Below are 82063 nucleotides of genomic sequence, written 5' to 3'. Positions count from 1 at the left end.
GGCCGCTGCGACGCCGCAATCCGCAACCGCCTAAAGGCAATCGGCATGGGGGTCAGTTCTTCATGACGCAAAGGGGTCAGTTCCGAATGTCGCTGGACACGTGTCTTTGCAGCTGCAAAGATTCTGCGCTGGTGCGCCTCGTGCGCGGGTGCTGCTGGTGGACTCCTATTGGGACCATCAATCGAGGTCGGATCATAATCCAGGGTGCAAGATCGGTCTCTGGTGGGGGAAAGCCTGTGGCATGCGCCTCCTCATCTGTTGGGCATCGGTTCGATCCCGCGAGGTGGGCCAAACTTTGCAGCTGCAAAGATTCTGCGCTGGTGCGCTTAGTGGCGCTTCCCGCTCCCGCTGGTCCCATCGCTCAAGGAACGACTTAAGTTCGCGGCTGCAGAGTTTTGTCTCTGCTGAACGGATGCCAGTTGTGTGCCGTTCGCCGCTGTCGGGCCGCAACTCGATTACACGTGGAGCAGATCTTTGCAGCTGCAAAGATTCTGCGCTGGCGGGCCTGGTGGCGCCGGTTGCATCGTCTATGCGCGATCGCTCTTGGCACGACGAAAGTTTGCAGCTGCAAAGATCGAGTGGCGACTGGCTATGTGCGCTCTGCCCTGCTGGCCGGCCTGGTTGAGTGGCCTCCGGCATTGGCTCTTTGCAGCTGCAAAGATTCTGCGCTGGCGGGCCTGGTGGCGCCGGTTGCATCGTCTATGCGCGATCGCTCTTGGCACAACGAAAGTTTGCAGCTGCAAAGATCGAGTGGCGACTGGCCATGTGCGCTCTGCCCTGCTGGCCGGCGTGTGAGTGGCCGCCGGCATTGGCTCTTTGCAGCTGCAAAGATTAGGCGCTTCCCCGGCGTCGCGCGCCATCGCCTTATGGTGCCACGACGCGACGGCCTGATCTGGGGAGATGCAAGAGGAGCTATACGCCCCCATTTCTCCGTCGTGCGGTCTCTCCTGCCCCATGGCTCGACCTGCTCATCGACGGGGTGAATCTTTGCAGCTGCAAAGATTGGGCAGTGCGTCGGCGCGCCTGGCACGGATTTGCGCCGCGCTTCGAAACTGCGTGCGCCTGCTCGTCCAATGTTTGCAGGTGCAAAGGGGGAGCGATCGGCAGGCCACTGCCTGTGGCGTGCGTGGTCTTTCGGCGGAAAGATCTTTGACGATGAGATTGGATCTTTGCAGCTGCAAAGTTTGGCCGCGGAGCGGTCGGTGTCACCGGCGGTCTGCCATGATGGAATGGCAAGCTTCCGCGGCCGACAACGAGGAATCTTTGCAGCTGCAAAGATTGTGCGGCGGCGCCACTAGGCCGCTCGTGGCCTCATTCGGACACCGCAGCGCTTTGGTCCGATCAGCAGTTTTAAGCTGCAAAAATCGGGCGCATGCGGATCGGCCTATGTTCCTGGGAGCGCAGTCTCCGCTGCCGGCCTTCGCACCACCGCGTCGGAATTGAATCTTTGCAGCTGCAAAGATCGGGCGACAGATGCACCGTTGGTGGGCATCTGCCCTCGGCCAGGCTGGAGTTGACCCCGTTTCGCCGGACAGGCGGCGGTTGGGTTTATGCACTCAGCCTGATGAACTCGCGAGGCGAGCGGAACTTCAGGCCTGAGTGCGGGTGGACCTCGCAGTAGTCCTCGATCCAGAGGGGGAGCAAGGCGAGGATGGTGTCGGCGTCGGGTAAGATCGTCACGCGAGCGTAGTCGCGTTTCAGCGTTTTGACGAAGGCTTCCGACATGCCGTTCGACTCCGGGCTGCGAACGGGGGTGAAGAGCAGCGCCAGGCCGAGGGCGCGTGCCGTGTCGGCTGTGTCCTTGGCGATGTAGGCGCTGCCGTTGTCGGACAGCCATTCGACTGCGTGCGGCACCCTGGTCGTCCCAAAGCGGCGTTCGACGGCGGTCACCATGAGATCGCGGACCATCTCGCCGGAGATGCCGGCTTGCGCCACCGCCGACCAGGCAATGATCTCGCGGTCGCAGGCATCCAGTACGAAGAGGACGCGCACGACCTCGCTGTTACGAGCATGGATCTCCAGATGGTCCGAGCACCATCGCACATTCGAACGAAGCGCGATGACGACGCCGTCGTGCATCCGGCCGGGCCGGTGCGCCGTATGGCGTTCCAGCGTCAGGCCGTGATGCTGCATGATCCGCAACACCCGCTTGGCATTGATGGTCGACAGGCCTTTTGCTCGCCGCTCTCGGTTCAAGAGCGCTGTAACGCGTCGATAGCCATAGGTCGGCCGGGCATCGACGATGGCCCGGATCGACGGAAGGAACTCAACATCCTGCGCCTTGCGGTACGGCCCACGCGGCGTGGGCGTCCCACCGCGTCGCTCGTTGATGTGGGAACGAGCGACGCCGAGCGTCCGTGCGACCGCGCTCACCGTGAACCGTCCGTCGGATCGCTCCAGGACAGTAAGTGCGATGTCCGTTTTTTTGGGCGGGCGACGTCGAGCGCCTCTTTGAGGATTTCGTTCTCCATCGTCTTGCGACCGAGCAACCGCTCCAGATCGCGAACGCGCTTCTCCAGATCGCGGACGCGCGAGGTGCCAACGACGTCCTCATCCGCTTGAACGGCGGCGTGACCGCCTTCCAGCATGCGGCGCTTCCAGGCGAAGAGCTGCGAGGGCGAGATGCCCGCCTGGCGCGCCACGAACGACACGCTCATTCCAGGCTGCATCGCTTCTTCGACGAGACGGACCTTCTCGGCCGTCGACCAACGGCGCCGGCGCTGCACCGAGGTGATGACTTCAACCCGCGAGAACGGGCCGTCAGGGGATTTCGACATAGTCGTACTCATAGGCGAATGCCTATGCCTTATCGGCTATGCCACCTGTCCGATCAAAACGGGGTGCGCTCCACAGGCTTCATGGTCTCCGGGGCACGGTATCTTTGCCGCGGCAAAGATTGCTGACGGCTCTCGTGCGTTCGCTGGCTGGGTCAGTCGCGCCCCGGGCTTACTGTTGAGCAAGCCTCTGCTGGGCTGGGCGCGCGACTTCCGATCCACAGGCGGGCTTGTGGAACAGAATCTTTGCAGCTGCAAAGATTGCTCGCCGAGGGAAAGCCGTGACCCGAGCTAACGAATATCGAAGTCGATGGATTGAAGAACGTGCTCGAGGATCGGCTTGAAGAGGATCGCGTCTGTTTCCCGATGAGAGACCGTGATTAGGGCCTTCGCTGTTTCAAGCGGCACGTGGAACTGTCTGACGAAAAACGGCGGCCCCCCGGCAGCACCGGATCGCTTGTAGGTGATTAGCAGCGCCGTGCGGCCGTCAATGGAAGCGAGTGATGCCCTCGGCTTTTCAAGGATCTCCATACCGAGTTTACGCGATGCATCCTCCATTTGAGCAAACTCAATCTGGAGTTCGTTCGCCAAATCCCTCAGGAGGCTGTGTGGGTTCGCTTTGGCTGCATCGCTCAGTTGGCGCTGGGTGGGGCCGTCGTTTTTGAGCCGCGTGACGCGAATGATAGCGCCGGCAGGGGCGGGTCGGGCAGATACCGCGAGCGAAGCGACGGTGGGAGGCGATCCCGTTATCGACTCCGACAGCGTTGCAAGATTCGCCCGGCTTGCCGCGTCCAGAGCTTCCCAATGGCGCGGTATCTCGATCGATAGCATGCCTGTAATAACGACGCGTGCGAATTGCGACTGCCCCTCTGCGACCGCGGGGACGGGGGGCGCAAAGTTTGCAGCTGCAAAGATCACAAGCCCGACTAGGTGTCTCGGAAAGGTCATAGCCGCCTCGCTGCAAGCCTGACGGCCTTATAGGAAGCCGGAAGGCATCAGGCTAGGACGATGGGGGCTCGATGCGAACGCCTGAGCTCACCCCGCTCTTCTCGAGCAGGTGTTTGATCGATGAGGCTTGCCACTTGTCGCCGAGCCGGGGAGGGCGGACGCCCATTTTTGTCAGGACATCTCCAATGTCACGGAGGCTGAGATCAGGGTCAGCGGCAGCGATCCCCGCGACCAGCGTCGCAAGGGAGGTATCGCGCCTATGGTTCGGCGCTCGCTTCAGCAGCGCCTTGTCTAGGAGCCCTTCCTTTGCGAGCCGGTTTGCCGCCCGCTGCAGCCGATCATGTGTCCAGTCCAGACCTCGCGACCGCAGATAGGAGGCGACCTGGCGCCATGTGTGTCGTGGCCGGAGGGCTCGAACCGTCGGTATCCACGGCTCGGACTCCTTGATGAGCGCGTTGAGGTACGTGGCATCACGCGCCGACGCGATCTTGCGGAGCATCTTCGGATCACGCGAGCGAACGCCGGGGTTGCCTGGTTTGCGGCCGCGGGCCTTGGCAGCTTGAATGCCGGCCTTTGTTCGCTCGCTGATCAGGCTGCGCTCGAGTTCCGCGACTGCTCCTAGCACCTGCAAAGAGAAGCGCCCCTGCGGGGTGGTGGTGTCGATCGGGTCTCGCAGCGAGCGGAAGTGTCCGCGTCGCTGGTCGAGCTCTTCGATGATCGTCAGGAGGTGAGAGACCGACCGAGCCAGACGGTCGAGGCGAACGACAACCAGAGTGTCGCCGGGCTGGACGTTGTTGAGCAAGCGGATAAGGGCCGGCCGGGCGCGGCTGGCGCCCGATGCGTGCTCCTGGACGATCTCGGCACAGCCCGCGGCCCTCAGCTCCGATAGCTGCGCATCTGTCGACTGGTCGTCTGTTGAGACGCGCGCATAGCCGATCAGACGGCCGGCGGGGGAGGGGAGGGGGCTCTTTGCCATCAAATCCGATCTCGAATCCACCCTTTTGTACAATAATACAAGCGTCCAGCAAACGACCAGTTGATAGCGAGTTTATAGGTTCCCTTCGGGCGCTGCCAGCCCACGGAACCGCAGGCGATTTGGCGCTCCAGGGCCCGAAAACGTTGAGGTAGAGCCCCTCAGGGCGGCCATTTTCGGCCTTGCGGGCCCCGACTACGCCCGCGGCAGGGAAACCGGGCCAAATGGCCGTTTTTAGAGCCCTCAAAGCGGGTATTCGGTTAGGGTAGCGAAAAGCAAGTTGACTATCATTAAAGGGCGTGGCTCTAGTGTAAGCCATTGTTCACTATGATTTGTCTGGATTCGCTTAGCCGGGCTCAGTGGCGCTTTGTACAGGCGATAGAGCCAGGGGCCAGAGGGTGCCGAGGGATCTGTGATCCGGGAGCGCGATTGGGGATCGTGCAGAGGAGCAAGACAGATGGATAGGCAATCGAGATGGTACTCGCCTTCCGTAAGGGAGTCGATGAAAATTGGAGGTGGAAACGCCGCATGAAGCGTGCCCCGCTGAACTCGTATGCATCACTGGGCGCGGCCTTCTCGCGGGAGACCGATGATCTTGCCGTCGGAGTGTGCCGATTGGATGCGCGGCTCGCCGCGAGTGGCCTAGCCGATGGCTGGCAGAACCGCTGCGACATCAATGAGGCATTCATGGCGATCCAGTCCGAGGGGTTCCTCGTTGATCTGACGGACCTGGTGCTTCACGACGGCAATCTGAACAAGCGTGCGCCTACGAATGAATTGGTCCGGGCGTCGTCAATTCTCCGGGCGTACCGGGTGGCGCGACAGCGTCCTGCGCCATGGCCGCTCACGAAAAGGGGGCTGGCCTCTCTGGCCGGAGGGCTATCGTCGAAGGAGTTTGCTGAGGAGACGCCGCCGCCAGCAACCACCGAACGGAAACGGAAGGATGAGGATTTCGACGCGTTCTCTGACCAGTTTGCGGAGATTGATGCACTGATCGAGAGAACGGGGCGGGTTTTGCGGGGCGAGGTGGCTGCGAGCCGGAACCGCACTTTGTTGGCCGGAACTCCCGACGAAAAGCAGTTTGAGGCCGAGGATCGGTGGTTCAGCGTTCTGTCCGATCTTGAGCGGTTGCCAGCGGTGCAAGCCGCCGCCTTCGGCTGGCAGGCTTGGCGCGAACTGGGTGTCCATGATGGACAGCCGTGGCTTGGCCTTATCATCGCGAGCTCGATCCTGCGATCGCGCGGGTTGACGGAATCGACCCTTCCGCTGGCTGCTGCCTATCGGAAGGCAGGGTACCGCGGACGTCAGCTGATATCGAAGGAGATGGCGGTCGGCACATTCTGCGAGTTGCTCACCGAGGCGCTGCGTCTCGCCAATTCGGATCTCTCGACCTTGAGCCTTCATCGCGACCTCATGGCGCCCAAGCTGGCAGGGCGCCGCAAGGGCTCAAAATTAAACGATCTCGTCGACCTTTTCCTGTCCCGGCCGATCGTGACGATGCCGCTGGCGCGCGAGCATTTGAAGGTTACGCCGCATGCCGTGAAATGCATGTTTGACGAGCTCGGTCCGTCGCTGCCACGCGAGCTGACCCAGCGCTCGCGCTACCGCGCGTGGGGCATCATATGAGCCGTATTTTCAACGCGTTGACTCGATAGCGAAGTAGATCACGCAACGCAATCGCGCGTGGTTTGAAATTTCAGGCACCAGAGCGAACACGCCAGCCACCCGTGAAACAATCACGGCCTTCGGCGGTTGACATTCCAGCAAAAGCGATTTGATTAGCCCAAGTGGCGGGGGCTACATTGCATTGCTCGACGATTGTCGACACACAAGGGAACCAATATGAGTGTTACAGAAGACCAAGTTGATTACGCGTCTCTAGCCACGCACATTGTGTCCGCTTACGTAAGCAACAACCCAATTCCGACCGCTGAGCTGCCTTCGCTGATCGCGTCCGTGCACTCGTCGCTGCAGGGGGTCGGGACGCCTGCGAAGACGAAGCCGGTTGTCGAGAAGCCGGAGCCGGCGGTTCCGGTCCGGAAGTCGATCACCCCGGAGAACATCATCTGCCTGCTCGACGGCAAGCGGTTCAAGTCGCTCAAGCGGCACCTTCGCAGCAAGTACGACCTGTCGCCTGAGCAGTACCGGGCGATGTTCGATCTGCCTGCGGACTATCCGATGGTCGCGCCGAATTACGCGGCTGAGCGATCGGCCCTAGCGAAGAAGATCGGCCTGGGCAGGCAGGCTGGCGCAAGGCGCGGAAGCGCCGCGGTTTGAAGCGGTAGGCAAAAAGAGAGCCGGACCCGAAGGGCCGGCTCTCTTCGTTTCAGAGCCCCAGAAACGACAGGATGCGCTGGCGCACGAGCGGCCTCTGAAGATTCAAGACCGGAACGGGTAAGGCGTTCGCGATGCGGATCGCCTGCCCAGTGCCGCCGGTCGGGCCGCCATCCTTCGTCCAGCAGAGCACGAACCGGACAGGGCTGGAGAGCGTCTGCCCCAGGACCTGCGGGACGTTCCGGGTGTGGAGCTTCTGAGCGCCCTGGCTGCAGCGTTCCCACGCCGGATGAAAATGGCGGGCGATCAAGAGAGCTCGTCCCGCGATGTCGATCGGGTCGGCGTTCGCGCCGTCGAAATCGAGGAGCCTCGTCGGGTCGAAGTTCGGCGCCTGTCGAGCGGCGGAAGCCGCGATCGCAGCGTCAGAGACCGGGGCGGGATAGAACGGGCTCTTCGAGCCGTTGAAGCCCTTCCACGGCAGAAAGATTTCCTTGCCCGCCGCCGGGATCTCAGCTTCGCAGGCGAGGTCTGCGCCGCCGGCGCCACCAGAGCGAAGCGTGAAGCCGCGCTTATATGCGGCCGCCGAAATTCGGGTCATGTCGTGGCAGACATCCGGAGGGGTCTCGCGAGACCCGATCCCGGAAAACGCGGCGTATTCGCCGGCGGCAAGCGAAAACAGAACGTCGAGGTTAGCGACAGCGGCGAGCGACATTCTCAAATCTCCCTGAGGGGTTATCGGCCAAAGGCCATGCCTGTTGTCCCCAAGGCAATTCAAAGCGGGTCGCTCGGTGAGCGGCCGGTCAATTAAGCCTTAGATGAGTCTGTTGCTGAAGTAGGTCGATTGGTGTGGCCCTGGCTTATTCAAGCCGGAGCGGGGTTGCTAGCGCGGTCGCAGCGAAGGTCGACCGATCTATTCCTTCATGGCTACCGAGGGGTTTTCCGGTCTCGGCAAATGAAAGGGAGCCTGGCGAAGCCAGACTCCCTTCTTGTCCGATCAGGCGGCGATCGGAGCGGCCTTCGCGGCCGGCAGGTCGATCAGGACGAACGACTGCAGCGCGGTGACACCGTTCGCCTCGTCGGCCTGGCGGCGGTCCTGGTAGCCGCTGACCTTCGCGGTCTGGCCGACGACGATCGCATCCTTCATCGCGGCGTAGTGGCGACCGAAGGCCTGGCCGAAGATCGAAATCGTGCTGCCGGCCTTCGCGCCCGACTTGACGACCGTGTCGGCGCGGAAGTTGGCGAAGGCATTGCCCTTCTTGTCGGTGCCGACGTTGACCGAGGTGAAGGTGAGCGTGCGGGTATACATCTTGTTCTTGCGGGCGGGCTGGGTCGTCATGATCGGGTCCATTTCTCGGGATTGAAGCGCTGGCGCCTTCGTTGAATTCACCCTTCCAACAACCGTCATTCTTGGGATTGATGTCAGAGTGTGAGCACTCCTCACGAGATCGACTTCCGATCGGTCCTTTCATCTGGGGGCTCCAGGACGGAGCAAAAAAAAGGCCCGGCAGAGCCGGGCCATCTGAGCATCTAATGGGGGAGGCGGTTGCCTCCATCGTCGTCGAAGGGGTCGCGGAGGCTGTCGGGGATGCGCGCGGTGCGCTGGTTCGCAACGCAGTGGAAGCACGAAACATCGATGGCAATGAGTGCGATGAAGACCGGCACCGCAACCCACGCCTCGATCTCGCGGTTGAGCACCATTGAGACGATCAGCGTCGTGATCGATCCGATCGTCACGCTCGAAAGCACAAGATATCGGTCGACCTGCGGCGATCCTGTCGAAAGAAAGCGGCGATCCTTTCGGTCCATCGTGCGGAAAAAGCGCTGCATATAGAGGAAGCAACCTCCATAGCGGAGGGCCACCCATATGAGCGTTCCCTGCAGAAGGGCAGCAGCCGCGAAAACCTCAAAAGGTTGAGATGAGGGCATGGAATAATCCGAATTGCGCCGCCGAAAATGGCGGCTCGAAAATAGCGATATTATGCAGCGTCGTTTTCGAAATAATCGATATTCTTATGTCTCGATTGCCACGGTTCTTGGGTGAAGTAAATCAGCCCCAGCGCGGGGCGGCCCGGCCCGGGCACCGGATCAAAGCCGGTCCTGGCCTTAGTCGCCCGCCGCGTGTCGAAGGCATATTCGTCGTCGATGCGGTAGATGATCCGCCCGCCGACACCGCTGCGATTATACGCAAAGCACGCCTCGACCCGTCGGCTTTCGAGCTCATATCGAGCGTGCGTATGGTGATGGAGCAGTTCGATCCCGATCGGATCGCGTGTCGAGTAAGCGTAGGTTCGATCCCGGCTCGAGAGAGCAGTGGCAGAAGGCACGAAGTCCGGCCGTAGCCGAACGATCCACTCGCGCTCTTGCCGACCCGTCACAGGGTCAGGATTGGCGAGGGCTGGGTCCAGACTCCAGGAGCTCACGACGTCGAAGGCAGTGGGGTCGATTTCGACCACGTTTCCCTCATCGCCGGTGAAATACTCGGCGATCGAACGCGTAGCGGTGAACGAAAGGACGCTCGTTCCAGCCACTGTCTGCAGCGGGGTTTCGAGGAGACGAGCGCGGCGCGCGACGTGCGTTCGGCAGAAATGAAAGTTCCAGGGCTCGTCGTCTCGTCGAGCGAGGCCGCTTGGAAGCGTAATATCTCTGTCGCGCAGGCCACGGAAAAGCACCTTCGGGACCTTGACCATACCGAGCCGGCATTTTGCCCGGTTGCGCCGCTCCCACAGAACGAAGCCGAAAACGGCTTTGAACAAGCGGCGTCGCCCGTCGTCATCGAGAGTCGATGCAATCGAGCCGCCTATCCGAATGAGCTTACGGTCCTTCGCTAGGCTGCGCACATCGCCCGGCGAGAGGGCGTCGACGAAGAGAAGCGACCCGATGGCGCGCGTCTGGGCTGTCGTATCTGTGAACACGTGCCCTTCGGCGGCGGCCGATGCTTCGATCTGGCCGAGGATGCCAATGGGGCTTTGCGAAGGGCTTTCGCGCCAGCGGCGAAGCGCGGCCGGCACATGTCGGGTGAAGAAATTGGGGTCTAGGTCGAACCGCTCGATCAGTTCGCCGTCGGTGATAGGAGCGAGTTCATCGTCTGCAGGGATGCTCGCTAGGGCGCTACCCCAGCTGGCAGGATAGCTGATGAGCACGTCGTCGGGTGGCCCGGCGTATGTCCGGGCGGGGCGCGATAGCGGGTTGTCCGCGCTGCCTCCGAAGATCGGGTGAAAAACCATCTGGGCGTTCGTCGTTCAAGCGCGGCGAGAAAAGCGCTCCTTCGGCGTCACCCGCTTTGCGGGGACGTCGTGGGCGCGGCTGAAAATGTGGTTCTGCAGGAACTCGAGCTCCGCTGGATACTCCGCCGCGGGGATCTCTTTCCACCATGTCTTGGGAATGCCGCGGGTGCCGTCCGACCAGTCGTATTGGCGGGCCTTGAGCATTTCCTTTTTGTCGAAGGGGGCCCCGATGGCGAAGAGCTTGAAGCTGTCCGAAAGGCCGGTCGCCAGCAGCTGGGCAAGGGCGGGCATGCCTGTCCCCTTCAGCTCTCGCGACAGGATCGCAATGCCGGCTGCGCAGTCGTTTGCTGCTCGATGGCTGCCGAAGACGAAGCCGTGAGCGAGCGCGAGGTTGGAGAGCTTGGTGCTGTCGTGGCCGTGCTTGCGCCATGGGACCTGGCTCTGAGAGCAAGCCCAGGCGATTTCGGCGAACCGAGGATGCAGGCCTTCGCAGAAGGTGCGGTCGAAGCGTGACACATGAGCGATGACCAGCTCGACGCCGTTCAGAAGAGTTTCGAACAGGGCCGGATCAAACCGGTGGCCGCGCACCATCTCGTTGGTGACGCCGGTCAGTTCAACAACCTCGTCCGGAATGGGCTTGGTTGGCTCGTTGAACCAGGAGATCGGTTGCTCAACGGAGAGGATGTAACCGTCCGTGGTGGCGGTGAAAGGGATGGCGGCAAATTCGAAGACCTCGTCGGTGTCATGATCGAGACCTGTCGCTTCGACGTCGACGTAGCAGCCGCGAAACGTGTCCGCACCGATCGTGCTCAGCGGAATTTCGGGAAGCGGGATCCGGTTGGGATGAAGGCGTTTGAAGACAGCGTAGTTGCCAGTGGCTTCGAGCGCGGAAATGATTGCGGCAATTTCGGACGGCGTGCGGTCGCTCATTTCTTCTGTCTTTTCCTCAGGCCGCCCGCTGGTACGAAAGGCTGTCGATAAGCGCATTCGCACGGGCGAGAACATCATGGGCGACTTTATTCGTTGTCGCATCGGAGTGGAACATCAGTCCGACCGCTTTGCGGACACGGGAGATGTCTGCGGGGTCGGAGACGGGGAGGGCTTTGATCACCGCTGAGACATGCGCCCAGAGTTCTTCCGAAGCGCGACTGTCGGCAAGAGGCGCCTCAACTCGCGCAGTGCTGCGGGCAGGCTCCTTGAGATCGGGAACCACATTCGAGCTGACGAAGTCGAACGCCACCTTCGCGTTCATGACGAAAATCCCAAATCGAAGCGGCGCGACGCGCGGGACGATGCGGGTGTTTTCCGGCGTCGACGATACCCAGCCGGGATACTCGCGGCCGTCGTGGGCAATTGCACGGATTTTCCGGTACCGGCTTTGGTCTGAACGGGTGACGACACTTCCAGCGAGAATTCTGAGGCACACGTCGACGGCATAGCCCGGGAAATTCCGGACACGCACAGTCACCAGATGAGTGAGATCATTTGTGTGGTTCATGAGGGATGGGCCTGGCCTTGTTCCGGTTAGAGCCGGCCGGACAGCCGGAGAACCATGACGATCTGCAGAGCGGCCGCGAATGCCAGCATGGCGTGAGAAGCGGCGGCCTCCCAATATTTGATAACGTAGCGCATGATTTTTCCGGGGTTTATGGCAATATGATTGCGACGTTTAAGGAACGTGATCTGACGATTTAAATCTTGTTCTGCCTCTCCATTTGTGGCAAACGGTGATAATATTCACTGTATTTATTCGGATTGCGAAAATGGAAGCAAATAAGAGCAAAGCGCTTGAGTCTGCATTGCAGCAGATCGAACGATCCTTCGGCAAGGGCGCTGTTATGCGCATGGGGTCCAAGCAGGTCGTGGAGGTGGAGACGATTTCGACGGGCTCCCTTGGGCTCGACGTCGGTCTTGGTGTCGGCGGCCTTCCCAAGGGCCGCATCGTCGAGATCTATGGGCCGGAATCGTCCGGTAAGACGACGCTCGCTCTTCACACGATTGCGGAGGCGCAGAAGAAAGGCGGCTCCTGTGCCTTCATCGACGCAGAGCATGCTCTGGACCCCATCTATGCGCGCAAGCTGGGCGTGAACCTGAATGATCTGCTGATCGCGCAGCCCGATCATGGCGAACAGGCGCTCGAAATTGCCGACACGCTGGTCCGCAGCGGCTCGATCGATGTGGTCGTGATCGACTCGGTTGCCGCGCTGACGCCCCGAGCGGAGATCGAAGGTGAGATGGGAGACGTGCAGCCTGGGCTTCAGGCGCGGCTCATGAGCCAGGCGCTGCGCAAACTCACGGCTTCGATCTCGCGCACCAACACCCTCGTGATCTTCATCAACCAGATCCGGATGAAGATTGGCGTGATGTACGGCTCGCCGGAAACGACCACCGGCGGAAACGCTCTGAAATTCTATGCCTCGGTGCGCCTCGACATTCGCCGCACGTCGACGCTGAAGGACAAGGACGATCCGATCGGCAACCAGGTTCGAGTGAAGGTCGTGAAGAACAAGGTCGCGCCGCCGTTCAAGCAGGTCGAATTCGACATCATGTTCGGCGAGGGCATTTCGAAGGTGGGGGAGTTGGTCGACCTCGGCGTGAAGGCAGGCGTCGTTGAGAAGTCGGGCGCTTGGTTCTCCTACGACAGCACGCGCCTCGGCCAGGGCAGGGAGAACGCGAAGACGTTCCTGAAGGAAAACCGGGATATCGCCTCGCAAATCGAGGCGAAGATCCGAGGGAATGCGGCGCCTCTTGCGGCCGCGCTCGAAGGCGGCTCGGAAGCCGAGGCGGAGTGACGCCGATGGCAGATGTCAGCCGCCTTGGCCTTGAGATCGAAACCGCTCTCAAGGCGCACCCGCTCATTCGGCCTCATGGGCCGGGCAAGCTCTACCTTCAGGCTTATGTGACGAACGGTGGCTTCGTCGTGGCTGCAGAGAGGGTGACGGTGAACCATATCAACCTCTGGACGCCGCCTGATTATCGCGTCTGGAAAGAAGCGCTCGCGATCGGGGCTTCAATCGAGGTGCGTGATCCATTCGACAAGCCCGACCCAGAGAAGTACGGCCGGCTCTCGAGCCTCGAGCACATCAACGAGCTCGCGTACCTGACGCTCTTTTGCATCCCGGTGACCTCATCGGCCGATGCGATCAAGGTGCTGGCTCCGCTGCTGAAGCGCATCTGAGCCGGGGCGAAATTCAACAATGGCCGGGCAGACTGCCCGGCCATTTTCGTTTGGGCCCGCTGATTACGCGACCCGTCTCGGGCGGCGTTTTTTCTCGTCGGCGTTCATGACTGCTTTCGTGAGCGCGACGTGCGAAGCGGCGCAGACCTGAAAGAGTGCAACCATCTCGGCCGTTTGCTCTTCCGGCTGAATGGCGCGCTGGTGAAGGCGGCCATTGCCATCGCGCTCGATGACCCAGACGAGGCTGTTGCTCCAGCCTGGACCCGAGGCATTCTCTGCGTATGCGCAGACGATATTACGCACGTCGTCCATCGTCGTTCTCCAGTTTGGCGCGACCCCATGCTGCTACGCCATGTGTACTCGCGATTTTGATCCCGATCCAAGCGCCTGTCCGCGCTTTGGCAAGGGCCTCGATGTCCAAGACGACATCAACGGAGCGATGAGCCGCGTCCGAGTGGCCTGTCGAGTAGGAGGCAAGTTCGGATCGCGGGACCACGTAGAGGCCGGGCGGCTGGTTGGCCCAGCTGATGGAGAGGCAAACCGCATCGGCGATGCGGTTTGTCGGGTTCAGGGATTCGAACGCGATCATCGGCGCCCCTCAATGGACGCCGCCGGCGGACGGCCGGGCGTAGATCTCGAGGTCGAAGGCCGCGAGCTCGCGAAGAACCATCGGTTCGACGATGGCCCAGTCCAGTCCGCCGTTGCCGCAGCCCGGGGGAGGGATGGCGATCGAGCGCACGCCAGCCGCGCCGGCAGCCTTCGCGAGGTCACGAAGAGCTGGCTCGATCCATTCGAGCTTGGAAGGATCGCGCCAGTGATCCTTGGTCGCCATGGCTGCCCAGTGGACCTGGCGGCCGGCGACCTCGTGAAGCTGAAACAGGGTGGTGCTGCCAGGTCGAATGACGCGTCGGCGGCAGGCCGACTGGTAGGGCTGCATGATCGCAGGAAACGCCTTCTTGAAGGCGAGGGCGACGCCGGCGCCCATCACCGAGACGCAGTTGACGGTGTTGACGAGGCAGTCGGCGGTGGAGCGCGTGATATCGCGGCCGGGAAGGTAGGTCGTGCTAGGCATGCGCGGCATCCATGGGGTTTGTGATCAAGACGAAGGCGAGATCCATCTGAGCCTGTGTGATTCCGACCGTCGGGTCCGGTTGGACGTGGCGGGCGGCCTGGCTTTTGAGAACGGGCATGTCGTCGAGGATGACGTACCGATCGATCTTGTTCGCTTGGACGTGCTGCGCGATCTCAAGGCCGCGTGCTGAGACGTCGTCGTCGCAATCGACGTCCAGGGGCGTGGCCCAGTCGTCGAAGAGGTAGGTTGGACCGAGCCCGGCTGCAGCGAGGGCATCCCGGCAATCATGGGACACCCGCCAAGTCGATGAAATTACGACACGGGCGCCGGTTCGGTCGCACAGTGCCTTCACCATGGCGACCTTGTCGGGGCAGAGAAAATTTCGGTGAGCGGCGTCCGCCTGCTTGCGCGTGACAACGACGCCATCGAAATCCAAGAACAGAATTGGCCCGTGCATCGCGCGGCTCCTCGGGGTTCGAACTAGAAAATCACCCGGAAGAACGCTTCCCAATCCACTCGCTCGGCCGTTTGTGGGCGATGATCACCGCCAGCCGCAAATAGGGCTCATCGCGCAAATAGCTTTCGACCTGGGCGTCTTTCACTGGCGCTTTGAGCACCTTCCCCGCGGCATTTCGCGCGGCAATTCCAGATGGCTCTGCCAGCAATCTCTTGGCCGCGCGCACGGAAGGCCCGGCGGCAAGCTTTGTCATGGCGAGCTTGAGCGCTGACGTGCAGGCGTAGCGGCTCATGCCGCATTTTCTCGCGATTTCCAGAATTGATGAGTACCCAGCAGAATTCCCGACCCGGGCCCCAACTCCATGCCTGTCGCGAACTATCTCACCATAGGGGTGCGTCAGCCGTTCGATACACCATTTCAACGCCTCGATCGGCGGCATCAGGTCGGCCGAACTGTAGACAAGGTAATCCCGAGTGGGAGGCTTTTGGGAGCTGATCGCCTTCACGTCTTCGACGAATTGGCTGATCGCAGCGTCGATGGTCTGAGCTTTCGCTTTTCCAATCGATCTGGTCCGCTGCAGCACCTGCTGAAACCCCCACCGGTCATCCAAGATCGCCTGCAAGCGATACGAAGAGAGTTCAGGGGAAGCCTGAACGACGCGGGCGAGCGACGGTGGCAGGATTGCCTCCAGCAGAAGGCCGGAGACGGTTATGCCGGCGATCGCTTCCGGTAGCCGATATGGGGTTTCGTCGGTCGGCACACTGATAACCTGGCGCTCGACGAAGGAGGCGAGCACCAGGTCCAACTCGATCAGGCTGGAAGATCCGAAGACAGGAACCGACAGCAAGCGCTGCCGGACAGCCTCTCGATCTGAGACGTAGTCATCGACCGTGATCTGGGCAAACACCAGACGCGATGCGACGCGTCGCTTTAGGCGAGCGGTCCCCTGGCTCTTCAGGACGACGTCTAGCAGCGTTGCGCTGTGGATTGGCGCCACCGCGGGGGAACTCCCCGCGGGGGATAATTCTGTTGTAGGCATGCAATATCGCCCGCGCAAAATGAGCGTGAAATACGGATCTGAATATGCGCGGAATGTAGCACATCTTTCGTAGCTGGCGAATTTTATTACTCTTAAAATTGCGCCAGATTATATCGCGAATTTCTTAGCGCGAATTTCTTGAGCGGCGATGCCTTGCTTCATCGAAATAGTCCGTGTTTCGACGACTGAGGTGGTTTTGCATCACGGCTCTCCGCGGCGTATCACGGTCAGCGTTGGCACGCGCCGTATGATGTGCCGGCGGGCTCCCTCGGCACTCTTGAGTGCCGATCGAAGTTTCGCCTTCGTATTTGGACACTCGCGCGGCAACTCTTTGATCGCGGCCTTGACCAACTCAATGGTGCGGGTGACGCGCTCGACATCCGCCGGCGCGGCGGGCTTGAGAAGTCGGGGCATGGTGTTCTCTCGGTTGGTGGGATCAAGCAGCCCGACGCATCGGCACGCTTTCGCGCGCGTTCCGGCGGCGGTTGGTCTCGGTCTTGATGTGGCGCCCTGAACGGATGAGTTCGCGGAGAGCCGCGCCCCAGGGACGGATCTTCTTCGGCTTCTCGCTCATCTGGGACGCGATGACGACGTTTGCGAAAACCATTGCCCGAGCAGCGTCGGGGCAAACGGAGTTGCCGATCATGCGCGTCTGCGACGTCTTTGTGAGGCGCTTCCCGTTGAACTTGGGGTCCAGCACATAGTGCTCTCGGAACCCCTGTCCGCGGGCGAGCTCTCGAGGCGAGAGCATTCGCAGGCCGATGTCCACGATCACGTAGCCACGGACAACCACGATTTCGCCGCCGTCCCAGCAGTCGAAAGCGCGAAGGAAGGCGGCCACTTCGCGAGCCTTCTCGTACTGCTCCGGCGTCAGCGAGTGGGTGGCATGACTGTCGACCAGGCCGAACCGCCCCTTGGTGGTCACGGTATGCAGCGGATCTTCGATCGCGCCGGTCTGATCGGTGCCGTAGTAGGTGACGATCGAGGCCGAGCGCTGCAGGTCCGCAGCGACCTCGCCGATGTGGTTTCCGCCGGCGCATGCGGCCGGCATCGGGGCATCAACGGGGGCCGCGCGCTGGTCGCTGCCCTTCATGTTGATGATGTGCGAGGAGACCACCCCGTGTCGGGTCGCACCTGCCATGACGGTGTGAAGAGGTTCGTCGAGAGCGGTACCGACGCTGTTTTCCTGGAACTTCACGATGTGCCGGGCCTCGGCATTGTCCGCTTCAGCCTGCACCAAGGTTGTGACGACCGGCGTCTGGGTGCAGCCCTTGCCGACGATCGTCGACAGTGGCTTTCGCGCATCGTGGCCGACCTCGCCGGTGTTCTGCTGGGCGATGAAGCCCACGGCCGCCTCTGGCGCGTGCGCGAGTTCGGCTGCGATCACACCGGTCTTGCCGCCGCCTCCGCAGGTCGTGGTTCCGATCGGCTCATCGGCCGAGGATCCGACCGAGCCGCCGAAATGTCGGATGACGGCGTTCGCATGGAGCGTCTCGTTCGTGGGAACGAGCTCGGCCATAGCAAGGGAGCCCTGGTTGCCATCAGGAACGATTGTGGGGGCAGGGCGATTGATGGCGACGGTCCGCGGCTCCTGACCGGGCCGTTCGCCATAGCGCGGCACGAGATAGGGCACCGCGAGGCCGTGACGGTTCTCGGTGGTCTGGGTTCGCAGGGGCTCGTCGAGCGAGGCTGTCCGTGGCTGTCCGCCGGGCTTCGTCGAATAGTACGTCGCCAGATAAGGGGCGATGATGGCGTTGTAATCCTTACTGGAGGCGGTAACCGTGTGAAGCGGGGCCTCCGGCGAGCGGACTGCGCCACCCTGCTGCGAATAGGTGATGACGGGTGCGACTGCGTCGACCATCGCGACAGCGTGAGTGTTTGAAGCGGTTGCCGTCCCGAGGGGTTCGTCCATCGGGTATTCGCGCTTTCCGCCGGAGTCCCCGTGCGCGACGCTGATGAGCGTCGATGCGCGGGCGGTCTCGGAATCGACCTGGACGATCTCTGGTGCGACGACGCCCATGGGGATGCCGCAACCGGCGCGCTTGTCGAAGCTGTTGGCGGTGACCGTCGGAAGCGGGTCGTGGATGCTGGCCCCGACGGCGTTCTTGCGGAATTTCGTCATGAAGGGTGCGAGCTCGGGCGTGACCAAAGCCTTCTCGCCCCGGTTCGCCGCGGTGATCGTCTTGAGCGGGTCGCTCAGGGCTTCATTGCGATCCCCACCCTGGTGCGTGAGCGAGGTGATAAAGGGCTGCTCGGCATCGATCACGTAGCGCTTCACGCCCTTGGCGATGCGGGCCAGCGTGGCATCCTCGAGCGGGCGCTTAACTGTGAGCCCGGTGTCGTCGCGGTACTTCTGAGCGCGATCCCGGTCCATGAAGATTGAAGGGCAGGCCTTCTGCCAGTCGATGATGTCGGCCGCGGTGCGGTACGGCAGCAACTCACCCGCGAGCACGCGTGGATCGTCCGCGGGGGCGTGTGTTCTCTCCGGCCACACGATAGGCTTGTCGTCGCATCGGGCGACGAGGAAGAGCCGTTCGCGGATGGTGGGGGCGCCGTAGTCGCAGGCCTTGAGCATGCGATAGTCGACCTGGTAGCCCTGACGCTCGAGCTTCGAGACCCAGTCGGCAAACGTCTGGCCTTTGCGCCTCGGGCATGGCTGCCCCTTGAGCGTGAGCGGCCCCCATTCGGCGAACTCCGCGACGTTCTCGAGGAGGATCAGCTTGGGTCGAACGACCTTGGCCCAATGGACCACAACCCATGCTAAGTCCCTGATATTCTTGGCTCTTGGCTTGCCGCCGGCGGCCCGGCTATGGCTCTTACAATCAGGGCTTGCCCACAGCAGGCCAACACACGCACCGCGTGTAACCTCGAGGGGTTTGACCTTCCAGATGTCGTGCGTGAGGTGCACGGTATCGGGGTGGTTGGCCTCATGCATGCAGAGGGCTTCGCTATCGTGGTTGATAGCGAAGTGAGGGGAGCGGCCGAGCGCTTCCTCGATGCCGGTCGATGCACCACCACCGCCAGCGAAGCTGTCGACGATCAGGCCACCGAGAATATGGTCGAGATATTCAGGAGTGAGAAAATCGTGGTTTCGATAGTGATACATTTAAAGGGGTTTCCGAAGAGGGTCTTACGGGCCCACCTCGGATAATCGGGAATAAAAAAAGCCCCGGCGTTACGCCGAGGCTTTGAAGGCACTGCTCTTTCGGGCATTTTTCAGCACGATCGTTTGCACGAGAGTTTCGATCTCGGCTGCGGTGTCGATCGCGCGACCATGGATGACGTGGTCGAATTGGCGGTCTTCGATGCACGGAGCGCCAGGCATGGAAAGATCCTGGGAACTCTCGAGGTTAGATAGGATGGTGGTCGCCGGGGTCTTCGCAGCGATGGATCCGATATCGACGACTTTCCCGCTCGTGCCGATGACAAGGAGGATGTCTTTGGCCGTCAGCTTGCTGAGCAGCTTCCACATCCGCTTGTAGTGCGGCGCGTTCTCGCCGAACAGCACCACGTCTGGCTTCACGCCCTTGATCGAGGCGCAATGAGGGCATCGGCCGTCTTCTGCGTCCCAGTCGTCGTGCCCGATCGACCAGGGCTCACAGCCCTGCGCGGTGCACATGATGTGCGTGAGGCGTCCGTGCACGTGCAGGATGTCTGGGCTGGTTAGATGCGCTGCGGCGCGATCATGGAGATCATCGACGTTCTGCGTGATCAACGTCGTGTCGAAGGCGCCCTGGAGGCGCGCCACCATCGCGTGGGCGGCATTCGGCTGAACGGTGCGAAGCTCGGCCCGGCGCGAGTTGTAGAATTCATGGACAGCGAGCCGATGCTGCTTCCAAACGCGGAAATTGCAGATGCGCTCAAGGCGCTCGTCGGCCCAAAGTCCATCCGCCCCGCGATAGGTCTGCAATCCGGAATCCGCGCTAATTCCGGCGCCGGTAAATACGATGATTTTTGTCATTGAAATATCGGCTTTAAAATTCAGGGCTCTGTTGTATCGCATTTCCGAGCCGGATGCGATTTCCGAAATCGCCAGCATTACGGCTGGCGGGTCGCTGAGGGCATAGATCCATGCCGATCCGATTGACTGCGTGGATCCCAATCAGGTTTTGTCGAACGGAACGGTGAGGGCTCTGATGATGTCTCGCGCGCGGTTGGGACCAATTCCCCACACGGCGCGGAGCTCCTCCTCGGTTGCGCCCGCGACAGCCCGCGCTGATCCGAAATGGGCGAGAAGGCGCTTGGCTGTCAGGGCGGAGACGCCGGGCAGTCCCTCGATGAAGAATTGTGCCGCGCCGGCGTAATTGTTGACGGGCGCCGCGCCTCGCAGGCCGAGGTCGTAACCGAGACCAAAAACTCGGTGTCGGACCAGCTTCGCGATCATATAGGCGCTGTGGTGAAGCGATAGCGTTGGAACGATCGCGATCCGCTGGATCACTGCGAGGTACGAGAGAGTCCCGGTGATGCTGGGGAGCTCCGTCCGCCTCTGGGCGTAAATGTCGCCCTCAAGGATCAAAACCGACGGAACGCCGGATTGGCTCATTGCGTCGGTCTGCTTGAAGAGGCGTTTGCTATCTTCGGTCAGCGAGGTGACAAAATCGGTCACGGTTTTTCGCTCGATAATGAGCTTGTCGGTGATGACGTAGTCACCGATTTCGAGAGCTGCTTCCTCGATGTGCAGGTTTTTGATCGCCGCCAGCTTTTCCTTCATCTCGTCTGGCTCTCGGTGATCGACCATGAGCATGACGGGTTCAGGGATCGGATGTGTCATTGCGTTCGCGTCGAGTGCCTCGGCGTCGGCCGCGGTCCATGGCTTCGATACCGCCGGTGGAACGAAGTTCGGCTTCGCGGCGGGTTTCCGCGCTGACGATTGCTTCGCGAGGGCTTCAAGAGCGACCCAGGTCAGGTCCGGGAGGTTGAAAGCCTCTTTGATGGCGAGCTCGACGTCATCGGCTGTCAAATCGGCGGCGGTGATCTTGATCCCTCGGCGACCGTTTTCGAGGAACACTTTGGCGGTCGTCGGAAGGCCGTTCACGTATATGCGCGCGTAGCCGTTTCCGGCCTCCCAGTGGTTCAGCGTGATCACCATCCACCCCTCGGAGCGTGCCCGGTAAAGGCGATATTGCCCTATGGGCACGCAGTCGCCAAGGACTAGAAGCGGGAGTGATTGACTGGCTCGTGGATGCCGAAAACGCCGCCTCGACGCTTGCCCAGTGCGTTCTCGAGGTCGATGAATGGCAGAATGATTTCGATCGGCACATAGTAGCCGATGTGGGTGTAACCGCAGGCGGTATCATGCCCGACCAGCACGCCCGCCAGGTGACCGTTGACGTCACAGACGGGAGCGCCGAAGTCGCAGCGCCCGGGGTAGTCGAAGCAGCAATCGACGACGATGCTGCTGTGCTGGCTATAGAGCGGGTCAGACCCGCCCCGGAACGGAGAGTGGCTGACGGGTCGGTTGGTGTAGCCAGAAGCGACACGAGCAGCGCGGGCGGTGGAAACCGTCTGATCGGCGAATACGCCGTCGGCGAACCCCATGCGCCAGACGGTCGTGTTGGGACGAGCTTCCATGGCGCCCATGGCTGCGATGGGGGGCGTCGGAATGTTTTCGATCGACGGGAGGTCGAGTGTCAGGATGCAAACCGGGCTGATCGCGCAGTCATAGACCGATTTCACGGGGATGAGGTCGGTAGGCCCTGCGCCGCCGTAGAAGATGAGCGAGACGTAGAGATCGGAGAACGGCCCGTGCGGATTGCCGCGCTGGTTTCTGATCCCGGCGTCGCTTGTGACAGCAAGGCGGCCGCGGCCGATATTGGTTGCCAGGCAAACGAACTCCGGCTTGCCTTCGTCAGACCAGCGCCAGATGGACGCAAAAGCGGCCTTCAGCCCATCGACGACGGCATCGGGTGGGCTGGGGTTACGGCTTGTCATGGGGCTGTTCCTTGTCGACCCATTGGCGCAGCGCACGGCGCATGAATCCGATTGTGTCGTTGATTACGGTGATCTCCACCGTCGGCGTTATGCCGCCCAAGCGGATGAACTCCGGGAGAAATGCTCTCATTACGGACAGGTAGATGCGCCCACCCACGAGGGCGACGTCCTCGAACGGGCTGTCACCGAACCTCGACATGCTGGTGATGTTGACTGCGGCGCTGTCGCCAAACGTGTCTGGGTCTCGCGGTCTTGGGGGACGCGGCCATCTCGTGTTGACCCCGCCGGCGATCATCCTTGCGGCGAGCCCCGGAGTGAGACGCAGGTTGTAATCTTCGATTGGGGTGGCGGCGTCTCCGAAGCCGTACCGAGCGGAAAGGTAGGCCACGGTCGTTTTTGATCGTGTCGGATCGACCGTGCGAAGGGTTTGCCAGAGCGGACCGTCGTATCGATCGAAGGCTGGCATCCAACCGGGATCAGGCTTCTTCCTGCTTGAGCATCCAAGGATCAGGAGGCGTCGTTTCATGGGGTTCCTCCGCTGCACTTTATGCGGCGAAACGAAGGGATTCCTTTTTCAGCCTGCCTACCGTGTCGTTGAAATATCTCGGGCTAACCTCGACGCCGATCGAGTTCCGCCCCGCCTTCATTGCCGCCAGCGCTGTGGTGCCCGAGCCAACGAAGGGGTCGAGCACCGTGTCGCCTGCGAAGGAGAGCATGCGGATTAGGCGGTAGGGGATCTCGACGGGGAAGGGGGCTGGATGGTTTCCGGCGCGCGCTCCTGGGACGTCATCCCAGATGGGGCGAAACCACTGCCTGTGCTCGTCTTTGGAAATCGCTGAAGCATCCCGCTGGGCGGGCGTTGGTTTGCGATAGGGGCCGGGCTTTTTCAGCAGCAGGATGTGTTCGAGTTCGCTCTTGATGACCTGGTTCGGCTGGCCTGGCTTTCCGAGCACGCCGCCGGCGCCTTGCTCATAGGAGCAGTTGGCGATCTTCTGCCAGAGAACGCCTGTCAGAGCGTCGAATCCGAGTGACCGGCCTCGAACGATAATGTCAGCGTGCAGCGGCAGCACGTGATGACGGCCGGCAGCTTTGCGAGATCGCAGGACGTCTCCGACATTGCAGGCGAGCCGCCCTCCTGGCGCAAGGACGCGGAAGCATTCAGCCCAGACGGCGTCGAGGTGCGAGAGGAAGGTCTCGTAGCTTTCAAAGCGTGCGAGCTGCCCGTCGTCAGCGCCGTAGTCGACGAGATCGAAGTATGGGGCCGACGTGACGATCAGCGGGACGGATCCATCGTCGATCCAGGAGAGATCCTGGCTGTTTCCGCACACGAGCGTGTGGACCGTCGGCATGCCGACCGAAATGTCCAACGTCGCTGCGCGGGGGAGGCCACTCGACGGGTCGACGAGGACCTGGACGTGGACCGCTGCTTTCGCTGCACGTAGGCCGTCATGACCCTCATCGGTCAGGCGCCACATGCCGTCGCGATCTGGGGCGATGTACCCCATGGCGACACCCTTTTGCCGGGCGAAGCGAACGTGGCGACGCCAGACGTTCGTGGATGCGCCAGAGGCGTCGATTGACACCTCATCGAGGACGTCTACCGGCAAATCAAACCGTTGGCCCAGAGCTTCTCCCGCATCCTTCGCCTTTAGCGAGCCACCCTGGTCGCGAATGAGGTCTAGGAGCGGGAATACGAGCTGCGCCTGAGAGGGCTTCGAAGCGGATGCGGGGCGCATCACCGGCTCAGGATTTTGGCGACGGCTTCCTTCTCGTCCTTGTGAACGAGGCGAAGCTCCTTGGCCAACTGGAGAAGCGGGACGAGGTCGATGTGGATGCCATCCTGTTTGGGATTCATCCGGTTCTTCGCAAGGGCGATGATGGTCTGGCGGGTTGCCAGGTAGTCGGCGAATGTGGCCGCGGTCGAAAGCCACCATTCGCTTTCATTGTGGTAGATGCCGAAATAGTTCTCGGCCGAGTTCGGGTCGGTGGGAAGCGAGCCGTCATCGTCGGTGAGGAGAACGTGCCAGTCCTTGCCCTCCTCGCGCATCAGCGCCAGGCATCCGCCTCCGGTGTGATGCACGGCGAAGGAGTTTGCCTTTGCGAATTCCGTGACCGTCGGCGTCATGGAGTCGTTTTGCGCGTCGAGCCAGCTGAAGAACCGCTCGGCTCGAGCCTCATTTGCGGCGACCCGCGCGAGATAGAAGCCTTCCCTGACGGTCTTGGAGATCCATGGCAGGATCGACTGATCCACGAGTGCCCCGGCAACCGGTGCATTGATCGGATTGAGGTCGTTTCGGAGTATCCCAGCCGGGATATCGGCCGTCGTCATCTGCTCGACCGCCTCGAGGAGCGTCGCGACGTGTTGCGGCGTCATCCCCGAAAGGACGATATCGGAGGTCGCCGATGCGTTCTCGGCGTCGTCGTAGAGAACGGCATCGCCGTTATACGAGTGTGATCGAGCAAGGCAGACCCGCAGGGGCAAAGCCATCGCATCCCACGGCACAGAGATCGCGACAGGAAACGCGTCGGGAACTGGCTGCAGGAGAACACCGAGCATGCGCACTGTTTCTGCATCGAGGCCGACGGCGCCTTCGGCCGCTGTCTTCTCGAGCGCCAGGATATCAACCTGAAGCGCGCTCAGCGCGGAAAGGGAATGCAATTTCAGAATTAGCGTCATTATTCACAGTCCCGATTTTGAAATTTGGTGCGCGTAAATGCGGATCTGAGTGGCCTGGCAGAAATCCCAATCGATATTTTCTGCCAGCGTTGAATTTTGGGACGCGCCTTCAACCTCTACCAGGATCGAGTCGAGCATTTTCAGAACTTCGGGACCGGCAATCCTGCCTGCCTTGATCGCGATCAGCTCGTCGGCGGAGGCGAGGGGGAATGTGATCTCGGATGTCGTGAGAAGCTCGAGTGCCTCTCGCCCCACGCGAATTGCGTGCGATAGGGCTCGAAAGTCGTACCCACCGCTGTGGCTCGCAGCAAGGGAGCGGCGCCCGTACTTTCGAAGGGCGCCCTCGGCGATATCCTGCAGTTGCGCCATTTTCTCTGTCACAGCTGCGAGGCGATCGCAGACTGAGATGTGAAGGAGATCGGACGTTTGGCCAGAATGGCGACGCGTCCACGTCACGGCTGCATTGCCTTCCAAAAGTCGCTGAAGGTCCTGCGTGCAGTCGGAAATGCGCGCCTGCAGCCCCAAAGGGTGTGAGTTGGCGCAGGTTTGGATGGCATTGAGGAGGTGGGTCAGGCTTTCGACGCGTGACGCGCGAACACCATATCGGGTGGCCTGCGACTGGCAGTATCCGACGAAGCCGGAGCACTTCCTGTCGATGAGGCGCTTGCGCACATCGGGCGACCTGATGTAGTCCCAATCGGGACTTGTTTCCTCAATGCTGGCGGTCGGCGCGAAGAGCATCTCGATCGCGTTCATATCGCCGTCTTTCAGCATTCCGAAGAATTTTGCCAAGGACAGCGAGTCGTGATCGACGTCGGTGTTTGTATTGGCCCGCGGCGTCCCAGACCAATAGCCGGTCTTCTCGTCAGCCGAGGTTGCTTTGGTGCCGAAGTGTAAGACGTCTTCAGGCCGACCGAGCAGAATGCTGCGCGCGGAAGGCACGTGAATGGACTTGTAGTCCATATCCGAAGAAGGCGTTTTCGTACCGTAGAGGTGAGAGCCGAACTGAATTTTTGCGAGATTTCTAGGCATGATTTGGCCCACGATTGGCCCCTCTGCATTCTGATGGGGTTTCACGCATCTAATTTATCAGCGCGGCCTTTGGTGGGCGTAAGAAGCCTCATACGGCGGAGCCTCGCGGGTATAAGCTGCGAGATCTTGGAGCAACATTCGAGCGCTTACGTTTATCGAATGCCGGCTATCCTTCATGGGATGCCAAAGCGTGTGATGGGCGTGGCCCAGGCTCACATGGATGGTGGCGATTTAATGCGAATATGTGTTTCTGTTGACCAAGGATTTCGCGCTTAAGGCGCTAAAGTCGCGGCCCGGAAATTAAACTGGGATAATTTATTTGGGCGCAGATTATGAACGCCACGGCATGTTGTTGTGGCCGAATGCCTCTCGATAGGCGCTGGTTTCGGCTCTCAGAATTCGGTTCCCCGCGATCCACATGCTCATTGCCGGGATGGTTTACGGAAACTGAACCGAAAACACCGGTAAAATTTAATTCATCCTTGTGGCGATCGAAGTGTCATCGGAGTTTCACCGAGCCCCATGACAATGATCGACGGGTGCAACCTCACATTGCGGGCCGATGCGCGTTTTTCTCCAAGTGAACGCGGCATGGCAATTTGGAGTGTGCGTACGTATTCGCTAGTTCGCAGCCAGCGAATTCCTTAGTCACTAGCGCGCAAGGAGCCGCTCGGGTGGCGGGCCGGTTGCAGTAATAGCGGCTTTGAGATGGCTCTCCCTAGGTCAATTCGGATTGATAAGGAGTGATGGCCTGCGTGGTTGCTGATAGGTGCGACGAATTTGTCTGTCTCGCGCTACTAGCTTTTGTCAGGGGTTTGCCGCTTAGGTGTCCTCGGCAAGCGAGGATGCTTGCGGATCGAGAACGAGGTAGCCTTAAATGCTGACGCCGTGTTTCGACCGTCTAGAAGAGACGGTCGACCAGACAACCTCCGCCCTTCTGGCGCGGGATCTGGGTAGGATCGACGCCCTGGATAAGCGCAAATCGCAGAATATCGAGGCGCTTTTTGGGCAAATGAACCGGATGTCGGCCGCCGGCATCGTGCTCGACGAGGCCGAGCAGGCGCGGTTTTCCGCCATTCTCGGCAAGATGGAAGTCAACCTCGCGCTGATCTGCGAGCATATGGCCGAGACGGCGCAGGTCGCCGACGAGGTTGCGGCTGCCACCAGCTGGGCCGACCTGGAGCACTTTACGATGGAGGCCCCCGAGCTTCTCGCTGTGGCGTGAACGAGCCTGCTTAGACCGTATTTTATTCCATTTTTTCGATGATACGGGCTTGTCGCTCGATGAAGACAAGCCCATCAATTATAATTGAAAATGCTGCTTAAAGTCGGGCCTGTCGTCGAAGCGCAGGCTTGAACCCATGACGTAGCTTAGCATGGGTTCGGAGGCGATGAATTTTCGCCCCAGCTCCATAGCCACCTTTCCGGTCGTGTTCGATCCCGCCATTGGGTCGTACACGACATTGCCTGGCTCGGTGGTCAGGCAAATGATCCGCCGCGGCAGCTCCTCGGGGTAGCGAGCCGGATGGGCCTCAATGCCGTTTTCACGGCAACGCTTCGAGTAAGCGTCTGATCCCGAAGCGCCGCCGGCGATGATAAGGTTGCCCGGTATCGGGCCTGTGTCCCGGCGGGCGAAGGCGTCAGGGTTGATGTCATAGCCCGATGGACGCACTTCTTTCCCGCGCTGCTTGTCATTGGCCAACTGTGCCGCCGATCGCTTTGCATATTCGCCTCGGGGCATCCGATCGACATCCCAATTCGGGTGCGGCGTCTTCGAGAACAGCAAAACCTGCTCGACGGTGTTCTTCGGCCGGATCCGGCTTTTCGCGCACCAGTTGATGTTGCCTAGCTTTGTCGGCGAATGCCAGAAATGTCGGCCCTGGAGGTGAAGGCCAACGTCGTCGACGGTCGTCAGCACGAAGCGGTCGATATAGGGGCTGATAGCTGGTGTCCCGGGAACGAAGCAGTCCATGAGGTTGACCGCGAGCGTTCCGTCGTCTGCCAGGAGGTCGCTCCAGAGCGCGGTGAGGCGCCGCATCCAGGACAGCCACTCTGGCACGCCCATCTTCCCATATTTGCGAGAGATGGTGGGGTAGGGCGGGCTCATCATGATGAGCGAGATGGAGCCCTTCTCGATGGCTGCGGCGGCGTCCTCTGCGTGGCCCCACAGAGCCATCCCGTCGTCGAGGGAGTAGATGAGCACGACGCTACCCCGACGTGCTCGCATGAGCTTGTCGTAGGCAGGGTCTGCCAGCTCCCAGATCCCGCGCTCGGCGTTGGTGATCAGGCCTTGCATGACGGCCGTTTGGCGCGTCCAGCGAACCTGCTGCTCAAAGACACGGTAGGATTGGCCGTCGTCGCAGGTCCGGGAGGCTGCGAGGGCGTCCTCGGAGAGTCCCATGCGCTGGGCGAGCCGTTCGTAGATCTCGCCCGGCCGCGCCTTGCCGCCGCAACGCTCGAGCTCCTCGAGCAGCGGGAGTTGAAGAAGTCCCTGCAGCGACGCCTTGGGCGTATGCCTGCGAGCGTCGCGTTCTGAGGTCTGGCCGCGTTCGAGGCGCTTCTGCCGCGCCTTCGCGGCAGAATGGGAAAGAGGGGGCATTGTGGCTCCTGGTACGGTTAGCCGTTGTTCGGCTGCTCCGCGCTCCACGTGACGCAGGCAGTTCGTGCTGCTGCAACGAAGGCGTCGAGCGCCTGGTTTTTCTCAAACACAGCGGCGATCCAGTCCGGATCGGCGCGCATTGTCTGCAAGCGATCGGGCAGCAGCTCAATGCGCTTCTCTTCGGCCCGGCGCAGGCGGTCGTAGCTCGCGAGGAGAGCATCCTTGGCTGCGGTGTTGCCTGTCATCAAGGTTGCGCAGCCTTCTCTTGGAGTGCTTTGCGCAGATTGGCCTGCCGGTGCGCGAGTGCCGCATCGGTGAGCGGCGGGCCGTCGATCGCGGCGGAGAGGCCGCTGAGAGGCGCCAGGAAGCCGATCTCGTTGAGGTACTGGTTCAGAGCCGCAATCCGGATCGCATCGCCCTTGCGCATCGCCCGAGCGAATTCAGGAGCGATCGAGAACTCGACGAAGCATCCAGTCTGGATGCAGCTGGAGAATTTGCCCGCAATCGGCGCTCCGTCGTCGACGGCCAGGCGGATTCCCGAAGGAAGCGACAGACCGAGTGGGAGGAGAACTCGGCCAATCGCTCTGTCCTCGTTACCAGAGAGCGCGTAAATGCCGATAGCCATGATCGCGCTGCCGTCCGTGTCGACGAAATCGCGCGTTACATAGCAGCTTCTCTCGGCGCCGCCGGTTGGGCATATCTTTGCCCATTCGGGCTGAGACGGGTGAGGCTGCAGCGCGACGATTGGCGTGTTCTGAACCTCGGGCGAGCGGGATGTCGCGAAGGTCGGGAGCAATAGAATTGCTCCCGCCAGAGCTGATCGAGCGAAAAAAGGCATTTTGAATCCGTTCTTCACGCTGTGGCCGGAAGGGCGGCTAAGCGCATTTTACCGGTTGCGGGAGGTGCACGTCCATAAGTTCGGACGCGATCAATCGACCATCCGGATAAATTGCTTGTTTTCAGGAGGTTGCAAATGCATGCATCCTTGAGCCCGCATGCGGGCAGGCGTTACAATGTCCGTATCATTTGGGCTTTTGCCCTGGCCGGACGCGTAGCAACTCTCTTTGGAATTTATGAGCCCTATTCGGGGCAGGTCGTCGCTCGTGGCGAAAACCACGACGAAGATGCCGACGACCAGGCCGAACGAAGTGACGAGAGGCGATTTCAGCACGAACCCGATGCACATAACCGTGCCGCTGAACGCGCCGAAAACCAGCAGAATAATCTGGAAATTATTCATCTGAGGAACGCCTGATGGCTGTGTATGTCGACAGTGCTCGTCTCCCGTTCCGCGGGATGATCATGTGCCATATGCTGGCGGACACGCTCGGCGAACTCGATGAGATGGCGCTTCATATCGGGATGAAGCGTGAGTGGCTCCAGCGCCGGCCGGTCTTGCACTACGACGTGCCTCTCTTTCGGCGACAGCGTGCGATTGACGCCGGGGCCGTCGTGGTAGATCGGCGCGAGCTTGCGCGGCTTATTCGCAGGCTGAAGTCGTCCGGGGAGTGAGCGCCTATTCGTCGTTTATGACGTTGGCGCTCACGAGGACTGCGCGGACATCGGGATTGAGGAAATACAGCGTCCGCTGTTCGATCGTCAGCATACCGAAGGCGGCTCTCAGCAGTTGCTGAAGGTCGCCTACCTCGTGATCGGGGTCATCGAAGCTCCCATGCGCCTCGGCAGCCGAGATATAGGTCTCGACGTCGTGAGGCGCCGGGTTTTCGAGTGGAAGGGCCTGTCCCGTCATAATGTCCTCGATGGTTGAAGACCGCTCAGGCGGCCTTCGGCAAGAGCTTGGGCTGATGCTGGATGACCCGTTCTACCTCGGCTCGGGTCATGGTTTCGCGCTTGATCAGCTCTTCGACGAGCGCGTCCAGCGACGGGCGGTGCTTATTGATGATGGCACGCGCACGGCTGAGTGCATCGTCCAGGATCTTCCGCATCGCCTTCTGCACCTGCGGATCTTTTGGATCGGCAGGAACGTAGAGGGAGCCGAATTCTGGCGACATGCCCCACTCGCATGTCATCCGGAGCGCGAGCTGCGTCGCCTCCTTGTAGTCGCCCGCTGCGCCGTTCGAGAACTTGCGCTCGCCGAGGATGATCATCTCCGCGGCCCGGCCTGCCATCATGACCGTGAGCTCACTTTCGAGACGGTCCAGCGACAACAGAACGGTGTCGTGCTCTGAGCTGCGCACGACAGCGCCGAGTGCGTTGTCGTGCGGAAGGATGGTCACGCGATCGACCGGATCGCAGTCCGTCAGCAGGATATTGCAGAGCGCATGTCCCGCCTCGTGCGTCGCGATGAGCCGCTTGTCGGTTTCAGAGAGCGCCAGGCCGTTGCGACGCGCGCCGAGTGTGATCTTGTCGAGGGCGACGTCGAAGTCGGACTGCGAGACCAGGGTTCGGCCCGATCGCGCGGCCGTCAGCGCAGCTTCATTGGCGAGGTTTTCGAGCTGAGCGCCGGAGTAGCCGGTCGCCCGCTGGGCGATATGACCGAGATCGACTTCTGGTTCGAGAGGCAGGTTCTTGGCGTGGACCTTCAGGATCGCGCCACGGCCCCCTGCATCTGGGAGGGGCACCTGCACGATGCGATCGAAGCGGCCGGGGCGGAGGATGGCGGGATCCATCGTTTCCACGCGGTTGGTCGCAGCGATGACGATCACGCCTTCGCGGCCCTCGAAGCCGTCCATCTGGACGAGGATTTCGTTGAGGATCGCATCGTACTCGCGATGATCCTGGCCGCGCTTCCGGGCAAGGGTGTCGATTTCGTCGATGAACAGGATCGCTGGCGCCTGTTCCCTCGCCCGAGCGAAGGCGTTGCGGACCTTCATTTTTCCGAGGCCGATATACATGCTCGAGAAATCGTTCGGCGAGAACGCAAGGAATGCGGCGTTGGATTCGCCGGCGACAGCCTTGGCGAGAAGCGTCTTGCCAGTGCCCGGCGGGCCCGTGAGGAGAGTACCGCGGTTTGGCCGCGCGCCGACGGCTTCGTAGGCAGATGGATCGCGAATGAACTGCACGAGTTCCTCGAGATCAGCCTTCGCGGACTCGATGCCGGCGACGTCCGCAAAGCGGACCGTGCTTTTGACCCGGCTTCCGGTCATCCCCATGGTCGTCGAGCCGATCTCGTTGACCTGGTTGGCCATGACGAGAAGCAGAAGGCAGGCTGCGACGAGGAATATCGTCGTGACGCCAAAGCCCGTGAATTTCGAGAACTGTGACGTCTCGGAAGGCGCGGAGCTCGTCGAAAGGGGAACGCCGGCGGCCTGGAACAGGCTTCCGAGCTTCACATCGGCGGCTTCGGCCAGCTCGGGGTTTTCCTTGATCGAAGCCCACTCGACGCGGCCGTCCTTGTAGGTGACGACAAGGGTCGACCAGGCGTCGGTGCCGTTGCGCACTAGCGCGGCACGATCGATCAGGCCGCGTGCGACCTCCGCCTTGATCGTCTGGTAGCTGATGGCGTCGCCGCCCGTCTTGACCGGTGACTGGGTCTCTCCGCGGAGTTCCGGGAAGTTGTAGAGCGCGGAGAACGTCAGGATCGCGACGAGAGAAAACGCCAGCGTCACGCGGCGGCTGTTGCGAACGAGCCAGCGCCGTGCGGTCAGCAGCGGCGTCTGTTTCGCGATTCGGAACTTGGGAATCGAGTTGGATTTCTGCATGGAAATATCCGATAAAATAATAAGGCGATTAAATGCGCGATGCGTCTCTTATACCGAATTACGGCCAAGCTGTATCGGTACCGATTTAAGCGCGAAGCGGATCTGTCGTCCTGGGGCGGGGCAGGCCCTTGTCCACGAGCTTGCGAACTCGGGAGCGGTCGCTGTGCGTTCCGCAGGGCAGGATATAGGCGTGGTTTCCTGGGTGGTGCAGCCGCCGGAAGGGCCCTTCGCGTAAAGCGCGTCGAACGTAGGCGCGGCTGGGCTCACCGGGACCAATTGGGGGAGCTCCATGCCCGATCAGCATTTCGTAGGCGTATCTGGCGCCCGTGTCGTCGCTACGCAGCTTCGAGAGCGCTCGCTGCGAGAGCGATGTGCCGTCTGGGGCGAGCCAGAGGGTCCGAGAGCTTGACCGACCGCAGTATGCCGCGGAGGCGCTCGCGTAAATTCGGCCGATATGCCCGGTGAGCGTGACATTGCCCTTGATGTCGGTGCGGGGGACGGGGTCGGAGTATGCCAGGCAGAGTTTGTATTTGGCTCTCCCGTCGGGGCCGGCTTTGTCGATGCCCAATTGGCGAATGGCCCTGGCGAGGAAGAACGTCTCGCCATTGCCGGCGACGTCATCGAGCAGAACGAAGCGTCCAAGCTCGCAGAATGCTTCACCCGTAGCGCCGTAGGCATCTGCGGCCCTCGGCTGCATCGACACCGAGAAGACGGCCACTCCGCTTAAGCGGGTCTGATGCGGGCCAACTCGCTCCATCAATCCATAGCAGGCGATCGCCGCTGGGAAAGACCTCGAATAGTGATGCGTGACGACGAACTCCCGCGCGAGAGCCTCCCGGACGCGTTCGACGAAGAAGCGGGATGTGTCGATTGGTTCTTGTGCGGGCCTATAGGTCGAGCGGCCTGCGTTCCATCGCATTGCCACTGAATCGAAGAGCTGAAGCTGGGTCATCAGATTGCTCGGTCTAGGGGTGGCGCTGGCACTGCGTCGAGGGCGGCGGTGGCGAGCAAACGAGGTCGCGGCCTTCTGGCGTCGTTATTCTGGATTTATCGGGAATTTTCGCGCGAACGGTTCGCCAAAGGAAAATGCCGGGGGCAGCGCCCCCGGCAGGTTTCAGAGTCGGCTGCGGAGCATTTTGCGGATGGCGCGGCCATCGCGCAGCCGCTTGGCACGGGCGATGTCGTTGTTGAGATCGATTGCCAGTTCGCCGAGGCGGTCGATCGAGAACTCGTCGCTGGCGCAGGCAGTCAGATACGAGATCAGCCCCTTCTTCGTGTATCGCGCGAGCCCGTTGAAGCGAATGTCAGCCAGCTTGGCCTGGGCGATCTCAACACGACTCTGAAGGCGGCGCTGTCGGTCACGCAGGCGGCTGACAGCGGCCAACGGGGTGATGAGGTAGTTTCGGAGCAGAGGAAGGCGGCTGGCGCGCCGCGAGATCGAAACGGCTGCCGAGCGAAGGGCAACCTGATGAGAGGGGGCAACGGCGTTCAGCGTTTGGATCTGCATGTCGTGTCTCGCTCTTGTCTTGCGGTGGATCTGCGTGTGATCAGCGGGTGATCGCTTCGATCGCGTCGGCCAGCTCAAGGCCGTCTTCGCGATGGAGCACGATGCGCACGGTCTCGCCGTTCTCGGTCAGGCTGATCGGAATTCGATCTGCGAACTGGAGCACGCTGCGAAGCTGCTGCGCGAAGGCGATCGCTTCGCTTGTTGTGTTGCTGGTTCGCGCTTGCCCGCCTTTGGCGTCGCCGATTTGGATGAGCACCGGTTCGGTGGGGGTCGCACATCTGCCGACCGCCCAATGCGCGGATGAGGCGGCGGGCTCGGTCCTCAGGTAGTGGTGGCGCATTGTCAGCGAGCTTTGACGCCGGCGGCCGAACTGATGAGACGACGCACGGTCGGCGTGGGAAGCATCGCCGCCAGGATGAGGCCCTTCAGGGGCTCTTCGTACGCGAACTGCGCCAGCGGAATGATGGCGCCGACCATGCCGCCGGCGACGGCGGTGGACCGGAACGTCATGGCCTGGAACTCGAGAGCGAGACGGTTCCGAAGGCTGTTCAGCGCGCAGAAAGCGCGGATTGCGGGATCAATCGCAGAAGTCTTGGCAATCATCTTGTCGCCTTTCCTGGGATTTGAATGAGCGTTGCGAACAATTTGCCGGTTCGGCCACAACCACCCGTCTTTTTGGGATTGTCACGCCAGCGGCGGCACGACTTGGGTTAGGCCTTATAAAATGAGAAAAGCCGCCCTGATGTGATCAGGGCGGCTTCGTGGGGAATGGTGTCTCAGTTCGCCAGTGGCAGGATTCTTTTGAGCCCGGGCACCTCAAATCGGGGTAGATTTTCGAGCGTCACGTCTTGGCTTGCGTCGTCGACGGCCTTGGTGATTTCACCCCAAATCTGGGCAACGAGGCTCGCGTTGCAGGCGATCGCCGCGGCGACCGGCGGCTTTGGATAGAGCGCAACGAATTTGTCCGTCGCGATCGCCTTGCTTCGATTCAGAAAGAAGCAGCAAGGCTGGCCGTCTCTGGCTGCGCAGACAATCGGCGGCACGGGGGGCTTCTCGAGCGCATACCAGGACGGCGATGCAGCTGCCTCCGATGCGACTGCCGTTTCGAGGTGCGATGACAGGTTCGGATAGCGATCCTTCAGGTCGGTGTCGCTGTCGACCTGGAGGATCATCAGACGCTCATTTGTGTCCGGGAAACCGCCAGGCCTTCCTTCGATGATTTCGTCATCGATCTGCGACGGGTCGGGGAGTACCGGCCGGAAGGCCTCCGCCTCGAGGCCGAGCCGTTCGATCTCGGAAGTCGGGAGGATGAGCAGGTTGTCGTTGCCTGTCGTGACCCCTGGGCGAATGTCGAAATAGGAGCTGAGCTGATCTGCTGTAGCGGCGTTTTTGACCGCGTCACCCGGGACTATATCCGCCCAGTTCTCGGTGTTTCGGACAGCGTTGATCGGGATATCGATCATGTGTTTCGGCGAGGTTGGCAGCCCCCCGCGGCTCAGCACGACCGCCTGCTTGATTGAGGGGGCAGCATTGCCGATCCAGATCACGGCACCGTCCGCGTCGTCACCTGAAACATGAATGTGAGTGACGCTGTAGCGATCGGTGACCAGCTGGCGCAGTGCGAGCGTTTCCTGGCTCTCAAGCACGTCCAGTTTCACGATCAGTGCGATGCGGGCTCTGGGTGCCGACGCTTGCAGCGCCTCCTTGACGCTGTCGCTCAGCTTTGCGCGGTCGTGATCGCGTGCGTCGATGAACAGGAGGTCGATGGAAGCAGGGTCGGGCTTTTTCGTATTGCCGTGCATGTATCCCTTCAGAGAGATCATGACGCGGCTGCCGGTGAGGCGCTGTCCAAAGGTGCGCTCTGCGAGCCCCTGAAGCGCGGGGCCGTCATTGCCAACCCCGAGAAAGTTGACGGGTCGGTTTGAGAGGATCTGGCCGGCGTAGCTGAAGATGCTTTCGACCAGCGGATTTCCGAGGGCGGAATCGACCTGCGTCATTTGAATTCCTGCGTGTCGTTTTTTGGGATTTAGATTGTGAAAAAGGCTCGAAAACGGGTTTTCCCGGCCTTTGATTTGGTGATTCCGGATTTTCGGAATTACGGCTCGACGATGACTTCGGCGCCAATGCGAACGCGCTCATAGAGGTCAATGACGTCCTCGTTTGAGAGCCTTATGCAGCCGGACGACACGGCTTGCCCGATCGTTCCGGGCTCGTTTGATCCGTGAATTCGGTAGAGCGTGCTTCCGAGATAGATTGCACGTGCACCGAGAGGATTGTCTGGCCCGCCCTCGACAAGGAGCGGCAGTCCAGGTCGACGCTTCCGCATCTCGGCCGGAGGGCGCCAGTCTGGCCACATAGCCTTTCTCGTTACCTTCTCCTGCCCGGTCCACGCGAAGCGGTCTTTGCCGACAGCGATGCTGTACTGGATGGCCTTGCCGTCGCCGGTCACGAAGTGAAGCGCCCTCATCGACGTGGAGATCACGATCGTTCCGGGAGGATGCTGGGTCTCGAAGGCGACCGCGCGCGACGTTCTGACGATCATGGGTTGAACGTCCTCGTCGCCGGCGAGCGGCACCAGGGATGTCGGGCTGAACTCGGACTGACCGGCGATTGATTGACGATGCTGGGCGGCGGCCGCACCGCTCAGCGTGATGCTCAGAAGCACGGCAGCGAGTGTCGGAAGTGGCAGTGTCATCGTGGGATTATCCCTGAACGCAGCATCGAGGTTGAGGTCGGCCGGTGAGGCGTCGCGCCGGCTATGCGGCGTAGGACTCTTCGCGGAAGTTTTTCGAAAGACGGAGGCTTTGCCCCTGGTAGTTCGACTTGCCGTCTTCGCCATATCCCATAGACGGAGCGCCTGACATTGGCTCGAAGGCCAGTCTTGCGATCGGCTGCGAATGTCTTACAAGGAACGGGACATCGCGTGTTCGAAGCTCAAGAACAAGTCTCGATGGGTTGTTCCATCCGAAGAAGCAATCGATGAAGCCCGCGGAATGCCCGCGGTACTCACCTAAATCTGTATCTACCGGTATCATTTCTGCGCATAGGAGATTTGATACTTCAAATCTCTCCGCAGATGCCAGAATGTAGAACTCGCCCGGGTCGAGGACGAATGTCCCGCCATTCCGAGGGTAGACGGGTTCGAAAAACTCCATGGCGTCGTAGTGGCCGACGCGATCGACATCAATGACGTCTGTGTGGCGGCGTGCGCGCCATCCGATGGGGCGCCCCTGGCCGAAATCGAGGTTCAATCCCAGGCACAGGCCATTTCGCAGATTTGCCGGGCCTTCCACGCGCAGTGCGTCCGCGGCGAGTGCGCTCGTGATCTCTTCATCCGCCATGGCGTGAGAGCTGCTGCGGAATCGGATTTGGCTCAAGCGCGAGCCCTTACGAACCCGTACTGGGAAGGTGATTGGGGCAACCTCAAGCCAGAGCGGCCCCTGATAGCCGTCCGGGATCTGTTCGTAGGCTGTGCCGTAGTCCGTGATGACCCGGACGAAGATGTCGAGCCGACCCGTCGAGCTCTTGGGGTTCGCGCGAGCTGAAATCCCCAGTGGGAGCTGCAGGCTCTCTTGGAGAGGGATAAGGAAAATGGATCCAGGGGGGATCACGAGGCCATTGCGATCATCGAGGTTGAAGACCTCCTGGGTAACGGCTTCGATGGCTTTGGCGACCGTCTCGTGGCCAGGCAGGAGGCTTGCGCGGATACGGTACGCTCTGTCGCCGAGCCTCAGGTCGAGGCTGGCTGGTTGAACCTGTCTGTCTGCGAGCACGGGCCCCAGAATTCCGCCCTCTCTGAGGAGAATGCGGATCTGGGTGTCTGAAAGAACGCCGTTGCCGGCTTCATGTCTCATCGGGAGATCCATGTATGGCCGCCGACTGCGTTATCGGTCGACGGCGTCGTCGGACGTAACCGACGGAGGGCTGATGGGTTGCGGGGCGTCAGGCCGCGATCGAAATCTGCGCTTCGGCTGCTGCGAGCGCTCGCTCGGCGTCGAGGGCGGCGACACAGCCCATGCCGGCGGCGTAAATGGCTTGCTTCCAGTGCTCGTCGGCTACATCTCCGGCGGCCCAACACATTTCTACGCTGGTGCGAGCTGTGGCCGGGTCGGTTTTGATGAAGCCATTTGCAGTCAGCTCGAGCTGGCCGACGAAGAGGTCGATCGCGGGTCGATGGCCGATCGCGACGAAGACGCCGTCTGTTGGCTGGTCGCGGAAGGCGCCGGTCGTGACATCACGGATTTTGACATGCGTGACCGTGGCTGGTGACTGCGTGCCGCAGATTTCCGCGATCTCGGAATTCCAGGCGATCTTCACCTTCGGGTGGCGCAAAAGGCGCTCCTGCATGATCCGCTCGGCACGCAGCGTGTCACGTCGATGGATGAGTGTGACCTCGCTCGCGATGTTTGCGAGGTAGAGGGCCTCTTCCACGGCGGTGTTTCCGCCCCCGACGACAACGACCTTTTTGTTGCGGTAAAAGAACCCGTCGCACGTGGCACACGAGGACACCCCGCCTGATCTGTAGAGGAGCTCACTGGGCAGTCCGAGCCATTTCGCCTGTGCACCGGTGGCGATGATCAGCGCGTCACAGGTGTAGATTTCGCCCCCGTCGCCCCAAAGCGTGAACGGGCGATTGGAGAGATCGACGCGCGCAATATGGTCGGCGACGATCTTTGTCCCGACATGCTCGGCCTGTGCCCTCATCTGGTCCATGAGCCAGGGGCCCTGGATCGACGAAGCGAAGCCAGGATAATTCTCGACATCGGTGGTGATCGTGAGCTGCCCACCCGGCTGAATGCCGGTGATGATGATGGGGTCGAGCATGGCGCGTGCCGCGTAAATTGCGGCCGAATAGCCGGCGGGGCCGGAGCCGATGATGATGACTTTGGAGTGCATGGCTTGCTGCTTGAAAGGGTCAATTGGGTTTATGTTCGGCCGCGATTTCGAGGCTCTTTGTGATGGCGCCCTTTACGCGGCGCAGCGAAATTCCAGTCCGGAAGCTGTCGCGAATGGCCCTGACGACGCTGGGGTCGAGTTTGGGCAAACTGGTGTCAGCAATTCCCGCTTCACGCGCGATCTCGCGGAGTGCGTGCGAATAGATCGCAGGGAAATGATCGACGGTTGGGCGCTGGACGCGGATGATTTCCAGACGGTCGAGAAATGGCCCTTTGAGAGGCTCGATCGCGTTCGCCGTGAAGATCCAGGAAATCTGAGATAGATCGACGGGTGCCTCGAGATAATCGTCGATATAGGCCCGCGCTGTATGGCTCTCGATCATGGTTGCGAGAGCCCCATAGGGGTCACCGTTGTGCAGGCTCAGCCCGAATTTATCGACTTCATCGACGATGATGATCGGGTTGAGGCACTGGAGCTGGCCCATTGCACGAACGCCAACGGAGGGGGAAGCGTGCTCATAGGATCGGGAGCTTCCGACGATTTCGAGCGACCCCGTTCTTCCCGCGGCCGACACGTAGAAAACCGGCACGCCGATCGTTTCCGAGAGTGCGTAGGCGAAGGACGTTTTCGCGGTTCCGGATGGCCCGATGAGGAGGCTTGGGGGAAACCGGTAGGGCGCTGCCCCTTCGAGGACGCGGAGGGATTGAGACCTGAAGAGGGTCTGCGCAGCCTCCGACATCCAGGGAAATGCGCGCCGGATTTCGGCCTCGGCGTCATTGAGAATTTCACGAGTTGCGCAAACGACCGTGTTCAGGGGATTGCCTCGGCCGGTAGCCGGCGGCGCGAAATCCACGATTGCGGTGCTGAACGACGCTTGATGCGGTTCATCTGCGTCGTAGAGCTGGAATTGGTTCGGGTCGGCTTCGGGCGTAAGGAGGCTCCAATCGACGCTCTGTGCGTGCAAGGATGCCAGTCGCGCAATTGCACGCAACGCAGCCGCCTGATCGGCTCCCGACATCATGGGCGGGAGAAACAGAAGGCGCGCGATCAGTCCCAGGGCGACGGTGTCCCCGTCGCGTGCCGCGAGCCAAAGCAGGCTGAACCTGGCGGCGTTGGCTCGCTCATCTGTCGGGTCGATGGCCCACTTTTCGGCCTTGAGGTTCACGACCTCCGCGAGCGGTATGCCGTTGAGAATGGCGGTTGCCGTGGTCACAATCCAGTCGCGTATCTGACCGGGAAAGACGAGTTCGAGGCAGTCCGCTATGGCTTTTCGAATTTCGTTGACGGCTGACTCGTCGGGCTCTGAATCGAGCCAATATCTCAGAGCAGGCTCGATCTGTTTTTGCCGCAAAGCCATTTCGGAAAAACTGGATGACGGCGCGCGAATATCGGCTGCGCCGGCAAAATTGCCGGATGATATGCTCATATAATGCCTCGAAAGCGGAAATATGGTTGGCATTATAGCGTAGGCGGCCACAAGGCTCAAACAGGCGGCTGCGAGTGAGCGTCTGAAAATCAGCCACGGAATTCCAATTGATGCCGCGTTCGTGATTTATTTGGGTTTGCCACGCCGCAGGGTCGGGGATCACCCAATCCCTAAATTGATGAGTTCGCTCTGTCCCGCGCCTGTCCGGGCTATTGCGGACTGCGGCGAACGGGAACGGAAAATTGTTTCGAAAATTGTCGCAAATTTCATGGCAGCAATTTGAATTCGCGCATGAGCTCAAGGCCAATGTGCCAATTATTTCAGGCGCCCGCGGCATTCGCGCTGGAGAATTGTTTTATTTTTCAAGCATGCGCGCCCGGCAATTTCGATTTTATCGCGTATCACCGCAAATCACTGGCGATTAGGCGCAATGCCTTCCCAAACTAATCTTGCGGCACCTCATGATTACATGCGGTGGAACCACTGCGTGTGGAGGGCGTTTGTGAATATTCGTGCCGCTTTGGTTGTAATGCTCAAGGCGTTCGCGGCGTGGAGGCGAGCCGGCATTGAGGTGAGCGGGGTCGGATGGTCATTCTAATATTGAAACGGCCGGATTTTTGGTCTGGTCAAGGGGCCCTGAAAGTGTCATGGAATGGCCGCTTGCTTGTGGACATGCTTTGCCCGCGGACTGAAATTTGAAGGCTTGGATGCTTCGACTCGCAGTGACCACCGAACGTTTGGGCCCTCTTAAATGCATCTGAGAGACCAATCTGGAAAGCCAACGGCGGACTCTTCCGTTCGCCGGGCGCATGAATTTCCCGCGGATATAGTCCGCGCGGGCGGTCGTCCGACCAAAGTGACCTATAAGCTTCAGTGTTCCAGATGCCCCAGAGCATCGGTCTACGAGGCAAACGGGATCAAATCCGACGCGCGCGTCGCTGAGAAATTCGAGCAGCGGGGCTGGCTGCTTGGAAAGATGCGTGATGCCGATGTTTGCCCAACATGTTTGGGCCGTGATCCAAATTCCCAGCTCGCCAACGATCAATCATCCAATAATCCGGCGGAGATGGTGCTCTCCCCCGGGCAGCTAGCGGAGCTCGTATTCATGCCGAAAAAAATGGGTGAGGGCAGTCCTGTTGTCGTCGAGGTCGCAGGGGCGCGCCGAATGTCTCGTGCGAGGCAGCAGGCTGAAGCGTCGCTAAATTCGGTTTTCGCGGGTGCGAAGCCGACGTTGACACTCGGCGGCGTAAAGCCGGAACCGCGAGCGGCCGCTGAAGCTGTGTTCCGGGCACCTGTGGCCCGTGCGGCTGTGCCGCCGGCTCAGTCATCACCATCTGTCGATCGCCCATTTGCGACGGATCGGAGCGAGGCGGACGGTGCGCTCAGAAGAGACATGTCCGTCCTTGCCGCGGCACTGACATCAATGGCCGAGCAGATCAGCCTGATGGCGCAGGTCCAGGCCGCGGCGATTGTCGAGAACCGCGACAAAGCCGATCTGCATGCTCTGCTGCAGAAACAGAACATCGAATTGATTTCTCGCATCGCGCCGGTCGTTGCGAGTGCGCAGGATCTGACAGCCGGTGGGCTTCGCGAAGAGATTTCGCAACCTCGCGATCTCGGATCGACCAGCCCAGCGGCCGCTCCGGCAGCGATCACAGAGGCGCCAGCCGAAACCACCGCCGAAGCGCCGAAAGTCGCTGAGCCGGCGAAGGCCAGTGCTGAGACTACGGCGCCAGCCACGACAGAGGCCGCGGTCGAACCGGCGCCTGTGGCCAAGCCTGTCACTCCGCGTGTATTGCCCAGCTTGGTTTCGCCGATGAATCAGGCCCCTGCGGTTACCGAAACCCGCAAGGCGCCTGGCAAGTCCGCTAAGCCCGCTAAGGCCGCAAAAGCAGCAAAGGCAGCAAAGGCCGCCAAGTCGGGTGATGCGAAGCCTCGCGCCGGCAAGGCAAAGGGCGCGACGCCAGTGGTGCCTAAGGGTGCTGCAGAAATGCTGGCGGAGACGGCTAGGCCTGCGGAGGTTAGCGCCGAAGGTGAGGCAACGGCTTCCGGCAAGAGGTTCCGGCGGACCAAGGCTCAGATGGAGGAATTCCGTCGTGAGCAGCAGCGGCTCGCAGAGTTGGGGCTCAAGCGTGGTCGCGGTCGGCCGTCCAAAAACGCACTAAGTGCGGAGCAGCTTGCGGCGATTGCAGCGAGCGAGGACCCGGAAGCCGCTCGCGCCGAGGCACTGGCTGCGATCAGAGAGAAACCTGTCGCGACAACCGCGAAGGAGGCCGCCAAGGAGGCGACGGCAACCGCTGTGTCCGAGGCTGAGGGGCGCGATGCAGCTGCTACGCAGTCGGGACAGACAGCGGTCAATGAAGCTCCTGCGGCTGAGGCAGTGCCGACCAAGGCTAAAGCTGAACGGAAATCGAAGGCGCCTTCCGTCGTTGAGACTGCTCCAGCATCTGCGCCAGAGCCCGTCGCTGCCACTGAGGGCAAGCGCCGTGGACCCAAGCCCAAGGCTGCCGCGATCCCCGAGATGGTGGCCGCGCCAGATCCTACGCCAGAGCCCGCTGTTGCCCCTGCGGGCAAGCGCCGCGGGCGTAAGCCCAAGGCGGCAGCCATCGTGGAGACCGCAGCGCGTGCGGCAGAGCCTACCACTGCCCCTGAGAGCAAACGTGGTGGACGCAAGCCAAAGGCTGCAGCGACCCCTGAGGCTGTGGCGGCCCCGGCCGCTGCGCCAGCCCAGGATGTTGCCCCGAAGCGCCGCGGGCCGAAGCCCAAGGCAGCGACGCCTGAAGCTGCGGCCGATCCTGTCGCTGCACCTGTAGTCAAGCGTGGCCGTGGCAGGCCGCGTAAGGACGCCGCGGTGCCAAGTTCGACTGATGCTGCCAAGGCTTCACCTGCTGCGGATAGCTTCAGCTCGGTCGACTGGGCAAAGGCGAAGGTCACCTCTGATGTCATGGTCCTGAGTTCAGGGAAGACCACGACGATGCAGATTGGTCGTAAGGTGTGGCAGGCGGCTGGGTTTGCCGATGACGAGGCCGTTTTTGTGTCCTCCGCCAACGGACGGGACATCAAGATCGCGAAGCAAGCTGGCGGCCGGAAGCCATCATCGGCGAAGTCGAGCGTCATCACGCTGACCGTTCCGAGCATCGGCGAAGCGTCGCTTTGGAAGATAAAATACGTGGTCGACGGGGGAGCTCTGCTTCTCCGTGGCAAGGTCGCGAATTGATCGGAGAGGGGCGCAATTAGCGCCCCTTTTCATTTCGGCCCGCGCTTCCGTGCGCGGTGTTCCGATGGGTCCTCAAAACGGCCGGCCCAAATTCCCACGCGCGATTGCCGAGCTTGCTCGTACTGGCTGCGATATCGGGCGCCGCCGTAGGTCCAATAGGGTACGGCCCAGCCGCGTTCGACAAGCCAGGCACCGAGATCCGCTCCGTTTACCCGGCATGCCGCGATCGTTCGATCGTACGAGGTCTGCGGTTTGCCATAGCGATCGATCTCGGCAGTGCAGGTGACAAGCGACCGTCCTATAAAATCGGCGAGCGCAAATGATGCCGTCTGACCGCACCGATATCGTCGTCCGACGTCGTTCTCGCAAAGCTGATCCGATTCAGGGGCGTCGACGGCCGCCAGCCGAATGCGTGAGCCTTGGATTTCGATCGTGTCGCCATCGATCACGGTTGCCTGCCCTCGGATGATAGGAGGAGGCGCCGAGTAGGATTGAATGATGCCAGCGCCAAACACGGAGGCGATGGCTGCTGCGGCGGCTGTCAGCGAAGCTCTCTGGATACGGGATATCATGGCGATGGTGATACCAGGGCGCGGGGCCAAATGATGCGCGCGATCGCTCCGGTTTCCGCTCCGCGTGCGTTGGTGAATATCACGCGGGCGCCAGACCGCTCGAGCAGGGTCTTCGAGATGAAAAGGCCGATCCCGAGTCCGGATGATCCATTGCGTCGCATATCCGCTTTCGTACCGGCCGGCGTGAGATATGGCTCACCTATCCTGGCAATCAGGTGCGCCGGATAGCCCGGCCCATCGTCCTTGATCTCGAGTGCGACCTGATCTGTTGACCACGTAGCTCGTATGGAGATCTTCTTCCGGGCGTAGTCGGCAGCGTTGTCGATCAGGTTGGTCAGGCTGTGAAGCATGGCCGCGTTTTTGAGGATCACGGGCTCGTCGCCGGTGCCGGCCTTCCTGTAGTCGATCGAGCGTCCCACAGCCGCCTGATGGCTGGTCACCTCGCTTACCAGGTGGTCGATCGAAATTTTGTCGAGGAAGTCGTCCTGCTGCTGTCCGAGTACGGCGAGCTTCGACAGGATGAGGCGGCACCTCTCAACCTGGCTTCTCAGGAGGGCGAGATCCTCCTGCACCAACTCTGTCGGGGGCAGATCGTTCTGGAGCTCTTTCGCGACGAGTGCGATGGTCGCCAGCGGCGTTCCCAGTTCATGAGCTGCAGCGGCCGCTAAGCCGTCGAGCTGACTGAGGTGTTTTTCCTTCTCAAGGACGCGTTCAACGGCGACGAGAGCGTCGGAAGCCCGCTGGCTCTCTGAACTGATGCGTGCCGTGAATACGGCGCACAGTCCGATGGTGAATGCGAGCGCTCCCCAGATGGATGTCGTGAGCAGGATCGGAAAATCCATCGGTTGCTCGCCAAACCACGGGAACGGCCGGTGAAAGAAAATCAGAGCGCATGACTGGACAAGAGCCGCGATGCTGAGAGCGAAGGTGATTGCACCGGGAAGCGCAGTGGCTGCAATCAGGATCGGTATGGCGTAGAGGGTCACTAGCGGATTGCTGAGGCCGCCTGTGAGGAACAGGAGGGCGGTAAGCAGCGCGATGTCGAATGCGAGAATGGTAGCCGCGGCGGAGATCCTGACGTGACTGCCCTTCGGCTGACTGCGCCCCAGTACGACGTTCAGAACGGCGGACGTCGCCGTCAGGAGCAGGCAGAGGCGATAATTGAAGGTGAGGTTGAAGCCGACGCTCGCCACGAGGATCGCCATGGTCTGGATTGCGATGGAACACCACCGCAAGTCCAAAAGCGTGTCGAGGCGAAGGCGGCTATCCGCCTCGCCAACTTTGCTGGTCATGTTGGGCTCGAATTGCGTTGGGACGACAAATTGGTGCCGCCCACAGTGGGGATTGAGCCGACGATGGTCAGCTTGCGATCGAGAGCTCCCGACTGGCAGGAGCGTCCTGGATCCGTTTGATCTGCTGCTGGATGCTCGAGACGTCGATGTAGGTATCCGCCTCGCGCCGCAGCTCGTCGGCGATCATCCCAGTGGTCGAGACGACGGTGACGTGAACGCCCTTTCGTTGGACGGCTTCGACCAGGCGCCGGAAGTCACCGTCGCCTGAGAACAGGACGAGGCGCTCGAGCCGGTCGGCCATCTCGACGCAGTCGACCGCGATCTCGACGTCCATGTTCCCCTTGCGGCGGATTTCGTCGGCGGTCTTGAACTCCTTGACGGGCTTCGTGACGACTTTGAAGCCGTGGTAGTCCATCCAGTCGAGGGTCGGGCGCAGCGGGTCGTCTGCACCGTCGAGGACTGCGGTGTAATAGTAGGCTCGCGTGTTGGGCGAGCCATTGGAAAAGTGCTGAAGCAGCCTTTTCCAATCAACGCTGAAGCCGAGATTTTTGCAGGCAAAATAGAAATTTGGTCCGTCAATGACGAGAGCGGCGCGCTCAACCGGCTTCATATGAAATGCCCTGAAATTAAAATCTAAAATGGGCCATCTAAAAATCGATGGGATATACTCGTATAATCCACTTTCCGAGGGCGCGGAAGGAGGGGCTATAAATGTTTTTCAGCGCCAATATTTTAAGAGGAATTTATTGCGCCCTCTGCTTTGGTCCGGCGCGCGTCTGCCAGCGTGCTGCAGAGGGTGCGAGCGACCGAATGATCGCCTCGATCTCGTCGTAGGCGGGGTGTTCCTTCGGTTGGTCCCTCGCGACTGTGAATTCCAGGTTGTCGATCGACACAATTGTGTCGTGCCTGTCCGAGTGCCGCTTGGTTTCGCGCCGAATGGATATGCGCGTGGCGGACCTGAGCGACGTGACCATATTGAACCAGGCGCTGTCATCGATGACGTCGAGCTCGCTGAGAGGGCTTTGATGGAGCAGTTGCGTCTGGATTTGCCGGAAAGCTTCGCGAAAGGCCGAGCTCCCGGAACTCGCGAGAGCGACAGCCGGCATAAGGCGCATGGCTCGCATCATGCCAGGCAGCAAGGCGATATCGAACGATAGATTCAGCGCGAGGCGGGCGGTCGGGTCATTGGCCATCGAAAGTCCTTCAGATCAGCGCCATTTGAGCATGCTCGACGTCGGTTTGGATTGCCGGAAGGTCGACCCGACGCGCCTCGGCTTTCCAGACTGCGAGAGTCTCGGCGGTGACGCCGGGCAGATGGGATACCAGATCGGGGAACGCGGTCTTCAGCCGTTCGCGTCTGAGATCCTCGTAGAACAGGTCGCACCCGCTGAATGACCGTCCCGTCTGGATGGCGGCCACATGGGTGGTGCCGGACCCGGAGAAAGGGTCGATCACGAGGTCGCCGGGCATGCTGTAGATCTGCATTGCCCGGCGGGCCAACTCGAGCGGGAATTGAGCGGGATGCCCTGTTTTTTCCGGGTGATTATGCCCGACGTTGCCGATCGCCCAGACATTGGTCGGGTGCGCGCCGAGATAGTTCGACGAGATCTGCCCCTTTCGCGGCCCCTTGAACGCACGCTTTCCTGGCTGCTTTTGCGGCTGCCGGCCAGGCGTTGGGTTGAATACGCGTGGTTCGCCCTTCGAGAAGATCAGCGCCGTTTCATGCCGCTCGGCGAGCCGCCGCTTCGGTGTGAGGCCGTGGGGGATTTGCCAGATGACGCGGGATTGAAACCGGAGGCCGCACCGCTTGATGTGATCGAACAGCAGCACATCGAGCGGGGTGAGCGTTCCTGTCTCGTCTCTGGTTGAGCCGAGCTGGAGGAAGAGCGTGCCGCCGTCGCGGATGACGCGGGAGGCCTCGCAAATGATCTGCATGAGCCAGCCGATATAGTAGCCATACCGCATGGCATCGGCCGAAGCTCCGCCGCCATAGCCGACGCCGACGTTATAGGGCACGGAACTCAGAATCATCTGCGCGGCGTCGTCGGGAATCCCTTCGAGATAATCGAGGACGTTCGCGGTGGCGGTTTGCTCGAGGACCGCTTTGAGCATTTCGAGCCGACGCCCATCGCGCTCTCGGGCGCGCTCATGAATGCGATGCTCGGTTTTCCGAGCACCATGCTTGAGAGCAATCCGGTAGACCGTTCCACGGCTGCAGCGATGCCGTCTTGCGACGTCTTCGTAGCTCATCGTCGCGAGATCGGCGAGCATCTGGGTCTCTGACGGGTCGTCCATGTCGATGCGGTCATTCATGCTGCGATCTTCTCGATGGTGACAGCGTCCCAGCCGAATTTCGTCGGATCGATGGAGATTTTCAGGTTGCAGGCGCCGGCGTTCGCGATGGCGTCGACGTCATAGGAGTAGAGGATTTCGCGTACGCGATCTCGTATCTCATCGACGAAGTTCTCACCTTGCTTTCCGGTGATGGCGCCGACGAGGCGCGTGTACTGGCGATCGTGATCGTTCTGCTGATCGTCGTAGGAGTTCGAGCCAGCATCGTCGCTATACCAGTCGATACCCTCGACCATCATGCTCGGGAGAGAGCCCTCGCGGCCCCTGGAGATGATGATCTTGGGCTCCCATGAATCGCCGTTTTCGGTGAAGAAAAAGCCTGCGATGGGGTGCGCGAGGGTGACTTCCTGCGCATCGGAAGTCGTGCAGATGAATTTTAGCGCCAGGCCGTCCACGACCTTGTCGACGTACATGTCGATATCGGTGTCGGCTACGGCTGTTTCGACTTCGTCCATCGTGAGTTCTGCGAAGAACGTCTTTCTATCGCTCACGCTGGGTTCGCTAAGGCGGATGACATTTTCGTCCTCGTCCTTCGTGATCACGAGGTCGATGCCGGACACCATGCCGAATTGTTCGACAGAGTATGCTTTGGCGAGGTCCTCGGCACAGAACAGACGGTCGCTTGCGAAGGGGGCAGGCTCGATGCTCGAGAGCAGGCTCCGTAGCAGGGATCCGTCTGTGAGGCTGATTTGATATTCGTTCATTGCGAACGCGTGGGAGAGCGGCACAGTCGAATTGCGGCCCTTAAGCTCAGTTGCCATGCTGATGAAGCGCTCGCCGTCAATCGCCGCCACTGCGACGCGCGGTGCGGGGATGTCATTGAACTTCCTCCGCAGCTTGTCCGTCGCGGGCAGGCCGTTTGCAACGCCATTCCGCTTCAGGAGCGCCACATAGGCGCGGCGTGCCATGTCGCGAACGATCTCGAGCCCGCGATTTACGATGAGCGCCTGGCGCTGCGGGAGCTGAAGCTTCAGGGTCGTGGTGTCATGCACGTCCACGAGGATGAGGTTGTAGACCGTGTCGTCGACGACGCCGCCGCGCTCGTCCAAAAGCGCGATTTTCTCAGACTCGGGAATGCCGGTCTCGCTGAAGAGTGTGTGCGTGATCACCTTTCCGAAGAAGTTGATCAACGCCTGCTTGGCCAACGGGCGCGGGGTTCGCACCACGGTTACGGTCATGCCGTGCGACGTGATGCTCTCGTGCGGGCAGCCAGTGGCGTGGTCTGCCATGAAATCTGCGGGCTTTTGGCGAGGGGCGGGGTGGTTGAAGCCGATGAGCTCAGCCGTGAGCGTGCTGTAGCGCGCTGCTTTCAGGATCATCTCTGCGACGATCAGGAGGGTCTTTCCAGCGAGGAATTCGCGGATCCGGATGGTGAGGCCAGTTCGATAGCCCTGACCTGTCCGCAGCGTGGCCGACTCGGCGCCGGTGAAGGCAGCTTTGGGTACCGTGAGCGACCAGTTCTGTGAAAGGACCTCGACGTCGAAATTCGCGAGCGAGAAGAATCCGAGCCCAGCTGCATTCTCGGCCGTCTCGACGACGTCGTCGTTGTTGCTGTCGCCAAGAGCGAGCAGAACGCCAGCCTTCTCTGCGGGGAGGCCCTTGCCGTCATCCGTGATGATGAGGTCGGATCCGTCTGCGGTGAAGGTGATGATGCCCGCGCCGGCGCGCCGAGCGTTCTGGATCATCTCATCCAGGATCGTCGCGTCGTCATTTGTGAAATAGCGGTCTGCGTTCTGGAGGAGCTTGCGGCCGAGCGAGGCAGAAATTTGCGTGGTGGCGGTCATAGCGAATTCCGATCAGGAGAGAGCGTGCAGGAGGTTCAACGCGGCAGCGCTGGCCGGCGGCGTTTCGTGCTGCTTAGGCTGGAATAGCGAAGCGGCCGCGGGGAAGGCGCGCACGAGGTCTGAGTGGTTCATGCAGCTGCCAATGAGCTTCACGATCTCTGTGACCTGTTCGAACGATCCCAGGATCGCCGGCACGACGTCGTCCAATATCTCCGAAATGAGTGGCGCGATCGGGTTGGGCAATTCGCGTGCGTGAAGATGCCTGAGCACCCAGTCCAGTGTCGCGACAGGAACCATGTGGCCCGTCGGGGCCGGCCCGCTTGGACGGAACGTGGCGACTGCTTGTGGCATGCTCAGCTCGTCGGTTTGTCCGTGAACGAGCTTGATGAGGCTCCGGCCGGAATGGTCGGTGAGCACATGCCAGTTCTCGCCGAGGCTCGGGTTGATGACGGCGACGCCCAGCACAGGCTCCACGTACTGGCCGAGTTTCAGCGCACTCTCTCTCACGCAGATGCCGGCATCGATGAGATGCTCCATGCCGCTGAACGGCTTGGCGCTATCGAGGAGCGTTTCCATCGCGAGCTGCGCGACGCGCAGATTAAGCTGCTCGCGGCGATGATAAAGGGGTTTGACCTTCTGGTCATTGATACGCTCGATCGCGAGCTTGAGAGCCGCAACCCGATGAGAATTCTTCAATTTGAAATCGGAATTTTCCATGACTCTTCCTCCGGTCAACAGGTGCCGGTTCGCAATTCAGCAGGCCGGTCGGCTAAGCGCCGGTCACTGCAATGGTTTTTCTGGGATTTTTAGGCCTTCAGGCCCTACGCAATTTTCTGATACTCAAGGAACGCGAGTTCCTCTTCACCGTCCTTTGCGGACCGCGATTTCACGAGCTCGTATTGGTCAGTAGGGATTTCGGGAAAGATGGCGTCACCGTCTACCGAACGCTGAACCACCGTCAGCAGGATGCGATCGGCCTGTGGCATCGCCAACCGATAAATCTGCTCGCCGCCCACGACGGTGATCTCGTCGACGCCCATCGCCCAGGCGAGCTCTCGGGCGGTCTCCATGGCGTTGTCGAAGCTGGGGGCGACAAAACAGCCGGATATCTCGACCAGGCTGCGTGTCAGCACGATTGTCTGGCGGTTCGGCAGTGGCCGCCCGATCGAGTCATAGGTCACCCGCCCCATGATCATGGGCTTTCCCCATGTCGCCCGCCGGAAGTGCTTGAGATCTTCCGGCAGGTTCCAGGGAAGGGCGCCGCTCGCGCCGATGACGCGGTTCTGCGCCATTGCGGCAATCAGTGTTATTTTCACGGGTCTCTTTGCCCCAATCTCTCTACACTGCGATCGGCGCCTTGATCGCCGGGTGCGGGTCATATCCCTCGACGGTCACATCCGCGAAGCTGAAATCCTCGAGCTTCGTAACGGCCGGGTTGAGGGTGAGCTTGGGCAGCGCGCGCGGCTCCCTCGTCAGCTGCATTTTCGCCTGGTCGAGATGGTTCACATAGAGATGCGTGTCGCCGAAGGAATGGACGAAATCGCCGACCGCCAGTCCCGTCACCTGCGCCACCATATGCGTCAGCAGCGCATAGCTCGCGATGTTGAAGGGCACGCCGAGGAAGACGTCGGCTGAGCGCTGGTAAAGCTGGCAGGAGAGCTTGCCCTCGGCGACGAAGAACTGGAACAGGCAGTGGCAGGGTGCCAGCGCCATCTTCGGGATGTCGGCCGGGTTCCAGGCTGAGACTATCAGCCGGCGCGAATCCGGATTGCGCCGGATCTCGTTCACCAGCCAGGCGATCTGGTCGATCGTCTGGCCATCCGGCGCCGCCCAGGAGCGCCACTGCCGGCCATAGACCGGACCGAGATCGCCCTCCTCGTCGGCCCATTCGTCCCAGATGGTGACGCCGTTCTCCTGCAGATAGCGAACATTGGTGTCGCCGCGCAGGAACCAGATCAGCTCATGGATGATCGACTTCAGATGCAGCTTCTTGGTGGTGACGAGCGGGAAGCCCTGGCTCAGATCGAAGCGCATCTGGTGGCCGAAGACCGCGATCGTGCCCGTGCCCGTGCGGTCGTCCTTGCGGACGCCCTCGTCCAGAACGCGTCGGAGCAGGTCGTGATACTGATACTCGGGGTGTCTGGTCATCGTGCAATCTCAAGCAAAATAATTGAACCATATGTATGGGGTATAGAACGCCAAAATGAGCGCCCCAAGCTTTAGTGGGCCCCCAAGCATGCGAGTAAGGATGCCAGCGCCCAGAACGGCGCCGATATATACTTCCTTGTTCGCTTTGATGAGGGGCAGATTCCAATATAGCGCTGCATGGGCCTTCAGGGCCATGATGATATCGTTGATCTCAGGGCTCATTGCGTGCCTAAGGAAATGGGCCGCGCATGCGGCAAGAAATATGCGGTAATTCCCGTTATTATACCGCGATTGACGATTTGTGTCATGTGCGGTTTAACGGGATTTATCGGCGCGAGCACAGCTGGTTCGCGGATTGACCCAGCGCTGCTAGTCGATGACGGGAGGCTCTTCGGAAGGGGAGCCTCCCTTTTTTGGGGTGTCTCCCGCAAAAATGATCGTAAACCCGAACGCCGACGCGGCGAGGCCCAAGAGGGCCGCAGCGAAAAGGGTTGCGTCGGGAAGGGTGCCGGCGATGACGCTGAAAACGATCGCGGACCAGACGTAGCTGGTGAGGATCAGGAGCGTTGATGATCCAAGGCATAGCGGCAGCCTCAACGGCCGGCGGAAAAGCAGCGCGGCCAGTCGGATGTAGACGATGCCGGCCGACGAGCTGATAAGCATGGCTGTCCATGGGCTGACGTGCTCGAGTTGCTGAAGCCCAAGGTAGGTTGGCAACCACAGAACGCCTGGAGTGAGGCCGGCGCACAGCGTTATGCCGGCAGCGAGGACCTTGTTCACGCGCCGGTGGAGCCAAACCCGCCGGCACCGCGCGCGGTTTCGGGCGGAGCGTCGAACGCTTCCTGGATCACGGCCTGTTCGGCTGGGGCGATCACCATCTGGGCGATGCGCATGCCCCGGGTGACCTGGTACGGCTCGAGACCGGCGTTGTACAAGGCGACCATAACCGGGCCTTTTACGTAATCTGAGTCAATCGTCCCGGGCGCGTTTATCGGGATTATTTTGTGCTTCACCGATATCCCGGACCGCGCACGAATTTGCCCCTCATAGCCGACTGGGATTTCCATCGAAAATCCCGTGTGAATGAGAACCACCTGCTGCGGAAGGACGGTTACGATCTCGTGCTCGGCCAGTGCCGCGGCAAGGTCAAATGCTGCCGCGCCGGCCGTTTGGTACTGCGGGAGGGGGAGTCCGGAACGGCCAGGGGCCCCGAGAACCTCGTCGGAGAGGCGGCGCATTTTGACGATCGGAGGCATGATTGGAAATTCGGCTCTATTTCGAGTGCGGGATTGTTGCGCGGCGGCCGGAGTTATTTCACCCGTGGCCCCTAGGCGGCAAGTGGCGCGTGGTGGGATTTCCAGCGCGCCAGCCTGACGTTGTCATCTGAGCCGCCGATGCGGATTGATGCGAGAGCGTGGGTTCTGATCGCTCCGATGATCGACATGCCGTTCGCGCTGATGCGAAGGATCTGACCTTCCTGTGGTGACAGCACGTCGGCCACCGACGGAATTCCCCGCGCGAGGTCAATGTGTGCGGAGATCAGGTGGCGATCGCCGTGGATCGGTACCGCGAACCTCGGCCGCACCATGCGATAGAGGTCGCTCAGTTCGTCGGAGTGCCCGTGACCCGATGCGTGAACCGTGAGATCGTGAACCGGTCGGTCGGCCCTCATGACGTAGACCCCGTTCTTTTCGAACGTACCGAACAGCTCATCGACGGCCTTTTCGTTTCCCGGAATGACGCGTGCGGAGTGGACGATGAGGTCGCCGCGACCAATGGTGGGGTCGTTCTTGCGGGAGAGGCCGGTTTCCAGATTGGTCGCCATCCTCGAGAGCGCCGAGTTGGGTTCGGCCTGGCTGCCCGTGCAGAGATAGGCAACCTTGTCTCTGGGCAGGGCTGACATAGACCTGGACGATAGTACTCGGCCCGCCGGCCGCAGGATCCCGACCTTTTCGGCGATCGTGCTGTTTCGGTGTAGCGATCCACCCGCGAGACTGAGGTGGCGACCAGAATTCTTGCCTGCCAGGCGCATGCTTTCGAGGCGGGCGAGGTTCGAAGCGAATGTCGATACGAAGACGCGACCCGGGAACGACCTCATGATCACCTCAAGCGATTGGTGGACGTCATGCTCGGAGGTCGAGCGGCCCGATCGATGGGCGTTCGTGCTGTCTGCGAGAAGGGCGAGAACGCCAGAGCGGCCGATCTGTTCGAGGCGGCGGGTGTCGGTACTGGCGCCCAGCATGGGGCGGCTGTCGAGCTTGAAGTCGCTGGCGAGGATGATGGTGCCAGCGCCGCAGGAGATCGCCAGTGCGGTTGTCTGGGGCGCGGAGTGGGTGACCTGCACCCATTCGACGCCGAAGCGGCCTACGGCTTGCCTGCGGGCAAACGGCACGGTCGTGATGCGAGGGTTCGTCCCGATCTCTTGAAGCCGCGCCCGGACGATCGCGGCGGTGTAGCTGGTCGCATAGATCTTGACCTTGTCGATCCCGGGCCACTGATCCTTGAACCGGTGGATGAGGCTGAGGCTTCCGATATGGTCTTCGTGGGCATGAGTGAGGACGATGCCGTCCAATCGCGGGATGATATCCTTTACGGCACTCAGGTCGGGAATGATCGGGCCCATAGTGCCACCGAGCGCCGTCGCGAATTCGGCGGCTTCGCTATTGTCTGCGGCCGCGAATGTGGCGCCAGCGTCGACGAGTATCCAGCGACCGTTGAAGCCCACGAGGGTCATATTGGATCCGACCTGGTTGGTTCCCCCGATAGGGAGAACCAGGATCGAGTGTCTGTCTGGGTGGGGAATTCTGAGAGGTGTTTCGTTCATTGGATTCCGACGGCCGTCCTGGGGACGGCCGGTTTGCGGTTGGGCTCATGCAGCGAGGGCTGCCTTGGACTGACCAAGCAGGGCCGCCTCTACGAGGCCTGCGAAGAGCGGATGCGGTGAAAGCGGTCGGGAGACGAGCTCGGGATGAAACTGGACCGCTATGAAAAAGGATTCCCGGCGTTCGACGATTTCCGGAAGTAGTCCGTCCGGCGAGAGGCCGCTGAAGCGAAGACCCACATCTTCGAGGGCACGGCGGTACCGCGCATTCACCTCGTAGCGATGCCGATGTCGTTCCGAGATCGTCGTCTCGCCATAGATCTTGTGTGCGAGTGAGCCCGTTTCAAGCACTGCCGGGAAGGCCCCGAGACGCATGGTGCCGCCGAGATCGCCGTTTTCGGCGCGCTTCTCGATCTGCCCGTCGCTCATCCATTCCATCATCTGAGCGACAATGGGCGCCTCAGTCGGACCGAACTCGGTGGAGCTGGCGGCTTTTAACCCGATCTGATGGCGCGCAGCTTCGATGCAGGCCAATTGCATACCCAGGCAAATGCCGAGGAAGGGTTTTCCCGACTCGCGGGCGTAGCGGATCGCCGCAATTTTGCCCTCTGTCCCGCGTTGACCGAAGCCTCCGGGAACGATGATGGCGTCGACCCCCATGAGCGCGGTCAGGTCGCCGCTCTCCAGGCTCTGGCTGTCGATCCACTCGATTTTCACGCCGGCTTTGTTTGCCACGCCGCCGTGGGCGATGGCCTCGACGAGGCTTTTGTAGGCGTCCTTGTGAGGGTACTTCGCCACGACGCCGACTGTGATGCTCGCCCTTGGGTTCTTGATGGCATCGGTGACGGCCAGCCATGGAGCGAGGTTGATGGCGGGCGCGTCCGTAATCCCGAAATGGCGGAGCACCTCAGCGTCCAGCCCCTCTCGGTGATAGGCCATTGGGACGTCGTAGATGTTGGATGCGTCGAGGGCTTCGATAACGGCGCTGGGAGCGACGCTGCAGAACGACGCGAGCTTTCGCCGCTCTTCCGGCGGGATCGCGCGGTCGCACCGGCACAGAAGGATGTTGGGCTGGATCCCGATCGAACGAAGCGTCGCGACAGAGTGCTGCGTAGGCTTCGTCTTGAGCTCGCCGGCCGTCGGGATGTAGGGCAGCAGGGTCAGGTGGATCGACAGCGTGTCGGAATACGGCATCTCCTGGCGCAGCTGTCGGATTGCTTCGTAGAATGGTTGCGCCTCGATGTCGCCGACCGTTCCGCCGATCTCGATCATGACGAAATCGAAGCCGGAATTCTCGCTGGTGATGAATGCCTTGATGGCGTCGGTGACGTGAGGAACGATCTGGATCGTCTTGCCGAGGAAGTCGCCACGGCGTTCCGCGGCTATGATGTTGCTGAAGATACGCCCTTGCGAGATGCTATCCGTGCTGGTCGCAGGTCGGCCAGTAAAGCGCTCGTAATGACCAATATCGAGATCAGTTTCGGCGCCGTCTGAGGTCACGAAAACCTCACCATGCTGGTCGGGCCCCATCGTACCTGGATCGACGTTAAGATAGGGATCGAGCTTCTTCATGCGAATACTATATCCGCGTGCTTGGAGCAGCGCCGCGAGAGAGGCGCCGGCAAGACCCTTGCCGAGGGAGGAGACGACACCGCCGGTTACGAAAATATATCGGGCCATGGAAATTCCTCTGCGCCAATTATAGCGGCAATTTCGACATTCTACCTTTTATTCCGATTTAATTCCACTTTCTGCCGTCCGGTGCGTTGGGCAGATGCCGAGCTGCGCGCTCAGCGCGGTGTAATCTGCCAGATGAATTCCATCTGGCGCGAGATAATTCCCGACACCGGCTCCTGGCCGCTCGGCGTCGCGATGTATGCGATGCGGCTCCGAGTATGTGCAATCTGCGTGGCGCTCGCATTCGGCGCGCAGCAGGCTGGAGAACGCGAAGCCTTTCTCGTCATCGAAGAGATCGCTGCTGGCGCGTGAGATCGGCGGGATCGCTGAGACGATGACGTGGTTGGAGAGGCGTAGGGCGGACCGGATTATCCTCTCGGCATTTGCCCGGAAGTCGGCTGCGGAGATGGCCCGTTTGCGAAAAATGTCGTTGGTTCCAATCGAAACAACGGCGGTTTTGGCTTTTTCGGCGACTTTGAGCGTCTCTATCAGCTCAAGATAGCGCTTCGACGTGGCACCATGGACGCCGGCGTTTACCGCTGGCGTGGCGCATGTGTTTGCGGTCGATGCGAGATAGGATGCGTGGCTGTCGCCGATGATGATGGTCTTGCCGCGGAGATGAAGCAGATCGCGGTCGATCTCCTGCTTGCGCTCTGAGACCAGCGTTGACCAGGGCTTTTGCGCATCCTGCGCGAAAATGGAAAGTCCAATAGCCATGAACGCAACGAGACAGAGCAGGCGGAGCGCCTGCCCATAAATCGACTTATACGCCGTCATTTTACAATCTCCGGGAAACCCCGGTGTGGTGGGAATCAAATGGTCGCAGGGATTCTGCGAATGAGGTTTGATCTCAGGTCATAATAGCCATTTTCGAGGCGCGGCGCATTACGCATGAGCCAATCGTGTGTCGAATCCGAAAGGAGGATCGCCTCGATCTGCTCCAATGTGACGTCGGGGCGTGCCTGAACCACGTAGAGATTGTGATTTATCGGCAATATTCCTGGCGGCAACCGAATGGCTCGCACCTTCCGGGCAATTCTCGGGATGAGGAGAGCTGGACGCGAGAGATCGTCGAAAACTTTCTCAGGCGGCAACCACCCGGTCTTCCGGATGCCTCGCTTCGGCATGCGGTGCATTTCACTTGCGAGATGTTCGGTGATCGCCTCAGGCGGAGTGGTATGCCGGTCCGTCTTGATTGCGAACCGCCGGGGCGCAGAGAGGGCATCGGTGCGGGGATCGACGTCGTCTGTGTCCACTGCTGGGATCAGGTGTTCGGGCGGGAGCCGCCTGGCCGTCTTCTGGTCGACCACAAAGATGTTTGCGGGGCCGAGCCAGGGCGCGAGCCTGATCGTAGCGATATCCGCGAGTTGGCCTCCGCCTTCCGGGTCCGCCATTTCGCCATCGGGGGAAACCGGATGATCGGTCAAAGCGATGCGCGAGCTCGCTGCCGGCCGCAGGACGACCTCGACAGGGTGTATCCTCGGAGGCGAGCCTTTGCGGCGGTCTTTCGGCCTGTAGAAGCTGGTCTGGGCGTCGAGGCGGGAGAGGTGTTCAATCCCGACGCGAGCACCCAGCTTTGCGCGGAGATTGGCCGCAGTCGAATTCAAGAGCCAGCGGTCGGACGTTACGAAGCCGATCACCCCATTTTCGGTCATGACCTGCGAACAGCGCATCAGAAAGGCGTGCTGCAGGTCGCCTCGTGAGGCTTCGCATAAACTGGCGGCGTAAAGGTCCTTGAACGCGTCCGGCAGTCGGCCGAAGCGCAGATATGGCGGGTTCCCCGCGACGAACCGGTACTCCGGTTCCGTTGGGCCTTCGAGCAGGAAGTCTCCCTGCGAGAGAACCTGGCGGGCGCCGATGCGCGCGTAGCCGATCGTCCAGCCCCGTGAGATCAGGTGCTGCGCTATCCTCTCCCTGCCGCTCTCGACGGCCGGCGGGTAGATCTCCCAGCCGCGCACCCGGGAGAGTGTGTCCAGGTCATCGATCTCGAGGTTGAGTTTCGCGATCGCACACAACAGGAACATGCCATCGCCGGCGGACGGGTCGATCAGCTTTCCTGAGACGGACGGCCATCCGATCCGCTCAAGCAGCGTGTCACAGACGGGCTCAACGGTGTAGAGCGCGGTCGCGTGGTGAAGCGCCTCCAGCGCCTTTTGCGGGATCAAATGGATCAAGGTGCTGGCCTTAAATAAGGCCAGGCGGAATCGGCTCGGCGGCGATCACTGACTCGCTTTCATTGAAGCTGACCAGACTGATCTGCCCAACGAGGTGGCGGCCCGCTTGGGCAAAGACTGCACCTTCGGTGATGTGGAACTTGGCGTCCTGGTCGCCATCAGCGTCTCGGTAGGCGCCGACAGTGACATTGCCTTGGTCGATTTCGATCGAGACCAGACGCTTCGTCCCGTCGACGTTGCAGAACTCAAGCATGAGGCCGCCGTAGCCGCCGCGCGCAATGGTGACGCCCCAAGGGAGCATCTGCTTGGGGCTGAGATCGTCACTGCACTGGTCGGAAATGCGCCAGTCGGCGATGGTCGTTTCGAGGAGAGTGTCGGTCATGGATGTCTCTATGCTGCGAGCGAGTAGACGCCGTTGTCGACGCGGCGAAGGCCGGCGCGGCTGACGGTCTGACGGATCTTGGCTTGCCAGTGCGGGTTGCTCTTCGCGCGGGGATGGTTGTGAAGGGCCTGGTAGAGGTCCCTGAGGCGCGCCGTGCCGCCCAATGAGCGAAGAGCTTCGAGCACTACATACGACCATCCGGGCATCGGCGGGTCTTCGCGGAAGACCAGCTGAATGAGCACGGGGCGCGACAGGGCGACAAACTTGCCCTCGAGCCTCGATCGCATCAGCTTCTCGACGTCCTCGTCGCCATAGGCGATCAGGACGCTTGGCGCGCCGGCGTTGGCGGCGGCGCGTTTGCCGTCGGCGTGGTGGAAGTACAGGCGGCCTTCCAGGAACAGACAAGCGTCGGCGCGGTCCCATACCGACCGATGAAAAGCCTCGGTCTCGGTGCGGGCGAAAATCAGTCCAGTGCCCCTGCCGTGGTTGGCAAGTCGGTCAAGCCAGGCACCGATAGAAGACGCGGAATACGGCGGATTGAGCCAGATCCTCTGAGAGCCCCACGATAGCGCGAGACCGTCTTGCTCCGGCCACGTGTAGTGCATCTTGGCCGTCGGCCATGGCTTGGGATCGGGCGCGGCGCACGGGTCCAGGTCGAACGGGCCAAGCTCGTCGATGATGAACTTCGGCGTGAGCCAGGTATTGGTCTGGGACGCAGCCGACTGATGGCCACCCATTCCGAGCTTCTTCATCGCTTTCGCCTCGCGGTATCTGCCAACACCTAATTGAAGGGATTAAGACTGGGACGGCATCGTCCACGGATGAAATAAGAGAAGCTAAGAGCGAGCGATGGCGTGCTCAAAAAAGCGATTAAATATTGCAGGTCGGCGGACTTCGCGATAAATAGGGATATAATCTATTTCAGGAAATTTCCATGCGCTCATTTATCGTCATTGCCGCTGTCACGACTCTCGTGGGTGCTTCTGGGTCGGCTTTTGCCGATGATCGGACCGAGACCGCTGTGCGGCTTTTTCTGGGAATGGGAAACGGCTCTGCCGTGACTGCCGACCGCGTCTTGTCCGAGAACGATGACGTGGTGGTGAAGAACCTCGTTTTGCCGATGAATGGCGGTCAGACGGGATCAAATCCCAAAATTCACGTCAAGGAGATGCGCTTCGTCGGCGTTGAGGCCGGCGATTCCGAGATGTCGTTCAAGGGCATCGCGGGGAGCGGGCTGATGATCAGCGGCGAGGAGGCAATTGCCGCTCGGTCGATGGTGATGGGGCCTGCGAAGGCGAAGAATCTGGGGGTCGCCGCGTTCGCTGTCGATGGCGATCTCAGTGTCACCTTTATGGATATCGTGGCGCCTTCGAAGAGCGGGACGGTTCGGGTTTCGAGCTACACCCTGTCGATGACTGGCGACCCCTCCGCTGCTTTCAGGCAGAGCGCTCGGTTTGAGGGCGTCCGGTCGGATCAATTGAAGCTGGGGTCGGCAAGCGAAGGCATCCAGGCTGAAATGTCGATCTCCGGGAACGGCGAAACCCGGGAGATCGATGGCACAATGTCGGTCAAACAGGTGCAGTTCGGCGATATCAGTGCGCGCTTCTCGATGGAGCGTATCGAGCCCGCGGCCGACCGCCTGAGCCTGATGCTGGGATATGGCCTGTTCGCCGGCGCCCCGAAACTCAAGCAGGCTTCCGTCTCGTATACGCCCGCTGAGCCGATCCGCACCATGCTCATGTTCATGAACGGTGAGCAGCGCAGGCAGATGTCGGGTGCGGTTCTGCCGTTTGTTCGTGGCCAGCTTGGGCTAGATGAAGAGTTCGCTCAGGGAGCGGCATCCGAGGTCGAAAAGTTTCTGGCGATGCCAGTCCGGCTGTCGATCGGCTTTTCTCCGCCCGTGCCAGTGGGGATCACCGAGGTTCAATCGGCTGGCGCTGAGGGGGCGGCCGATAACAAGGCTTCGCGGCTCGGCCTGTCGATTAAGTCGGGCCAATAAATCGCGATAAAACGAACTGCAATGGTTCGTTAATTATGGTCAAGCCCGGCGGCTTTATTTTCGACAGTGCTGGGTGCCGCCGCCGAAAGCGCATGGTATCCGACGTTATTGGCGCCCATTGGTCGCGCCTTTAGGGAACAGAGGGATCTCACAAAATGCGCGGCGGTTTTGCACGGGTTGCGAAGGACGAAAGCGGCGCGACCGCTATCGAGTACGGTCTATTCGCGGTCCTTCTCGGCTTCATGCTCGTGGCTGGGACGCCGTTCATGCGCAATGCGACGGTTGGAACCGTCGACAGCGTTTCGGCCAGCTACTCTGCGGCTACAGCGCCGGCTCCCTGAGCCGGCGTTTCTTCATCGGGCATAGGCCATGAGCTGGTCGAGGCGATCGTTTGCGATCGCAAGCGCATCTGCCCGCTGCTTCTGATCTGGACCTCTGTGCTGATCAGGATGCAGGCGCTTTGCGAGATCCCTTCTGAGCGCCAGGAGCTCGACAGCGGATTTCCCTTCTGCACCGGCGAGCATTTGCGAGGCGTGCGTCAGGTACGGGTTCGGGTTCTGATCGATCTCGCGCCTGCGCGCGGCATTGCGCGGCTTGCTCTTCACGTGGCGGATGAACACTTCGCCTTCTTCGAGATCTATCGCCACCGTGGGTCCGCCGGCGTGAAATGCGCCGAGGCTCACGGTGGCTTTCGAGTTCCGGAATTCGATCTCGATTGGCCATGCAGAGTTGCCGTCGGCTGATACGATCCAGCAGTTCAGCACTGGGCCCATTCGGTTCCAGTCAAGAGGGTTGGGGTCACCCAGAAGCTTGAGCACTGCTCGCTTCTGCCCTCCGGCTTCAACCACCGAAAATCGGGCCAGGCGCTTGAGAGGGTATTCCTGAAGCGCGGGGTGCTCCTCATCCTCGAAGTCGTTGAGGATCCGAGCGAGCTGGTCATGGCGCTCCGCGTTGACCACGCGGGTGATCACGCGCGGCCAGTTGGGCCAGAACTTCAGGAACAGGCCAGAGCCGAGCATGACGGCAAAGACGCCAATATTCTGCGCTGACGCATCCCGGTAGGTGATAACCGCGGCTCCGACCGTGAAGACCAGGTAGGCGAGCCACATGATGACGGTCGCTATGCCCGGCCCCCGCCTGATCTTGACCCATTTGGTCTCGGCGAGTTTCAGGAAAAGCAGACACATCGCGGCCGCCGTGATGACGGCCGCGTTCGGGTTCTCAGGCATCAGCTTGGAGATGCCGAACGCCAGCGCTGGGATGACGACGCTGAGGAGTATCCAGTGCATTGGTCGCCTTAGGGTTTCAGGTTCGGAAGCGGCAAGGCCGGCTTCGAAGGAGCCGGCGAAGGGGAGTTCTTCATCCGCATGACGAACTCGGAGACCTGCTTGGGTGTCCGCTCTTCGAGCACGATGCTCAGGTGCTGGCGGGCAACGTTGCAAAGCCGGGAGCCGAAAAGCATGAAGAGCTCCCCATTTTCCCTGCGGCTGGGAGCCACATCGACCTGGCAGTCGTCGCTGTCACGAAAGTTGAGCCGGCCGTCGCCAACTGTGGCTTTGACTGGCGCGCGCTTGGCTTGTTCGTCGCTGCCGAGAAGGAGGGTGAGCACCGCGCCATCGGCTCCAATTTCGTCGATGCGCACCGCCCTGAATTCGCTCTTCGGGTTCTTCGGATCTTCGGTCGGGGTGACGATCGTGTAGGGGAGCCATTTGCCGACGAACTTCGCCAGGGCTGCCGTGATGTCGGCTTCATCCTTTTGCTGGACCCGCTCCATGGACTGCTGAGCTGCCGCGCGGTCGAGCTCGAACTTGGCCGTTCGGTTTGCTGATTCCGCAACCTGGCGATCCAGGTCGGCTTTGATGTCAGCGGCGACTTTCATGGAAAGCGCGCGACCCTCATCGGACTGCGACGAAATTGCGTTTTCGAAGGTCGCCAGCGGAGTGCCCGGGGGGAGAGCGTTATTCCAGGCGAATTTGATCTCCCAGGATCGGGTGAAGAAGCCGACGCGCTGAAAGAGCATCTTGCCGGGGATCGAGATGCCGGCGCCGGTCTGGAAGGTGGGGGTTACGATTGTCTTCCCGTCGATCTTCCGCGCCTCGAGGAAAAGGTCGGTGGTAGCTTCGACCTGTGCGTAGACGGCGAGTGGGTCGGTTGATTTCGGGTCAGCGTCGGACTTGATCAGAACGCCCTTGATCCGCCAGGCACTGGGATCTCCCGGCTGACCGCTGGCGGTTGCGAGGTTCGCGATACCCTGGTCCTGCGCCGCCTTCAGGATCTCCTGATCGGTGGGTCTGTCGGTGGCAAAAGCGAGCGTGCTGGTCGCGAGTGCGAAGGCGATGACGAGAAGGCGTTTCATAGAGATAGGGACCTCATTCTAGCGATTGGTGCGTGAATTCACGCGCGAGCGGCGTTCGCCATCTCGGTTATGATTTGCTGATGGACCTGCTCGATCGAGCGCGTTCCATCGATGACTCGGCATCGCCGTGGCTCGGCTTCTGCGATATCGAGATAGGCCTGCCGAAGACGCTCATGAAAGTCGCGAGCGGCGCCCTCGAAGCGGTCGGGATCAGCGCCGCGCATCCTCAGGCGCTCTACGGACATGTCGACCGGAATGTCGATGATGAACGCGATATCGGGAACCGTATCGCCAACGACAGCAGCCTGGATGGTTTTGATCCAGGCGACGTCAACCTTGTCGCCGGCGCCCTGATAGGCGAGCGTTGAATCGTAGAAGCGATCGCAGATGACGGTTTCGCCTCGGGCAAGCGCTGGGCGGATCACTTCGGCCAGATGGTGTGCGCGGGCCGCATTGAACATCATGACCTCTGCAATGGGGCCATAATCCTTGAACGCACCGGAGAGGAGGCCGGCTCTGATCGTCTCGGCTGCAGGGGTACCGCCGGGCTCGCGCGTGGTCGTGACCGTCTTGCCCGCCGATCGAAGGTGGTCAGTGAGAAGCCGCACCTGACAGCCCTTTCCCGCGCAGTCGATACCCTCGAACACCACAAAATTCGCCATATTAAATTGACTGCAAAACGTCGCGCCGAATTTCGTCGGGCGACGGACGTTGATGGGATTTAAAGCGCAATACGTGGAAGTCGCATGAAGCGAGCAACTTATCCCGCCTTTTATCATTTTTCGCGTCATGAGTCTTGTCGTCGAGCTCAATGACGAGGACGGGTATTCCGCGTCTTGCGATGACCCAATCGACGCGTCGATTTGAAATAAGCCGCAACCCGCGCTTCCACCTCGCCGATCCCTGTCGCGAAGTGGGTTCGATAAGCGCAAAGATTGGCACCTGCGGCCAAATTTCGAGATCTGGCAGAGCGGCGAGGAGCCGTCGGTGGAACTCCTGCTCGTTGTCGGTCATCAACGCCCTTCGTTTGAACGAGGGCCTGGATGCGTAGCGGTGGGCGAGCACCGCTACGATGACGAGCAGCAGCAAGCAGGCGCCGAGAGCGGACAGCTGGTTTTCGGAGATCCACCGCAGGAATGTCATCTGGATCAGGCCGCCATGCTCTGGGCCATGTCCCGAAGCTTGCTCATGGCATCCTGCAAGCCAGAGCGGGTGTCATAGGCAACGACGGCATCTCGGACGGCCTGCAGTAGTTCTTCGCGGGTGACGGGATCAGGCTCGCACGATGTCACTCTGATGCCGTCGACGCCCTCGATAAAGTCGCCGAGGTCGTCGATGACAGGTTTCTCGGCGTTTCCGGTCTGGTTGGCCTCAACCTCGCACGCGGCGTGGAACTCCGCTTCCTCGTCGTCGGTGGCCTCGACCCAGGTCCGGTGATCATCGCCGTCATTGTATCGCGCTTCGGTGCTGTAGCGGACCGACGGGCCCAGCTTCGAGATTGACGTGAACTGCTCGGGGTTGATCGTGGGATCGATGACCGCGGCGAGAATGAAGACCTCGGCGACGTCGTCGATCATTCTCGATATCGAGGGGCGGTTTGTCGCGACCAGCACGTCGTCGCCGGCTGGCGTGGAAACGACATAGGATCGAGCGACTGTTTCGGCGGCCTGGATGGCATAGGGCGTCTCGAGTTCGACACCGTCGAAAAAATCGAGAAGCGCATCTTCGTCGGTGATCGCCTTCGACAGGACCTGAGAGAGTTCCCAGATCATGAGGATTGAAGCGGCGCCGGCGCACGGCGCCGCAATATTGCGGACGAAGATGCGTCGGTCGACGTCGGAGACACGTGCGCGACAGAAGAAATGGGTGTCGTTTTCGCCGACGGAGATGGCCTCGACTGTCACCTTCTCGACCGCGGCATCCAGCGCGTCGAGATATGCGCTGTCACCGCTGAAATCGTCGAAATTGACTGATCGTGAGGCGATGTTCCGCTTCGCTTCGCGCAGGATTTCCTCGAGCAGTGCGGAGGCCTTTGTCTTGCTGGATAGGTCGACGCGCACCTCGGTCACCGCATTTTCGCCCTCGGGCGTTTTGGCGGTGATCGAAAACAGGCTTTTGTTGTTGGACATCATTTCATCCGGAAAATGCGATTAAAACTGACGTGGCTTGATTATATCACGTGGGGCCGCAGCTCTCACCGAACGCTCCCGCTGGAATGATCCAGTTCTTCGGGTCGACCAGGATCGGCAGATCGTACTCCTCGCCAAGGCATCGCTTCATCGCCTCAGAGGTTGCAGCCTCGTAGGGCGTCCCCTTGGCGGCACGCTCCAGAACGCCCAGGGTTCTGTGAATGGTGCAGCCGAATTCCTTTTCGTAATTCGCCAGCTTGCCGATGCGGTCGGGTGCGTGGGCCTGGATCGTGGCAGCCTGATTGTGGCTCATGAAGATGCAGTTCATGCAGCTCACACGCCCAAACCCGGCATGGTAGGCAGGGTGGGGGTTCACTCCGTGCCGCCGGATGATGTCCCAGACTTGCTCTTCCGACCATGCGTGAATCGGGCGCCAGTGGTCGACGTGTCGATAGCGCCGCGGACTGTGACGAAGGTCGGTCCTGTGCGGCTCGAACGTTTTGTACCGCGCGCGGGCGGCACTTTCCTGCGCGCGCTCTCCGGTAACGAACAGGGTTCGCTTGCCGAGAAAGCGCTCCTGGTTGTTGATCGCAGTCGAGGCGACATCGATCTTCAGGTAGGCGGAGCACCACCGTACGGACAGGTCAGCCGAGCACTGAGGGAATTTCCTGCGCGTGCCTGTCTTATGCGAGTTTCCGCCGGCGGATTTGAGGCCGGATGGCGTTTCGAAGTGGTTGCGGGCCGTGGGTGCGCCGTCTCGGCACATTTCCCGTTCGAACCCACCTTCCTTCCAGGAGAAATAGAGGGGAATCCCGAAGGCGTCGGCGAGCTTTGCGCCATAGTCTCGCGTGATTGGCCAGTCCATGAGAGACGAGCCCTCCTGCCCATCCACGTCATGATGCCACCACTCGATTTTCGCAGGGTCGGCGCCGTCCTCGATCAGTTTGAGGTGGCAGGCGAGTGAATCCTTGCCGGTCGACATCGCCACGATGATGTGGTCGTAATCGGCGAATGACGGAATTGTTTCGGCCATGGGCGTCCTTTGCGGTCGACTGTGCGGCCGCTCATCCTGATCAGCGATTAGGCGCCGGCTGTGCAGCGCGCTGCGATTTTTAGCGTGATTTTTCCGCGTAGCTGACAGCGGCGTCGGTTCGGTCCTTGTATGCCTGATGGTGTCGAGTTATTCGAACTCGGGCAGCTCTCCGACGGTGTCGGCGTCGCGGTCGAGCACGACGTACTCGCAATTCTGAGCGCGGGCGTATTCGAGGAGACGATTGATGTCGTCGGGCATCGCTTCGCCTGCGCCTTCAGGCGGATTTGCGGTCAGGAACCATCCGTAGCCGAAGCCTGCGATGGTGGCGACCGGGCGCTCGTCGGTGACGGTTCGATAGGCCAGGGAGATGGCAGACTGCTTGTCCAGCCATTCGCGTGATGAGATGGAAACGTGAGCGGTTGAGATATCGAGGATCGACTTCTTCGTGTCCAATTTCAGTTCCAATTCCAGGGGTTAGGACCATAAAAAATGATCTGAATCCACCCGGTGATTTCGAGCATGAAGGCGCTGATGGCGCTCCTGCGGGGCCTATTTCTCGTGGGCCCGCTCTAGCAGCTCCTCGATAAATGGCGTCCAGAACGATGGAGAATACCCAGTAGAGGGGTGGACCATTCGTAGGGCGGGGATGTTCCGCTCGGTGATCGACGCAAATGGCGTCGACGGTTTCCAGACGTTGTCGGCGTAACCGGAAGCGTGGCGGGGAATGAAGCGTGCCCAAAGCCGGTACCCGCAGACGAGGATCGCGTTTGGCCGCAGGTTGTCCAGCAGGATTTCGAACGGAGGGGCGCCTAAGGCAAAATGAGCTTCGGAGGGAGGGGTGCGCGAACCGCTTGCGGCGACCACCGGGACGTAGTTGTAGAAGGCGATTTGTTCCCAGATCGCGTTCACGCCGTCCCTACCTATGATCCGCTTCGACTGACCAGCGATCGCTGCGGCGAGGTTGTCGAACGTCCTCATCCAGGTTTCACGTTTTCCGGTTCGATAGCGGCCGACGACGTCGAGGGTCATTCCGGGCTCGTAAGATCCGAGCTCGTGCTCATCGGAATAGTGAGACTCGCCCAGGACCAGCAGCCTTTTTGCGGCCAACGGTTTTCCAGCGTTTCCGAATTCGGATCCAACCCAAGGCGTAAACATGTCGAAAATCCCGCTGCATGGTCACCCATAGTGACCGTGCAGCGTTTCAGTGCAACGTGCCGTCCATTGGCAGCATCGGGGGGCTGGGGACGTCCGGTGTGCAGCAGGCGCTTGCGAGGCTTAGGCGGCAGCCCGCGGCTGATAGGCCCGGCTGAGCATGCGTTCCTGAGCGGAGGCGATCCGCTGCAGCTTGCTAATCTCGGCCGGGGTGAGGCGCAGCATGCATGTGGCCCAGTCCTCGCCGAGATGCTTGAGTTCCTGCCTCAGGTCGCCGGCCCGGCGGTTGAATGCCGAGAACAGCGCGACCCGAGCGGCGTGGTTGGCTTTGGCCTGCCGGCAGTACTGCCGGATCCAATCCTCGCCGGTGCCGGTAGGTACCACTGCCTCGAGGCCGCCGACTGACATGAAGGCGTCTGCCGAGAGCTCTTCCCCCGACAGAAGCAGCTCCTGGGCTGCGTCCGCCCCCATGCGGCGCGAGAGGATCGCGACAGCGGTGATCGGAAAGTGATTGAACTTGATCTCGGGGTAGACGAACGACGCGCCGGCCTCTGCGACCATGAGGTTGCATGAGCGGGCCGCATCGATGCCGCCGCCGATCGCCTTGGCGTGGACCGTGGCGAGGGTCACGACCAGGCCGCCGACGCCATTGCTGTTCCAGATCGCGCCTTCGGCCGAGAGACGCGCGTACTCGGCGAGCGCCGCGTGGTCGTTCTTGGCGAGGCAGTCCAGATAGAAGTCGAGGTCACCGCCGAGCGTGAAGAAGGGGCCCTCGCCACGGAAGGCGAGGAAACGCACTGGCGCGGCATGGTACTGCTGGGGAGCGCCCCAGAGCGCTGCGATCGCCATCTGAACCTTCACCAGGCTGTCGAGCAGGGTGAGAGTGAAGACAGGCTTGGGCTCGGGTCGGATGGTGACCCAGAGCGTCTGGATCTCGTCCTCGTAGGCAAGCTCGATCTGCGGAAGCGGCCCAGCCTGATGCTGGATCATCGCGACGACTCCAGAGGGGTCGGCGCCGGCATTGAGAACCGAATTCTCCTGGACCTGCACATCGTGCGCCATTGTTTTCTCTCCGGGATTTTAAAGGGGGTGGCAGTCGCGGCGCTGCCCCCGGGATCGGAGAATCCGCAAAGAAAAAGGCGCCCGGCTTAGAGCCGGGCGCCTCCAAAAAAGCGATTTATTTCAGAGCGTTAGGAACACCCTCCCGATGTGCCGCCGCATGACGTGCACGCCAGACAGGTGCCCGCACGCTTCATCGTGAAGGAGCCGCAAGAGCCGCAGGCGTCGCCGCTGTAACCCTGTTCGATCGCCTCGGCCCGGAAGTTCCGAGTCGGCGCGACCGCGCCGGCTGCCGCCATCTCGAGGACGGGGGCAGAGGACATGTCCGCGGTGCGCGCGGTTTCGCTCTGGACCATCTCGCTGCGGGCAACCTCGATCACGATCGCCCGCGCCGTCTGCGTCTCGCCGCGGACGAAGCCGTTCGAACCGAGACGGGCATGGGCGGTGTCCTCGTAGAGCGTGCCGTCATTCTTGCCCTGGCCGACGGTGGTCAGCGAGAGGTCCTCGGGCTTGATGTGCGCCAGGTCATGGCGGCCGAGGTAGGAGACGGCGAGCTCGCGGAAGACGTAGTCGAGAACCGAGGTCGCGTTCTTGATGCGCTCATTGCCCTGCACGAAGCCCGATGGCTCGAACTTGGTGAAGGTGAAGGCCTCGACGTACTCCTCGAGCGGCACGCCGTATTGCAGGCCCAGCGAGACCGCGATAGCGAAGTTGTTCATCATCGCGCGGAAGGCGGCGCCCTCCTTGTGCATGTCGATGAAGATCTCGCCGAGGCGGCCGTCCTTGTACTCGCCGGTGTGAACATAGAGCTTGTGGCCGGCGATGGTCGCCTTCTGGATGTAGCCAGTGCGGCGGTCGGGCATCTTCTCCCGCTCGCGGACGCGTTTCTCGACGACACGCTCGACGATCCTCTCGGTGAGCTCGACCACCTTGGCGGCATTGCTCTTGCCGAAGACGTCCGCGAGCACGTCCTCGTCGTCGGTTTCGTCGTCGGAAACGAGGGCGGCGTTGAGCGGCTGGGAGAGCTTGGAGCCGTCGCGGTAGAGCGCGTTCGCCTTCAGAGCGAGCCGCCAGGACATCATGTAGGCGTCCTTGCAGTCCTCGACGGTCGCGTCGTTGGGCATGTTGATCGTCTTGGAGATCGCGCCCGACAGGAACGGCTGCGCCGCAGCCATCATGAGGATGTGGCTTGCCGTCGAGAGATAGCGCTTGCCCGTCTTTCCGCACGGATTAGCGCAGTCGAACACATGATAGTGCTCGCGGCGCAGATGCGGGGCGCCTTCCAGGGTCATCGCGCCGCAGACATGGACGTTCGCGGCTTCGATTTCCTGCTTCGAGAAGCCGAGGAACGGCAGGATCTCGAAGGTCTGGTCGGCGAGCTTCTCGGCGGGCACCTTCAGGACGTTGACGAGGAAGTCCTCGCCGAGGGTCCACTTGTTGAAGACGAACTTGATGTCGAAGGCGCTCTTGAGCTGCTTCTCGATCTTCTCCAGAGAGTCGTCATCGAAGCCCGCGCGAGCGAGCGTCACATGGTTGACGCCGGGAGCCTGGCGCAGCGAGCCGTGTCCCACGGCGTAGGCTTCGATCTCTGCGATGTCCCCCTCGCGGTAGCCGAGCTGGCGCAGCGCGTTGGGAACCGCCTGGTTGATGATCTTGAAGTAGCCGCCGCCGGCGAGTTTCTTGAACTTCACCAGAGCGAAGTCCGGCTCGATGCCGGTCGTGTCGCAGTCCATGACGAGGCCGATAGTGCCGGTCGGAGCAAGGACGGTTGTCTGGGCATTGCGGTAGCCATGCTGGTTTCCGAGGTCGAGCGCTTCATCCCAGGCGAGGCGGGCGCGGGTGACCATATCCTCGTCTGGGCAGGAGCCGGCATCCAGCGGCACGGGGTTGCGAGAAAGCAGCTCGTATCCGTCGGTCTGCGAATGGGCGGCCCGGCGATGGTTGCGGATGACCCGCAGCATGCTGTCCTTGTTTTTCGCGTACTCGGGGAAGGGGCCGAGTTCGCCAGCGATCTGCGCGGACGTCTTGTACGCGATGCCGGTCATCAGCGCGGTCAGCGCACCTGCGATCGCGCGGCCTTCGGCGGAGTCATAGCCAAGGCCCATGGTCATGAGCAGACCGCCGATGTTGGCGTAGCCCAGGCCCAGCGTGCGGTAGTCGTAGGAGAGCTGCGCGATCTCCTTCGACGGGAACTGCGCCATCGTGACCGAGATCTCGAGGACGAGGGTCCAGAGCCGGCAGACGTGCTCGAAGCTGCCGAGGTCGAACTTGCCGGTCTGCGTGTCGTAGAACTTGAGCAGGTTGGCCGAGGCGAGATTGCAGGCGGTGTCGTCGAGGAACATGTATTCCGAGCACGGGTTCGACGCCCGGATGCGCCCGCCGGCGGGGCAGGTGTGCCAGTCGTTCATCGTCGTGTTGAAATGCAGACCCGGGTCCGCGGACTGCCAAGCCGCTTCGCCGATCTTCTCCCAGAGATCGCCGGCCTTCAGCGTCTTCATGACGCGCCCGTCGGTACGAGCGATGAGGTTCCAGTTGTCGCCGGCCTCGACGGCACGCAGGAAGTCGTCGGTGACCGAGACCGAGTTGTTGGAGTTCTGGCCAGACACCGTCAGGTAGGCTTCCGAGTCCCAGTCGACATTGTACTCGGGGAAATTGGCGGTTTCCTTGCCCTGGCGCGCCATGTCGATGACCCGCTTGATGTAGTTCTCGGGCACCGCCGACCGCTTGGCCTGGCGGATGGCCTGGCGAAGCGTCGGGTTGGTCGACGGGTCGAAGTCGCGGCTGCCGTCTTCGAGTTTGGTGGCCGCCATGATGGCGTTGAGGTGACGCTTGTTGGTCTTCGAGCCGGTCACCAGAGCTGCGACCTTGCGCTCTTCCTCGACCTTCCAGTCGATATAGGCCTCGATATCCGGATGGTCGGCATCGACCACGACCATCTTGGCGGCGCGTCGCGTGGTGCCGCCGGACTTGATGGCGCCAGCCGCGCGATCGCCGATCTTCAGGAACGACATCAGACCCGACGACTTGCCGCCGCCCGACAGACGCTCACCTTCGCCGCGCAGCATCGAGACGTTGGAGCCAGTGCCCGAGCCGTACTTGAACAGGCGCGCCTCGCGGACCCAGAGGTCCATGATGCCGCCATCGCTGACGAGATCGTCCTGGACGCCCTGAATGAAGCAGGCGTGCGGCTGCGGATGCTCGTAGCTGGACTCCGACTTGGTCAGCTTGCCCGTCTTGAAGTCGACGTAGAAGTGGCCCTGGCTCGGGCCGTCGATGCCATAGGCCCAGTGAAGACCGGTGTTGAACCACTGCGGCGAGTTCGGAGCGATCATCTGGGTCGCGAGCATGAATCGCAGCTCATCGTAGAAGGACTGAGCGTCTTTTTCCGAGGAGAAATAGCCGCCCTTCCAGCCCCAATAGGTCCAGCAGCCGGCTAGGCGGTCGAAGACCTGCTTGGAGTCGGTTTCGGAGCCATAGCGCTCGGCCTCGGGCAACGACGCCAGGGCATCCTTGTCGGCGACCCGGCGGGACAGCCACGCCGGAATGCCACGCTCGGGAACTGCCTTCAGGCGAGCAGGGACGCCGGCCTTGCGGAAGTACTTCTGCGCCAGCACATCGCTCGCGACCTGGGACCAGGCTTCCGGGATGTCGATGTTGTCGACCTTGAACACGACGGTGCCGTCGGGGTTCTTGATCTCGCTCGATGCGGTGCGAAAGGCGATTTTCGCGTATGGCGATTCCGACGCGATGGTGTGGCGACGATCGATCTGCACTTAAGGGACTCCAAAAAATCGAAATCGCACTGAGGGCGATTATTATGGATAAAATGCGTGTCGGCGGCATTTATTGCGGCCGCTCAGCATATGATACTAAATCTTGTAGCGGAGGTAAACGAAAGGCCGTTTTCCGGACCCTTTGAATTATTGGGCTTTAATCAGAAAGCCGCAGACCCGATTTATCGGCATTAAAAGTCAGAGCTTCTCAGCGCTCCCATTTTTCGCGCACAGCACGAATATCGGCGAACTTGGGGCGAAGCGTTGAGATCACGATCAACTGCCCTGCCAGCGTCCTATAAGCGAGCTCGCGATTGTTGCGACCGAGATAGCGCGCGGTGCGCATAACGCTCTCATTCTCGGCCGAGAAAGGCACCAGGCCAACGGGCAGCAGCTTTCCTGCGAAGTCCAGGCGGTCTTCACCTGACCAGCGTTCGAGCGCTTCAGGATCGGTCAATGCTGTGATGCAGTTGAATTCCGCGTCGAAGGTTCCGACGGCGATCATTTCGGAAGGGCAGAATGCCGCCATCGCGGAGGTCGGGTAGTGCGTCGCCAGCCGGCCCGCCGCCGAGCAGAGTCGGTCGACGTAACGCTGCATGTTCACCGAGTTATAGACGTTCCCCTCGTAGTGAAAAATCGTCGGATCGCCTTCCGCGGCCGCCACAATCGCGCTTTTGGCAGCGATTTGGCGAGAGGTGGCGGAATCGGGAGTGGGAACGAAGATCGTGCAGTTCATGTCGCTTTGCCAGTTTGGGGTCTCGGGGCTGGTAGGGATTCGACACATAATTCGAGCGTGAGGAATTTCGCCGAAATCTCACCGGTCGCGTCGTTGATCCATCGCCATTTTTGCCGGCTCGAGTGCTTAGGTTCGCAGACGAGCGAAAATCCGATCGATCTGGCGTCGGCAATCGCCTTTTCCGGATCGACGAATGCGCTGCGCCAAAGGCCATTGATTGCGTCCAACGTGCGCTCGACCCGGCGGACGTAGCGATCGACCCAGTCGCGAGCCTCCTGATGGTCGACATCATCGAAAAGGCCGACAACGGTCTTCATGTCGGGGAAATGCGATGTGATCTGCTTGGCATTATTCCAAGCCTGAACAGCCGCGAATGCTTTTTCAGCGTCGCTCGTCGACAGCCTGCGGGCTGCGAACCATGCTTTCAGCGCCATTGTGAGGTCATCGCTGCGCCGGATGGCCTCGTGAGCGTCCTCATAGTGGTTGTCGTCGAGATCGGTCTCAAGGCCCGTCCAGACGCGTTCAATGAACTGTCCCTCGATCAGGTCCGGCTCATCCTCGAGAATGGATGTGAGGTTGTCCTGGGAGACGCCGTCCCACGTCACAGGTTTCGTCGAGAACGCGAACGGCCGGGCATTCACGCGCACCCATGCGCTGGATTGCACCATGTGTTCGCTGCGATCGGCCTCGGTGCCTTCCCAGTTGGGGTGACCGACCGCGGCGATCAAATCCTCATGCGAAAACGACTGATCGATGATGGTGTCGGTGTCCCCATAGGCGTCGCCCAGATCGTCGTAGAGCATCGCAGCGGTGCATTTCGATAGGGAGACAAACCGGGCCGTGGAAACCGCGTTCTGCAGCTTCTTGGCTGATGCGAGTGTCAGCTGAGCATCCTGTCTCGCGAACGCTAGCGCCTGCCAGGACCTCAGACCGGTCAGCTCTCCTATCGCGACGATGAACTCGGACGCGCGATCGTAGAGGTCCGGTATGCGGACATTCGACGCCCAGAAGTGTTTCCGCCATTCGTCCGGAATGCTGGCCGAGAGATCCTGGACAAAGATGGCCTCGCGCGCCTTTAAGCGCGCGATCAGGACGCTGGCCCGCCGGTGATCAAGGTTCGCCAGAGCCGGCGTGAGATCGAGCGAAACGACTTTGCTCGGGTCGTCGATCCGGACGGCCGAGCAGATAAGTGATGGGATCATGTGTCCTCGCGGAGATCACGCGGCCCGAGCGGGGCTCATTTTTGCGGCCGCGCGGCGTCCGGCCTCTGTTTTCGGGTTCGGCACGATTGTGACCTGAAATGGCGGATCGGCTTCCCCGTCCCGCATCATTTTCACGGCCATCACCTCCTTCGGGCGAATTGCTCGCAGCTCGTCCTCGCTGATGCGAAGCATGACGGACGTCCGCTTCCAGAAGCTTGAGTGAATGCCAAGCAGCATCGTCGTCCCGACGTTCGTGAGGAAGCTTTCCGGGAATTCTGTTGGCTGCTGAGAAGCACACCAGAGCCCAAGGCCGAATTTACGCGCCTCTTTCGCAATGACGTTGAGAACGTCTTCTGGCGCCTTGCTAAAGTATTTGTGCGCTTCATCAATGAAAACGATCTTGCGCAACTCGGTTCCACTCTCTGTGGGGCCGAGTTTTTTCAGCTCTTCGAAGATAGATCGAAGGCGAAGCTTTGTGAAAAGCACCTGCTGCTCGGTCGTCAGTGCTTTGATCTGGTGCACCTTGACCTGCGCGTTTCCGAATGGCGGCGGGTTCGCTCTGAAGGTGCCGGCGGCCGAGAGAAGGTCGAGGCGAGCCACGACAGAATTCAGCACCTCAACGCTGTCGTACTTCATGATGTCCTCGGGCTCACGCCCGGTCTGGATGCTCTTCACGAAGGCGCTGTAGGCGTCAACGGCCTTCTCTTGAGCGGCCTCGATCTGAGTGGCGAGCTTCTCGAGCTCGGTGTCGTTCGAGGTCTTGTTGTAAGCGTTGGTCAGGCGTGTGCGCTGCTTGCTGAGCTTGAGCACCTGTTCGTAGGCACCGACAGCCTGATTGTCCCCGCCGATGGTCATCGCGGTGATCTTTCGCATCGCATAGGAGCGCAGATCGTCCAGCGTTGGGTAGTAGCGCCGAAGTTGGGACCACTGGCGAGCTTCAATGATGGAGGCTCTTTCAGCCTCTGTGATCTCGAGCCGGCGCCACGTCTCAGGATTGTTCTGGTAGATGCCGATCGCGGCGAAGGTATCCCGAACGATGTTGCGCAGGACGCTCTCTTGCTTGACGCCCAGCTGCGGGGAAACCTCCTTGATGAGGCCCACGAAGAAATCGACCTGGCGGTTGACGCCGCCGACGTGAGGGTCGGTGTCCAGCGTGAGGGGGTTATATCCGAACCCGGTCGCCTGACTGTATTTGATGGCGCGCGCGCCCCAGACGTCGTGAAGCTCCTCGTGGACGTCGAAGACCTCGATCGGGATGCCGGCGCGGGCTCCGCTTTCCAGGAGCCGCTTCGACTGGAATGATTTGCCAGTCCCCGACATCCCGCACATCAGGACGTGGGAATTCAAAAGCCGTTCGGGTTCAAAGAGCGTCATGACCTCGCGCCGGTCGCGCAAAAGCTTCTGCTCATCTAATCCGATAAAATGACGCATGTGATAAAGGCCTGAAATCAATTCGAGCGCGAAAAACCGCGCCAAAAAACTGACCGGAAAAATGGGTTTAAAATCGACACACAGTTTCGCATGGCACGAAGCGATTTGGAAGCCCCAATAACGGAAGCGCTCTTTGCGTTGCCGTTCACAATAAAAAAGCCCCGCCTTTCGGCGGGGCTCAGTATAGGCGAATGAATGCCTAGATCAGAAGCGGTAATTCAGGCCGGCGCGGACGAGCTGATACTCGTTCTTGCTCTTGGCTGCGAAGTTGTAGAGGCCGTCGCCGGGGAACGAGACGTTCGACTTGCCGAGGTTCGCGTAGAGGTACTCGACCTTGACCGACCAGTTGCGGTTCAGGGCGTATTCGGCGCCGACGCCGGCGGTCCAGCCGACCTTCGTCTTGGTGCTCTTCACGCTGATGTCGCTGAAGGTGGCGACGCCGGCGGGAACCGCGAGCGTGTCGACGGCATGAACGGACTGCTTGATCGAGCCGAAGGCCAGGCCGCCGGTGCCGTAGAGCATGAAGTTCGGCGTCACGAGGTAGCCGACGCGGGCGCGAAGCGTGCCGAAGGAGTCGAGCTGCGAACGGGTGTTGGCGGTGACATTGTAGGTGGCGACGCCGGTGAAGATGTCGATGGTGTTGCTGAACGACGAGCGGCGCTCCGCGTTCGCCCAGTTGTAGTCCGCCTCGGCGCCGAGAACGAAGGAAGGCGAGATCTGGTAGTTGTAGCCGACCACCGGGCCGAACAGCGCGCCGGCCTTGGTCGAGTTGGTCACGCGGTTGCCGCTGAAGCCGTCCGAGAAGTTGCCGTCCGAGGTGCCGGTGAAGGTCGAGCCGTCCTTGGTGCCGCCGATCGCGCCGATGTTGCCGCCGATGTAGAAGCCCGTCCAGGAGTTCGGCACAGCCGCGATGGGGGCGGCGCCGGCCGGCGCGAAGGAGCTGTTGTAGGGGAGGTCGCTCGCATGGGCGATGGACGCGCTGAAGATTGCGATGGCCGCGAAGGCGATGCGCTTGATCATGAAATTGCTCCTAAAACGTTTTTTGCAGGGATTCGAAACTTCCGAGCTCCGAATTAGCTTATCGCCAATTTGCAGCCAAGCGCCGTTTGTAGCGCATTTTGTCGAAATTCTCGTTTTGATGGGGTTCGAGAGATATTTTTCCCAACCATATTTAATTTATCACACCCATAACTGCCCTAGTGTTAACCGGAATATTGAGCCGTTTAAGGCGATATATTCGCTTTAGCCGTTGCAGATTTCCCGCGGGCGTCGGTCACGGTTATCGTAATTTCCCCTCCGCTAGCGGTACCGAATCTCACGATTTTGCCGGTTGCCGTGTCGCACGTGGTGTTCAGCAGCGGGGTCATGCACATGTATTGAAACGGCGGCTTTCCACCGGTCCGGATCGTTTCAAGCGACGATACGTTGCCTTGTTGCGTCTGCTTAATCTCGACTTTGAGCGGGTGGATGATTTGGTAAGTGACGACGCCTGACGCCGCCATCCTGTTAGGGCTGGATGAATCGAAAGCCGTAACAGCGATTTTCCGGATTTGCGGTTTGCAATCCAGATCGCACGGGATCGCAGATGGCTTCCCGGTAATACTCCCGGACACTGGGTCCAGCTGCAATCCTTCCGGGAGGTTCGGACCGATCGCGAACTGGTAGGGCGATTTCCCGCCCTTGGCCGAAAGGCGCGTCGGTAACGCCGGCGAGCCGTATTCGTCGATCCAGATTTCGGCTTGGGTCGGCGCTGACAACGACATAGCGGCGACAGCGTTTTCGGATCCTGCGGGCGTATTTGAGCGTGACCCGACGTTAATGTCGCACGACGAGGACAGCAACTTTACCAGCGTGCAGCTGTAGCTCGATGTGGCAGTCAGAATGACACGGTTGTTGGTTGGATTGAGTGAGACGGTTGGTCCGATTTGGACCTTGCTGTCGAAGCCGGCCCCTTGGAATTCCGCTGTGATGTGGCGCGCGGCAAAGGTGGTCAGTTTCTCGCCGTCTCGGGTCGTGCAATTGGTGATATCGGTGTTCCGCGAGCTGGAGTCTCGCGGACATGAAATGCGCGTCTCTTCGATGCGGGCGGCCGTGGAATCGACTGCGTGTGTGAGGGCGGCGCGCATTTTTGACGCGCGGGCGAGATCGATCCCTCCTCCAATGGTGCCGACGATGATCGGAAGGGCTATTGCGAAAATGATTGCGACGTTCCCCTCGTTGTTCGAGGGGAACGTAGCGGCGCCGGCCAAAAGCTTCAGCCTCGGGGAGCGCATCGGAGCTTCGATCCCAACTGTCGGTTCCAGCCCTTGGTGATCGTGCAGCCGTTGCTCGTGCCATAGCAGCCATAGACAGGAGCGGTGGCCGCGGAGCCGGCGGTCGAGCAGACCTCGCCATCACGAGAGTTGTCGGTGTCCGGACCAGGGGGCGGGACGAGATCAGGGGAAAGCTCGCCCCCGCCCCATGTCCACCACTGGAAGCAGATCCACATCCCATTGCCATTCCGGCAGGTGCCCCAGCTTCCAACCCAGGTGCCCGGGCAGGGGATGCTGGAATTTGTGAGGCACTCGTCGTTGCCGATGTACTCCATCGCCCAGTTCAGATTTGCCGTCTTGACCTGACCAGCCTGGTCGGTCGCGGTGCACGTGAGCGTGCCGTTCTGCTCGAGCCCTCCAGGGGTCTGCCAACGGCCCGAGATTGTGCCGTAATTGCTCTCATTGCCAGGATTGCCGCTGTGGGCATACCCGGGCGGCAACGAAGCGCAGGTGACGTTCAGCACGCCATACCCGCCGGTCGCGACCACCGTCGTTGACCCGACGGTGGCGTTCGTGCCGGTCAGGTAGCCCGTCCCAAACGAGAGTACGATCGGGGGCGGGAGGAAATGATATGAGATCGACGCGCTGGCCGTGCGGCCATCGGTGATATCGGTCACCGTGACCGTGAGCGTCCCGCTCTGGTTGTAGCCCGGCGTTCCCGAAACTCGACCCGTTGCCGTGTTGCAGCTCATGCCGGCGGGAACACCCGTGCAGCTGTAGATGTAGTTTCCGGTCCCACCGCTGCGGGTCGCGTCAGCATAGTACGAGCCCGCCGTTGGGCTCGGAACGGTGTTCATCACCCCGGAAAGCTGCAGCCGAAGCTGCCGGATCAGGACGAAGTTCACGACGCCCTGGACCTGCTGCTTGTTCAGCCCGCCACGGTTCTGGTCGCCTGCGTCAGTGACGGAGACGCCCGTTGGAGCGAGTGGGAGCGGGTCGCAGGGGCTAGGGAGGTTGCAGACCGTGGGGTCAGTCGGTGTGCCGCTGATCTGAGCGGACTCGGTGCTGCCGTCGGGGTTGAGGCTCAACCCGCCGGGCATTCCTGTCTGACCCCAGGAATACGGGGACCAACCGCCACTGACGTTGTAGCTCACAGGCAGATTGACGGTCGGATCGCCGACGTAAATGAACCGCTGCCCAGTTGGGCCGCTGAGCGATAGCGTCAGGGCCTGCGTGGAGAGATTTGCGGACGTTCCCGAGACGGCATTCAGATTGCAGTCCGAGTTCAGCACGCGGAAGACGACGCAGTTGTAGCCGACACTGGCCTGAAGGCGCATCCGACCGTTGATCTGGTCGACCGTAATAGGCCCTGTCAGAGCCGGTGCCTGGTCGTAGCCGCGCTGTTTGAAGTTCTGAACGACGAGCGTCTGCGCTTCACTGCGAAGCGTCGCCATGAACTGTGGGTCGTTCAGGCAGCCCTGGTCGATGGTGACGTCATTCGTGCGGTTGCGGTCATGGCACGTCTTGACGGTGTCCGTGAGCGTTTGGCTGGTGGCATCGACAGACTGCTGAAGAGAAGAGCGCATCGCGCTGCCACGCCCGAGATCAACACCGGCCCCAGCGACGCCGACGACAACCGGAAGCGCGAGTGCGAACAGCAGGGCGACGTTGCCTCCCCTGTCGGCGACAAACGCGCGTGAGCGCTCGCGCACCATTTCGCAGATGGAAGCGTAGGACATTTGCGGGATTCCCATAATTCTGAATTTATCGCCATTATTCCACAACCAGCGCCTCGCGCATAGCGAAAGCGGCGGCGCAAGAAAGCATTTTTTATCGCTGAAAAAACCGCTATAAAAGCTCACCGCTGTTTTTCGCGGCTTTCGAAATTACGAGCCCTTTTACAATGAAAACCGCATCTTCCAAAATTCGCTCCATTGCGACCGACATCCGCGGCGCTACGGCGGTGGAATTTTCGATCCTGATTGTTCCCTTCATGCTCATGATCATGGGCGGCTTGGGGACGGGGACGCTTTATTGGGCGAATGTCGCCTTCGACGCCAATGTCGAGTCGATCGCTAAGAAGGTTTATGAAGAAGCGGCGCTGTGTTCGGATGGAACACCTGCGTTCCCGTACACAACGAATTGCCTCAGTCAGAAGATCTGCGAGCAATCAGGTCTTCTTCTGGTGTCCCAGGCGACATGCAAAAGTCAGATCAGGGTCGATATAAGGACATTGAAGGCGGACGGCAGCGACCCGGCCATCCCCCAAATGGTTTCGGCGACCGGGATCCAGAACTCTTCATTTGGTCAGCAGTTCGGCGTCAAGCCAAACGTCATTGTCATGATCCGAGCGGCTCTGCCGGTTCCGAATTGGTCGCTGTGGTCGCCCCAAAACACCGCGGCCGGCGGCCAGCGAATTTTAACGGCCTCGTCGATGTTCCGAGTCCGTGAGCAGGTCAATTACACGCCTGTGAACTGAGAAAAATACCCATAAATATTGCGATCGCGGCGCGGCTTGTGTAGGAAAGCAAGGTGCCCGCAAATAAATTGCCGCGCGCAGCGCAAGCCGCCCTGGAGACCTAAATGTCCGTTTTCTCCGTGCTGAGAAAATTCGTCGAAAAGCTGCGCGGCGCCAAGAGTGGCACCGTTGCGGTCGAGTTCGCGCTGATCTTGCCGTTCGCCATGATGATCTATGCCGGCGGCTCGTACACGTCAGGCATGGTCACGCTGAACAAGAAGATGCAGTCGGCATCTTACGCGATGGTCAACAGCGTGCCGTACCCTCGGACGGTGTGCTCCTATCGGATGCACATCGAGAACATGTACGGGACGGGCGCGCAGGTCGATCTCATGCGCGAGCTGCTCTATCCGTTCCCGGTGACCGAGGCGAACACGACTGTTCGGTACATCGAGACCGCGCCGACGCCCGATGGGAAGTTCACGTCCCGCGTCCGCGTGGAGTACCGTCCGACAGACGGCGGACTGCGGGTTCTGGCCAATATGTATTCGGCGTTCGGCGGGCCCGATGGGCTCGAGCGATCGACGGTGTGGGCGGAATCGGCGAATGTCACGATCACCAACGATATTCCGGTGTGCCCGGACACGCCGCTGCGCCTGAATTTCGATCCAAACGCAGGCGTCAGCTATTTTGAGGTTCTGTCCGGTAGCCCCCACAACAACACAGTCACGGCCTCTGGCGGCGTTCGGTTCAAGGGCAAATACCGTCCCTATAGCGTCGCAAATCTTCCGCCGGGCCTGACTTTCGAGACTGAGACGGGCAAGTTCGGCATTGCGGTCAACTATCCCTGTCAGGCGAGCAATCCCGGCTGCGACCCCGTCACCTGGGCGCCTACGGTTTTCACCGTCCAGGATTATCGCGACAAGATCTACGACAGCCCTCCCGGTTCGGCGACCGTGACGGGCCAGTATGTGATTTACTACCCAGTGGGGATGTCGATGTCGGCTGGGTCCGGCATCATCTATCAGGGGCAGGCCATCAACGACGCCTATCAGCCGGAACCCCGGGTTTGGGGCGGTTGGAAGGTTGGCGGGACACCGAAGGGTTACACCTTCACATCCAGTGCGATGCCAGCGGGGCTTTGGATCAATGGCCTGACTGGCAACATTCACGGGACGACGACGGCCTGGCCCGGCACGTATTCGTTTTCGATCACCGCGACGGACAGCCGTGGCGTAGCAACTTCGGCGACCTACTCGCTTGAGATCCGGGCGCAGCCGCTTCAGATCAGCGTGGGCCTGCTGAATATGCAGTTCCAGCAGCCGGGGTCTATCGCCGTTAACGGCACAGGCGGCGCCGGAATTATCAACGTCACATGCTCGGGAATGCCTGCAGGCATGCTGTGTGGCCCGACCTGGGTTTCTGGGCAGGTGGGCGTCTGGCAGCAGGTTGGTTCGGTCTGGGGAACGCCTTCGACTTACGGGGACTTCTATCCGACGATCACGCTGACGGATCAGGCTGGCAACTCTGTGAGCCAGGTCATGCGTATCTCGATTGCGATGCCCCCGGCCTCGCACTATGCGACGGGGTGGAACCAGACGGTTGCAGGCCAATGGACGTACGCTCACGTCTACGTCTCGGGTGGATCGGGCAACTTCTCGCTTTACGCATGCGGTTCGCCACCGGGGATGAATTGCTATCAGGCGGATGCGACAACATTCTATTGGGCGGGCAACCCTGCGCCGAGCTCTGGGACGGCTTGGATCCAGTTTCGCGACAACGTCACTGGGGTCGTCTACCAGCAGAACCTCAACTGGGGCTTTTCGACGCCTCCGATCAGCGTCTGGGTGACCGCTGCAGCTGGCAACTTCACCACTGAGAGCTATATCGAGATCCACTATGGGTACTCAGGAGGCTATGGCACGCTCTACACGGGCTGCAGCGGGTTCGTCTCGGGTGGCTACTCGAACATGTGCTACGCCCATACGGGCTATTCCTATGGATGGCAGAGCAACTGCCTGAGCGTTTGGGACGCATACGGCGCAAGCAGCTACGCATGCCACTCGTTTTACATCAGCCCGACACCCATTTCCGCGTGGGCGACGACCGGGTTCAATTTCACCTATTGCCGGTATGGCTGCATCGGGTACCAGAGCTTTCAGACTGGTGGCGGTGTTGCTGGACGCGGCATTGCCGCGGTCTATTCGAGCCCTGACTCGCAGCCGGGAATTTCCTATTGGGACGGTGTGAGCGGGACCGTTCAGACCAATTGGGGCCAATGGAATTCATCGATTACGGTCGTTGTCGGTGACGGCATCGGGCAGCAAGCGGCTATCGGGATGGGCTTCTGAAACCGCCAACACCATGATAATAAATGGAAACGGCCGCTTTTAAA

83 protein-coding genes are annotated in these 82063 nt (G+C 61.0%); 11 read left to right on the top strand and 72 right to left on the bottom strand.

From position 1 onward, the window contains the following. Positions 1-1548 precede the first annotated feature (1548 nt). The 3 genes from ACFPN9_RS20390 to ACFPN9_RS20380 all read right to left on the bottom strand — a co-directional run bounded on the left by ACFPN9_RS20390 (position 1549) and on the right by ACFPN9_RS20380 (position 4698). Positions 1549-2777, bottom strand: a protein-coding gene (locus ACFPN9_RS20390) for an IS3 family transposase (protein WP_377817520.1) whose coding sequence is annotated in 2 segments (ribosomal slippage) — positions 1549-2429 and positions 2429-2777 — 1230 coding nt in all. Because the reading frame shifts where the segments join, the coding sequence is not laid out codon by codon here. A 288-nt stretch (positions 2778-3065) separates the two neighbouring features. Then, on the bottom strand, positions 3066-3605 hold the full coding sequence (locus tag ACFPN9_RS20385; RefSeq protein ID WP_156449765.1) for a hypothetical protein: 540 nt from the start codon (positions 3603-3605) through the stop codon (positions 3066-3068). Positions 3606-3774: 169 nt separating this feature from the next. Continuing rightward, positions 3775-4698 (bottom strand): recombinase family protein, encoded by a 924-nt coding sequence (locus tag ACFPN9_RS20380; RefSeq protein ID WP_068077825.1) that lies wholly within the window; start codon positions 4696-4698, stop codon positions 3775-3777. Positions 4699-5223: 525 nt separating this feature from the next. On the opposite strand from ACFPN9_RS20380, the gene ACFPN9_RS20375 reads away from it, so the two are divergent. Next, complete coding sequence (locus tag ACFPN9_RS20375; protein ID WP_377817519.1) at positions 5224-6321, top strand: helix-turn-helix domain-containing protein; 1098 nt, start codon at positions 5224-5226, stop codon at positions 6319-6321. Between the two features lie 216 nt (positions 6322-6537). Next, entirely contained in the window at positions 6538-6972 is a 435-nt protein-coding gene (locus ACFPN9_RS20370; protein ID WP_068077831.1) for a Ros/MucR family transcriptional regulator, read from the top strand. 49 nt (positions 6973-7021) lie between these two features. Here ACFPN9_RS20370 and ACFPN9_RS20365 read toward each other — a convergent pair whose 3' ends face one another. The 6 genes from ACFPN9_RS20365 to ACFPN9_RS20340 form a co-directional block, all read right to left on the bottom strand. Beyond that, positions 7022-7681, bottom strand: coding sequence for a hypothetical protein (locus ACFPN9_RS20365; RefSeq protein WP_377817518.1), 660 nt, complete (start codon positions 7679-7681; stop codon positions 7022-7024). A gap of 282 nt (positions 7682-7963) precedes the next feature. After that, positions 7964-8305: a hypothetical protein gene (locus tag ACFPN9_RS20360; protein ID WP_377817517.1), complete on the bottom strand. Its 342-nt coding sequence runs from the start codon at positions 8303-8305 to the stop codon at positions 7964-7966. 191 nt (positions 8306-8496) lie between these two features. Continuing rightward, entirely contained in the window at positions 8497-8895 is a 399-nt protein-coding gene (locus tag ACFPN9_RS20355) for a hypothetical protein (RefSeq protein WP_156460953.1), read from the bottom strand. Positions 8896-8945: 50 nt separating this feature from the next. Next, positions 8946-10193: a hypothetical protein gene (locus tag ACFPN9_RS20350; RefSeq protein ID WP_377817516.1), complete on the bottom strand. Its 1248-nt coding sequence runs from the start codon at positions 10191-10193 to the stop codon at positions 8946-8948. 15 nt (positions 10194-10208) lie between these two features. Then, positions 10209-11123: a 3'-5' exonuclease gene (locus tag ACFPN9_RS20345; RefSeq protein ID WP_068203801.1), complete on the bottom strand. Its 915-nt coding sequence runs from the start codon at positions 11121-11123 to the stop codon at positions 10209-10211. 16 nt (positions 11124-11139) lie between these two features. After that, positions 11140-11691 (bottom strand): hypothetical protein, encoded by a 552-nt coding sequence (locus tag ACFPN9_RS20340; RefSeq protein WP_156460952.1) that lies wholly within the window; start codon positions 11689-11691, stop codon positions 11140-11142. 265 nt (positions 11692-11956) lie between these two features. Between ACFPN9_RS20340 and recA the strand changes: the two genes are divergently transcribed. Both recA and ACFPN9_RS20330 read left to right on the top strand, forming a co-directional pair. Then, positions 11957-12985 carry a recombinase RecA gene (gene recA, locus ACFPN9_RS20335; protein WP_068203798.1) on the top strand — a complete coding sequence of 343 codons (1029 nt, stop codon included), beginning with the start codon at positions 11957-11959 and terminating at the stop codon, positions 12983-12985. A gap of 5 nt (positions 12986-12990) precedes the next feature. After that, positions 12991-13371 (top strand): hypothetical protein, encoded by a 381-nt coding sequence (locus tag ACFPN9_RS20330; protein WP_377817515.1) that lies wholly within the window; start codon positions 12991-12993, stop codon positions 13369-13371. A gap of 63 nt (positions 13372-13434) precedes the next feature. Here ACFPN9_RS20330 and ACFPN9_RS20325 read toward each other — a convergent pair whose 3' ends face one another. The 14 genes from ACFPN9_RS20325 to ACFPN9_RS20260 all read right to left on the bottom strand — a co-directional run bounded on the left by ACFPN9_RS20325 (position 13435) and on the right by ACFPN9_RS20260 (position 25624). After that, complete coding sequence (locus ACFPN9_RS20325; protein ID WP_068203795.1) at positions 13435-13683, bottom strand: hypothetical protein; 249 nt, start codon at positions 13681-13683, stop codon at positions 13435-13437. Further along, positions 13667-13960 (bottom strand): hypothetical protein, encoded by a 294-nt coding sequence (locus tag ACFPN9_RS20320; protein WP_156460951.1) that lies wholly within the window; start codon positions 13958-13960, stop codon positions 13667-13669. The genes ACFPN9_RS20325 and ACFPN9_RS20320 overlap by 17 nt, the downstream gene beginning before the upstream one ends. A gap of 9 nt (positions 13961-13969) precedes the next feature. Further along, the gene (locus ACFPN9_RS20315) at positions 13970-14443 is read right to left on the bottom strand and encodes a macro domain-containing protein (RefSeq protein ID WP_377817514.1); all 474 of its coding nucleotides are present in this window, start codon (positions 14441-14443) and stop codon (positions 13970-13972) included. Further along, entirely contained in the window at positions 14436-14900 is a 465-nt protein-coding gene (locus ACFPN9_RS20310; protein WP_377817513.1) for an HAD domain-containing protein, read from the bottom strand. The genes ACFPN9_RS20315 and ACFPN9_RS20310 overlap by 8 nt, the downstream gene beginning before the upstream one ends. A 31-nt stretch (positions 14901-14931) precedes the next feature. Beyond that, complete coding sequence (locus ACFPN9_RS20305) at positions 14932-15807, bottom strand: hypothetical protein (protein ID WP_156450021.1); 876 nt, start codon at positions 15805-15807, stop codon at positions 14932-14934. A 333-nt stretch (positions 15808-16140) separates the two neighbouring features. Beyond that, a complete protein-coding gene (locus tag ACFPN9_RS20300; RefSeq protein ID WP_156450022.1) occupies positions 16141-16353 on the bottom strand; it encodes a hypothetical protein in 213 nt (70 codons plus the stop codon). 22 nt (positions 16354-16375) lie between these two features. Next, entirely contained in the window at positions 16376-19045 is a 2670-nt protein-coding gene (locus tag ACFPN9_RS20295) for a DNA cytosine methyltransferase (protein WP_377817512.1), read from the bottom strand. Positions 19046-19114: 69 nt separating this feature from the next. Then, positions 19115-19900 (bottom strand): SIR2 family NAD-dependent protein deacylase, encoded by a 786-nt coding sequence (locus ACFPN9_RS20290; protein WP_377817511.1) that lies wholly within the window; start codon positions 19898-19900, stop codon positions 19115-19117. A gap of 141 nt (positions 19901-20041) precedes the next feature. After that, on the bottom strand, positions 20042-21028 hold the full coding sequence (locus ACFPN9_RS20285; protein ID WP_377817510.1) for an ERCC4 domain-containing protein: 987 nt from the start codon (positions 21026-21028) through the stop codon (positions 20042-20044). 62 nt (positions 21029-21090) lie between these two features. Further along, complete coding sequence (locus ACFPN9_RS20280; protein ID WP_377817509.1) at positions 21091-21870, bottom strand: hypothetical protein; 780 nt, start codon at positions 21868-21870, stop codon at positions 21091-21093. Next, positions 21857-22396, bottom strand: a complete 540-nt coding sequence (locus ACFPN9_RS20275; RefSeq protein WP_377817508.1) for a hypothetical protein — start codon at positions 22394-22396, stop codon at positions 21857-21859. The genes ACFPN9_RS20280 and ACFPN9_RS20275 overlap by 14 nt, the downstream gene beginning before the upstream one ends. 19 nt (positions 22397-22415) lie before the next feature. Then, on the bottom strand, positions 22416-23606 hold the full coding sequence (locus tag ACFPN9_RS20270) for a DNA methyltransferase (protein ID WP_377817507.1): 1191 nt from the start codon (positions 23604-23606) through the stop codon (positions 22416-22418). Continuing rightward, a complete protein-coding gene (locus ACFPN9_RS20265) occupies positions 23606-24547 on the bottom strand; it encodes a hypothetical protein (RefSeq protein WP_377817506.1) in 942 nt (313 codons plus the stop codon). Before ACFPN9_RS20265 ends, ACFPN9_RS20270 begins: the two co-directional genes overlap by 1 nt. A 3-nt stretch (positions 24548-24550) precedes the next feature. Further along, positions 24551-25624 (bottom strand): DNA polymerase beta superfamily protein, encoded by a 1074-nt coding sequence (locus tag ACFPN9_RS20260; RefSeq protein ID WP_377817505.1) that lies wholly within the window; start codon positions 25622-25624, stop codon positions 24551-24553. Between the two features lie 832 nt (positions 25625-26456). Between ACFPN9_RS20260 and ACFPN9_RS20255 the strand changes: the two genes are divergently transcribed. Beyond that, positions 26457-26804, top strand: a complete 348-nt coding sequence (locus tag ACFPN9_RS20255; RefSeq protein ID WP_068079051.1) for a hypothetical protein — start codon at positions 26457-26459, stop codon at positions 26802-26804. A 78-nt stretch (positions 26805-26882) separates the two neighbouring features. On the opposite strand, the gene ACFPN9_RS20250 is transcribed toward ACFPN9_RS20255, so the two are convergent. From ACFPN9_RS20250 to ACFPN9_RS20235, 4 genes are all read right to left on the bottom strand, one after another. Next, positions 26883-28178 carry a DNA methyltransferase gene (locus ACFPN9_RS20250; protein WP_377817504.1) on the bottom strand — a complete coding sequence of 432 codons (1296 nt, stop codon included), beginning with the start codon at positions 28176-28178 and terminating at the stop codon, positions 26883-26885. A 17-nt stretch (positions 28179-28195) separates the two neighbouring features. Beyond that, the gene (locus tag ACFPN9_RS20245; RefSeq protein WP_068204038.1) at positions 28196-28423 is read right to left on the bottom strand and encodes a hypothetical protein; all 228 of its coding nucleotides are present in this window, start codon (positions 28421-28423) and stop codon (positions 28196-28198) included. Beyond that, a complete protein-coding gene (locus ACFPN9_RS20240) occupies positions 28423-28974 on the bottom strand; it encodes an invasion associated locus B family protein (protein WP_377817503.1) in 552 nt (183 codons plus the stop codon). Before ACFPN9_RS20240 ends, ACFPN9_RS20245 begins: the two co-directional genes overlap by 1 nt. A 132-nt stretch (positions 28975-29106) precedes the next feature. After that, entirely contained in the window at positions 29107-29418 is a 312-nt protein-coding gene (locus ACFPN9_RS20235) for a hypothetical protein (RefSeq protein WP_377817502.1), read from the bottom strand. Positions 29419-29432: 14 nt separating this feature from the next. On the opposite strand from ACFPN9_RS20235, the gene ACFPN9_RS20230 reads away from it, so the two are divergent. Next, positions 29433-29690, top strand: coding sequence for a DUF4031 domain-containing protein (locus tag ACFPN9_RS20230; RefSeq protein ID WP_068079058.1), 258 nt, complete (start codon positions 29433-29435; stop codon positions 29688-29690). A 4-nt stretch (positions 29691-29694) separates the two neighbouring features. Here the strand turns inward: ACFPN9_RS20230 and ACFPN9_RS20225 are convergent, their stop codons facing one another. From ACFPN9_RS20225 to ACFPN9_RS20175, 11 genes are all read right to left on the bottom strand, one after another. Then, positions 29695-29928 carry a hypothetical protein gene (locus tag ACFPN9_RS20225; RefSeq protein ID WP_068204033.1) on the bottom strand — a complete coding sequence of 78 codons (234 nt, stop codon included), beginning with the start codon at positions 29926-29928 and terminating at the stop codon, positions 29695-29697. 25 nt (positions 29929-29953) lie between these two features. Further along, entirely contained in the window at positions 29954-31840 is a 1887-nt protein-coding gene (locus ACFPN9_RS20220; RefSeq protein WP_377817501.1) for an ATP-dependent metallopeptidase FtsH/Yme1/Tma family protein, read from the bottom strand. An 85-nt stretch (positions 31841-31925) separates the two neighbouring features. Then, entirely contained in the window at positions 31926-32792 is an 867-nt protein-coding gene (locus ACFPN9_RS20215; RefSeq protein WP_377817500.1) for a Mom family adenine methylcarbamoylation protein, read from the bottom strand. 162 nt (positions 32793-32954) lie between these two features. Further along, on the bottom strand, positions 32955-33347 hold the full coding sequence (locus ACFPN9_RS20210) for a hypothetical protein (protein ID WP_068204028.1): 393 nt from the start codon (positions 33345-33347) through the stop codon (positions 32955-32957). Positions 33348-33387: 40 nt separating this feature from the next. Then, positions 33388-33687, bottom strand: a complete 300-nt coding sequence (locus tag ACFPN9_RS20205) for a hypothetical protein (protein ID WP_068308008.1) — start codon at positions 33685-33687, stop codon at positions 33388-33390. Between the two features lie 2 nt (positions 33688-33689). Continuing rightward, on the bottom strand, positions 33690-33950 hold the full coding sequence (locus tag ACFPN9_RS20200) for a hypothetical protein (RefSeq protein ID WP_068204024.1): 261 nt from the start codon (positions 33948-33950) through the stop codon (positions 33690-33692). Positions 33951-34123: 173 nt separating this feature from the next. Further along, on the bottom strand, positions 34124-35344 hold the full coding sequence (locus ACFPN9_RS20195; RefSeq protein WP_377817499.1) for a hypothetical protein: 1221 nt from the start codon (positions 35342-35344) through the stop codon (positions 34124-34126). Between the two features lie 98 nt (positions 35345-35442). Then, complete coding sequence (locus tag ACFPN9_RS20190) at positions 35443-36042, bottom strand: L,D-transpeptidase (protein ID WP_377817498.1); 600 nt, start codon at positions 36040-36042, stop codon at positions 35443-35445. Between the two features lie 61 nt (positions 36043-36103). After that, entirely contained in the window at positions 36104-37201 is a 1098-nt protein-coding gene (locus ACFPN9_RS20185) for a 2'-deoxycytidine 5'-triphosphate deaminase (protein WP_377817497.1), read from the bottom strand. Positions 37202-37289: 88 nt separating this feature from the next. Next, positions 37290-38243 (bottom strand): thioredoxin-disulfide reductase, encoded by a 954-nt coding sequence (gene trxB / locus ACFPN9_RS20180; protein WP_377817496.1) that lies wholly within the window; start codon positions 38241-38243, stop codon positions 37290-37292. Positions 38244-38262: 19 nt separating this feature from the next. Then, positions 38263-39669, bottom strand: coding sequence for an AAA family ATPase (locus ACFPN9_RS20175; RefSeq protein WP_377817495.1), 1407 nt, complete (start codon positions 39667-39669; stop codon positions 38263-38265). An 856-nt stretch (positions 39670-40525) separates the two neighbouring features. Here ACFPN9_RS20175 and ACFPN9_RS20170 point away from each other — a divergent pair. Then, a complete protein-coding gene (locus ACFPN9_RS20170) occupies positions 40526-42886 on the top strand; it encodes a hypothetical protein (RefSeq protein ID WP_377817494.1) in 2361 nt (786 codons plus the stop codon). A gap of 29 nt (positions 42887-42915) precedes the next feature. On the opposite strand, the gene ACFPN9_RS20165 is transcribed toward ACFPN9_RS20170, so the two are convergent. The 18 genes from ACFPN9_RS20165 to ACFPN9_RS20080 form a co-directional block, all read right to left on the bottom strand. Further along, positions 42916-43458 carry a thermonuclease family protein gene (locus ACFPN9_RS20165; protein ID WP_377817493.1) on the bottom strand — a complete coding sequence of 181 codons (543 nt, stop codon included), beginning with the start codon at positions 43456-43458 and terminating at the stop codon, positions 42916-42918. Continuing rightward, positions 43455-44750 carry an ActS/PrrB/RegB family redox-sensitive histidine kinase gene (locus tag ACFPN9_RS20160; protein WP_068203782.1) on the bottom strand — a complete coding sequence of 432 codons (1296 nt, stop codon included), beginning with the start codon at positions 44748-44750 and terminating at the stop codon, positions 43455-43457. The genes ACFPN9_RS20165 and ACFPN9_RS20160 overlap by 4 nt, the downstream gene beginning before the upstream one ends. A 67-nt stretch (positions 44751-44817) precedes the next feature. Then, a complete protein-coding gene (locus tag ACFPN9_RS20155; protein WP_068079085.1) occupies positions 44818-45360 on the bottom strand; it encodes a LabA-like NYN domain-containing protein in 543 nt (180 codons plus the stop codon). Between the two features lie 133 nt (positions 45361-45493). Then, entirely contained in the window at positions 45494-45943 is a 450-nt protein-coding gene (locus ACFPN9_RS20150; protein WP_377817492.1) for a hypothetical protein, read from the bottom strand. A gap of 10 nt (positions 45944-45953) precedes the next feature. After that, positions 45954-47063, bottom strand: coding sequence for a DNA-methyltransferase (locus tag ACFPN9_RS20145; RefSeq protein ID WP_377817491.1), 1110 nt, complete (start codon positions 47061-47063; stop codon positions 45954-45956). Then, positions 47060-48886: a hypothetical protein gene (locus ACFPN9_RS20140; protein WP_377817490.1), complete on the bottom strand. Its 1827-nt coding sequence runs from the start codon at positions 48884-48886 to the stop codon at positions 47060-47062. Before ACFPN9_RS20140 ends, ACFPN9_RS20145 begins: the two co-directional genes overlap by 4 nt. A gap of 12 nt (positions 48887-48898) precedes the next feature. Next, positions 48899-49603: a hypothetical protein gene (locus tag ACFPN9_RS20135; protein ID WP_377817489.1), complete on the bottom strand. Its 705-nt coding sequence runs from the start codon at positions 49601-49603 to the stop codon at positions 48899-48901. Between the two features lie 104 nt (positions 49604-49707). After that, a complete protein-coding gene (locus ACFPN9_RS20130) occupies positions 49708-50202 on the bottom strand; it encodes a dihydrofolate reductase (RefSeq protein ID WP_377817488.1) in 495 nt (164 codons plus the stop codon). A gap of 22 nt (positions 50203-50224) precedes the next feature. Next, the gene (locus tag ACFPN9_RS20125; protein ID WP_377817487.1) at positions 50225-51034 is read right to left on the bottom strand and encodes a thymidylate synthase; all 810 of its coding nucleotides are present in this window, start codon (positions 51032-51034) and stop codon (positions 50225-50227) included. Between the two features lie 9 nt (positions 51035-51043). Next, positions 51044-51229: a hypothetical protein gene (locus ACFPN9_RS20120; RefSeq protein WP_377817486.1), complete on the bottom strand. Its 186-nt coding sequence runs from the start codon at positions 51227-51229 to the stop codon at positions 51044-51046. Between the two features lie 174 nt (positions 51230-51403). Beyond that, on the bottom strand, positions 51404-51814 hold the full coding sequence (locus ACFPN9_RS20115) for a hypothetical protein (RefSeq protein ID WP_377817485.1): 411 nt from the start codon (positions 51812-51814) through the stop codon (positions 51404-51406). Beyond that, complete coding sequence (dut, locus tag ACFPN9_RS20110; RefSeq protein ID WP_377817484.1) at positions 51811-52290, bottom strand: dUTP diphosphatase; 480 nt, start codon at positions 52288-52290, stop codon at positions 51811-51813. The genes ACFPN9_RS20115 and dut overlap by 4 nt, the downstream gene beginning before the upstream one ends. 71 nt (positions 52291-52361) lie before the next feature. Beyond that, positions 52362-53768 (bottom strand): ribonuclease J, encoded by a 1407-nt coding sequence (locus ACFPN9_RS20105; RefSeq protein WP_377817483.1) that lies wholly within the window; start codon positions 53766-53768, stop codon positions 52362-52364. A gap of 135 nt (positions 53769-53903) precedes the next feature. Continuing rightward, positions 53904-55535, bottom strand: coding sequence for a CTP synthase (locus tag ACFPN9_RS20100; RefSeq protein ID WP_377817482.1), 1632 nt, complete (start codon positions 55533-55535; stop codon positions 53904-53906). A 48-nt stretch (positions 55536-55583) separates the two neighbouring features. Continuing rightward, the gene (locus tag ACFPN9_RS20095; RefSeq protein WP_377817481.1) at positions 55584-56309 is read right to left on the bottom strand and encodes an SGNH/GDSL hydrolase family protein; all 726 of its coding nucleotides are present in this window, start codon (positions 56307-56309) and stop codon (positions 55584-55586) included. A 35-nt stretch (positions 56310-56344) separates the two neighbouring features. Continuing rightward, entirely contained in the window at positions 56345-57706 is a 1362-nt protein-coding gene (locus ACFPN9_RS20090; protein WP_377817480.1) for an Eco57I restriction-modification methylase domain-containing protein, read from the bottom strand. Positions 57707-57716: 10 nt separating this feature from the next. Next, positions 57717-58088, bottom strand: a complete 372-nt coding sequence (locus ACFPN9_RS20085) for a hypothetical protein (RefSeq protein ID WP_377817479.1) — start codon at positions 58086-58088, stop codon at positions 57717-57719. A gap of 8 nt (positions 58089-58096) precedes the next feature. Next, complete coding sequence (locus ACFPN9_RS20080; RefSeq protein ID WP_377817478.1) at positions 58097-58840, bottom strand: DNA N-6-adenine-methyltransferase; 744 nt, start codon at positions 58838-58840, stop codon at positions 58097-58099. A 182-nt stretch (positions 58841-59022) separates the two neighbouring features. On the opposite strand from ACFPN9_RS20080, the gene ACFPN9_RS20075 reads away from it, so the two are divergent. Then, positions 59023-60087, top strand: a complete 1065-nt coding sequence (locus ACFPN9_RS20075; protein ID WP_377817477.1) for a hypothetical protein — start codon at positions 59023-59025, stop codon at positions 60085-60087. Between the two features lie 155 nt (positions 60088-60242). Next, a complete protein-coding gene (locus ACFPN9_RS20070; protein WP_068078474.1) occupies positions 60243-60428 on the top strand; it encodes a Flp family type IVb pilin in 186 nt (61 codons plus the stop codon). A 12-nt stretch (positions 60429-60440) separates the two neighbouring features. On the opposite strand, the gene ACFPN9_RS20065 is transcribed toward ACFPN9_RS20070, so the two are convergent. The 16 genes from ACFPN9_RS20065 to ACFPN9_RS19990 all read right to left on the bottom strand — a co-directional run bounded on the left by ACFPN9_RS20065 (position 60441) and on the right by ACFPN9_RS19990 (position 79072). After that, complete coding sequence (locus ACFPN9_RS20065; protein WP_377817476.1) at positions 60441-61376, bottom strand: hypothetical protein; 936 nt, start codon at positions 61374-61376, stop codon at positions 60441-60443. A gap of 8 nt (positions 61377-61384) precedes the next feature. Beyond that, on the bottom strand, positions 61385-62443 hold the full coding sequence (locus ACFPN9_RS20060; protein ID WP_377817475.1) for a hypothetical protein: 1059 nt from the start codon (positions 62441-62443) through the stop codon (positions 61385-61387). Between the two features lie 38 nt (positions 62444-62481). Further along, positions 62482-63105 carry a dTMP kinase gene (gene tmk / locus ACFPN9_RS20055; RefSeq protein WP_377817474.1) on the bottom strand — a complete coding sequence of 208 codons (624 nt, stop codon included), beginning with the start codon at positions 63103-63105 and terminating at the stop codon, positions 62482-62484. Position 63106: 1 nt separating this feature from the next. Continuing rightward, the gene (locus ACFPN9_RS20050) at positions 63107-63586 is read right to left on the bottom strand and encodes a DUF2726 domain-containing protein (RefSeq protein ID WP_377817473.1); all 480 of its coding nucleotides are present in this window, start codon (positions 63584-63586) and stop codon (positions 63107-63109) included. Positions 63587-63591: 5 nt separating this feature from the next. Continuing rightward, positions 63592-64572 (bottom strand): hypothetical protein, encoded by a 981-nt coding sequence (locus ACFPN9_RS20045; protein ID WP_377817472.1) that lies wholly within the window; start codon positions 64570-64572, stop codon positions 63592-63594. A 46-nt stretch (positions 64573-64618) separates the two neighbouring features. Continuing rightward, positions 64619-65605, bottom strand: coding sequence for a phosphoadenosine phosphosulfate reductase domain-containing protein (locus tag ACFPN9_RS20040; protein ID WP_377817471.1), 987 nt, complete (start codon positions 65603-65605; stop codon positions 64619-64621). Between the two features lie 147 nt (positions 65606-65752). Further along, positions 65753-66058, bottom strand: coding sequence for a DUF5983 family protein (locus ACFPN9_RS20035; RefSeq protein WP_377817470.1), 306 nt, complete (start codon positions 66056-66058; stop codon positions 65753-65755). A gap of 96 nt (positions 66059-66154) precedes the next feature. Next, positions 66155-66634: a hypothetical protein gene (locus tag ACFPN9_RS20030; protein WP_377817469.1), complete on the bottom strand. Its 480-nt coding sequence runs from the start codon at positions 66632-66634 to the stop codon at positions 66155-66157. 246 nt (positions 66635-66880) lie between these two features. Beyond that, complete coding sequence (locus tag ACFPN9_RS20025) at positions 66881-67819, bottom strand: crotonase/enoyl-CoA hydratase family protein (protein ID WP_377817468.1); 939 nt, start codon at positions 67817-67819, stop codon at positions 66881-66883. 128 nt (positions 67820-67947) lie between these two features. Further along, positions 67948-71589: a vitamin B12-dependent ribonucleotide reductase gene (locus ACFPN9_RS20020; protein WP_377817467.1), complete on the bottom strand. Its 3642-nt coding sequence runs from the start codon at positions 71587-71589 to the stop codon at positions 67948-67950. A gap of 208 nt (positions 71590-71797) precedes the next feature. Next, positions 71798-72325, bottom strand: coding sequence for a hypothetical protein (locus tag ACFPN9_RS20015; RefSeq protein ID WP_068203729.1), 528 nt, complete (start codon positions 72323-72325; stop codon positions 71798-71800). After that, positions 72322-73527 (bottom strand): hypothetical protein, encoded by a 1206-nt coding sequence (locus ACFPN9_RS20010; protein ID WP_377817466.1) that lies wholly within the window; start codon positions 73525-73527, stop codon positions 72322-72324. Before ACFPN9_RS20010 ends, ACFPN9_RS20015 begins: the two co-directional genes overlap by 4 nt. 15 nt (positions 73528-73542) lie before the next feature. After that, positions 73543-75003: an ATP-binding protein gene (locus tag ACFPN9_RS20005; protein ID WP_377817465.1), complete on the bottom strand. Its 1461-nt coding sequence runs from the start codon at positions 75001-75003 to the stop codon at positions 73543-73545. A gap of 159 nt (positions 75004-75162) precedes the next feature. Beyond that, entirely contained in the window at positions 75163-75978 is an 816-nt protein-coding gene (locus ACFPN9_RS20000; RefSeq protein ID WP_377817464.1) for an outer membrane protein, read from the bottom strand. 203 nt (positions 75979-76181) lie between these two features. Then, a complete protein-coding gene (locus tag ACFPN9_RS19995) occupies positions 76182-77231 on the bottom strand; it encodes a pilus assembly protein TadG-related protein (RefSeq protein ID WP_377817463.1) in 1050 nt (349 codons plus the stop codon). Further along, positions 77213-79072, bottom strand: coding sequence for an Ig domain-containing protein (locus ACFPN9_RS19990; RefSeq protein ID WP_377817462.1), 1860 nt, complete (start codon positions 79070-79072; stop codon positions 77213-77215). Before ACFPN9_RS19990 ends, ACFPN9_RS19995 begins: the two co-directional genes overlap by 19 nt. A gap of 41 nt (positions 79073-79113) precedes the next feature. Here ACFPN9_RS19990 and ACFPN9_RS19985 point away from each other — a divergent pair, with 41 nt between their 5' ends. Next, entirely contained in the window at positions 79114-79689 is a 576-nt protein-coding gene (locus ACFPN9_RS19985; protein WP_068203720.1) for a TadE/TadG family type IV pilus assembly protein, read from the top strand. A gap of 104 nt (positions 79690-79793) precedes the next feature. Beyond that, positions 79794-82019 (top strand): putative Ig domain-containing protein, encoded by a 2226-nt coding sequence (locus tag ACFPN9_RS19980; protein WP_377817461.1) that lies wholly within the window; start codon positions 79794-79796, stop codon positions 82017-82019. Positions 82020-82063 lie beyond the last annotated feature (44 nt).

The sequence above is a fragment of the Allobosea massiliensis genome (assembly GCF_042655245.1).
Taxonomy (GTDB): Bacteria; Pseudomonadota; Alphaproteobacteria; order Rhizobiales; family Beijerinckiaceae; genus Allobosea; species Allobosea massiliensis.
The sequence above is the reverse complement of the archived record's forward strand: the minus strand, read 5'-3'. Positions and strand labels throughout refer to the sequence as shown.

Coding starts and splice junctions, on each gene's coding strand:
- tmk (WP_377817474.1), bottom strand. CDS start 63,105: ATGGCGAATTTTGTGGTGTTCGAGGGTATCGACTGCGCGGGAAAGGGC.
- ACFPN9_RS20015 (WP_068203729.1), bottom strand. CDS start 72,325: ATGAACTGCACGATCTTCGTTCCCACTCCCGATTCCGCCACCTCTCGC.
- ACFPN9_RS20360 (WP_377817517.1), bottom strand. CDS start 8,305: ATGACGACCCAGCCCGCCCGCAAGAACAAGATGTATACCCGCACGCTC.
- ACFPN9_RS20155 (WP_068079085.1), bottom strand. CDS start 45,360: ATGAAGCCGGTTGAGCGCGCCGCTCTCGTCATTGACGGACCAAATTTC.
- ACFPN9_RS20185 (WP_377817497.1), bottom strand. CDS start 37,201: ATGAGACATGAAGCCGGCAACGGCGTTCTTTCAGACACCCAGATCCGC.
- ACFPN9_RS20325 (WP_068203795.1), bottom strand. CDS start 13,683: ATGGACGACGTGCGTAATATCGTCTGCGCATACGCAGAGAATGCCTCG.
- ACFPN9_RS20365 (WP_377817518.1), bottom strand. CDS start 7,681: ATGTCGCTCGCCGCTGTCGCTAACCTCGACGTTCTGTTTTCGCTTGCC.
- ACFPN9_RS20270 (WP_377817507.1), bottom strand. CDS start 23,606: ATGCGCCCCGCATCCGCTTCGAAGCCCTCTCAGGCGCAGCTCGTATTC.
- ACFPN9_RS20230 (WP_068079058.1), top strand. CDS start 29,433: ATGGCTGTGTATGTCGACAGTGCTCGTCTCCCGTTCCGCGGGATGATC.
- ACFPN9_RS20255 (WP_068079051.1), top strand. CDS start 26,457: ATGCTGACGCCGTGTTTCGACCGTCTAGAAGAGACGGTCGACCAGACA.
- ACFPN9_RS20060 (WP_377817475.1), bottom strand. CDS start 62,443: ATGAAACGCCTTCTCGTCATCGCCTTCGCACTCGCGACCAGCACGCTC.
- ACFPN9_RS20355 (WP_156460953.1), bottom strand. CDS start 8,895: ATGCCCTCATCTCAACCTTTTGAGGTTTTCGCGGCTGCTGCCCTTCTG.
- ACFPN9_RS20025 (WP_377817468.1), bottom strand. CDS start 67,819: ATGGCGCACGATGTGCAGGTCCAGGAGAATTCGGTTCTCAATGCCGGC.
- ACFPN9_RS20330 (WP_377817515.1), top strand. CDS start 12,991: ATGGCAGATGTCAGCCGCCTTGGCCTTGAGATCGAAACCGCTCTCAAG.
- ACFPN9_RS20100 (WP_377817482.1), bottom strand. CDS start 55,535: ATGGCCCGATATATTTTCGTAACCGGCGGTGTCGTCTCCTCCCTCGGC.
- ACFPN9_RS20245 (WP_068204038.1), bottom strand. CDS start 28,423: ATGACAGGCAACACCGCAGCCAAGGATGCTCTCCTCGCGAGCTACGAC.
- ACFPN9_RS20275 (WP_377817508.1), bottom strand. CDS start 22,396: ATGAAACGACGCCTCCTGATCCTTGGATGCTCAAGCAGGAAGAAGCCT.
- recA (WP_068203798.1), top strand. CDS start 11,957: ATGGAAGCAAATAAGAGCAAAGCGCTTGAGTCTGCATTGCAGCAGATC.
- ACFPN9_RS19995 (WP_377817463.1), bottom strand. CDS start 77,231: ATGCGCTCCCCGAGGCTGAAGCTTTTGGCCGGCGCCGCTACGTTCCCC.
- ACFPN9_RS20125 (WP_377817487.1), bottom strand. CDS start 51,034: ATGACCAGACACCCCGAGTATCAGTATCACGACCTGCTCCGACGCGTT.
- ACFPN9_RS20320 (WP_156460951.1), bottom strand. CDS start 13,960: ATGATCGCGTTCGAATCCCTGAACCCGACAAACCGCATCGCCGATGCG.
- ACFPN9_RS20140 (WP_377817490.1), bottom strand. CDS start 48,886: ATGACCGCCACCACGCAAATTTCTGCCTCGCTCGGCCGCAAGCTCCTC.
- ACFPN9_RS20070 (WP_068078474.1), top strand. CDS start 60,243: ATGCGCGGCGGTTTTGCACGGGTTGCGAAGGACGAAAGCGGCGCGACC.
- ACFPN9_RS20150 (WP_377817492.1), bottom strand. CDS start 45,943: ATGGCCAATGACCCGACCGCCCGCCTCGCGCTGAATCTATCGTTCGAT.
- ACFPN9_RS20010 (WP_377817466.1), bottom strand. CDS start 73,527: ATGATCCCATCACTTATCTGCTCGGCCGTCCGGATCGACGACCCGAGC.
- ACFPN9_RS20195 (WP_377817499.1), bottom strand. CDS start 35,344: ATGACGCAGGTCGATTCCGCCCTCGGAAATCCGCTGGTCGAAAGCATC.
- ACFPN9_RS20265 (WP_377817506.1), bottom strand. CDS start 24,547: ATGACGCTAATTCTGAAATTGCATTCCCTTTCCGCGCTGAGCGCGCTT.
- ACFPN9_RS20225 (WP_068204033.1), bottom strand. CDS start 29,928: ATGACGGGACAGGCCCTTCCACTCGAAAACCCGGCGCCTCACGACGTC.
- ACFPN9_RS19985 (WP_068203720.1), top strand. CDS start 79,114: ATGAAAACCGCATCTTCCAAAATTCGCTCCATTGCGACCGACATCCGC.
- ACFPN9_RS20205 (WP_068308008.1), bottom strand. CDS start 33,687: ATGCGCCACCACTACCTGAGGACCGAGCCCGCCGCCTCATCCGCGCAT.
- ACFPN9_RS19980 (WP_377817461.1), top strand. CDS start 79,794: ATGTCCGTTTTCTCCGTGCTGAGAAAATTCGTCGAAAAGCTGCGCGGC.
- ACFPN9_RS20030 (WP_377817469.1), bottom strand. CDS start 66,634: ATGACCCTCGACGTCGTCGGCCGCTATCGAACCGGAAAACGTGAAACC.
- ACFPN9_RS20370 (WP_068077831.1), top strand. CDS start 6,538: ATGAGTGTTACAGAAGACCAAGTTGATTACGCGTCTCTAGCCACGCAC.
- dut (WP_377817484.1), bottom strand. CDS start 52,290: ATGCCTCCGATCGTCAAAATGCGCCGCCTCTCCGACGAGGTTCTCGGG.
- ACFPN9_RS20215 (WP_377817500.1), bottom strand. CDS start 32,792: ATGACCCAGCTTCAGCTCTTCGATTCAGTGGCAATGCGATGGAACGCA.
- ACFPN9_RS20145 (WP_377817491.1), bottom strand. CDS start 47,063: ATGAATGACCGCATCGACATGGACGACCCGTCAGAGACCCAGATGCTC.
- ACFPN9_RS20345 (WP_068203801.1), bottom strand. CDS start 11,123: ATGAGCGACCGCACGCCGTCCGAAATTGCCGCAATCATTTCCGCGCTC.
- ACFPN9_RS20050 (WP_377817473.1), bottom strand. CDS start 63,586: ATGACATTCCTGCGGTGGATCTCCGAAAACCAGCTGTCCGCTCTCGGC.
- ACFPN9_RS20095 (WP_377817481.1), bottom strand. CDS start 56,309: ATGACGGCGTATAAGTCGATTTATGGGCAGGCGCTCCGCCTGCTCTGT.
- ACFPN9_RS20220 (WP_377817501.1), bottom strand. CDS start 31,840: ATGCAGAAATCCAACTCGATTCCCAAGTTCCGAATCGCGAAACAGACG.
- ACFPN9_RS20310 (WP_377817513.1), bottom strand. CDS start 14,900: ATGCACGGGCCAATTCTGTTCTTGGATTTCGATGGCGTCGTTGTCACG.
- ACFPN9_RS20350 (WP_377817516.1), bottom strand. CDS start 10,193: ATGGTTTTTCACCCGATCTTCGGAGGCAGCGCGGACAACCCGCTATCG.
- ACFPN9_RS20135 (WP_377817489.1), bottom strand. CDS start 49,603: ATGGAAAATTCCGATTTCAAATTGAAGAATTCTCATCGGGTTGCGGCT.
- ACFPN9_RS20175 (WP_377817495.1), bottom strand. CDS start 39,669: ATGAGCATATCATCCGGCAATTTTGCCGGCGCAGCCGATATTCGCGCG.
- ACFPN9_RS20165 (WP_377817493.1), bottom strand. CDS start 43,458: ATGATATCCCGTATCCAGAGAGCTTCGCTGACAGCCGCCGCAGCAGCC.
- ACFPN9_RS20280 (WP_377817509.1), bottom strand. CDS start 21,870: ATGACAAGCCGTAACCCCAGCCCACCCGATGCCGTCGTCGATGGGCTG.
- ACFPN9_RS20235 (WP_377817502.1), bottom strand. CDS start 29,418: ATGAATAATTTCCAGATTATTCTGCTGGTTTTCGGCGCGTTCAGCGGC.
- ACFPN9_RS20190 (WP_377817498.1), bottom strand. CDS start 36,042: ATGACACTGCCACTTCCGACACTCGCTGCCGTGCTTCTGAGCATCACG.
- ACFPN9_RS20105 (WP_377817483.1), bottom strand. CDS start 53,768: ATGACCCTCGTGGGCTTCAACGGTCGCTGGATACTCGTCGACGCTGGC.
- ACFPN9_RS20380 (WP_068077825.1), bottom strand. CDS start 4,698: ATGGCAAAGAGCCCCCTCCCCTCCCCCGCCGGCCGTCTGATCGGCTAT.
- ACFPN9_RS20210 (WP_068204028.1), bottom strand. CDS start 33,347: ATGCAGATCCAAACGCTGAACGCCGTTGCCCCCTCTCATCAGGTTGCC.
- ACFPN9_RS20040 (WP_377817471.1), bottom strand. CDS start 65,605: ATGGCCGAAACAATTCCGTCATTCGCCGATTACGACCACATCATCGTG.
- ACFPN9_RS20295 (WP_377817512.1), bottom strand. CDS start 19,045: ATGTATCACTATCGAAACCACGATTTTCTCACTCCTGAATATCTCGAC.
- ACFPN9_RS20045 (WP_377817472.1), bottom strand. CDS start 64,572: ATGTCCAACAACAAAAGCCTGTTTTCGATCACCGCCAAAACGCCCGAG.
- ACFPN9_RS20300 (WP_156450022.1), bottom strand. CDS start 16,353: ATGCCCCGACTTCTCAAGCCCGCCGCGCCGGCGGATGTCGAGCGCGTC.
- ACFPN9_RS20340 (WP_156460952.1), bottom strand. CDS start 11,691: ATGAACCACACAAATGATCTCACTCATCTGGTGACTGTGCGTGTCCGG.
- ACFPN9_RS20000 (WP_377817464.1), bottom strand. CDS start 75,978: ATGATCAAGCGCATCGCCTTCGCGGCCATCGCAATCTTCAGCGCGTCC.
- ACFPN9_RS20285 (WP_377817510.1), bottom strand. CDS start 21,028: ATGGTGATCACGCTGAACCACTGGGAGGCCGGAAACGGCTACGCGCGC.
- ACFPN9_RS20385 (WP_156449765.1), bottom strand. CDS start 3,605: ATGCTATCGATCGAGATACCGCGCCATTGGGAAGCTCTGGACGCGGCA.
- ACFPN9_RS20315 (WP_377817514.1), bottom strand. CDS start 14,443: ATGCCTAGCACGACCTACCTTCCCGGCCGCGATATCACGCGCTCCACC.
- ACFPN9_RS20080 (WP_377817478.1), bottom strand. CDS start 58,840: ATGAAGAAGCTCGGAATGGGTGGCCATCAGTCGGCTGCGTCCCAGACC.
- ACFPN9_RS20075 (WP_377817477.1), top strand. CDS start 59,023: ATGCGCTCATTTATCGTCATTGCCGCTGTCACGACTCTCGTGGGTGCT.
- ACFPN9_RS20065 (WP_377817476.1), bottom strand. CDS start 61,376: ATGCACTGGATACTCCTCAGCGTCGTCATCCCAGCGCTGGCGTTCGGC.
- ACFPN9_RS20160 (WP_068203782.1), bottom strand. CDS start 44,750: ATGACCAGCAAAGTTGGCGAGGCGGATAGCCGCCTTCGCCTCGACACG.
- ACFPN9_RS20120 (WP_377817486.1), bottom strand. CDS start 51,229: ATGGCCCTGAAGGCCCATGCAGCGCTATATTGGAATCTGCCCCTCATC.
- ACFPN9_RS20375 (WP_377817519.1), top strand. CDS start 5,224: ATGAAGCGTGCCCCGCTGAACTCGTATGCATCACTGGGCGCGGCCTTC.
- ACFPN9_RS20085 (WP_377817479.1), bottom strand. CDS start 58,088: ATGACCGACACTCTCCTCGAAACGACCATCGCCGACTGGCGCATTTCC.
- ACFPN9_RS20200 (WP_068204024.1), bottom strand. CDS start 33,950: ATGATTGCCAAGACTTCTGCGATTGATCCCGCAATCCGCGCTTTCTGC.
- ACFPN9_RS20250 (WP_377817504.1), bottom strand. CDS start 28,178: ATGCCCCCTCTTTCCCATTCTGCCGCGAAGGCGCGGCAGAAGCGCCTC.
- trxB (WP_377817496.1), bottom strand. CDS start 38,243: ATGCACTCCAAAGTCATCATCATCGGCTCCGGCCCCGCCGGCTATTCG.
- ACFPN9_RS20290 (WP_377817511.1), bottom strand. CDS start 19,900: ATGACAAAAATCATCGTATTTACCGGCGCCGGAATTAGCGCGGATTCC.